Origin of the sequence: Chryseobacterium hagamense, assembly GCF_007991455.1 — a bacterium.
Lineage (GTDB): Bacteria > Bacteroidota > Bacteroidia > Flavobacteriales > Weeksellaceae > Chryseobacterium > Chryseobacterium hagamense.
Genome location: NZ_BJYJ01000001.1, coordinates 575,838 through 662,762, shown reverse-complemented (window position 1 = coordinate 662,762; position 86,925 = coordinate 575,838). Strand labels below are relative to the sequence as shown.

The 86,925-nt window shown below is 42.2% G+C and carries 78 protein-coding genes, 3 tRNA genes and 2 pseudogenes (1 of these 83 cut by a window edge); 41 read left to right on the top strand and 42 right to left on the bottom strand.

Annotation, left to right across the window (positions count from 1 at the left end; translation table 11 throughout):
- The first annotated feature begins 813 nt into the window (after window positions 1-813).
- The 5 genes from typA to ychF all read left to right on the top strand — a co-directional run bounded on the left by typA (window position 814) and on the right by ychF (window position 8,781).
- Window positions 814-2,622 carry a translational GTPase TypA gene (typA, locus tag CHA01nite_RS02925; protein ID WP_146939714.1) on the top strand — a complete coding sequence of 603 codons (1,809 nt, stop codon included), beginning with the start codon at window positions 814-816 and terminating at the stop codon, window positions 2,620-2,622.
- A gap of 824 nt (window positions 2,623-3,446) precedes the next feature.
- Window positions 3,447-4,556 carry a M23 family metallopeptidase gene (locus tag CHA01nite_RS02920; RefSeq protein ID WP_146939713.1) on the top strand — a complete coding sequence of 370 codons (1,110 nt, stop codon included), beginning with the start codon at window positions 3,447-3,449 and terminating at the stop codon, window positions 4,554-4,556.
- A 181-nt stretch (window positions 4,557-4,737) separates the two neighbouring features.
- Window positions 4,738-6,318, top strand: coding sequence for a glycoside hydrolase family 10-like protein (locus CHA01nite_RS02915; protein WP_146939712.1), 1,581 nt, complete (start codon window positions 4,738-4,740; stop codon window positions 6,316-6,318).
- Between the two features lie 654 nt (window positions 6,319-6,972).
- Window positions 6,973-7,524: a ferritin gene (locus CHA01nite_RS02910; RefSeq protein WP_146939711.1), complete on the top strand. Its 552-nt coding sequence runs from the start codon at window positions 6,973-6,975 to the stop codon at window positions 7,522-7,524.
- Window positions 7,525-7,689: 165 nt separating this feature from the next.
- Window positions 7,690-8,781 (top strand): redox-regulated ATPase YchF, encoded by a 1,092-nt coding sequence (ychF, locus tag CHA01nite_RS02905; RefSeq protein WP_146939710.1) that lies wholly within the window; start codon window positions 7,690-7,692, stop codon window positions 8,779-8,781.
- A gap of 81 nt (window positions 8,782-8,862) precedes the next feature.
- Here ychF and CHA01nite_RS20445 read toward each other — a convergent pair whose 3' ends face one another.
- The 3 genes from CHA01nite_RS20445 to CHA01nite_RS02895 all read right to left on the bottom strand — a co-directional run bounded on the left by CHA01nite_RS20445 (window position 8,863) and on the right by CHA01nite_RS02895 (window position 9,623).
- Complete coding sequence (locus CHA01nite_RS20445) at window positions 8,863-9,015, bottom strand: hypothetical protein (protein WP_170234674.1); 153 nt, start codon at window positions 9,013-9,015, stop codon at window positions 8,863-8,865.
- 25 nt (window positions 9,016-9,040) lie between these two features.
- Window positions 9,041-9,202 (bottom strand): hypothetical protein, encoded by a 162-nt coding sequence (locus tag CHA01nite_RS20440; protein ID WP_170234673.1) that lies wholly within the window; start codon window positions 9,200-9,202, stop codon window positions 9,041-9,043.
- 241 nt (window positions 9,203-9,443) lie between these two features.
- Window positions 9,444-9,623 (bottom strand): hypothetical protein, encoded by a 180-nt coding sequence (locus CHA01nite_RS02895; protein WP_146939708.1) that lies wholly within the window; start codon window positions 9,621-9,623, stop codon window positions 9,444-9,446.
- A 150-nt stretch (window positions 9,624-9,773) separates the two neighbouring features.
- On the opposite strand from CHA01nite_RS02895, the gene CHA01nite_RS21110 reads away from it, so the two are divergent.
- Together CHA01nite_RS21110 and CHA01nite_RS02885 are read left to right on the top strand one after the other, a co-directional pair.
- A complete protein-coding gene (locus CHA01nite_RS21110; RefSeq protein ID WP_146939707.1) occupies window positions 9,774-10,721 on the top strand; it encodes a helix-turn-helix domain-containing protein in 948 nt (315 codons plus the stop codon).
- 89 nt (window positions 10,722-10,810) lie between these two features.
- Window positions 10,811-11,575, top strand: coding sequence for an SDR family NAD(P)-dependent oxidoreductase (locus CHA01nite_RS02885; protein WP_146939706.1), 765 nt, complete (start codon window positions 10,811-10,813; stop codon window positions 11,573-11,575).
- A 261-nt stretch (window positions 11,576-11,836) separates the two neighbouring features.
- Here CHA01nite_RS02885 and CHA01nite_RS02880 read toward each other — a convergent pair whose 3' ends face one another.
- The 3 genes from CHA01nite_RS02880 to CHA01nite_RS02870 all read right to left on the bottom strand — a co-directional run bounded on the left by CHA01nite_RS02880 (window position 11,837) and on the right by CHA01nite_RS02870 (window position 15,403).
- Window positions 11,837-12,985, bottom strand: coding sequence for a methionine aminotransferase (locus tag CHA01nite_RS02880; RefSeq protein ID WP_146939705.1), 1,149 nt, complete (start codon window positions 12,983-12,985; stop codon window positions 11,837-11,839).
- 229 nt (window positions 12,986-13,214) lie between these two features.
- Window positions 13,215-14,378 carry a T9SS type A sorting domain-containing protein gene (locus tag CHA01nite_RS02875; RefSeq protein WP_146939704.1) on the bottom strand — a complete coding sequence of 388 codons (1,164 nt, stop codon included), beginning with the start codon at window positions 14,376-14,378 and terminating at the stop codon, window positions 13,215-13,217.
- Window positions 14,379-14,731: 353 nt separating this feature from the next.
- Window positions 14,732-15,403 (bottom strand): LytR/AlgR family response regulator transcription factor, encoded by a 672-nt coding sequence (locus CHA01nite_RS02870; RefSeq protein ID WP_146939703.1) that lies wholly within the window; start codon window positions 15,401-15,403, stop codon window positions 14,732-14,734.
- A 282-nt stretch (window positions 15,404-15,685) separates the two neighbouring features.
- On the opposite strand from CHA01nite_RS02870, the gene CHA01nite_RS02865 reads away from it, so the two are divergent.
- The 3 genes from CHA01nite_RS02865 to CHA01nite_RS02855 are packed head-to-tail and all read left to right on the top strand — an operon-like array spanning window position 15,686 to window position 20,691.
- The gene (locus tag CHA01nite_RS02865) at window positions 15,686-17,575 is read left to right on the top strand and encodes a DNA topoisomerase IV subunit B (RefSeq protein ID WP_146939702.1); all 1,890 of its coding nucleotides are present in this window, start codon (window positions 15,686-15,688) and stop codon (window positions 17,573-17,575) included.
- Between the two features lie 48 nt (window positions 17,576-17,623).
- Entirely contained in the window at window positions 17,624-18,100 is a 477-nt protein-coding gene (locus CHA01nite_RS02860; protein ID WP_146939701.1) for a hypothetical protein, read from the top strand.
- A gap of 8 nt (window positions 18,101-18,108) precedes the next feature.
- On the top strand, window positions 18,109-20,691 hold the full coding sequence (locus CHA01nite_RS02855; RefSeq protein WP_146939700.1) for a DNA gyrase/topoisomerase IV subunit A: 2,583 nt from the start codon (window positions 18,109-18,111) through the stop codon (window positions 20,689-20,691).
- A 78-nt stretch (window positions 20,692-20,769) separates the two neighbouring features.
- Here the strand turns inward: CHA01nite_RS02855 and CHA01nite_RS02850 are convergent, their stop codons facing one another.
- On the bottom strand, window positions 20,770-21,153 hold the full coding sequence (locus CHA01nite_RS02850) for a Fur family transcriptional regulator (protein ID WP_146939699.1): 384 nt from the start codon (window positions 21,151-21,153) through the stop codon (window positions 20,770-20,772).
- Between the two features lie 302 nt (window positions 21,154-21,455).
- On the opposite strand from CHA01nite_RS02850, the gene CHA01nite_RS02845 reads away from it, so the two are divergent.
- Window positions 21,456-22,109 carry a rhomboid family intramembrane serine protease gene (locus CHA01nite_RS02845; RefSeq protein ID WP_146939698.1) on the top strand — a complete coding sequence of 218 codons (654 nt, stop codon included), beginning with the start codon at window positions 21,456-21,458 and terminating at the stop codon, window positions 22,107-22,109.
- A gap of 52 nt (window positions 22,110-22,161) precedes the next feature.
- Here the strand turns inward: CHA01nite_RS02845 and prmC are convergent, their stop codons facing one another.
- Genes prmC through CHA01nite_RS02825 form a run of 4 tightly spaced genes read right to left on the bottom strand, consistent with a single transcriptional unit; the run spans window position 22,162 to window position 25,114 of the window.
- Complete coding sequence (gene prmC, locus CHA01nite_RS02840; protein ID WP_146939697.1) at window positions 22,162-23,016, bottom strand: peptide chain release factor N(5)-glutamine methyltransferase; 855 nt, start codon at window positions 23,014-23,016, stop codon at window positions 22,162-22,164.
- Between the two features lie 3 nt (window positions 23,017-23,019).
- Complete coding sequence (gene yaaA, locus CHA01nite_RS02835; protein WP_146939696.1) at window positions 23,020-23,778, bottom strand: peroxide stress protein YaaA; 759 nt, start codon at window positions 23,776-23,778, stop codon at window positions 23,020-23,022.
- Between the two features lie 4 nt (window positions 23,779-23,782).
- Entirely contained in the window at window positions 23,783-24,478 is a 696-nt protein-coding gene (locus tag CHA01nite_RS02830) for a CPBP family intramembrane glutamic endopeptidase (protein ID WP_170234672.1), read from the bottom strand.
- 24 nt (window positions 24,479-24,502) lie between these two features.
- Entirely contained in the window at window positions 24,503-25,114 is a 612-nt protein-coding gene (locus CHA01nite_RS02825) for an L-threonylcarbamoyladenylate synthase (RefSeq protein WP_146939694.1), read from the bottom strand.
- 101 nt (window positions 25,115-25,215) lie between these two features.
- Here CHA01nite_RS02825 and CHA01nite_RS02820 point away from each other — a divergent pair.
- The 3 genes from CHA01nite_RS02820 to CHA01nite_RS02810 all read left to right on the top strand — a co-directional run bounded on the left by CHA01nite_RS02820 (window position 25,216) and on the right by CHA01nite_RS02810 (window position 25,513).
- Window positions 25,216-25,288 (top strand) — tRNA-Met (locus tag CHA01nite_RS02820).
- A gap of 41 nt (window positions 25,289-25,329) precedes the next feature.
- Window positions 25,330-25,402, top strand: a tRNA-Met gene (locus CHA01nite_RS02815).
- Between the two features lie 38 nt (window positions 25,403-25,440).
- Window positions 25,441-25,513, top strand: a tRNA-Met gene (locus tag CHA01nite_RS02810).
- A 507-nt stretch (window positions 25,514-26,020) separates the two neighbouring features.
- On the opposite strand, the gene CHA01nite_RS02805 is transcribed toward CHA01nite_RS02810, so the two are convergent.
- The 5 genes from CHA01nite_RS02805 to CHA01nite_RS02785 form a co-directional block, all read right to left on the bottom strand.
- Window positions 26,021-27,310, bottom strand: a complete 1,290-nt coding sequence (locus tag CHA01nite_RS02805) for a HupE/UreJ family protein (RefSeq protein WP_170234671.1) — start codon at window positions 27,308-27,310, stop codon at window positions 26,021-26,023.
- A gap of 61 nt (window positions 27,311-27,371) precedes the next feature.
- The gene (locus CHA01nite_RS02800) at window positions 27,372-28,787 is read right to left on the bottom strand and encodes a DUF3500 domain-containing protein (RefSeq protein ID WP_146939692.1); all 1,416 of its coding nucleotides are present in this window, start codon (window positions 28,785-28,787) and stop codon (window positions 27,372-27,374) included.
- 103 nt (window positions 28,788-28,890) lie between these two features.
- A complete protein-coding gene (locus tag CHA01nite_RS02795) occupies window positions 28,891-29,580 on the bottom strand; it encodes a LytR/AlgR family response regulator transcription factor (RefSeq protein WP_146939691.1) in 690 nt (229 codons plus the stop codon).
- Window positions 29,558-29,941, bottom strand: coding sequence for a LytS family sensor histidine kinase (locus CHA01nite_RS02790; RefSeq protein ID WP_146939690.1), 384 nt, complete (start codon window positions 29,939-29,941; stop codon window positions 29,558-29,560). The genes CHA01nite_RS02795 and CHA01nite_RS02790 overlap by 23 nt, the downstream gene beginning before the upstream one ends.
- Before the next feature lie 12 nt (window positions 29,942-29,953).
- A complete protein-coding gene (locus tag CHA01nite_RS02785) occupies window positions 29,954-30,505 on the bottom strand; it encodes a histidine kinase (protein ID WP_170234670.1) in 552 nt (183 codons plus the stop codon).
- Between the two features lie 336 nt (window positions 30,506-30,841).
- Between CHA01nite_RS02785 and CHA01nite_RS02780 the strand changes: the two genes are divergently transcribed.
- Complete coding sequence (locus CHA01nite_RS02780; protein WP_146939688.1) at window positions 30,842-31,252, top strand: hypothetical protein; 411 nt, start codon at window positions 30,842-30,844, stop codon at window positions 31,250-31,252.
- A gap of 59 nt (window positions 31,253-31,311) precedes the next feature.
- Here CHA01nite_RS02780 and CHA01nite_RS02775 read toward each other — a convergent pair whose 3' ends face one another.
- Both CHA01nite_RS02775 and CHA01nite_RS02770 read right to left on the bottom strand, forming a co-directional pair.
- A complete protein-coding gene (locus tag CHA01nite_RS02775; protein ID WP_146939687.1) occupies window positions 31,312-31,518 on the bottom strand; it encodes a hypervirulence associated TUDOR domain-containing protein in 207 nt (68 codons plus the stop codon).
- A gap of 314 nt (window positions 31,519-31,832) precedes the next feature.
- The gene (locus tag CHA01nite_RS02770) at window positions 31,833-32,417 is read right to left on the bottom strand and encodes a hypothetical protein (RefSeq protein WP_146939686.1); all 585 of its coding nucleotides are present in this window, start codon (window positions 32,415-32,417) and stop codon (window positions 31,833-31,835) included.
- A 327-nt stretch (window positions 32,418-32,744) separates the two neighbouring features.
- Between CHA01nite_RS02770 and CHA01nite_RS02765 the strand changes: the two genes are divergently transcribed.
- The 4 genes from CHA01nite_RS02765 (at window position 32,745) to CHA01nite_RS02750 (ending at window position 36,608) form a co-directional block, all read left to right on the top strand.
- Window positions 32,745-33,110, top strand: a complete 366-nt coding sequence (locus CHA01nite_RS02765) for a BlaI/MecI/CopY family transcriptional regulator (protein WP_146939685.1) — start codon at window positions 32,745-32,747, stop codon at window positions 33,108-33,110.
- Window positions 33,111-33,114: 4 nt separating this feature from the next.
- Window positions 33,115-34,995 (top strand): M56 family metallopeptidase, encoded by a 1,881-nt coding sequence (locus CHA01nite_RS02760; protein ID WP_146939684.1) that lies wholly within the window; start codon window positions 33,115-33,117, stop codon window positions 34,993-34,995.
- Between the two features lie 54 nt (window positions 34,996-35,049).
- Entirely contained in the window at window positions 35,050-35,961 is a 912-nt protein-coding gene (locus tag CHA01nite_RS02755) for a GLPGLI family protein (RefSeq protein ID WP_146939683.1), read from the top strand.
- A gap of 77 nt (window positions 35,962-36,038) precedes the next feature.
- Window positions 36,039-36,608, top strand: a complete 570-nt coding sequence (locus CHA01nite_RS02750) for a sugar O-acetyltransferase (RefSeq protein WP_146939682.1) — start codon at window positions 36,039-36,041, stop codon at window positions 36,606-36,608.
- A gap of 58 nt (window positions 36,609-36,666) precedes the next feature.
- On the opposite strand, the gene fsa is transcribed toward CHA01nite_RS02750, so the two are convergent.
- Both fsa and CHA01nite_RS02740 read right to left on the bottom strand, forming a co-directional pair.
- Window positions 36,667-37,320: a fructose-6-phosphate aldolase gene (fsa, locus tag CHA01nite_RS02745; protein ID WP_146939681.1), complete on the bottom strand. Its 654-nt coding sequence runs from the start codon at window positions 37,318-37,320 to the stop codon at window positions 36,667-36,669.
- 713 nt (window positions 37,321-38,033) lie between these two features.
- Entirely contained in the window at window positions 38,034-38,585 is a 552-nt protein-coding gene (locus CHA01nite_RS02740; protein ID WP_146939680.1) for a hypothetical protein, read from the bottom strand.
- A 178-nt stretch (window positions 38,586-38,763) separates the two neighbouring features.
- Here CHA01nite_RS02740 and pepE point away from each other — a divergent pair, with 178 nt between their 5' ends.
- The 4 genes from pepE to CHA01nite_RS02720 are packed head-to-tail and all read left to right on the top strand — an operon-like array spanning window position 38,764 to window position 42,896.
- Window positions 38,764-39,456: a dipeptidase PepE gene (gene pepE / locus CHA01nite_RS02735; protein ID WP_146939679.1), complete on the top strand. Its 693-nt coding sequence runs from the start codon at window positions 38,764-38,766 to the stop codon at window positions 39,454-39,456.
- A 5-nt stretch (window positions 39,457-39,461) separates the two neighbouring features.
- Complete coding sequence (locus tag CHA01nite_RS02730) at window positions 39,462-40,313, top strand: hypothetical protein (RefSeq protein ID WP_146939678.1); 852 nt, start codon at window positions 39,462-39,464, stop codon at window positions 40,311-40,313.
- A gap of 48 nt (window positions 40,314-40,361) precedes the next feature.
- Window positions 40,362-41,732: a D-alanyl-D-alanine carboxypeptidase/D-alanyl-D-alanine endopeptidase gene (dacB, locus tag CHA01nite_RS02725; RefSeq protein WP_146939677.1), complete on the top strand. Its 1,371-nt coding sequence runs from the start codon at window positions 40,362-40,364 to the stop codon at window positions 41,730-41,732.
- 9 nt (window positions 41,733-41,741) lie between these two features.
- The gene (locus tag CHA01nite_RS02720; protein WP_228458324.1) at window positions 41,742-42,896 is read left to right on the top strand and encodes an ATP-binding protein; all 1,155 of its coding nucleotides are present in this window, start codon (window positions 41,742-41,744) and stop codon (window positions 42,894-42,896) included.
- Between the two features lie 439 nt (window positions 42,897-43,335).
- On the opposite strand, the gene CHA01nite_RS02715 is transcribed toward CHA01nite_RS02720, so the two are convergent.
- The 4 genes from CHA01nite_RS02715 to CHA01nite_RS02700 all read right to left on the bottom strand — a co-directional run bounded on the left by CHA01nite_RS02715 (window position 43,336) and on the right by CHA01nite_RS02700 (window position 49,567).
- A complete protein-coding gene (locus CHA01nite_RS02715) occupies window positions 43,336-45,192 on the bottom strand; it encodes a M61 family metallopeptidase (RefSeq protein WP_146939676.1) in 1,857 nt (618 codons plus the stop codon).
- 190 nt (window positions 45,193-45,382) lie between these two features.
- Window positions 45,383-47,011, bottom strand: a complete 1,629-nt coding sequence (locus CHA01nite_RS02710; protein ID WP_146939675.1) for a M1 family metallopeptidase — start codon at window positions 47,009-47,011, stop codon at window positions 45,383-45,385.
- Between the two features lie 544 nt (window positions 47,012-47,555).
- Window positions 47,556-48,383, bottom strand: coding sequence for a twin-arginine translocase subunit TatC (gene tatC, locus CHA01nite_RS02705; protein ID WP_174771804.1), 828 nt, complete (start codon window positions 48,381-48,383; stop codon window positions 47,556-47,558).
- Between the two features lie 224 nt (window positions 48,384-48,607).
- Window positions 48,608-49,567 carry a KpsF/GutQ family sugar-phosphate isomerase gene (locus tag CHA01nite_RS02700; RefSeq protein ID WP_146939674.1) on the bottom strand — a complete coding sequence of 320 codons (960 nt, stop codon included), beginning with the start codon at window positions 49,565-49,567 and terminating at the stop codon, window positions 48,608-48,610.
- A 156-nt stretch (window positions 49,568-49,723) separates the two neighbouring features.
- On the opposite strand from CHA01nite_RS02700, the gene recQ reads away from it, so the two are divergent.
- The 6 genes from recQ to CHA01nite_RS02670 all read left to right on the top strand — a co-directional run bounded on the left by recQ (window position 49,724) and on the right by CHA01nite_RS02670 (window position 56,968).
- On the top strand, window positions 49,724-51,928 hold the full coding sequence (gene recQ, locus CHA01nite_RS02695; RefSeq protein WP_146939673.1) for a DNA helicase RecQ: 2,205 nt from the start codon (window positions 49,724-49,726) through the stop codon (window positions 51,926-51,928).
- 322 nt (window positions 51,929-52,250) lie between these two features.
- A complete protein-coding gene (locus CHA01nite_RS02690) occupies window positions 52,251-53,333 on the top strand; it encodes a glycosyltransferase (RefSeq protein WP_146939672.1) in 1,083 nt (360 codons plus the stop codon).
- A 76-nt stretch (window positions 53,334-53,409) separates the two neighbouring features.
- On the top strand, window positions 53,410-53,754 hold the full coding sequence (locus tag CHA01nite_RS02685) for a hypothetical protein (RefSeq protein WP_170234669.1): 345 nt from the start codon (window positions 53,410-53,412) through the stop codon (window positions 53,752-53,754).
- Between the two features lie 139 nt (window positions 53,755-53,893).
- A complete protein-coding gene (locus CHA01nite_RS02680; protein ID WP_146939670.1) occupies window positions 53,894-54,250 on the top strand; it encodes a DUF2489 domain-containing protein in 357 nt (118 codons plus the stop codon).
- A 119-nt stretch (window positions 54,251-54,369) separates the two neighbouring features.
- Window positions 54,370-55,773: a dihydrolipoyl dehydrogenase gene (lpdA, locus tag CHA01nite_RS02675; RefSeq protein WP_146939669.1), complete on the top strand. Its 1,404-nt coding sequence runs from the start codon at window positions 54,370-54,372 to the stop codon at window positions 55,771-55,773.
- 370 nt (window positions 55,774-56,143) lie between these two features.
- Entirely contained in the window at window positions 56,144-56,968 is an 825-nt protein-coding gene (locus CHA01nite_RS02670; protein WP_146939668.1) for a CvfB family protein, read from the top strand.
- A gap of 41 nt (window positions 56,969-57,009) precedes the next feature.
- Here CHA01nite_RS02670 and CHA01nite_RS02665 read toward each other — a convergent pair whose 3' ends face one another.
- From CHA01nite_RS02665 to CHA01nite_RS21000, 5 genes and pseudogenes are all read right to left on the bottom strand, one after another.
- A complete protein-coding gene (locus CHA01nite_RS02665; RefSeq protein ID WP_146939667.1) occupies window positions 57,010-60,921 on the bottom strand; it encodes a DUF7948 domain-containing protein in 3,912 nt (1,303 codons plus the stop codon).
- 66 nt (window positions 60,922-60,987) lie between these two features.
- Window positions 60,988-61,113 (bottom strand): hypothetical protein, encoded by a 126-nt coding sequence (locus CHA01nite_RS20915; protein ID WP_262712130.1) that lies wholly within the window; start codon window positions 61,111-61,113, stop codon window positions 60,988-60,990.
- Window positions 61,114-61,485 carry an NADPH-dependent FMN reductase gene (locus CHA01nite_RS02660; RefSeq protein ID WP_228458323.1) on the bottom strand — a complete coding sequence of 124 codons (372 nt, stop codon included), beginning with the start codon at window positions 61,483-61,485 and terminating at the stop codon, window positions 61,114-61,116.
- 426 nt (window positions 61,486-61,911) lie between these two features.
- Entirely contained in the window at window positions 61,912-62,097 is a 186-nt protein-coding gene (locus tag CHA01nite_RS21045) for a helix-turn-helix domain-containing protein (RefSeq protein WP_373869012.1), read from the bottom strand.
- A gap of 44 nt (window positions 62,098-62,141) precedes the next feature.
- Window positions 62,142-62,534, bottom strand: a pseudogene (locus CHA01nite_RS21000) (DUF6597 domain-containing transcriptional factor); the annotation flags it as partial.
- A 249-nt stretch (window positions 62,535-62,783) separates the two neighbouring features.
- Here CHA01nite_RS21000 and CHA01nite_RS02645 point away from each other — a divergent pair.
- From CHA01nite_RS02645 to CHA01nite_RS02630, 4 genes are all read left to right on the top strand, one after another.
- Complete coding sequence (locus CHA01nite_RS02645) at window positions 62,784-63,377, top strand: TetR/AcrR family transcriptional regulator (RefSeq protein WP_146939664.1); 594 nt, start codon at window positions 62,784-62,786, stop codon at window positions 63,375-63,377.
- 95 nt (window positions 63,378-63,472) lie between these two features.
- A complete protein-coding gene (locus CHA01nite_RS02640) occupies window positions 63,473-64,825 on the top strand; it encodes a TolC family protein (RefSeq protein WP_146939663.1) in 1,353 nt (450 codons plus the stop codon).
- A gap of 9 nt (window positions 64,826-64,834) precedes the next feature.
- Window positions 64,835-65,896 carry an efflux RND transporter periplasmic adaptor subunit gene (locus CHA01nite_RS02635; protein ID WP_146939662.1) on the top strand — a complete coding sequence of 354 codons (1,062 nt, stop codon included), beginning with the start codon at window positions 64,835-64,837 and terminating at the stop codon, window positions 65,894-65,896.
- Window positions 65,897-65,902: 6 nt separating this feature from the next.
- Window positions 65,903-69,091 (top strand): efflux RND transporter permease subunit, encoded by a 3,189-nt coding sequence (locus CHA01nite_RS02630; RefSeq protein ID WP_146939661.1) that lies wholly within the window; start codon window positions 65,903-65,905, stop codon window positions 69,089-69,091.
- A gap of 694 nt (window positions 69,092-69,785) precedes the next feature.
- Here the strand turns inward: CHA01nite_RS02630 and CHA01nite_RS02625 are convergent.
- The 8 genes from CHA01nite_RS02625 to CHA01nite_RS02590 all read right to left on the bottom strand — a co-directional run bounded on the left by CHA01nite_RS02625 (window position 69,786) and on the right by CHA01nite_RS02590 (window position 74,708).
- Window positions 69,786-70,232: a KTSC domain-containing protein gene (locus CHA01nite_RS02625; RefSeq protein WP_146939660.1), complete on the bottom strand. Its 447-nt coding sequence runs from the start codon at window positions 70,230-70,232 to the stop codon at window positions 69,786-69,788.
- Between the two features lie 96 nt (window positions 70,233-70,328).
- Window positions 70,329-70,871, bottom strand: a complete 543-nt coding sequence (locus CHA01nite_RS02620) for a hypothetical protein (protein WP_146939659.1) — start codon at window positions 70,869-70,871, stop codon at window positions 70,329-70,331.
- A gap of 16 nt (window positions 70,872-70,887) precedes the next feature.
- Window positions 70,888-71,310 (bottom strand): Spc97/Spc98 family protein, encoded by a 423-nt coding sequence (locus tag CHA01nite_RS02615; RefSeq protein ID WP_146939658.1) that lies wholly within the window; start codon window positions 71,308-71,310, stop codon window positions 70,888-70,890.
- 309 nt (window positions 71,311-71,619) lie between these two features.
- Window positions 71,620-72,198 (bottom strand): hypothetical protein, encoded by a 579-nt coding sequence (locus tag CHA01nite_RS02610; RefSeq protein ID WP_146939657.1) that lies wholly within the window; start codon window positions 72,196-72,198, stop codon window positions 71,620-71,622.
- Between the two features lie 31 nt (window positions 72,199-72,229).
- Window positions 72,230-72,823, bottom strand: coding sequence for a GDP-mannose pyrophosphatase NudK (gene nudK / locus CHA01nite_RS02605; protein ID WP_373869009.1), 594 nt, complete (start codon window positions 72,821-72,823; stop codon window positions 72,230-72,232).
- 6 nt (window positions 72,824-72,829) lie between these two features.
- A complete protein-coding gene (locus CHA01nite_RS02600) occupies window positions 72,830-73,735 on the bottom strand; it encodes a TIGR01777 family oxidoreductase (RefSeq protein ID WP_146939656.1) in 906 nt (301 codons plus the stop codon).
- 20 nt (window positions 73,736-73,755) lie between these two features.
- Window positions 73,756-74,103, bottom strand: coding sequence for a hypothetical protein (locus CHA01nite_RS02595; protein ID WP_170234668.1), 348 nt, complete (start codon window positions 74,101-74,103; stop codon window positions 73,756-73,758).
- A gap of 2 nt (window positions 74,104-74,105) precedes the next feature.
- Window positions 74,106-74,708 carry an HPP family protein gene (locus CHA01nite_RS02590; RefSeq protein WP_146939655.1) on the bottom strand — a complete coding sequence of 201 codons (603 nt, stop codon included), beginning with the start codon at window positions 74,706-74,708 and terminating at the stop codon, window positions 74,106-74,108.
- A gap of 160 nt (window positions 74,709-74,868) precedes the next feature.
- On the opposite strand from CHA01nite_RS02590, the gene CHA01nite_RS02585 reads away from it, so the two are divergent.
- The 6 genes and pseudogenes from CHA01nite_RS02585 (at window position 74,869) to CHA01nite_RS02560 (ending at window position 79,842) form a co-directional block, all read left to right on the top strand.
- The gene (locus CHA01nite_RS02585; RefSeq protein ID WP_146939654.1) at window positions 74,869-75,201 is read left to right on the top strand and encodes a single-stranded DNA-binding protein; all 333 of its coding nucleotides are present in this window, start codon (window positions 74,869-74,871) and stop codon (window positions 75,199-75,201) included.
- A gap of 16 nt (window positions 75,202-75,217) precedes the next feature.
- On the top strand, window positions 75,218-75,670 hold the full coding sequence (locus CHA01nite_RS02580; protein ID WP_146939653.1) for an HRDC domain-containing protein: 453 nt from the start codon (window positions 75,218-75,220) through the stop codon (window positions 75,668-75,670).
- Window positions 75,671-75,819: 149 nt separating this feature from the next.
- Window positions 75,820-77,172, top strand: a complete 1,353-nt coding sequence (gene hisS, locus CHA01nite_RS02575) for a histidine--tRNA ligase (protein WP_146939652.1) — start codon at window positions 75,820-75,822, stop codon at window positions 77,170-77,172.
- On the top strand, window positions 77,172-77,819 hold the full coding sequence (locus CHA01nite_RS02570; RefSeq protein WP_146939651.1) for a GNAT family N-acetyltransferase: 648 nt from the start codon (window positions 77,172-77,174) through the stop codon (window positions 77,817-77,819). The genes hisS and CHA01nite_RS02570 overlap by 1 nt, the downstream gene beginning before the upstream one ends.
- Before the next feature lie 179 nt (window positions 77,820-77,998).
- Window positions 77,999-78,928 carry a PH domain-containing protein gene (locus CHA01nite_RS20795; RefSeq protein ID WP_228458322.1) on the top strand — a complete coding sequence of 310 codons (930 nt, stop codon included), beginning with the start codon at window positions 77,999-78,001 and terminating at the stop codon, window positions 78,926-78,928.
- A gap of 116 nt (window positions 78,929-79,044) precedes the next feature.
- Window positions 79,045-79,842 (top strand): annotated as a pseudogene (locus CHA01nite_RS02560) (class I SAM-dependent methyltransferase).
- Between the two features lie 48 nt (window positions 79,843-79,890).
- Here the strand turns inward: CHA01nite_RS02560 and CHA01nite_RS20790 are convergent.
- The 3 genes from CHA01nite_RS20790 to CHA01nite_RS02545 all read right to left on the bottom strand — a co-directional run bounded on the left by CHA01nite_RS20790 (window position 79,891) and on the right by CHA01nite_RS02545 (window position 82,126).
- The gene (locus CHA01nite_RS20790; protein WP_228458321.1) at window positions 79,891-80,193 is read right to left on the bottom strand and encodes a YtxH domain-containing protein; all 303 of its coding nucleotides are present in this window, start codon (window positions 80,191-80,193) and stop codon (window positions 79,891-79,893) included.
- 98 nt (window positions 80,194-80,291) lie between these two features.
- A complete protein-coding gene (locus CHA01nite_RS02550; protein WP_146939650.1) occupies window positions 80,292-81,134 on the bottom strand; it encodes an isoaspartyl peptidase/L-asparaginase in 843 nt (280 codons plus the stop codon).
- Between the two features lie 101 nt (window positions 81,135-81,235).
- Window positions 81,236-82,126, bottom strand: coding sequence for a cyanophycinase (locus CHA01nite_RS02545; RefSeq protein ID WP_146939649.1), 891 nt, complete (start codon window positions 82,124-82,126; stop codon window positions 81,236-81,238).
- 197 nt (window positions 82,127-82,323) lie between these two features.
- On the opposite strand from CHA01nite_RS02545, the gene cphA reads away from it, so the two are divergent.
- On the top strand, window positions 82,324-84,954 hold the full coding sequence (gene cphA / locus CHA01nite_RS02540; RefSeq protein WP_146939648.1) for a cyanophycin synthetase: 2,631 nt from the start codon (window positions 82,324-82,326) through the stop codon (window positions 84,952-84,954).
- 52 nt (window positions 84,955-85,006) lie between these two features.
- On the top strand, window positions 85,007-85,780 hold the full coding sequence (locus CHA01nite_RS02535) for a hypothetical protein (RefSeq protein WP_170234667.1): 774 nt from the start codon (window positions 85,007-85,009) through the stop codon (window positions 85,778-85,780).
- A 45-nt stretch (window positions 85,781-85,825) separates the two neighbouring features.
- On the opposite strand, the gene CHA01nite_RS02530 is transcribed toward CHA01nite_RS02535, so the two are convergent.
- Both CHA01nite_RS02530 and CHA01nite_RS02525 read right to left on the bottom strand, forming a co-directional pair.
- Window positions 85,826-86,179: a hypothetical protein gene (locus tag CHA01nite_RS02530; RefSeq protein ID WP_146939646.1), complete on the bottom strand. Its 354-nt coding sequence runs from the start codon at window positions 86,177-86,179 to the stop codon at window positions 85,826-85,828.
- An 18-nt stretch (window positions 86,180-86,197) separates the two neighbouring features.
- Window positions 86,198-86,925: the 3' portion of a hypothetical protein gene (locus CHA01nite_RS02525; protein WP_228458320.1), read on the bottom strand. The gene runs 493 nt beyond the window's last position; only the last 728 of its 1,221 coding nucleotides appear in the window; the start codon falls outside the window, past its right edge; it ends in the stop codon at window positions 86,198-86,200.

Sequence of the window (86,925 nt, the reverse complement as noted above, 5' to 3'; positions counted from 1 at the left end):
GTGTTGTATAGGGGTAGATCGCGCACCTACGGCGTGCTGTTCGTAGTGGATTTTTTCCTGCACAGATATTATTCTTACGGAATATTGTTTTCTAAACAGATTTAATAACTGGTTGCGAAAGCCTCCGGACTCGTATCTACACTTATATATGCTTACAAACCCGTCAGCCACGTAGACACAGTTTTCAAACCACCCTGTCAAAAATCCTCCGGATTTTCGACACCCCTCCACAGGAGGGGAATGAGAACGGACCGTGAGTTATGAGGACAACGTGCTCCGGATCCCGGGGCTTCGGGAGCCTCAGCCACCTCAGTGATGTCAAGCTTAACAGATCCAAAATCTTTGATTTTTAAATACTTTTATGGACTTTTTCTGCATGTATCATTTCGCTTTTTTTTATACAGCATGTATATCTTTTGTTGCTTTTGTGGTTAATATTCAGCAGTTTGTATTGAAAGTGTAGCTTCGGCTCCGCTCATCCACCAGATGGTCATTCCATTCAAAGACAATCTTCAAAAAATCTTTGACTTTTACTCTGATGTACTCTGAAATATGCGCTATCCATCAATCTGAAATCTCATGTGACTTATGTGTCCAAGCCCTTCTTTCTTCGGCAACTAATCAAAATCGAAAAACAGATAGGATTAAAATCAAGACTTTCTTAAACCTTCAAGGTTTTCAAAACCTTGAAGGTTTGAACACGGCTTTTTTAGTTTCCAGACTAAAGTTCTCATTATGAATTTGTTAAATTATTGGTCTTCATACACGGTATTTGATTTAAAATCACTATTTTTGCACCCGTAAAAATCATTCATGCAAAACATTAGAAATATTGCGATCATCGCACACGTTGACCACGGGAAGACGACTCTGGTTGATAAAATCATTCATGCTACGAACATTTTCAGAGAAAATCAGGAAAGTGGAGAACTGATAATGGATAATAATGATCTTGAAAGAGAGAGAGGAATTACCATTTTATCCAAAAATATTTCTGTTACGTATAAAGACACAAAAATCAACGTAATCGATACCCCCGGTCACGCCGACTTCGGTGGGGAAGTGGAAAGGGTATTGAAAATGGCAGACGGGGTAATCCTGTTGGTGGATGCCTTCGAAGGGCCGATGCCGCAGACCCGTTTCGTACTTCAGAAAGCGTTGGAATTAGGATTGAGACCATTGGTGGTAATCAACAAGGTAGACAAGCCGAACTGCCGTCCGGACGAAGTTCACGATCAGGTATTCGATCTGTTCTTCAACCTTGAAGCTACTGAAGAGCAACTGGATTTCCCTACGTTCTACGGATCTTCAAAACAGGGATGGTTCAACACCTCTCTGGAGCAGACGGAAGATATCTTACCGTTATTGGACGGGATCTTACAGTACGTTCCGGCTCCGCAGGTAACCGAAGGAAATCTTCAGATGCAGATTACTTCCCTGGATTTCTCTTCTTTCTTAGGAAGAATAGCCATCGGAAAAGTAACGAGAGGCGAACTGAAAGAATCACAATGGATCGGTCTTGCCCAGGCAGACGGTAAAATCGTAAAAGGAAAAGTAAAAGAACTTTACGTTTTTGAAGGATTAGGAAAGAAAAAAGTAACTGAAGTTCAGGCAGGGGACATCTGTGCCGTAGTAGGTTTCGACGCTTTCCAGATCGGGGATTCATTCGTAGATCTTGAAAATCCTGAGCCATTGGAAAGAACGGCCATCGACGAGCCTACGCTGAACATGACGTTCTCCATCAACAACTCTCCGTTCTTCGGAAAAGACGGGAAATATGTTACCTCCAATCACCTGAAAGAGAGGTTAACCAAGGAATTGGAGAAAAACCTGGCATTAAGGGTTCAGCAGACGGATGATGCCAATACCTTCTTAGTATTCGGTAGAGGGATCCTTCACTTATCCGTTCTTATTGAAACCATGAGAAGGGAAGGGTATGAAATGACGATCGGTCAGCCGCAGGTAATCCTGAGAGAAGATGAAAACGGACAAAAACTGGAGCCTTATGAATCTTTGGTCGTAGACGTTCCTGAAGAATATGCTTCAAGAGTAATCGATTTGGCTACCCAGAGAAAAGGGGATCTTCACATTATGGAAACCAAGGGGGAAATGCAGCACATGGAATTCGAAATTCCTTCAAGAGGACTGATCGGATTGCGTTCCCAGATGCTTACGGCTACTGCTGGTGAAGCGATCATGGCACACCGTTTTACGGAATACAAACCTTTCAAAGGAGCGATTCCGGGAAGAAACAACGGGGTACTGATCAGCAAGACGCAGGGGCCGGCTACAGAATACTCGATTGCCAAACTTCAGGACAGAGGGAAGTTCTTCGTTGATCCGGGTGAGGAGATCTATGCAGGGATGATCATCGGTGAGCAGAACAAACCGGGCGACCTTGTGGTAAACATTGTGGAAGCAAAACAGCTGAACAACATGAGAGCCTCCGGAAAAGACAAAGATACCGGTGTAGCACCGAAAATCTTATTCTCTCTGGAAGAATGCATGGAATACATCCAGGGTGATGAAGCCATTGAAGTGACCCCGAATTTCATCCGTATGAGAAAGAAAATCCTTTCCGAAGAAGACAGAAAAAGAGTAGAAAGAGGAGCGAAAGCTTAATTTCAACATTGATCAGAGCACCGGCCTTTTCGTCATTGCTCTAAATATCATACAGGCCTTCCGTTTATTGCGGAAGGCTTTTTATTTCCTACAGATCGCACATATTTTCATAGATAAACGATGCGGCTTCAGCTCCGCTAAGCTACCGGATAGGCGTTCCTTATTATTGAGCCCTGAAAGGGCGGCTTATCAACAGCACCGGGTGCATCCCGGTGTCAAAATACACAGCCGATCCAGGTCCTTAAAGAAGAAATCTTAGAGCCTGTTTAAAATTTTAATTCATCAAACTTTCCGTCATTTCTCTTAATTTTCTGAATTAAATAAACTTTGTTTATTCTTCACTTTAATACGATGATTTCAATTGACTTAATTGAATATTGCCGGGCAACCGACATATTGATTTTTTAAGCTAAAATGCCTTAAATTCTTAATGTTAAAATATAAAAGGTAAATTTAAACAGGCTCTTACATCGCATCGGTAAATATGAAACCTTTGATTTGTCTCATTATTATTTATATTATCGAAGGAATCTGTGAATTTTTTCGGGATTTTAAAACTTAGTACATTTTGTCGGCATAAATCATCTAATTTCTCTGTACAACACGAATACCTTTTATTTCTTTGTCGCTAAATTCCACCGACAGAAATCGATTAAGACCGGAACTGTTAAAAATCTTTGATTTTAAATCTTATGTTTTCTGAAAGTATGCTCAGTCCATTAGTCTAAAAATCTAGTGTGACTTATTTGCTAAAAAGTTTATCGTTATCAGCGCAATACCTGTCAAACAACTCACGCGGCCAAGTTTTTGTACTTCCGTCTGTCATGAATACCATCAGACAAATATGCTTTCTATTCATCATCATTATTTCAGTAACAGCCTGTAAGGAACTGAAATTCCCGGATAAAATCTTTGAGGCTTCCGAACGGACCCGCTACGAGCGCAGCTATTCCGGTGCCGACAGCCTGATGGTGCAATGGAAGAACAGTTTCTCTTCCGCCGTTGCCAGCCGTCTTACGATAGGAGAAAGCAATACCTTTACCTTCTTTGCTGATCAGGCGCAACAGGAGGCTGTTGGCTATTTTCTCGAACTGAAACAGGGTGACCTGTTAGTTATTGAAACATCGGGAGTGGCCCCGCAGACCAAAATATTTGTTGATGTCTTTGAGGCGGGTACAGATACCGGAAAAACCAAAAGCGAAATTCTGGAAAATGGAAAGTTCACCCGGTTTACCGAAACCAGCGGTGTACATAAAGTGGTTATTCAGCCTGAAATCGGATACCGGAATACATTTGAACTGAAAATATACACCCAGCCATCCACTGCATTTCCGGTAGCGGGAAAAGGCAACCGTGAGGTCCAGAGTTTTTGGGGAGCCAGCCGGGATGGCGGCGGAAGAAGCCATGAAGGCGTCGATATTTTTGCACCCCGCGGAACGCCTGTGGTGGCGGTAACGGATGGCGTCATCACCCGTACCGGAAACCAGGGGCTTGGCGGGAAACAGGTCTGGCTACGGGATGGCATCCTGGGGAATTCCTACTATTATGCGCATCTGGACAGCATCCTGACGGAAGGCGGGAGGCAGGTAAAGACCGGGGATACCCTCGGCAGAATCGGAAATACAGGCAATGCTGCCGGCGGTCCGACCCATTTGCATTTCGGGATCTATACAGCCGGCGGGGCAGTGGATCCATATCCGTACATCCGCAAACGGCTGGTGCAGGCTTTCGGTTCCACAACAAAAATACCGGAAGAAAAGCGGATCAGGGTGGGAACCAATCTCCGTTCAGGTCCGGGAACGAAATATGAAAGTTTTACTCTGGTCAGCAGTAAGATTCCTGTTAAGATCCTGACTGCATTTGGCTCCTGGTATCATGTGAAAACGGCAGATAACCTGGAAGGCTTTGTACAAAGGGAGCGTTTGCAGAAATAACGGATTGTTTGATCGGCTCGAGACTTATTTAAACTACATGAATCAATCATTTTTCATATCAGATCAATTGAAGTATGGATTCCTGGAAAGACAGCAGGTTACATGGAAAATCTCCTTTAATGTGTAAAACTTCATTGATCCCTATGATTTAAAAATAAAAGATTAGCCTTATTTTTGTTATATGAACCTCCGGAATATTAAATATACCCTCATTTTGTGCTCAGCCGTTACGCTGACTTCCTGTGCCTCACAAAAAGCGGCAACTCCCGTAAAAACTCCCGCCTCAAAGCCAAAACCGGATCTCCCGCCTGAACCGGTGGCTGCCATCCCGCCGGCTAATGAAACATTCAGGACCGTCCTTCCCGAAATTAAAAGGGAATTCCGCGGTGCATGGATTGCGAGTGTCGCGAACATCAACTGGCCCTCAAGAAACAATTTATCGGTAGACCAGCAGAAGGCGGAAGCGATTGCCATGCTGGATATGCTGAGCAATAATAATTTCAATGCGGTGATTTTCCAGGCCAGGCCCTCTGCCGATGCTTTATATACCAGCAGCCTGGAACCGTGGTCATACTTTTTAACGGGACAGACCGGCGTTGCGCCCCATCCGAATTATGACCCGCTGCAGTTCTGGACTGAAGAAGCGCATAAAAGGGGACTTGAGCTTCATGTCTGGCTGAATCCGTACCGGGCCCACCATTCCAACGGAGGTTCTCCGAACAGCCTGTCGATGGTGAATAAACTTTCGGATATTGTGATCCGGCTGAAAAACGGGATGTACTGGTTTGATCCTGCCGATCCGAAAACGCAGGGACATGTTTCCAATGTTGTGAAAGACATTGTTAAAAGATACGACATCGATGCCGTGCATTTCGATGATTATTTTTATCCGTATGCTACTTACAACAAAGGGGCGGATTTCCCTGATACCAAAACCTGGAATGCCTATGTAAGCAGCGGCGGAACTTTAAGCAGGGCCGACTGGAGAAGGGATAATGTAAATAAATTTGTGGAGCGGATTTATAAAGAAATCCATGCCGAGAAAAACTATGTTAAATTCGGGATCAGTCCGTTCGGGATCTGGAAGCCGGGATATCCGGCAGGGATTACCGGTTCTTCGCAGTATGACGAGCTGTATGCCGATGCCAAATTATGGCTGAATAAAGGGTGGGTGGATTATTTCTCGCCCCAGCTCTACTGGCCGATCGAATCCAAAGGTCAGCCTTTTGAGGCATTGCTGAGCTGGTGGAAGTCTGAGAACACCATGAACCGCCACCTTTGGCCGGGACTGAACACCGTAGAAGTCAGGTCTTCGGACCGGCCGGCAGAGATTAAAAACCAGATTGAAGTTTCAAGACAGGTTTTAGGCAACGACGCCGGGGAAGTTCATTGGAGCATCGCCGGACTCACGAAAAATGCAGGTATGCTTCCGGTGCTTAAAAATGGTCCCTATAAAGAGAAAGCGCTGGTTCCGAAATCACCCTGGATTAAAACCATCCCATTGCAGACCCCAAGCCTCTTCGTCAAAGACAACGGAAATTCCGTACAGGTCAGCTGGAGTGTTAAGAATATAAAAGATGTTTTCCAATGGGTTCTGTTCACCCAATACAATGGCGTATGGGAAACCGAAATCCTGACCCTCGATCAGATTTCCAAAGAAATCCCTAAAACAAAAGACGGCAAATCACTGAACGCCGCCGCCATTAAAGCCGTAGACCGGCTGGGCAACGAAAGCGATTATACGGCAAAAATGCTGAAATAACGGATTGATTCTTAAAACAACCTGATTCCTGTAGTTCGGTCTACGGGAATTTTTTTATACCTGTTTATAGTGCAAGTGAATGGTGAATTTTATGGTCAATAGCCTTGAATGGTGCCAAAGATCCATTCTAACAAATAATAAAATGAAAAGTCTGAAATAAATACCTTAACCGGAAAATTCCCCTCCGAATTTTTGTCGGGGTGATTTTGGAAAGTTGAATTTTGCTGCGCAAGTGAATAGTCAATAATTAATTTTTTTAAGTAAAAAATCAATCATCAATGCTAAACTCACACTTATTTTCTCATTAATGTCAGGAAATTCACGGTTCACCGGCAAAGCTGAGTTCACTATTGATATCGGGCCGAAGGGCGAAATAAAGGCTGCCACTCTAGCCCCGATTGCAGTGGAAATCCTTTTTTGAAAAAAAAGATTGCAACGGAAAGCGGGAAAAAGCTCCTGAAAAATAAGTGATAAAAAGGGAGGACTGACACCTTAAAATTCCCGGCAGAAGTTTAGAATAACTTTAAATTACGGTATAAAATATAGTATTTCAGGGTTTTATGAAAAAATAAGATTGAAACTGATAAAATGGCAGGACTTATCGGAACTATTTTTGCATCGGTAGATTCATAATCACTTTAAAAAATATAAATTATGAATACCAACAGACTTTCGGCTAAACTTGAACAGGCGCTGAGCGATCAGATGAATACGGAGGATCTTCAGTCGAGAACCTATTTTTCATATGGAATCTGGGCCGCTGATAAAGGATATGCCGGAATCTCCAACTTTTTATTCCGTCATGCTCAGGAAGAGAGAGACCATGCGGTAAAATTCATGCAGTATGTGCTGAACAGGGGCGGAAAGCCGAAGATCACCGAGCTTGCGGCACCCGGAGAGGAACCGACCAGCCTGACCCATTGCTTTGATCTTGTTTTTCAGCACGAGGTAAATAACACAACGGGAATTTACAAGCTGGTGGATATGGCCTTTGAAGAAAAAGACTGGGCTTCATGGAATTTCCTGCAATGGTTTGTAAAAGAACAGATTGAAGAAGAAACTTTTGCGATGAACCTGATCGATAAACTTAAGATTGCGGGAGGAGACCGTGCTTCCGATGAATCCCTGTTTGCACTTGATAAAACCCTTGAAACCTTACCGGATGATGCTGAGCAGGCACAGGATGCCACTGGCGCTAATCCATAAAATACAACACACCCACTGAAAGAAAATTTATTAAGATCTGCCGAGTCCCGGCAGATTTTTTTATTATGAAACTCCCGTTAAATTCACTATCTTTGCCCGCTGAAAGTTCAGGGTTTTTATAACATCAATTCTGAACGTTAAACATTAAACTTTGAATCTTACGTTATGAAATGTGGAATCGTAGGCTTACCGAATGTAGGTAAATCAACTCTTTTTAACTGCCTGAGCAACGCCAAAGCCCAGTCGGCCAACTATCCTTTCTGTACCATCGAACCGAATCTCGGAACGGTTTCCGTACCGGATCACCGGTTGTTTGAGCTGGAAAAAATAGTAAAACCTGAGAGAGTTTTGCCGGCAGTCGTAGAGATCGTGGATATTGCAGGTCTTGTAAAAGGAGCCAGCAAAGGAGAGGGGCTTGGAAACCAGTTTCTGGCCAACATCCGCGAGTGCGAAGCGATCATCCATGTTTTAAGATGTTTTGATAATGGAAATATCGTCCACGTAGAAGGTTCGGTAGATCCTCTGAGAGATAAAGAAATTATTGACATCGAACTGCAGCTGAAAGATCTTGAGACCGTAGGAAAAGCGGTTGAAAAGGCAAAGAAATTCATCAAATCAGGTAAGAAAGATGATATCCTGGTTTATGAAACCCTTCAGAGTCTTGAAAAATTCCTGGAAGACGGTAAGAATGCAAGAGAATTCGCTACCGACGATACCACGAAATCGATTATCGGTGAAATTCAGTTGTTGACGAATAAGCCGGTGCTGTACGTCTGTAACGTGGATGAAAACTCCATTAAAAACGGAAACGAGTGGATCGGTAAAATTGAAGAAATGGCGAAGGGCGAAGGTGCTGAAGTGGTTGTTTTGGCTGCACAGATCGAAGCCGACATCAACGAATTGGAAACGTTTGAGGAACGGGAAATTTTCCTGGATGAACTGGGACTTACCGAGCCTGGCGTCAACCGTCTGATCAGAAAAGCTTATGATCTTCTGAAACTCCAGACCTATTTTACGGCCGGCGTGAAGGAAGTAAGAGCATGGACCATCGGACAGGGATGGACTGCTCCTCAGGCTGCCGGAGTAATTCATACCGACTTTGAGAAAGGTTTTATCCGTGCAGAGGTGATCAAATATGATGATTATGTAACCTACGGTTCTGAGGTAAAGATCAAAGAAGCCGGAAAGCTTTCGGTAGAAGGAAAAGAATACATCGTGAAAGATGGTGATATCATGCACTTCAGATTCAACGTATAAAAAGTATTAAAGTTAGTTATATAAAAAAACGCTTCGGAAATAATTTCCGGAGCGTTTTTTGCCTAAAATTAAGCTATTGGTTTACAATTCGATCTCCGGAATGATCTGGCATTCTCTTTCTCCACAGAACGGGCCATATTTTTTACATTCGCCCGTCATGATGTCGAAGCACATTTCCTTTCCGCCTAAAATAGACTGTAACTGTTTCCTGTTTAATGCATTTTTATTTTTCATAATAAAAGATTTAGTGATTTTTTGATTAGGGCTCTATAACATAGCGGCATTCAAATTCCGCACACTGCCTGCCGTAGCTTTTGCATTGTCCTGTAAATGGATCGATGCACTGCTGTAATCCTCCGGTGATTGATCTGAGCTGTTTTTTATCCAGCTTTTTTCCTTTTAACGGGTTTTGATTTTTCATATTGATGGATTTAGATTGGTGTAAAATTAGATCGCTGTTATGATTTGCATTCCTTCTGTGCGCATACTTTTGAAATGGTAATACAACCATATTCATTTAAGATCGGACACCCTCCTAATGTAGGACAGTTGGTTTCTAAACAATTCAAAAGCCCACCTGTAATAGAACGTAGCTGTTTTTTGTTTAATTTCTTTCCGTTGATTAAGTTTTGATTTTTCATAATACAAATTATTTTAGATTATTAAGGACGGCATTCTGCCTGTGCGCATGCGGGTGAAATTCTCGTACACATAGAGGCTGTCGGATCGCATGGAGGATCGGTACAGAGGATCGGTTCCATACAGTTTAGTAATCCGCCGGCGATAGACCGCAATTGTTTTTTGTTCAGTTTCTTTCCGTTAATCAGATTTTGATTTTTCATATTGAATTAAGTTTAATTTAATTGTCACTAAATTATGAAATAATTGAATACTAAATCACTTTAGCATGAAAAAAATAAAAAAAATTAGGGTATATAATTTTTTTTGTCAAATTTTTTATTTCTTACATTTGAATTTTACAAATCCCTTTTATGGAAAAGACAGTTCATACAAATTATACTTCGCTGGATGATTTTTATCGTGAAATAACGGCCAAGCTCGGAACGGATCTCGAGTCGGTTTTTCCAAAGGGCCTGCATAAAGATATCGGCCATTTCAATGTTTTTGATATTGCCCAGACCCTTGAGAAAGTAAAAGCAACTTCAGAAATGCCTTATAACCGTAGGAAATATTACAAGATCAGTCTGATCAGGGGTAAAAACCGTGCTGAATATGCCGATAAAGTGATTCAGATCAGAAAAAATGCTTTACTCTTCGCCACACCCAGGGTTCCCTATCACTGGATTCCTGAAGATCCGGAACAGTCAGGAAGTTTCTGTGTATTTACCGAAGATTTTTTTATGAGGGATAAATCCTACACTACTTTGGAAGACCTTCCGATTTTTCAGCCGGGAAACGTTCCGTTATTTGAAATAGAGGATAAGCTGGCTGATGAGATTGAACTTCTGTATACTAAAATTAAAAACGAAATCTCTTCCGATTATATTTTTAAATATGACCTGATCCGGAATTATTTGCTGGAACTCATTCATTACGGTCAGAAACTTCAGCCTGCTTCGAAGCTGTCAACGTCCTACAATGCTTCCGTAAGGGTAGTTTCGCTATTTGTAGAACTTCTGGAAAGGCAGTTTCCTATTGGGTCTTCCGAACAGCGGCTGCAGCTTAAAACCGCAAAGGATTATGCAGACCGGCTGGCCGTTCATGTCAATTATCTGAATAAAAAACTGAAAGAGAACACCGGGAAAACCACGACTGAAATTATTGCGGAACGGATAATCCAGGAAGCTAAAATCCTTTTGAAGCAGACCCGGTGGAATGTTTCGGAGATCGCTTATGCACTGGGATTCGAGGAAGTTGCCCATTTTTCTAATTTCTTTAAGAAGAAAACCTCGATGGGTCCTCTGGAATTCCGTTCCTGATTTGAATTTTACAAATTTACATTTGAATCGGATAAGTGCCGGATGCTTCAATTACCTGAACTTTACCACATCAAAAAATAATTTTAATAATGGAAACAAGAACAAAAATCGCTTTGGTAACAGGAGGAAGCCGGGGATTAGGTAAAAACTCAGCTTTAAAAATTGCCCAAAAAGGACTTGATGTAATTATTACCTACCATAGCAATAAGGAAGAAGCGGAAAATACCGTCGCTGAAATTCAGGCATTGGGCAGGAAAGCAATTGCCTATCAGCTGGATACCAGAAATGTGAACAGCTTTGATGCCCTGGTGAAGACTTTAGGTGATCATCTGGAACAAAATACGGGAAGCCGCAACATCGATTTCCTTGTCAATAATGCTGGAACCGCTTTATATGCTCCGATTCCTGAAGTTACCGAAGAACAGCTGGATGAGATCGTGGATATCCACTTCAAAGGCGTCTTCTTTTTAACCCAGAAATTTCTGCCGTTTATCAATGAAGGCGGCGGAATCATTAATGTTTCGTCGGGACTGGCACGTTTTGCGCTTCCGGGATCATCTGTTTACGGATCGGTCAAAGCGGCAGTAGATATGCTTACCAGGTACCAGGCTAAAGAGCTTGGGATTAGAAAAATCAAATCCAATGTAGTGGCGCCGGGAGCTATCGAAACGGATTTCGGTGGCGGCAGGACGAGGGATGACGGGCAGGTGAATGCAATGGTGGCCGGAGCTACGGCTTTGGGAAGAGCCGGACTTCCGGACGATATCGGAGGTGTTGTAGCTTTCCTCTGTACGGAAGATGCCGGCTGGATCAACGGGCAGCGTATTGAAGCTTCAGGAGGGATGTTTCTGTAAAAGCTGCCAAAACAATTTAGACGTATAGATAAAAGAATCCCGGTGGCTGAAAGTTTAAACCACCGGGATTTTATTTTAATGATAATTCGATCATATTTGTTTTCAATGATGTAATACAGGAAAATGATCAGGGATTAAATAAAATTTGCCTTTAATATAATAAAACAGGATCATCTGATATTTAAGACTGTGAATGTTTGTTTGACCGAAGAGGCTTCCAGCATCCAGTTTCCCTCTTCCTGCCTTTACGCTAACATCACTCTATAACTTCGCTAAATTTCCAATCGCTTTTTCGAGGGTCTCCTGTTTTTTGGCAAAGCACAACCGGATCACTTTGTCGTTCCGTTTATTCTGATAAAATGATGAAAACGGGACACTTGTCACTTTATGGGTAACCGTCAGTTCGGAGGCGAAATCAAAATCATTTTTATCAGAGATTTTGTCATACTGCAACGCCTGGAAATATGTTCCTTCACAATCTAATAACGTAAATGAGGTATCGGCCAGTCCTTTTCTCAAAAAGTCTCTTTTTTCCTGGAAAAAACGATTCAGGTACTGATAATGCTCAGGGTTTTTCATATATTCAGCTAAAGCAAGCTGCATCGGTGTATTAACGGAAAATACATTGAACTGATGCACTTTCCGGAACTCATCCATCAGGTACTTCGGGGCCGCACAATATCCGGTTTTCCAGCCGGTAACGTGAAACAATTTTCCAAAAGAGGCAACCATCAGGCTCCGGTTTTTAAGTTCCGGATAGCGGCAGATGCTGAGGTGCTGTTTTCCGTCGAAAACAATATTTTCGTACACCTCATCACTCAGGATAAGAATTGATGTATTTTCAACGATCTTTATCAGTTCCCGGACATCGTGTTCCTTAAAAATCTTTCCTGCCGGATTATTCGGGTTATTGATGATGATCATCTTTGTTTTTTCGGAAACCAGGTCTTTCACAGTAGTCCAGTCAATTTCATACTCCGGAGCTTTCATTTCGAATCTCTTCACAATACCTCCGAAAAGTTCTACTGTAGGTTCATAACAGTCATAAGCCGGTTCAAAAATGATTACCTCGTCGTCTTTTTTAACAAAAGCGGCAATGGCTGTAAAAATGGCCTGGGTTCCGCCTGCCGTTACCGTAATTTCAGAATCGGGATGGTAAACAGCGTTATGGCTGTTTTCGATTTTTTTTGCAATTTCTTCCTTTAAAACCATCATTCCGCCCATCGGCGCATACTGGTTAAAACCCTGCTTTATAAAACTGCTTACACAATCCAGCAATTCAGGATCTGCCGTAAAATCCGGGAAACCCTGAGACAGATTGATGGCCTCGTGTTCAGTGGCGAGTTGGGTCATTGTGCTGAAAATAGTTGTTCCTACATTAGAAAGCTTCGATAAAGGAAGTTGTATCATGAACGGTTGTTTTTATATTCCGAATGTAAGGAAAAATCGGGGATGGACCATTAATTTTATTAAGTAAATACAAAACATATCATCATTTAGCAATGCCGGTTCTTTATTGTTTAACTGAATCCAGGGATCTTCCGTTTCAAGCCCGGATTGTAAGAATGACCCCGGTATAAAAAAAGCCGTCCTGAGACAGCTTTGGGTATAAAGAAAATAGTGCCTGGAAAGCATCATGTTAATCCTGGATAATCATTTTTTTGGTATCCGTATTCTTACCATCTACTGAAAGGCTGTACACATAAAATCCGCCGCGGATTCCGTTCAGGGTTACACTGCCGTTTCCTTTTTCCCTGAGCGGAATATTCCTGATCAGCTGTCCTGAAACAGTATAGATCCCGATGGAAGCATTATTTGCCTCTTTCGGAAGGTAATATTTAATGACGGTTTCACCTTTTGCCGGGTTCGGGGTATTCTGGTACAGTTTAGGCTGATTGGAAACCATGCTCATGTCGACACTGGTTCTGCTCTGTTTCAGCAAATCTTTCAGTTCCTGCACTTCTTTTTTTAGATCGTCGATCTGGGACTGGAATTCTGCAGCCTGGTCTCCGGAAGGTCTGTTAATATAGCTGTTGGCCACCATTACATAACCGTTCGGGTCTACTACTAATGCCCGGCCGCTTCCGTTCGGCAGGTTTTCCATCCGTACCTTGCCGTTGGTATGCAGGATGGCGGTAGGGGATGTTGTGCCGATACCCACCAGCTGGTCCTGGATCAGCATGGTGGGGGTTGAAGAAACTCCGAACATGAGGGATGAAGGAATGGTATTGGTAAGTTTGGATCCGCCTCCGGTTCCTGAGCCGAATACAAAAGACCGGTCGCCCGTTGCAATCAGGTCTATCCCGAATCCTCCTGAATAAGAAGACTTCAGTTCTACCCCTACACCAATGGCAAACTGATTGGATGCCGCAATGGTATTTACCCATCCTAAAGCGACGGACTTGCCAGACTGATTAACCACGCGGTTTCCCTGTCCCGCTACAATGTTGGCCCCTCCACCATCAGACAGGTCATTCTGCCATCCGCTTACCATGGAGCTGTTGGCATTCACTCCCAGAATATTATTTGAACCGGCAACGAGGCTTCCTTTGGTTTTTGCCGTATTGGAATTGTTCCCGCTTTCCACCAAAAATGATCCGGTTTCATTTAAGAGAGCCTGACCGGGATTATTGGTCGCTCCGTTGGTCCTCAGGTAAAAGGGTACCGAATTTGTGGTTCCCGCATAATTCGAAAAGCCCATCCCTCCGTTTCCGAAGGTTTGCCAGGACTGGGCGTTTGCGGCTGTTGCTGAAAAAATTAAAGCGGCGGCCAGCACTCTCAGAGATAATCTGTTTGTTTTCATAATACGTTTTTGTTTTTGGTTGTTTGTTTCCCAAAAGTATCAAAGTATGATCACCTGCGCTACCAGTAATGATCAGATGAAAACAGAAAATGAGTAAATGCGGAATTTTATCAAATAAGTGTGAATTGTTAAGGGGCTTTTCTGATTTTAATTGAGAAAACTTTCCGTCATTTTTCTTAATGACCGGATTAAAATGGACTTGAAGATGAGGTTTTCATTGAATATTGCCTGAAAACCAATACATCCATTAATTTTCCGAGGCTAAAATCCTTCTTGGATTCAGGTAATAGATATAACGTTAAAAATAAACTCGGAAAGCCTTTGAGTTGAATAATCAAAGATTTCAACAGGTCTTAAATCATTTTATGCAGAAATTCGTTTTTCCGTCGTATGGAAACATCCAGAACGGAATTATCGGCCATTACCACCTGGCCGCCCTTTCCTTTGATATATTCCTTAAGATGCTCAAGATTGATCAGGTGTTTGTGATGAATTCTGAAGAAGTTGTAATGGGATAAGTTTTTTTCAAAATCATGCAGTGTTCTGGAAAACATTACCTTTGTTTTATCAAGCATATAAATAAAAGTATAATTGGAATCCGCTTCACAGCGGATAATCTCATTGATATTTACCCGCCTGAAGCCCTGCAGTGTCGGCAGATTGATTTTACTCTGAGGTACCGAAGTTTTGCTGTACCGGACGTCGGTATTGCTGCTGAGTACGATTTCAGAATCCACAGGACTGCCGGCAAATTCTTTTTTAAGCGTTGAATTGGGGTAGTCTTCAGATTCTGTCATGAAAATAATGGATGAATATTTCTGTTGTAATGCCGATAAGAGATCAAAGAAGGCAGCATTATTTACCGGAGCGTCAGCCGGATTTTTACTGAGATAAGCGGAAGCTGAATGAAAATTCTCCGTACAGAAATTGATCTCAAATTCCGGAAATTCTTTCTTCAGAATCATGGCAATGGATTTACTGCTCTTTTTATTCCCGATAATGAAGGCGTGCGATGTATTTTTCATGGTTTAATTGTCGTTTTGGAATTAGTTTTCAGGTGTTTTTTAATTCAATACATACTGTTAATTTTAAGTTTAAATCATTGAATTTTTAATAATTATCCATTTCTATTCAGATACTTTTAAAGATAATCAAAATTTGTTTTTCACTTCGCATTGAGTAATGTAAAGATAAAATATCATAGATAATAATCCAACATTTTTTAATAAATATTCATAAAAAATGAACTGAAATATTCGGATATTTTTCGGCAATTTCGTACTTTTGTATGTTTTCTGAAATTATATATGTCACAAGAAATAAATCCAATCTATTCCGAAGATAATATCAGAACCCTCGACTGGCAGGAGCACATCCGTCTGCGTCCCGGAATGTATATCGGGAAACTGGGAGACGGCTCATCCGCCGACGACGGGATCTATATTTTGCTGAAAGAAATCCTGGATAACTCCATCGATGAATTCAGGATGAAATCCGGTAAAAGAATTGAAATAAAATTAGACGACGGTAAAGTTACGATCCGTGATTTTGGCCGTGGAATTCCTTTGGGGAAAGTAGTGGATGCCGTGTCCAAAATGAATACCGGAGGAAAATATGACAGCAAGGCTTTTAAAAAGTCTGTAGGATTGAACGGGGTGGGTACCAAAGCGGTAAATGCCCTTTCCGATTATTTCCGCGTACGCTCTTTCCGCGACGGAAGAATGAAAGCCGCTGAATTCTCAAGGGGTATCATTAAAGAAGATTTTGAAGAAAAAGATTCTTCAGACCGTAACGGGACTGAGATTTCCTTTATCCCGGATGCCGACATTTTTCTGCATTTCAAGTACAGAAAAGAGTATATCGAAAGAATGCTCCGAAATTATGCTTACCTGAATCCCGGATTGAAAATCCTTTTCAACGGTGAAACGTTTTATTCAGAAAACGGGCTTAAGGATCTGCTGGATGAAGAACTGGAAAGTGAAACCCTTTATCCGATCGTCCACCTGAAAGACAATGATATCGAGGTGGCCATTACCCATACCGACAAGTCACAGACGGAAACCTATTTTTCATTCGTTAACGGACAGAATACCACCCAGGGCGGAACCCACCTGAACGCTTTCCGTGAAGCCTATGTGAAAACCATCCGCGAATTTTTTAATAAGAATTTCGATGCTTCGGACGTCAGAAAGTCTATTGTAGCTGCCGTTTCCATCAATGTGGAAGAGCCTGTTTTCGAATCCCAGACCAAAACCAAACTGGGATCCAACGACATCGGTCCCAATGGTCCGACGGTGCGTACCTTCATTATTGACTTTCTCAAAAGCAAACTCGATAATTTCCTGCATAAGAATCCGGAAGTCGCCGAAGCGATCCAGCGGAAAATCCTGATCTCCGAGAGAGAGCGGAAGGAACTTTCCGGAATCCAGAAGCTGGCCCGGGAGAGGGCAAAAAAAGTATCGCTTCACAATAAAAAGCTCCGCGATTGCCGGCAGCATTACAATGATCAGAAAAACGAAAGAAAAGGGGAAACCCAGATCTTCATTACCGAAGGAGATTCTGCATCCGGATCGATTACCAAATCCCGTGATGTAGAGACCCAGGCCGTTTTTTCGCTGAAAGGTAAACCGCTGAACTGTTATGGGCTTACAAAAAAAGTAGTCTATGAAAACGAAGAGTTCAACCTTCTGCAGGCAGCCCTGAATATTGAAGAAAGCCTGGAAGACCTGCGTTACAACCAGGTGATTATTGCGACCGATGCCGATGTAGACGGCATGCACATCCGCCTGCTGATGATTACTTTCTTTCTGCAGTTTTTCCCGGATCTGATAAAGAACGGTCACCTTTACATCCTTCAGACACCGCTGTTCAGGGTAAGAAACAAGAAGGAAACAAGGTACTGCTACTCCGAACAGGAGCGGATCAAAGCGCTGAACGAATTGGGCAAGAATCCGGAGATTACCCGATTTAAAGGGCTTGGGGAAATTTCCCCGGATGAATTCAAGCACTTCATCGGAAAAGACATCCGCCTGGAGCCCGTTGTAGCCGGAAAGGATCAGACGATCGAGCAGCTCCTCGAATTCTATATGGGAAAAAATACACCCGACCGGCAGACTTTTATTCTTCAGAATCTTGTTGTTGAAGATCCTGACATCGATAAAAAAGAGATCCTGACGGAGGCTGCTGCTGAAAACTAGCGCAGTACAAAAACCACAAACCACAAACCACAAAAGCAAATTAATATAATGAGATTAAGCAACCGTAAGAAGACTTCGGTATACAGCTTTATAAACAGCCTTCTGGCCATGTTCCTGATCGGAGGGGTCGGAGCCTTTATTTTAGAAGAGTATAAATTCGATGTTTTAGGAAAGGAAAGCCTGCTGTTGATTATTGTTCCGGTATTTATTATCATCCTGTTTTATATCAGCGGAAGGCAGGTTTTTGAATATGACAGCGACGGAGAAGCGCTTCACTTCAGAAACAGAAACATTATCCCTTTCCTGCAAAAGCCGTTAAGCGATGAATTTCCGAAATATAAGCTGCTGAAATTTGAGATCATCAATCTTTTCATCATAAAAAGACTTTACATCACCATCTCGAGTAAAAACAGCGGCTCTACGATTCTGAAATATGAAATTTCTTATCTTACAAGAAAAGAAGTGGATGATTTAAGATTCTCCTTACATAAAGTGGTGAAAACCAATAACGAGAAAAAGAGTTAATAAAGTAAATGATAACAGAAGAATACCCGAATGAGGGTGACAGCTTAAAAAAGGTTTCCGGACTTTATCGGGACTGGTTCCTTGATTATGCTTCTTATGTAATTTTAGACCGGGCCATCCCGTCAGTTTATGACGGATTCAAGCCCGTTCAGCGAAGAATTATGCATTCCATGCGGGAGCTGGAAGACGGGCGTTACAATAAAGTGGCCAACATCGTCGGAAATACCATGAAGTATCACCCGCACGGTGACGCTTCCATTACCGATGCGATGGTGGGAATCGGGCAGAGGGAACTTCTGATCGATACGCAGGGAAACTGGGGGAATATCTATACCGGAGACTCTGCAGCCGCAGCCCGATATATCGAAGCCCGGCTGACACCTTTTGCGTTGGAAGTGGTCTTCAACCCGAAAACAACGGAATGGGCAAAATCCTATGACGGCAGAAACAATGAGCCGATCGACCTTCCCGTAAAATTCCCGCTGCTGCTTGCGCAGGGTGTTGAAGGAATCGGTGTCGGACTTTCCACAAAAATTCTTCCGCACAATTTCAATGAACTGATCGGTGCATCCGTAGCTTATCTTAAAGGGAAAAAGTTTGAGGTATTTCCAGACTTTCTAACGGCCGGCTATCTGGATGTTTCCGAATACAATGACGGGCACCGGGGCGGAAAAGTAAGAGCCAGGGCCAAGATTTCCCCATTGGATAAACATACGCTGATCATTACGGAACTTCCCTATTCCAAAACCACCAGCGACCTGATCGACTCAATCCTGAAAGCCAATGAAAAAGGCAAGATCAAAATCAAAAAGATTGAAGATAATACTTCGGATAAAGTTGAGATCCTGATTCATCTCCACAACGATGTTTCTCCGGATAAAACAATTGATGCACTCTACGCCTTTACCGACTGCCAGGTTACGATTTCGCCGAACGCCTGTGTGATTGTCGGCGATAAACCGATGTTCATGAATGTGTCCGAAATTCTGAAAATGAATACGGACCATACGGTTTCCCTCCTTAAAAAGGAACTGGAGATCGAACTTCACGAGTTGCAGGAAAGCTGGCATTTTTCTTCTCTGGAAAGAATTTTTATTGAGAACAGGATTTACCACGATATTGAAGAAGTAAAAACCTGGGAAGATGTGCTGAAAACGATTGCCAAAGGCTTAAAGCCGCATACCGGACATCTTTTGAGAGCCGTTACGGAAGAGGATATTTTAAGGCTTACGGAAATCAGAATCAAAAGGATTTCCAGATTCGACCTGAACAAATTCAAAGAAAATATTGCAGCGTTGGAAGGTAAAATCGAGCAGGTGAAGCATCATCTGGCTAATCTGGTACAGTATGCCATCGATTATTACCTGAACATCCAGAAAAAATACGGCAAAGACCGGCAGCGGAAGACCGAACTCCGGATTTTCGATACCATCGATGCTACCAAAGTAGCTGTGGCCAATGAAAAATTCTATGCTAATTTTGAAGAAGGCTTTATCGGAACTTCCCTGAAAAAAGACCAATACCTGTTTGACTGTTCGGATATTGATGACATCATCACGTTCCGGAAAGACGGCAGTATGAAAGTGGTAAAAGTGGAAGCCAAAACGTTCATCGGGAAAGATATCGTGCATGTCGCCATCTGGAAGAAAAATGATAAGCGAACGGTATACAATATGATCTACCGGGAAGGTAGGGAAGGCCCTTACTATATGAAGCGTTTTTCGGTAACTGGCGTAACCCGGAATACCGATTATCCGCTGGCTTCCGATAAAAAGGGTTCGGAAATGCTTTATTTTTCAGCCAACCCGAACGGAGAGGCGGAAACGGTTACCGTCCTTTTAAAACCCAACCCGAGAATCCGCAAAAATAAAATGGACCTCGATTTCTCCGAGCTTGCTATTAAAGGCCGTGATTCCAAAGGGAACCTGGTTACCAAATATTCGGTGAAGAAAGTGGACCTTAAGGAAGAAGGCGTGTCTACACTGGCACCGAGGAAGATCTGGTTTGACGATACGGTGCGGAGGCTGAATGCAGACGGCAGGGGAAGCCTGCTTGGGAATTTTAAAGGCGACGATAAAATCCTGACGATCAATACCAATGGTGAAGCAAAGCTGATTTCCTTTGATCTGGGCAACCGGTTCGATGACCAATACCTGGTTCTTGAAAAATGGCGGCCGAATCAGCCGGTAACCTGCATCTATTACGACGGCGAAAAGGATATTTACTTTATCAAAAGGTTCCTGTTCGAAAATACACCGAATGTTCAGACCTTTATGCCTTCGGAACATCCGAAATCCTTTATTGAGAACATTATTGTAGCCAACGGGGCAACGGCTGAGATTATCTTTGCCAAAGACAAAGGAAAAGAGCGTGAGCCCGAAACGGTAATCATCGATGAATTTATTACGGTAAAAGGCATCAAAGCCATCGGCAACCAGTTCACCAAATTTAAGGTAAAGACCATCAACATTACCGTTCCTGAACCTTCAGAAGAAGAGCCTGAAGTCTATGAAGAACCGGAACCTGCTGCTTCATCTGATGAGGACGGAGCCATCGGGAATCTATTCCACGGTGAGGACAGTGAAGAATAAGAACAGCATTTTAGTTACAACCATAAAAGGCCAACTGTTGATTCAGCTGGTCTTTATTTTGGAATTATCCATCAGCCATTAACGGCATTTCGGACAGAGCCCGCTGATCACCAGGTTGTAGCTGCTGATGCTGAAATTTTCAGGAAGGCTGATCAGTGGAACCGCATTTTCAATACAAATTACCTTATGACATTTCTCACAGTTGAAATGAATATGGTCGTGGGTATGCTCTCCGGTATGGCAGGCATGGCTGCATTTTGCAAAATTAACGACGCCGTCTACATTTGTTATTCTATGGATGCTGCCTTCATTTTCAAGCCTTTCCAGAACACGGTAGGTCGTTACCCGGTTGCACAGATCACCGACCTGTTTCTGGATATCGGCATGCGACAGCGCCACATCAGAATGGTTAATGATATTTAAAATCTCCGTTTTAGCCTGGGTATTCCTGATCTGCTTCATATAAATAGATAAAATATAGTAGGGTTAACTGCCATTTACCTATACAAATTTACATATAATTTCAAAATACGGATTATTCCTTAATCTGAGCCATTCCGTAATCTGGTTTAAGCTTCGGGGAGGAAGGATTAACATACCCATGTTTACTCCATAAGTGTAGACTTTAAGATTTATAAAAAATAAGTATCTATTCATTTAACGTTTGAAATTTTGTATTTTTATACTTTCTGAAATAGTAAACACATCAAAGGGTAGAGTAGCATACAACTTGCTTAAAAATCCTCAAAATTATAACATTTAAAATGAATATTCTGATTTTAATTATAGCCATTACGGCGATTATAAGCTTTATTGCACCCAACGGAAGCAGTAATTTCGAAAAATATAAGTTTAGCGTAGGAGCAATTCTGAACCGGAAAGAGTATGTACGATTAATTTCTTCAGGCTTCCTGCATGCCGATATCATGCATCTTGTGTTTAATATGCTTACGTTGTATTTCTTTGGTCCTGTTGTTATCCAGGGATTCGGAAGTATTGGATTTTTAATTATTTATTTCGGATCGATCCTTTTGGGCAATATGTTTTCATTATTCGTATATCAAAGGCAGCCGTGGTATTCTGCCATAGGCGCAAGTGGCGGCGTATCGGGGATTTTATTTGCATCTATAGCATTAATTCCTCATCTTGAAATCTATATGTTTTTTATTCCGATAGGAATTCCCGGTTATATTTTTGGTCTTGCATATTTCAGTTACTCCGTATACATGATGCTGAACCCAAATCAACAGGATAATATCGGTCATGCAGCTCATTTAGGGGGTGCTTTCTTCGGATTATTGTATGCCGTTATCAATCAGCCGCAATCTGCAATGGCCAATGCTTTATATATCGGAATTATGGCATTACCGCTAATTTACCTGGCTTATGAAATTTTTGTAAATAAGAAAATCCGATAAAAAGTCTTATTTGATATACCAAAAAGCAATGAACTCAAAGTTCATTGCTTTTTTACTTCCGCCCGAAAACAAACCGGTCATTCTCCGAAAGGTCTTTGATCAGTTCCGCTTCGGAAAAATGCGGGAGATACAGATCCAGCGTTTCCGGACCCAGCTTCTGATTGATTTCCAAAAACAATAATCCGTTACTGAGTAGGTGTTTCTTCGCATCTTCTGCAATCTTCCGGTAAAAAATCAGGGCATCCGGGGTCGGGGAAAAAAGGGCCATCATCGGCTCGAAACCTTTTACCGACTGCTCGATTTCATACTCCTCATCAATTCCGATATATGGCGGATTGGAAATGATAATATCATATACTTCCTCAGGTTGGAAATTCAGATAATCGGAATGGATGAAATTGATCTCCAATTTATGAAAATGCGCATTTCTTTTTGCCGTTTCCAATGCTTTTTCAGAGAAATCGACTGAGGAAATATGGGCCTGCGGAAAATGTTTTTTCAGCACCAGCGGAATAATGCCGCTGCCGGTTCCGATATCAAGAATCCTTAAATCTTCAGTACAGGTCAGTTCGTACTTCCTGATTTTTTTTATGGCGAATTCAAGGAGCTCTTCCGTTTCGGGACGAGGGATCAGCACATGTTCATTGACGAAAAATGTCATTCCGTAAAATTCGGTTTCCCCAAGGACATGCTGGTAAGGCCGGCCGGTTTTCAAGGTTGAGACAGCCCTTACAAGCTGTTCTTCATCATCGATCAGCAATTCCTGATCAGCAAACCGCCGTTGATAAAAAGAGTTGAACCCGACAACCTTTTCGATGAAAATACTGCTGAGGAAACGGGTTTCGGAATCAGTATATAATCCGGAAAGCTCTTTTTTGAAATGGGTTTTAAATTCTGAAATGGTCATTTTTTATCTCGTGAAAACCAGTTTTGTATCGGTTGATTTCTCTTCATCAATCAAATAGCCTTCATAACTGAAAGCTCTCACATCATCCAGCGTCTGTGCATTGGTCTGTGCACAGAATCTTGCCATCATCCCTCTTGCATGTTTGGTATACACAACTATAGTTTTCAACTTACCGTCTTTTAATTCATAAAAGTCAAAATCAATCACAGGATGATCAAGCTTTTCACGGTCTACGGCTTTGAAATATTCATTGCTGGCAAGATTCAGGAGAATTTCGTTCTTTTTCATTTCCGAATTCAGCTGTTCCGTGATCTTATTTCTCCAGAATTCGTAAAGGTTTTTATATTCGTCGAACCCGAAAGGCCTTCCCATTTCCAGCCGGTAAAGCATCACTTTGTCGGAAGGTTTCAAAAGCCCGTACAGCCCGGAAAGAATTCTCTGGTTTTTCTGAAGGTAATCCACTGCCTCTTTATCCAGTGTTTTGGCATCCAGTCCGCGGTAGACCTCGCCTGTAAAAGCGAATAATGCCGGAGCAGATTCTTTTGCCGTCGGTTTTGCTTTCCACTGCTGGTTCCTCTCCCAGTTTTCATCCGCAAGCTTGGCTGAAATTTCCATCAGCTCGGAAAGGTATTTCGGAGATTTGGGTTTTAAAAAAGAATGGATGAATGCTGCCTGTTCAATAAATTTAGGAGTCGTGGTTTTCAACAGGTCGGTTGAATTTTCCACGTTCATGAGCTTGGCAGGAGAAGTAACTATTTTCATAAAGTTAAAATACAGATAAATGTTTGATATCCATAAAATTCATCATCATCAGCGATACGAAATCATACAGAAAATGACAAATCATCAGGATTTTAATATTAGAATAAATTTTATAGAATACGGCAAAAACAATTCCGATAAAGCAGGGTACTACAACCTGTCCGACGGTTCCGTACGCACTGTGCAGAATTCCGAAAAGCAGGGCAGAGACGATAATTCCGGCATATCTGTTATCGTATATTTTCTCAATTCTCGGCTGTAGATATCCGCGCATCAGCAGTTCTTCTACCGCGCCCGCTGTCAGGCAGGTAAAAATAATCAACGCATAGTTGTTTCTGAAAACGTGGGAAAGCTGAAGTAGCTTACCGCTCGTATTTTCCTGTGTGGCAAATTTAATTAAAAGATTTAAGAAAGCACCTCCGACAGCACAGATCAGGTAAAGGCTGAAAATTTTCTTAAGATAAAAGCCTGAAGAGTAGGCCTTATCTTTCCAGAGCAGGAACGGCTGTTTCTCGATCATAAAGCTGTACAGGAACACAGTGAACAAGACAATCCACAGGACTGCTCTCGAATACGTGAATATTGCCGTAGCGCTGCCTGTTCCTCCTGAGATCAGATGAATCAGCGGAAATACATACAGCATGACAGCACCCAGCAATAGGGAAGTCAGAAGAATTCCCAAAGCATATTTTCCGTTCATACTCATCAGAAACCCGAACTGCCGTTAAATTTCACCTTTTCCCTGGCGGATAATCTCCGGTTCTCCCGAAGTAAGATCAACGATGGTAGAAGCCACATTGTCTCCATAGCCGCAATCAATAACAAGGTCTACCAGATGATCGTACTTTTCTGCGATCAGTTCAGGATCGGTGGAGTATTCGATGATCTCATCGTCATCTTTAATGGAAGTGGATGCGATCGGATGCCCGAGCTTCTCAACGATCAGCTGAGGAATCGGATGGTCGGGAACCCGGATCCCGATGGTTTTATGATTTTTATAAGCAAGCGGGAGGCTTTTGTTGGCATCCAGGATGAATGTAAACGGTCCCGGCAGATGGCTTTTCAAAAACCGGAATGTTGAGGTATCAATTGGTCTCGTAAAATCAGAAAGGTGGCTTAAATCGTTACAGATAATCGAAAACTGCGCCTTTTCCAGCTTGATTTTTTTGATCTGGGCAAGCTTTTCCATCGCTTTAATATCAAAAATATTGCAGCCCAACGCATAAACGGTATCAGACGGGTAGATAATCAGTCCACCGTTATTTAACGTTTTAATCACTTCATTGATAAGGTTTTCCTGAGGGTTGTTCGGATAAATTTTTAATATTTTTGCCATACTTCAAAGATACGAATATTAAAATAATTTTCATGAATAGGCTTTATTTACAGGAAAAATTAGGACTTTTAAAAAATTATCGTATATTTGCAGTCCAATATCGCGGGATGGAGCAGTAGGTAGCTCGTCGGGCTCATAACCCGAAGGTCATCGGTTCGAGTCCGGTTCCCGCTACTAAGTAGCAAACGTTGTCGGTAACGTTTTAAAAAATATACCGCGGGATGGAGCAGTAGGTAGCTCGTCGGGCTCATAACCCGAAGGTCATCGGTTCGAGTCCGGTTCCCGCTACTAAGATAACGCTTTCGGTAGGCGTTTTAAAAATACACCGCGGGATGGAGCAGTAGGTAGCTCGTCGGGCTCATAACCCGAAGGTCATCGGTTCGAGTCCGGTTCCCGCTACTAAATACAGGCCGGTATAGTATAAGCTATACCGGTTTTTTCTGTCATTATGCTAAATTTGCTGATGAAAGATAAAAGCGGATCAGTTACAAAAGTTGGGGGGGTTAGTGAAAAAGTTGTATTGTTTTGAAAGATAAAAGCGGCTTTCATCTTACTCTACTAAACGATATCGTGATTTCCAGAATTTTATCATTTCGGAATTATGATAATATTCACAATGATCAATTGCTGAATGCAATGTGTCATACTGAACTCGTCGAAGTACCTTTGCGAACGAAAAATCTACACTTTTAATGTAATATATTCTTAGCGTCGATAGCATTTAAATTTTTCTTCCTCAACTTTTGTTACTGATCAGAATTTTGGAAGTTTGGTAACGTTCACAACTGTGATTTACTGCATGAAATGTTTCATGCTGAGCCCGTTGTGGTACCATCGCGACTAAAAAACCTGTGGTTGGAATAAATCCACTCTTTACACCGATAGCATTAAAAATTCTGTATTTTTTTATCTGAGTGACTTCCCTCTACCTTTTATCTGTGATCCTAAAAATACCACCATCGTCAAAAGGAATAGGAACAAAACAAACAAAATTGAATTTTCAGTAAAAGCATTTAAATACCGGGATATAAAATTCTCCTGGCCGGAAAATCTTTCTTTTGTCCAGGCCAAAGCTGAAAAACCGGCCAGAACCGCTAACCCATTTTTAAGCACACCGTAAATTTTATACCGGCTGATGATCAGTAGCCAGGGAATAAGCAGGATGATGATCAAAAACTGCATGGCTTCAATGCCGATGTTGAACCCTAATAAGCTGATCAGCAAACGGTATGCAGAGAGATGGAGTTCCGAAAGGACTGTGGAAAAAGCCAGCCCGTGAATAAGTCCGAATACAAGCGCAATTATATTTTCCCTATTGGGAAATACAGGTTTTATAACATGCACCGCGGTGACCAGAATTGATAGTGCAATAATAATTTCAATTGTTTTCACGGGAAAGTTTATAATTTCCAGACTGGCAAGGATAAGCGTCAGCGAATGTCCGATGGTGAAAGAAATTGTGATTTTCAATATTTTCAGCAGTGAACTTTTAAGATCACTACTAAGGATCCATTTCCCGTTGAAATAGGTAAGCGGAGCACAGAGTAATAGCACCAGAAGAAACATAAGGTGGTCCGTGCCTTCGGAAATATGTTGGGTCCCAAGCTTCACCATACTGATAAACCCTCTCCAGTTACTTCCTTTCCGGAGGTCAACATTCAGGGGCGTCGCTTTTTGGGTATCCAGGTTGTAGCCAACAGTCCCTATTTCCGTGCCCTGATTATCGATAATTCCGTTTTCCCAATCCTGACGTATGGAAACCAAAGCACGATGGGAATTGACCTGATGAATAACGGCATCATAATATAACGTAAATTGTCTTGTATTATGATCTGCCGGGACGGCGGTATATTCAGCGATCAGCTCAAAAAACTCACCGGTTCCGTTCTGGGTAGTATTTTTTACCAGAATACGGTCCAGATGCATAGCCCATGGGAGCTGCCGTTTTCCGGTAATACCGATATGCTGACTGAGATAATTTGTCAGCGCTTTATTGCCGGACGTAAGTTGAGACGTATCAGATACATCGAACGGAACGGCAAATTCCATTTCCTTAAGCGGAATCTGAACCTGAAGCTTGATGTTTTCCGGATAAACATCCAGCAGAAGCACCGAATTCGGCATGGGATGGGCTTTTAAGAAAATGCCTGTCACAAAAAGGAAAAAGAAGGAAAGAAGTACCGTATTATTTTTCATATATAAGAAAAGCTTCGCCGGAAATATTCTGACAAAGCAAATTAAATGGTGTAAAACAGCGTTATTTTTTAATAAACTTTGCGGTGAAATTCTGGTTGGCATCAGAAACGGTAATCACATAATTACCGGTTTGTAATGTTCCTACCGGAATATTTGCCGTTGTTCCGGAAATATTTTTAACCGAAGTAATGGATCTTCCCGAAGCGTCAAATATTGAAATATCAGCATTCTTCAAGGTGTTAGCCACCTGGACATTCAGGGTTTCCGAAGCCGGATTAGGATAAATCTTTACCGACTTCACAGCATTACTGGTAATTTCAACGGTTCCCAGCGCAGTGTTGGAAAGGTCGTTGCCGTAATCCCGTATATGGTCCCGCCATACAGAATGATAGTGGATCTGGTTTGAAATGATTACCCCATTCTGGCAGACAAATTCTATCCATACACCGGGACCGTCAATTCTTACATAGTTGGTGTTGGCATTCAGAAAGGTGCTGGAAGAACCTGCTGTTCCGCTTCCTGTCCAGGCGATATAGGTAGAATTGATGTCGTTCGTATAAGCGTTCATCAGTTCAGTTGCCGATGCACTATCTGTATCGTTTACCCAGGCCTGGATGGCTGCAAGCACCAGGTTTTTCTGTGCTGTGGTAAATCCGCTGCAGATCAGTCCCTGTTTTACGGTAGGCATGGTATTCGTGTTCCCGTTGGATTCTCCCGGTGACATCAGGCAATCGCTGAAAGTAGTGGTCAGTTTTGCAGAAGCCAGCTGAGCAGAACTCAGGGAGGCCAGCATGGCAGTCATCGCATCATGCTTCGGCGTAAGCGGGCTGTAGGTGGTTCCGTTTTGAGTAAAGGTGGTAGGTTCTACACCCATCATTTGCGGTGTCGTTCCAACCACTTTGCCATTGTTGAAAGCTACTGTAATAGCGAGGTGGTGCCCACCGAACTGAAGCATCCATTTGCCGGTTGTACTTGGCTCGTTGAGAAATGAAATAAAATAAATACCGGAGCTGTATCCTGAATTTCCGCTTCCGTAGGAACCCAGATAATCATCTGCTTTTAAAATCTGCATGGCAAGGTCATACCCCTGGTTGGAGGATGCTCCAAGTGCTTCTGCCAGCACGGCTTTTGCTGCAGTCAGTTGAACAGCGGACAATGAGGAAAACTGAATCCCTTTACGGCATCCTGATCCGCAGGGGAGATTAGACCACTTTTTAGCCAGCGCGGTGGTATAGGTCTGCTGAAGAGTAGAAATCTGTGAAGTTGATAAAGTTGCTTTAAAAGCCTGTGCGGAACTGACAACACTTGAAACAGTAAATGCTGCGTGTCTTGCAGATGCTTTAGGAAGGTTTTGTGGCGATTTAAATGCATAGTCTGGAACAAGGAGATTGAGATCATACTTATTATAAGCAATGAAACTCATCAATGATAAAGATGCTGCCGCCAAACCGCCGGTTATAAAATTAATTTTTTTCATAATCTGATAATTTATTGGTTTTGTATTACAAATGTAATTATCTCCTCTTTATCAGTTAAAAATAAATGGTAAACAAGTGTTTTGTAGGGGCAAAATGTGTTTTTTAGGAATAATCCAGTAAATTTTCAATGTCTTTTCTGAATTTTTCCCCTACAGGAAGTTCGGAATTGCTGATCAGAACAGATTTGTTTCCGATAGAAATAATTTGTGGGACCGAGATAATATAAGACCGGTGAATCCTGATGAATTCATTGCTGGGCAGCTTGGAAAGAATTTCTTTCATAGGCAGTTGCGTAGCGACTTTTGTTCCTGAAACCAGAAAGATAATCACATAATTATCCATCGCCTGGATAAATGTGATATCGTCCAGGCTGATTCTATGGAGTTTGTAGTTGGAACGTACCAGAATATGCCGTTGCTCGTTGTTTTTGGTAATATATTCCGTTCTCTGCAAAGCTTTTTTTACCGACTCCTGAAAACGGTCCAGCGAAAACGGTTTGATAAGGTAATCAACTGCATTGAGATTGAAACCTTCCACCGCATATTCACTGAAAGCGGTGGTAAAGATAACCGGCAGGTTGCGATCTATGTTTTTATAAAATGCAATACCATCCTTTTTCGGCATCTGAATGTCGAGAAATAAAAGGTCTACAGGATGTTGTCGGATATACTTCAGGGCATGCTGCTGACTTGAAAAAGTCTTTTCAAGTTTAAGTCCTTCCGTTCTGTCACTGAAATTTGATATGATGGTCAGCGCTAAAGGTTCATCATCAATGGCTATGGCTTTTAACATTTAGATCAAGGGTAAGTTCAACAAAATAAGAAGTATGATTTTCAGCAATGGTCAGCGTATGCTCATCGGGATAGAGAAGCCTGAGCCTCTTCCGGGTATTATGGATTCCGATTCCATTTTTTTCTTCGCCGTCGGGTTCTGCTGCTTTGGTATTATATACATTTAATCTGAGCATAGTGCCGGCTATTGTGATAGCGATCTGTATCTCGGATGCTATATCCGGATGGACTCCGTATTTGAAAGCATTTTCAACAAATGCAATCAGGATCAGGGGTGCGATCTGAAGTTGGCAGCTGAGATCTTTATCTGTCCGGAATGTACGGCGGGTATTGGAAGTAAGCCTCAATTCCTGTAAAGCCACATAATCCTTTATTTAGCTGAGCTCATCATTCACCGGTACGAAATCTTTTGAGCTGTCATTCGTAAGGTACCGCATAAGACTGGATATACGCAGTACGGCATCCGGAGCTTCAGCAGACTTTGAAATGGTAAGTGCATAAATACTGTTCAGAACATTAAAAAGGAAGTGGGGGTTAATCTGTGCTTTAAGATAAGCGACTTCAGATTTTAATTTTTCGGTTTCGGTTTCTTTCAGCCTCATACTTACCCTTAAAAGCAGGGAAATAAAAACAATCAGGAAAAACTGGAAGAAAATATTTTCAGGCAGCCGTATGGGTTTTTTATTGGCTTCACGAGGAGGACCGATATCAGAAGGATGAAATAGAGGTCCCCCTACAGGTTTTACTTCCTGAAAGAAGCCGTTCCAATGGGCAAAAATCATCGTGGGCAAATTGTCGAGGATCAGGAACATCATTATTAATGCAATGACGAATAAAATATATCTTTTCCTGAAATAGAGCTGAGGAATGAAATAAAAATAATTCAGATAAAAGAAAAACAGGATCCCGACGTATGAGCTGAACATTCTCAGAAACATTGGAATTGTGAAAAGATTCTGGCCTGTACCGAAATCAGGAGAGGAGATGACGGGGATACAGAGAAAAATAACGCTCCCTGTCGCAAAACAAAATATTTTCCATTTATTATTCACAATTACGGAAACTGATATTAAATCAAATACAATAATGTATAATTTGAGATCGAAATTAATAATTATTTGTTGACAGTCCTAATAAAAGTTCCGGATTATAAATTCCTGACTGGATTTTTAATACTTATTGAATTTTCAAAAGGAGTTTATACCGGGAAGGTATGGCTCAATTTATGCAATTCACTAGAAACACCATTAAATCTAAAGAATATGTATAAAAAAATCATCGCAGGTCTGGGCGGAGCGATTGCCCTCAGCCTTCTGCACGAAGCAGTCCGGAGAAATTTTGATAATGTGCCTGAAATTAATAAAGTCGGTGAAGAAGCTTTAAATAAGGCCCTGGATAAAGCCGATATGAAAATTACCAATCAGGATCAGCTGTACGCCGCCACTCTGGCGGGAGATGTTATCGGCAACGGGATGTATTATGCCACCACAGCCACCAGCGGTTTCAATATCGCTTCCGGACTGGCCATGGGACTCGGTGCTCTGGCTCTCCCTGAAAAACTGGGACTGGATGAAAAGCCTGTAGCAGAAAACACCCGGAAAAAAGTGATGACGGTTGCCTACTATCTGTTTGGAGCGGTTATCACGAAGTTTATTTATGACAAAATAAAATAAAACTGGTTAACAGAGCTTTATAAAAATCAAAATTGCCACAGATTGATGTGGCAATTTTTTTACATTTTTTTCAGTGCTGATCCTTTATGCACGGCCGACTTTCCTGATTTCTCACTCATCACCTCGTATTGAGGTTCTTCCTCAGAAGCGCGGCGCTGCTTATCCATAAAAGTAAAATCCTTTGTGTGTACTTTGGTGATTTTCCCGTGGGTCTGCCCGTTGCTGGAATCCCATCTTACCATGTCTCCTTTTTTCAATGTGCTCATTCTGTTGATTTTGTTTGGAGTGGTAGAATCATTTATTGTGCCATGAAGAAAATCCTTTTTATTGAATTTAATTTTTCGCATGTAGATTTTGCAGATCTTGGGTGTATCGATGACCGCTATATCTGACAGGTTCAAAAACCCGTCACATTTTAATATTTGCCCAGTTTTCCGATTTGAAACAACTTCGGATTCTGTTTTGCTCTTGCAGATTTGCAGATGACGCAGATCTCTTTTGTTCCGGTTGTATAAGATCAAGGCAAATAAAAAATCCTGCTATTTAAAGCAGGATCGTATCATTTAATTAAAAAAATACCTTACTGGGCTGCCAGCTGGTTAAAAGGTGTCAGCGCGTTATCATCTTTCATGGTCTGGCCGATGAATTCCTTTTTCTGATCTCCTTTCATCCGGTTTGCCGCATCGTTCCCGTTAAAGAAAGATTCGCTCAGTTTGGTGGTGACTTCAGCAGGGTTGAAGTTTAATTTTGTATCACCGTCTACACCCAGGTATCCGTTCTTTCGGGTAAGGTTGGTGATGTAATTGTTATAATTAATCAGCGTTCCTCTGAACATATCATTGTGATACTGCATACATTTTTTAGCCTTTTTCGAAGAATTGTTCAGGATACAGTTGTTCATATTGCCCCGGTACAGCCTCCATTCAAGTTCCACTTTTCCATATTCTTTAGCCAGAGCAGCGGTACCATTGGAGAGAATCGCAGGATCGTTTTCTTTTTCGCTCACTTCCTTTAAATGCTTGATCACCAACGGAACTGTACCCTCAATTTTAGATTTAGCTTCACCTACGGCACTGAAATCGGCTGCCGGAGAACCTTTTTTCTGGGCGGTGGTGAGGTTAAAAATAAGTAATAACAGTACAATTAATAAATTATATCTTTTCATGAGAAATTTTTAAAGCACTAAAATAAATATAATTTCCCGGTTTAAACAAATAGATTTTAATTTTATTTAATAAATTTTAACAAGTTTTAAGGATATTATTTATAAATATGGTATTTTATAATGATTAGACAGGTAATAATTTATAGAGTTTCAAAATCCAATAAATCCATATAAAATTTATAGTGTTGGTTATCAAATATTTAAATAGAAAAATATTTTATCACTAAAAAAATAGTTGTTAGAATGAATTTTATTTCTACATTTGTATAACTAATTCTTTAGTGATATGGAACAGGTGAGATTTGAATCACCTTAATTAAGCAGAATATGAAAAACCAGACGTTAACGAAGGCCGAAGAGCAGGTGATGCAGTATTTATGGAAACTTGAAAAAGGATTTTTAAAAGACGTCCTTGATCTTTTCCCGGAGCCGAAACCCCATACCAATACGGTTTCCACCATTTTGAAAGTATTGAAAGAGAAAGAATTTGTCGATTACAATGTATACGGGAGACAACACGAATATTTTCCGCTGGTCAGCAAAGAACAATACTCCGGCAAGACCATGAAAAGCCTGGTGAAAAATTATTTCAAAGGTTCTTATAAAAGCGCCGTTTCTTTTCTGGTAGAGAAAAATGAGATGACGGTGGAAGACCTTGAAATGCTCTTAAACGAACTTAAAAAGAAAAACTGACCCTATGGAACCTGTACTTCTCTACTTCGGCAAAGTTATTTTATGTTCAGGTGTAACGTTTCTGTATTATCGGTTGTCTTTAAAAGACAGGACGTTTCATCACTACAACAGATTTTATCTTTTGTCTGCGATGCTCCTCTCACTTCTGCTTCCACTGATAAAGGTTGAAGACTTTACCATTGAAGTAAGCAGTGATGTATACAAGTTGATAGATCAGATACAACATTTCAATACCATCAAAAACTCAGATGATGACGACCTTTATCTTAGAATTATTTTTTCGGCTCTGGGACTTGTTTCTTTCTGTTTTTTAGGAAGATTCGCCTACGGGATCTTCAGGATCCGTCAGCTGAAGAGCAGTTTTCCGAAAGAAACATTCGACGGCATCAATTTTTACCGGACCGATCTTTCGGAAGCCCCGTTTTCTTATTTTAGGAATCTTTTCTGGAAGAATTCCATCATGCTGAATTCCGATATCGGAACACAGATCCTGAAGCACGAAATGGTGCACATCGAACAAAAACATTCTTTCGATAAAATTTTTATCGAGATCATTACTTCGATATTCTGGTTCAATCCGTTCTTTCATCTCATCAAAAAAGAAATCAGTTTAATCCATGAATACCTGGCCGATAAAAAGGCCGTTAAGCAATCGGACACCCAGGCATTTGCGCAGATGCTGCTGGCGAGCCACTTTTTCGGAAACCCGTTGCCTGCCACCAGTCCGTTTCTCAGTTCAAACCTTAAAAAACGACTAAAAATGTTACAGAAACCCAAAACCAAATTCGGATATGCGCGAAGAATCCTGGCATTGCCGGTGGTATTCACCGTAGCGTTTGCCTATCTGGTAAATGCCAAAAACCAGGAGATCAGAGCCACGAATATCGAAATTAAAAAAGCAATTGCCCGGATCGGCAAAGATGATATAGTCATGACTGAAAAAGATACGGCTGCCATCGGAAAAGATACCATTGTTCCGGATCTGAAAAGAACTACGCCTGCTGCGAAAATTTACAGAAAAGCGGATGATGACAGCAAAATTTCAGATTTAAGTCAGAAACTCCAGAAGAAAACCGAGATTCTGATGAAGCTCAAGCCTGAGAGCGACGAGTACTACAAAAAACTTGAAGAAATCAGAGACCTTTCAGGTGAGATTGCAAAAATAAGTGTTTCAAAAGATTTTCTGAAGTCGGGAATGATCATTAAAATGGACGGAAAGGATATCAATTTTAATGATGGTGATTTTAAAATAAATAATAAACCCGAAAGGACGGTAGATTGGGAAATCATTCAGGAAAGCGATCGTAAACCGGTTGAAATGTCGGATTTTGATTTTAATTATTCTTTTGATTCAAAAACAGCTGATGCTCCTCACGTAAAAGTCTATACCTTCAAAGATACAAAAGATATCAAATGGTCTCCGGAGATGGAAAAAGCCATAAAAGGATCGGCATCCGGCAAAAAAGAATCACCATCAATGGCCAGAAAAAGGGCAAAGCTTGAAAAAGAAAGGGCCAGACTGGAAGAAAAACGGGCGAAACTTGAAGGTGAGAGGGCAAAACTTGAAGCAGAAAGAAGAGTACTGGACGGTGACCGGAAAGTTGTTGTATTCAGCAATGCTTTAAAAAAATTCCCTGTCGAAAAGAATTTTAAAGTCGATGCCAATAATATCAGGATCAACCTGAAAGATCAGTCGATGATGGCTTCAGGAATTAAAAATATGGATGGAGATATGGGAAATATCAAAATTTATATTGACGGAAAAGAATCAACAAACGGACAGATGCAGGCTCTTGATCCGAAAAATATCCGGTCTGTCAACATCAACAAAAAATCAGCTGACGGATCAAAGGCTTCCGGGGAGATCAGGATTGAAACAAAATAACACAATACCTCAGGCCCTGGTTTGAGGACTGAATATTAAAATTAAAATACAATTATGAAGAATTACATTTTTGCTCTTATTCTTCTGGGCACGTTCGCAAATGCACAGATCAACCGTTTTTTCTATGACTATTCCTACATTCCGGATTCCAACAACAAACAGAACGTAAAAAAGGAACTCATGTATCTTGATATCAGTGCCAAAGGTTCTGAGTACTTCAGCCGTGATGCATTTGTTTCGGATTCTGTACAATTGGCCAAGGTTGCCGAAATGCTGAAAGGAACTGCAATGCAGGCATCAGCCGGAGGCCGTACAAAAGCTTTTATGATGGGAGGTACGGAAAATAAAAACAGAGTCGTTAAAGAATATCCGGGCTTTACCACCTATTTACTCACCAGCATAGGCGGCGACAATTACAAAGTGAAAGAAGACAGAAAAATAGAATGGAAAATATTACCGGATAAGCAAAAAATCGGAGATTATAACACTCAGAAGGCAACAACAAGCTTTGGCGGAAGAGAGTGGACCGCATGGTTTACGACCGAACTTCCTTTTCAGGACGGACCGTACAAATTCTGCGGGCTTCCGGGACTTATCGTAAAGATCGAGGATGCTACCGGATCCCACAGGATGATCCTTGCCGGGAACAAAAAGGTGGCGGCACCACAAAACAGACCGCAGGCTAATGACACACCCTCTGCCCAGGTTTTAAAATTAATGGACCCGGGTGAAAAGCGTATTGAACTTACCAATGCCCAGTTCAGAAAAGCATGGAAAGACTATGCGAACGATCCGGCTAAGAACATGAAGCAGATGCTGGCCAATTCGGGGGCAGGCGGAAATACAAAAATCATCATGAATGGAAGTAATGCCAGCCAGGCAGAGGTTCTGAGGATGATCGAGAAAAGTCAAAAAGAAGAGATGGCAAAAGATAACAATCAGATTGAGCTGGATTTATACCGCTAAACTTTTTAAAACAGGATAAAGGCATCTTTATCCTGTTTTTTTATTATCTTTAATAGGTAAATTGTTAATGTTTAATAATGACTGAAAAAGAAAAATGCAAACAGGGGCTTCTGTACAATGCGAATTATGACAGGGAACTCATCAATGAAAGATTAATAGCCAAGGACCTCTGCCAGGAATACAACCACCTGAAAAATTCGGATTCCAAAGGCAGAACTTCGTTACTCAGGAAAATTTTAGGAAAAACCGGTGAAAATATATGTATTGAACCCACTTTCTGGTGCGATTACGGATACAATATCGAAGTGGGTGAAAATTTTTATTCTAATCATAACCTGGTAATTTTAGACTGTGCAAAAGTAACCTTCGGAACGAATGTGTTTATCGGCCCGAACTGCAGCTTTTATACGGCCAGTCATCCGCTCGATGTGGAGCAACGGAATGAAGGCTTGGAATCTGCACATCCGATAACAGTAGGAGACAATGTATGGTTTGGCGGCAATGTCGTTGTGCTTCCTGGGATTATCATCGGGAATAATTCGGTAATCGGGGCGGGAAGTGTCGTCACGAAGGATATTCCGGACAATGTTGTAGCTGTCGGAAATCCGTGCAGGATCATCAAAACGATTACGGGAAACCATCCGTAATAAAAAAAGCGCGGAAAGAAAATTTCCGCGCTTTTTTGTTATATAATAAAATCAGCGATTAAGCCAATTTCTGGGAATCTGAAACAAACTGAGCCAGTCCGCTGTCTGTTAACGGGTGTTTCAGAAGGCTCAGGATCGGAGGAAGCGGTGATGTAATGACATCAGCCCCGATCTTCGCACAGTCGATGATGTGCATTCCATGACGGATGGAAGCCGCTAAAATTTCCGTTTCGTACATGTAGTTATCAAAGATCAGACGGATCTCGCGGATCAGGTTTAACCCGTCGGTTGAAATATCATCCAGTCTTCCTAAGAAAGGAGAAACATAGGTAGCCCCTGCTTTTGCTGCAAGAAGCGCCTGTCCCGGAGAGAAAATTAAGGTACAGTTGGTTCTGATGCCTTTATCTGAAAAATATTTTAACGCCTTGATTCCGTCTTTGATCATCGGGATCTTTACCACGATGTTCGGATGGATGGCTGCGAGCTCGTCTCCTTCTTTGATCATTTCTTCATACGTCGTCGAAAGAACTTCCGCAGAAATATCGCCGTCTACGATCTCACAGATCGCTTTATAATGGTTCCTGATCGCCTCTGCTCCCTGGATGCCTTCTTTTGCCATCAGGGAAGGGTTTGTGGTAACACCGTCAAGGATTCCAAGGTCTTTTGCTTCTTTTATCTGCTCTAAATTAGCCGTGTCAATAAAAAATTTCATTTGTTTTGAGATTTATTATGACAAAGATAGGCATTCCGTTTTTGAGGAGGAAATTAATTTTGGTTAAGGTTAAAAAGTGAATGGTGAATGGTTAATGGTGAATGGTGAATCCGCTTTCCTTATTAATTTTGGAGATTGAAGGTTTAACATGGTAAGCAGTGAGATTTAACGCAGCGTCCGCAAAGTTTTTTTAGGAGAAAACCGCTTTATTTCCGTTCGCAGGGCCATTCCACTCAGCAAATGATAGCAGTGTGTGAATGGTGAATCCGCTTTCCTTATTAATTTTGGAGATTGAAGGCTTAACATGGTAGGCAGTGAGATTTAACGCAGCGTCCGCAAAGTTTTTTTAGGAGAAAACCGCCTTATTTCCGTTCGCAGGGCCGTTCCACCCAGCAAATGGTAGCAGTATGTAAATGGTGAATCCGCTTCGTTTATAAATTTAAATAAAATTTCGATTTTCAATCACAAAACCGCAAATCATATCTTAACCGAAATTCCACTCCCCTGGAGGGGTGGCGAAAATTCTGAAGGGATTTTTGACGGGGTGGTTTTGAGTAGCCGCATTTTAAATGGTGAATGATGAAAGGTCAATCGTTTCGCTTGTCAATTGTCAATGGTCACTTTAAATTCACCATTCACTTGCATCAGCAAATTGACCATTGACATCAATAAACGGCAAACAAAAAAGACCCGAAAAATCGGGTCTTTCAACACTATGAATTTAAAGCCTGGCTTAATTTAATCGCCTCTTGATTACTTGGATCGTACTGCAGCGATTTGGCAATATGCTCTTTTGCTTTATCCGGATTATTCTGTTGTTCGGAGAAAGCGACGTAAAAGTACGCATAGGCCAGATTCTTTTTATTCTGTTCCACCTCTTCCGGTTTTACGGTCGCGATGTATTTCTCATAAGCCAGTTTGGCATTGGCATCATCTTTTGCAGACTGGTATGCATAAGCCTGACTGTAGTAAGACGGTGCCCAATCCGGCAGCAATGCTGATATTTTCTTCCATGTAGCGACAGCGTTGATCCAGTCGGATGCATCCTGGTAGGCTCCTGCCAATTGAGCAAGGGATTCCGTATCTTTAGGATTGGCTTCGATTTTCTTCTTCAGCGCATCAATCGCCGGATTTCCTGTTGCCTGAGCGGCTGTGGTAGCCGTTACGGTACTATCTGTCTGAGTCGTTTGTGCATTGGCAAAACTTACGGCTCCTGTCAATATCAAACCTAATAAAAGGTTTCTGTTCATTTTTGTCATTTTCATAATTCCTACATTTTAAACGTGTTATAAAGGTAGAGAATTCCTTTTTTATGAAAAAATAAAATTCGGAAGCTTTAAGGTTTTTTAGAAAAGATTAACGGGAACCACTATTTTTTTACGATAATTTTAGATTCGCAGTGGTTTGGATTATCTTTGTAAGCGACAATCAATCTTAAAATCTATGAACATCATACTCGCATCCACTTCCACGCTTTTCGGCGGACAGTACTTAGAATATTTAAAAGAGGAAATCGTTAAATTATATGAAGGGATTGATGAAATCATCTTCATCCCTTTTGCAAGACCCGGAGGCATGTCTCACGATGAGTACACAGAAAAGGCAAAGTCTTTTTTTAATACCATTGATATTAAAGCAGCAGGGCTTCATGAATTTGAGAATAAAGCAGAAGCCGTTAATAATGCCAGGGGTTTTTTTACCGGTGGCGGAAATACGTTTCTCCTGGTAAAAACGTTACATGAAGAAGGATTGATGGATGTACTGAAAAAAAATATAGAAAGCGGAAAACCGTATCTGGGCTGCAGCGCCGGAAGCAACATCGGCGGACAGAATATGAAAACCACGAACGATATGCCGATTGTTTATCCTCCCGGCTTTGAGTGCATGGGGTTGGTTCCGTTTAACATCAACCCGCATTACCTCGACCCGAATCCCGATCTGAAGCACAACGGTGAAACCCGGGAGACCAGGATCAGAGAATTTTTAACACAGAATGATATCAAAGTGGTCGGCCTTCGCGAAGGAAACTGGATCCGTAGAAAAGGCGACCGGATTACGGTAGAAGGCACCGAACTGACGAGGATTTTTGAAAAAAATAAAGAGCCGTATGAGCTGGAGGCGGGCTCTGAGCTATAGACGTTATGAAGTATTCAAAACAGGAAACCGATCAGTTCGTTGAAGCCAATGTCCTGAATTTCCAGTTAAACGGTACGGGTTGGCATCAGCTCATCCGTGATATGCTTTACGAATTTTGCCTGGCGGGATGGAATCTGAATAACAAGGTCGGCGGAAAAGAAAAATTCGGCGGATTGCGTTGCTACAGCCTTTCCGAAGATGATCCCCTTAATAATGAAATCAAGAAAATAATAACAAAATATGAAGCCTTATCAGTTAAAACCTGCGAGATATGCGGCAGTGCGGGCAAATTAAGGGTGGTCAATGGCTGGGATGTAACTTTGTGCATCAATCATTATATAGAGGACGTGGATGTTATATATATTAAAGGTGACACTGTTTTTCTCAACGACCGTTTTCTTTTTAAGCTAAGTGAAATAAAAAAGGTGGAAACGCCCAATTCTTTTAAAGGAATACGGGTCTGTTTATCCGGTGATGAAAAGCCTATTTCATTGAATACAGGAAATCCCAACTATTACCTGTTGCTGAGATCCATTCCATTGCATCTGTTTTCGGAAGAATACCGACACAAGATCAGATTAATCTTTGAAAACCTGAAAGACTGCGAAATCTGCGGATATAAAGCCCTGTGGGAAGAACACTGTTTAAGATGTAATGATGAACCCTGGCGGGACTCTTTACTCGATGACTATGAAGATAAAACAGAATACGTGAAACAATCCCAGATGTTACTTCGTATGGATCAGGACAGTTATGAAGAAGTTGCCAATTTCTGTGACCGGTCATTTGAAAAGACGGAAAATTACCGGATCCTTTTTAATGACGACGAATTTGAAGAATTCGAAAAAGACTGGTAAGGCCGGAAGTACCGTAATTTTAAATTATATTTGAATAAACAATCCTTCATGAAAAACGTTTTCCCAATATTTCTCCTTTCAACCCAAATGGTTTTGGCGCAGAATATTGCCCAAAAACTGGATACTGCCACCAAGAACCTGATGGAATCCTCCGGTGCGGTTTCGTCCAATTTATCCTTTTATGTTTCGGATGAAAACGGGAATCCGGTTTATGATTACCAGGGAAATAAAGGCCTTTCCACCGCTTCGACGCAGAAGATATTCACGGCAGCTGCGGCTTTGGAAGGATTGGGTAAGAATTATACTTTTAAAACAACATCAGCCTATTCCGGAACCCTTTCCAACGGGACCCTGAATGGGACCCTGTTCGTCACTTCAACCGGGGATCCTACCCTGGGAAGCTGGAGGTACGAGTCGTATAAACCGGAAAATTTCAAGCAGAAGCTTATAGAAGCGATAAAAAAATCCGGTATCAAAAAGATCTCGGGAGATCTGATCGTTGACGACTCGTATTTCGACCACCAGACCATTCCGGGAGGGTGGCCGTGGGACGATCTTGGAAACTATTACGGCGCCGGCGTCTGGGGCGTCAACTGGCGTGAAAACCAGTTCGATATCCACATTAACGGAACGGAATTCAAAAGTTTCTCCTATCCTCTGGAAGGCGTCAACTGGCTGAACGATCTGAAAGCAGGCGGAAGCTCCGATCAGAGCCTGATTTTCACTGCACCGCATTCGGATGTTGCATTGATTAACGGAACATTGCCTTCAAAGCCGGTGACGGTCTCCGGAGCTGTTCCCGATCCGCCTCTGCAGTTGGGCGTGGAAGTCAGGCAATGGCTGAAAGAATCAGGAATCGATCTTGCAGGGAAGGTGGTAACGAATTCCCAGCTTGAAATTGAGGGAAAGAAACCTCTGGAATTCCCGAAACAGAACGTCATTTTAACGTATGAATCGCCGACTTTAGACAAAATCGTTTACTGGTTTTTAAGAAAGAGCATCAATATGTACGGGGAAACGTTAATTAAAACTTTAGCCAAAAAAAAGAAGGGGAATCCAAGCTTTAAGACGGGGGTTGCCTACCTGAAAGAATTCTGGAAAGGCAAGGGAATCAATCCGGCGATGATCAATTTCGCCGACGGAAGCGGGCTTTCCCCACAGAATTATGTTTCGGCAAAAGCAGAAGTCCAGGCTTTGCTGTATGCTAAAAAACAGTCCTGGTTCGAAACGTATTATGACGGTTTCCCTACCCAGGATAACGGCATCAAAATGAAAAGCGGAACCATGAGGGATACCAAATCCTACGCAGGTTTCCATACCTCAAAAGAAGGGAAGAAATATGTGTTTTCAATCATCATCAACAATTACCAGGGCAGCGGCGGTGCGGAACTGCAGAAGATCCTGAATGTTTTAAAATAAATCAACGTTTTGAAGAAATCCTTATTTGCAAGACTGAATAACTGGATCATTTTTACCCTGATGACCATTGTTGTCCTGACCACCGTCATTGCGTCAACGATTCTGATCAATTTTCTACGTAAGGAAGAGGTGAGAAGGGTAGACATCCTGGTGAGTGCCCTAAAATTCCAGCAGGAAACGGAAAATCCCAACCTGGAAATTCAGGCGTTGCTTTTGCAGATTTACAGCTCCAATACCACCATTCCGCTGATCATTCTGGATAAAAGCGGGCAGATCATCGAGCATAAAAATATTCCGCAGGATATTGAAAACAATTCGGCAAAGATCATTGCGCTGGCACAGAAAATGGCGAAGAGTTATCCTCCCATTGAAATCAACATCCTGAAAGGAAACAAGCAGTTCGTATATTACGATAACTCCCGCCTGCTGAACAACCTGCAGTATTCCCCGTATATTCTCGGGCTTTTCATTCTTTCCTATTTCGGATTTACTTTCTGGTTTTTCAGGACCATTAAAAAAACGGATGAAGGCTATCTCTGGGCCGGGCTTGCCAAGGAAACGGCACACCAGATCGGAACGCCCTTGTCCTCCATGATCGGCTGGATGGAAATCATGAAGCTGGATACTCCGGATTCCGAAGGCGTCCACGAAATTGAAAAAGACATCGAACGGTTGAGAACAATCTCTGAAAGGTTCTCAAAAATAGGCTCCGTTCCCGAACTTAACGACCGGGATTTCAGTGCCACCATTCAGGAAAATTATGACTATTTAAAAACAAGGATTTCCAGAAAGATCAACTTCGGACTGCATCTGCCGAATCATACCATCTCGGTTCCCCATAATAAAATCCTGATGAGCTGGGTGATCGAAAACCTCGTAAAAAATGCCGTCGACGCCATGAAAGGGGAAGGCTCGATCTCGATGACCGTTATTGAAAGGAACAAAAGCATCGTAGTGCAGGTACAGGATACCGGAAGCGGAATGACAAAACAGCAGGCAGCCAACGCCTTCAAACCCGGCTATTCCACCAAAAAACGAGGCTGGGGGCTCGGGTTGTCTCTGGCCAAAAGGGTAATCCAGGAATACCACAACGGAGACATCAAAATTTCACAGACGGAAGTAGGAAAGGGAACGACCTTCAGAATCACTATCCGGAAAGTATAGTTTTTGTCATACCTATAACAGGAATTTTTACCGATGCTGCTGCCTTTAATTAAACTGCATATTTATAAATATTTTCACCGTATTACGCTTACATTTAGCTATTTAATTAATTCGAAAATAATATTAAGACTAAATCGGTCAGAATTTTAGATAGAACTCAGCCTGACAGCGCGTAATGCAACCCTGCTTGAAATAAACATAATTCGTCATTTTAAAAGACTGCAATTTCATTTGGTAGCATTGTGTCATCCTGAGGCTCTCGAAGGATTTTTACGCCGCCGGTAACCTTTATGAAATAGTCTAAATAGACTGGAAATAGACTCCATGATCATTAAAACCCCAGTACGGTTTATAGCTCGAATTCACGTTAATTTAAATAAAGCCGGAAAAAAAGCGGAGAAAAAATTTCCCCGCTTTACTGAATTTATTGTACTTCAAATTATTTTTTCCCGGTCAGCCACTGCTCCTGAAGTTTCTTTTCAGCAGGAGTCGGGTTCGCTTTAAATGCAAGCGTTTCAACCGTCATCTTATCCAGAACCGCTTTTCCTTTAAGGTCCATCTTATCGGTTTTGTCACCGTTCTTTCTTAAGACGGTTACAGTTACATTCTGCCCTTCCTTGATCGTTCTTGAATATGCAATGAAAGACTGGATATCCTGGACATTGATGGTTTTTCCGTCCAGGGCAACGATCTTATCCGTGATTTTCAGGCCGATGCTTTTGGCGAAAGCCGACTGGGCAGAGCTTTCATCAAACACAAACGCATTATCCTTTTCATCGTAACCCGTCTGCTGCGGATCTCTGATGAACCAGAAAATCGGCGGCGTTTCCTGTTTTTTGATTTCCACACCCACCATATCTAAGTATTGGGCGTAAGGGGTCGGCTGACTGCCCGCAATGTATTTGCCATAAAAGTCCTTGATTTGGGGATATCCCGTAACAGTAACCAACTCATCAATCAACTGATCGTCTTTAAACGGCTTGTTTTCCCCGAAACGCTGGGAAAGCTTACGGATCATGTCGCGGTAGCCCATTTCCCCGTTCGACAGTTTTCTCAGTTCGATATCCAGGCACATTGCCAGAAGGGTTCCTTTTTCATAGACATTCCGGTACTGGTCTTTATATTCATCTTTAAGAACGTTCTTACTCATGACCGTAAAAGGCATGGTATCGTTGTAGTTTTTGGAATTGGCGATTTTTTCACTCATTCTCTGAAGAAACTCATCCCTGGTAATAAGGCCTTCCTGGATCTGGAAAAGATTGGCGAAATATTCCGTACCGCCTTCATACATCCAGAGGTGCTGCGACATTTTCGGATCGGCATAATCGAAATAATGGATTTCCTCGGAATGGGTCTTCAGCGGATTTACCGTATGGAAGAACTCGTGGGAAACCACATCGGTAAGCGTTTTATCAATGGCTTCTTTGGGCATCATTTCAGGAAGCACAACGCTCGTGGATTCGTGATGCTCCAAAGCACCGAACCCTTTGATCTGAGGACCCTGCGCACCTGCCAGATACAGCATGATCGCATATTTTTTATTGGTGTTCATGTCACCCAGGAATTTCTTTTGCGCAACCACCATTTTTTCAAGATTTTCTTTAAAATCGGCCGCTTTGTATTTGCCGGTCGGGGAATAAACACCCAGTACCAGATCCATACCTCCTGCGTTGAAGGTGATATAATCCGGTTTTGTATACATCAGCGGAGAATCGGTTACCTTAGCGTAATTGGCCAGGGTATAGGTATCCGTAGATTCGGATTTATCCTGATCGACCAAGGCGGTTGTTCCATAAAAATCATTGGGTTTCTGGATGATCAGCTGATAAGGAACATCCTGCATATTATCGATGTAACCGATAAAACCATGGGTATTGATCAGATATACTTTTCCGGCCTCGATATCCGTTCCGGATGGCGAAAACACGGCTTTGTGCCTGGATTCATCCATTTCGTCATCGAAGCTGTCATTGACCAGATAAGTGACTTTGCTTAAATTCTGGGCGTTTTTAAGGGCGTAAGTATTGTCATTGACTTTGGTAAAAGGAATTTCCTTCCCCTTATTATCCATAAATCTGATGCCTTCCACAAACCTTCCGTAATCGTCTACGGAATAGGTTCCCGGAACGGTTTTTGGAAAATGGAATTTGACGTCACCGGATTTCATTTTCGGGAATTCCATGGTTACCGGCACCTTGTCGTCCTTTACCTGAACAAGGTCGATGGTGGTTTTTATAGATTGGGCATTCACCATAAAAGCGGTTAAGATACCCAGGCTCAAAGCTGTTTTTTTCATTAAATTGAATTTATAGTTAAATAGTTGCTGAAAGATCGGTTTTGTTACGGAAAGGTGTATTAAACTTTGTTAAATTAAACCTTACTTTTCATTAAAATTTTAATTATCAGCAGATTAATTTATTTGTTTTGAGTATTAAATTAAAGGTATGTAAAAAGAAAAATGCCATTTCACGGTTTCCAGGTCTCATTTAGTCCACCTTTTTGTAGCTGATGTAATAATTTTTATTGAATTCTACCGGAGTGCCCTTCTTTAATTGTACGGTTTGCCATTCCCCGCTGGGGTTGATGGTAGTGCCTTCAACAATAACCGGAAGCTTAAAATTCTTCACCGTATCGGTATACCGGAATTTCAGTTCAGTCCCTTTTTGCGAGTATTCCAGAACAGGAACTTCGGTCGTCCTTAAATACTGGTCGAAGACGCCTGAAAAATCAATTCCCGATTTTTTAGAGATATAGTTTTCAATCTGCGCGGTGGTTACGGTCTGATGATAGAAATCTTTATTAAGGCCTCTGAGGATCTGCCTGAATTTTTCATCGTTATTGATGACCTGGCGGATGGTATGGATCATGCTTGCCCCTTTCGGATACATATCGCCGCTGCCTTCGTTTCTTACCCCGTATTTTCCGATAATGGGCGTATCGTTCAGGATGATATCCCGGATTCCCTGAGCATAAATATCAGCCGATTTTTTATCCATGTACTTTTCGGTGAACAGCACTTCGGAATAATTGGTAAAGCTTTCATGGATCCACATGTCCGCCTGGTCTTTCGCCGTGATATTATTGGCAAACCATTCATGGCCGCTTTCATGGATGATGATAAAATCCCAGTTCAGTCCGACGCCGGTCCCGGAAAGGTCCCTTCCCAGGTAGCCGTTCTGGTAACCGTTTCCGTAAGCCACATTGCTCTGGTGTTCCATCCCAAGATAAGGAGATTCTACCAGTTTGTAGGAATCTTCATAAAACGGATAAGGGCCGAACCAGTATTCAAAAGCCGACAGCATCGGCTTTACCTGCTGAAACTGTTTTTTAGCTTTATCCAGATTATAATCCAGCACCCAGTAATCCAGATCCAGTTTTCCTTTTTCTCCGTCAAAGGTATCTTTGAAATTCACATATTTTCCGATATTCGGAATGATGGAATAGGCATTGATCGGGTTTTTGACTTCCCAGGTGTAAGCCATTTTATCGCCTTCCGCCTTTTTGCTGATCAGTCTTCCGTTTCCTACGCCTACAAGATCTTTGGGCGTAATAATTTTCATTACGATGCCGTTGTCGGGTTCATCACTCCAGATGTCCTTCACCGGAAGCCAGATCGAAGCGCCGATGCCTTCGTCGGCGGGGCTCATCCAAGGATTTCCTTTTTCATCCCGGGTAAATACCCAACCTCCGTCCCACGGTGCGTGCCTGGCAATGACAGGATTTCCGGAATAGGCAACTCTAATGGTATATTTTTCCCCTTTTTTAAAACTTTTATTGGCTCTGATCCAGATGAAATCACCGTCCTGACTGTAATTTGTTATCGGAAAATTCACCTCTACCTTATCTGCTTTCATCGGCTGCTGAAGATCAACCTGGAAAGTAGGGTTGGTAATGTCTTTCGTGATCTCAAAGCTGATGATGTTGCTTCCCCTGATGCTCTTTGTCGCAAAATCAGGTTCTACGGAAAGATCATATTTTTTGACATCCCAGAAATTCCTGAACCGGGTATCCGAACCTTTCAAAGTATCCTGTTTGGTAAATAACTTGTCTTTTTCAAAAAACTGTCCGAAAGCCAGTCCCGAAACAAATAAAAGCGTATATGAAATTTTTTTCATCTGAAATAAAATTAATGGACTAAAATAAAGAATTTAATGATGTTGAACCAGGCCCAGATCAAATCTCTTTAATAAGACGGGAAATCTGAAGTTTTGTTACATTCCGGAAAGCGAATGGGGAATAGTGAATGGTCAAGCCGTTCCGCCTGTCAATTTTGCTTTGCGACTGAACGGTCAACAGTCAATCTGATATGGCAATTCATGTTGGAAAACGCAAGGGCCCGAAAGGTTTTAAATACTTTATATGGCTAAAGACGAAAAAGGATTTTATCTTTGATAAAGTTGAAGATCTCTGATTGATGTTATAAAAAGTGGTACGAATTTAATATCCACAGCATGAAAATTTGGCAGTCACAACTTTTTTTTTGCGCCTTAAAACATTGCCTGCTCCATCATCTTCGGTCCTTGGCGATTCCAACAAAGCATACGGCAGAAAATCAGCTTTAATTTGAAAAATTTTCGTAGTCTTTAATCAGAGATCAATCATCTTCATAAAAAATCCCGCAGGAAATCTGCGGGAATATATTAATTTATAGCTGTAAAATTATTTCTGGACAACCGGAAGATTGGCCGCTGCTTTCTGTACTTTCTTATAGGTATAAGAACACATGATGATGCTGAATTCATATAATAAAAGCAACGGTAATGCCGCCATCATCATACTGAGCACATCTGCGGGAGTAATAATTGCTGCCACCACCATGATCAGAACAATCGCGTGGCGACGGTACGTTTTCATGAACATCGGAGTAAGGATTCCGATCGTTGTCAGGAAATAGATCAGTACCGGGAAAAGGAAGATAACCCCCATTCCCAGGACAACCTGCAGAAAAAGTGTCGTATAGTCGCTGAGGTCATATAAAGGGATGATAATATCCGATATCTTGAAAATCACCCCGAAATTCACGGCAAAAGGGAGGATCAGATAATACCCGCATAAAACACCGGTCATAAATAACATCCATACCGAATTGATGATGAATAAGGAATTTTTTCTTTCTTTGGGATGCAGAGCCGGACTGATGAACCGCCACAGTTCCCATACGATATAAGGAAAGGCAAGAACAATTCCGCCGAAAATGGAAACGGCCATCATGACGTTGAACTGCTGGTAAAGCTTACTGGCCCGAACCGGGAAATCTTTCGGCAGATGGATGCTGTCTTCGCCCAAAATCATTTTGGAAAAATGGTTGACGACTTCAAAAGTTGCAAAATCATTTCGGGTAGGACCGAAGAAAACATGATCCATAATCCAGTTGATATTGAAACCGATAACGATCGCAGCAACCACTATGGCAAGGATTGAACGGATGAGGTGGCCTCTCAGTTCGCCAATATGCCCCCAGAAGGACATGTCTTTAGCATCACTCACAGAATAATATTTTTAAGATTCCAAATTTAGGAAAAAAGTTTTACTAAAGTGGGATGTCAAAGGCACGAAGATGGAAGTTTATTTGCCAAATCGGAAAAAAAGATAAAGGATACAGCGAGACAACTGATATTTAAAGACTTTCAGCCATATTATTGAAAAAGAATTCTCCGGCATCCATCTTTCCTCTTTCATCCGATCAATAAGGTTTCTGCTTTGGGTTTATACTAAATAATCCCTTCGTCCAGCAACTTATGCAGATCGATGATCCCGAAATATTTCCCGTTTTCCGTTACCACGAGCTGGCCGATATTGTTGTCTTTTAAAATCTGCATGGCTTCCTTGGCCAGTGCTGTTTTTTCAATGGTTTTCGGATTGGCAGACATGATATCCCTGGCCAGGACTTTTGAGATGTCTTCTTCCCGTAGCAGCATTCTTCTCAGATCTCCGTCGGTAATCACCCCGATGATTGCATCTTCTTCAGTTACTACGGTAATCCCGTGCCTGGAGCTGCTGATGGAGATAATTACGTCTTTTACGGTAGCATTTTCCATCACCTGCGGTTTCTGTGAAGAAAGGAAATCGTCCACTTTTGAGATCAAATTCTTTCCAAGGCTGCCTCCCGGATGAAATTTGGCAAAATCATTCGCCCTGAACCCGTTCATCTCCATCAGAACAATGGCTAAAGCATCTCCCAGCGCCATCTGCAGGGTGGTGGAACTCGTCGGGGCCAGTTTATTCGGGCAGGCTTCCGTATCAACGTGGGCATCCAGGACAAGGTCGGAAAATTCCGCCAGTTTGCTGGACGGATTTCCCGTCATGCCGATGAGAGCATGTGAATAGTCTTTTAAATAAGGAACGAGATTCACGATTTCGGGGGAATTGCCGGAATTGGATATACACAGGACCACATCCTGTTTCTGGATAACGCCAAGGTCTCCGTGAAGGGCCTCCGAAGCATGTAAAAACTGGGAAGGCGTACCCGTAGAATTTAAAGTGGCCACGATCTTATTGCCTACGTGTGCCGATTTACCGATTCCTACCACAATAAGCTTTCCTTTTGCCGAGTGAATAATTTCGACTGCTTTTATAAAGTCATCACCCAGTCTTGAGGATAGTTTCTGAAGTTCTGCAATTTCGATTTCCAGGGTACTTTTTGCAACTGAAATTAGGTCGGCTCTTTCCATTATCATTTTATCGGTATATAAAAATGCCTTTTGAAAACGTTCTGTCTAAAAAGGATATTTAATATAAATTTTATTTTTTATAAATTCGTTCGCTTTTATTTTAAGCGAAAAATTCATAACTTTGGATTAGATGCAAATTTAGCAATTGAAAATTAGATGAGCGCAAAAAAAGCCAATTTATCAGGCGAGTTAAAAAAATATTTTGGGTTCTCCACCTTTAAAGGCCAGCAGGAAAAGATTATCGAAAACCTTATGAATGGTAAAGATGTCTTTGTTCTGATGCCTACGGGCGGTGGGAAATCCCTTTGTTATCAGCTTCCGGCACTTATTTCGGAAGGTACGGCCATTGTGGTATCGCCTCTGATTGCATTGATGAAAAACCAGGTAGATGCGGTAAACGGTCTTTCATCTGATGATGGGGTTGCCCATGTTCTGAATTCATCACTCAACAAAACCCAGACCAAACAGGTTTTCGACGATATAAAAAAAGGAAAGACCAAGTTGCTGTATGTGGCTCCGGAATCACTGATCAAAGAAGAATACCTTGATTTTCTGAAAGATGTAAAAATATCGTTCTGTGCCATTGATGAAGCGCACTGTATTTCGGAATGGGGACATGATTTCCGGCCGGAATACCGGAACCTGAAGTCCATTATCGATAAAATAGCCGACGTACCGGTAATTGCCCTCACGGCAACGGCAACGCCAAAAGTCCAGGATGATATCCAGAAAACGCTGGGGATGACCAATGCCCTGGTTTTCAAAGAAAGTTTCAACAGGCCCAATCTGTACTATGAAGTACAGCCGAAAGTAAACGTCGATAAGGAAATCGTGCGGTTTATCAGCCGTCACAAAGGAAAATCGGGTATTGTCTACTGCCTGAGCCGGAGAAAGGTGGAGGAATTTGCACAGCTCCTCCAGGTGAACGGAATCAACGCGCTTCCTTACCATGCCGGTCTGGACCAGAAAATAAGGGTAGCCAATCAGGATAAATTCCTGATGGAGGAAGTGGATGTGATTGTGGCAACGATTGCCTTTGGAATGGGAATCGACAAGCCGGATGTGCGTTTTGTGATCCATTACGATTTCCCGAAATCCCTGGAAAGCTATTACCAGGAAACCGGACGTGCCGGACGGGATGGCGGAGAAGGCCATTGTGTCGCTTACTACGATCCGAAAGATATTGAAAAGCTCGAAAAATTCCTTGCCCAGAAGCCCGTTTCCGAACGGGAAATCGGACTGCAGCTGTTGAATGAAGTTGTGGGCTATGCCGAAACTTCCATGAGCCGGCGGCAGTACATTCTGTATTATTTCGGGGAAAACTTCGATCCGGTAAACGGAGACGGTGCCAAAATGTGCGACAATTCCTCAAATCCGCCGAAGCTGAAAGATGCGACTAATGATCTGAAAAAAGTTCTGGAACTCATCAGGGATACCGGCGAAAAATTCAAGTCGAAAGATCTTATCAGCGTAATTGCAGGAAAGGAATCGGCGGTTACCAAATCCTATAAGCTGGATCAGAGCCCTTATTTCGGATTCGGGAAAGAAGAGAAGGATAACCACTGGAAAACGGTGCTGAGACAGGCAACGGTTCAGAATTTTTTACTGAAGGATATAGAAACCTACGGTGTTTTAAAAATTTCAGAGAAAGGGAGATTGGTTCTGGACGGAAAGCTGGAGCATTCGTTTATGATTGCGGAAGACCGGGAATTCGATCTTTCGCAGACCAAAGCGGAAAGCGATCAGGTGCAGATGCAGTCCAGCGGAGGTTTGGACCAGAATCTTTTCAACCAGCTGAAAGAGCTAAGGAAAAAAGTGGCCAGGAAGCACGGCATTCCGCCTTACACCGTATTTATGGATCCGAGTCTTGAAGACATGACGGTTCAGTATCCGGTAAAAGTGGATGAAATCGCCAAAATCTATGGCGTAGGCGAAGGAAAGGCCAAGAAATACGGAAAAGAATTCGCCGACTTCATCAGTAAATATGTGGAAGAGAACAACATCGAGCGTACCCAGGATATGGTGCTGAAGCAGGTGGCCAACAAATCCAGCCATAAGGTTTTCATTATCCAGAGTACCGATAAGAAAATCGACCTGGAAGACATTGCCAGAGCGAAAAACCTTACGATGGACGAACTGCTGAAGGAGATGGAGCGCATCGTATATCAGGGAACCAAGCTGAATATCGACTATTACATCGAAGATAATTTTGACGAAGATATCGTGGACGGCTTCATGGAATTTATGAACGAATCCGAAAGCGACAGCATGAAGGTGCTGCTGGACGAATTCGGGGACGAGCTTTCCGATGAAGAAGTAAGGATGTTGAGGATCAAATTCATCAGCGATGTCGCCAACTAAAGTAGTGCTCAATAATAACGAAATCATATTAAAAGAAATTCTTCCCCGGAAGAGTTTCTTTTTTTTATCTGGCAATTTCTTTTTTTCTACCATTGAATAGCAAAAGATCGGACTTCGTTATATTTCAGTAATATCATATTTGGAGAGCCGGAAGGTATTTTTGGCAGAAGTGATAAACCATTCTCATTCTTTCACCAATCGGGAATGAGTTTTAAAGAAGATGAATATGTTTATCTGAGCGTTGAAAAGATGAGTGAAATTATTTCTGTTTTTGAGCAGCTTGGTTTAAAGGTTACCAAAACTTTTTACTAATTTTACAGGGATGAAAAAGATCTCTGTTATATTTATCCTGCCTGACCTGGAAACCGGCGGCGCCGAAAGGATCGTAACCACCATTGCGAACCATCTTTCCAGGGACCGGTTTGAGCCTAAGATTTTGCTCCTGCGCAAGCAGGGAGGTTATCTTAATTTCCTCAGAGAAGATGTGGAAGTCATCGACCTCAATACGGAAAGAATCAGGCATTCGTTAAAGCCAATTCTGGCAGAAATCTATCGCAGGAAACCGGATATCGTGTTTTCAGGTTTTGGTGAGGTGAACGCATACCTGTCTTTATTCATCAGGCTTTTTCCCAACACCAGATTCATTGCCCGCGAAACCAATGTGGTGACTCAGCACGTGACGCGGAAAGAAATAAAATTCTTCTATAATTTTTACAACAATTATCACAGGATCATTGCCCAAAGCGATGATATGCTGAAGGATCTTACCCGGAATTTCAGGATTAAACCGAAGAAAGTCATCAAAATCAACAATCCGGTAGATTTTGATTTTATTGAGGAAAAGCTTACCGATGCAGACAAACCGGAAACTTTTAAATACAATTATAAAAATGTAGTGGCCATCGGTAACCTTTCATCTCGAAAAGGCTTCGATAACCTGTTAAAAGTATTTTCCAGGCTTAAAAATGAAAATGTGATGCTCCACATTCTGGGTGACGGACAGGACCGTGATCTGCTGCATCAGATGAAAGAATTTTTAGGATTGGAAAACGTTATTTTTCACGGAAGGCAGGAAAACCCGTACCGGTTTCTGAAACATGCCGATCTGTTTATTCTTTCGTCAAGATATGAAGGCTTTCCGAATGTATTGCTGGAAGCCGGCGCCTGCGGAACCTATTCTCTGGCCAACAACTGTCCGGGAGGGATCAATGAGATTATTCTGGAGAACATCAACGGGGAAATTGCCGATATCGGGAACCATGAAGATTTCGCACAGAAAATCATGAGTGTCCTGCACGAACACCATGATCCGGAAGCTATCAAAAGCTGCATAAAATCCAGGTTTTCAAAACAGATTATTCTGGATCAGTACGAAAAAGTTTTGCTGGATCTCGTAAAGCGGTAATTGTTCCGTTTGCCTGCCGGGATCTGTTTTCTTATTTTTGGTGCTTTCAATTATTTAAAAAAATCAATTTTCATTCATGATTAAAATGCAGAAATTAGGATGTGCGTGTGAAAAGCCCACTTCATCTTATACCGAATTCAGAACTTCAGCACTGGGTGTTGATCAGACCCACGGAAAAAATGCCGAAGTAAGCATTCAGCAGTGCAAGCTTTGCCAGAGGATATGGATCCGGTATGCTTTTCATGCAGACCATACCTCCGAATCCGGTAAATGGTACAAAGGAATGGTTTCCAAGAAAGACCGCCCGCAGATTACGCCTGAAAATGCGTTGGGATACATTGAAAGCCTCGAATGGTATGTCTACGGAGGTGAATTTTTTGGAAATACGACAGCATTTGGCGCCGGGAAAATTGATATTTAATTTAGACTTTTACAGGAGTTCAAAGAAATAGGCTGGAAGAGGGGTGCTGGATGCAGGAAGTTTCCCGACAGGATTTATTTGCCAAGAGTCTTGAATATCAGATGATATTCGATTTACTACTTTATGACTGCAAAATGTAATGAATAAATCTGATGAATTAAAACGTAACCGGTTTATAAAGAAACTACGGTCAAATGCCATTGCAATTCTTAGCAATCAGATCGAAATCCATTCGGGATACTTTAAGATGAATTATCTTTTGGGCAGAATCAACGATATTAAAAAATTGGAGAATATTGATCTAAGTATATTCAATAGCTATTACAGTGAGATTCAGTCTTATCCGATCGGGGATGAAAGGAAACTGTACAGCAAAGAATTCTTAGACAGGCTTGACGCAAGGTTAAAACGGGTCGATGAAAAATATATGGATGCTCTTGCTGAAAAATGCGGTGAGATCATTGAGAAGTTTAAAAATATCAAAGATTTTTGCTGATTTTTTATAAAGCCATGCGCCGTTTTTAAAACTTGACAAAACTCACTTGGGGGTATGGCAATTAATCGTTAAATTTGTAAGAACTAAAGAGATAATAAATAAACAAATTCATAAATAACATGAGTCAATTCGATGTTACCGTAATCGGTTCCGGTCCTGGTGGTTATGTTGCTGCAATCCGCGCCGCGCAATTAGGTTTCACAACAGCAATTATTGAAAAATACCCGACTTTGGGCGGAACCTGCCTGAACGTGGGATGTATCCCGTCGAAAGCACTTTTAGACAGCTCCGAACATTTTGAGAACGCCAAGCATCATTTTGCGGGCCACGGAATCATTATCAATGAGCCACAGGCGGATATTGCCAGAATGATCGAGCGTAAGAACGAGGTGATCAAACAAAATACGGACGGGATCAGCTACCTGATGAACAAAAACAAAATTACTGTTTTTGAAGGAGTAGGGAGCTTCGAATCCGCCAACCAGATCAAAGTAACGAAAAACGACGGTTCTACGGAAACGATCGAATCCAAATATACCATCATCGCTACCGGTTCCAAACCGTCTTCTTTACCTTTCATTACGATTGATAAAGAGCGGGTGATCACTTCCACGGAAGCTTTAAACCTTAAAGAAATCCCTAAGCACCTGGTGGTTATCGGTGGAGGGGTCATAGGACTTGAATTAGGTTCCGTTTACTTAAGATTAGGTGCCCAGGTGACCGTAGTCGAGTTCATGGATAAAATTATTCCGGGAATGGATGGTGCCTTGAGCAAAGAATTAACGAAAGTTCTTAAGAAACAGGGCATGAAGTTCATGCTTTCCACAGCAGTTTCTGCAGTGGAGAGAAACGGGGATACCGTAAAAATTACAGCCAAAGACAAAAAAGGAGCAGAATTAGTCGTAGAAGGCGATTACTGCCTGGTTTCCGTAGGAAGAAGACCGTTCACGGACGGGGTGGGCCTTGAAAAAGCCGGTGTCGAGCTTGACGAAAGAGGAAGAGTAAAAGTTAACGACCATCTTCAGACCAACGTGGCTAATATCTATGCGATCGGAGACGTGATCAAAGGGGCCATGCTGGCTCACAAGGCAGAAGAAGAAGGGGTTTTCGTTGCTGAAACCCTGGCCGGACAAAAGCCGCACATCAATTATAACCTGATTCCGGGAGTGGTCTATACATGGCCGGAAGTTGCCGGAGTAGGCAAAACCGAAGAGCAGCTGAAGGAAGAAGGAGTAGCTTACAAAGTAGGTTCTTTCCCGATGCGAGCCTTGGGAAGAAGCCGGGCAAGCGGCGATGTAGACGGATTGGTAAAAATCATCGCAGATGAAAAAACCGATGAAGTTTTGGGAATGCATATTATCGGAGCAAGAGCTGCCGACCTTATTGCAGAAGGAGTTATTGCCATGGAGTTCCGGGCCAGCGCAGAAGACATTGCCAGAAGCTCACACGCTCACCCGACGTATGCGGAAGCGATCAAAGAAGCGGCATTGGATGCCACGGCGAAAAGACCGATTCATATGTAAAGCAGATTTAAAATTAAATCATTTAATATAAAATTAAGACTGTCATTATTATTGGCAGTCTTATTTTGTTTATAAAATTAATCTGAAATTCCATGGTATTTATTGGTTTTCAGTGATTTAAAAATAGAAAGTTAGGAGAAAGTTGAAATTTTAAATAAAGTTTGTCTCTGAAAAATTACAGATAAAGTCATTTAATAGTAAAGGCTGTCAGTAGTATTCTTATAAAAGAAACTTCCAGGATCCAGCTTCCGTTTTCAGGTATTTTGAACGATTTCTGATTTACAACTAGGGTTACTCCAAAACGCTAAAACACTCCCACTTTCAAATTTGCAATTATTTTCTGTACCTTTGTCGACTAATTTTATCATCCATGCAAATCGGAAAAACCCAGACTTTAAAAATTTCAGAAAAAAACAACTCAGGATGGATCCTTACGGACGAATCCGGTGAAAAAGCCTTCCTGCCGAAAATTTTCACTCAGGACGATAAGGAAATTGATGATGAAATAGAAGTTTTCGTTTATCAGGATGACGGTAAATTAAAAGCCACTACAGAAATTCCGTTGGCGGAAGTAGATGAATTCGCCGTAATGAGCTGTGTACAGAGCCTGCCGAGCGGTGCTTTTATGGATTGGGGAATCATTAAAGATCTTTTTATCCCGTACAAGCAGCAGAAAACTAAAATCATTGAAGGCAAAAGATATCTGGTACATCTCTATATCGATGAAGAGCTGGGACTGATTACCGGAACCACCAAATTTAAAAGAAACCCGCAATACGAGGATCTTCCTTTTGAGAAAGGCGACAAAGTGGAACTGATCATGATGAATGAAAGCGAACTGGGTTGGAATGTTGTGATCAACAAAAAATACATCGGGCTGATCTATGCTTCCGATGTTTTCAAAAAATTATATCCTCTTTCCGAAGAAACCGGCTACATCAAGGCCATCCGGGAAGACGGTAAAATCGATGTTTCCCTGCAGCCCGAAGGATTTGAAAACATCGATGAATTCAAAAAGAAAATCTTAGACAGACTGGAAGAGAATTACGGACTGCTTCACCTTTCAGACAAGTCTTCACCGGAAGAAATCAAAGATGAGGTGCAGATGAGCAAAAAGAACTTTAAAAAGGCCATCGGAGGACTCTATAAAGATAAGATCATCGATATCCTGGACGATAAGATTCGTTTACTCTAAATAAAAAACGAGCGGAAATTTCCGTTCGTTTTTTATTTATATTATTCTCTGTTTTTGATCAGCAGCCAGCCGGTATACACCCTGCCGTCCGATACTTTTATCGTATACCAGTAGTTTCCTGTCGGGATCTGGCTTCCGTTCAGTATGCCATCCCATACCAATGGTTTTTTAGAAATGACCTCTTTGAAAACAGGAAGTCCTCTCCGGTCGTAAATATTGACCTCAGTTCCCGGATAATTTTCCAGTCCGGCAATTTTCCAGTGATCATTGAAGCCGTCACCGTTTGGCGTAAAGGTATTGGGGATATTGAAAATGGAGAAAGGTTTCTGGCCGATGATACAACCTCCTTTTGTCCTTACATAAACCAGATATTCCCCGATTTTCAGGTTGGTAAATATATTGGAATCCTGCCACGTAAAATTATCAAGTGAATATTCAAAGTTTCCTGTTGCGGAAAGAATCACCGTTGCAGAATTATTGCTTACGTTCACCGATACGATTTCCGGTAAAACCGTGTAGCTTACCTGAATATTGCCCGTACTCTGGCACCCGAAGCTGTTCGTCACTGCCACGGAATAATTTCCCGGAGCGGAAACCGTAATCGCCTGCGTAGTTGCCCCGGTACTCCACAGGTAAGAGGCATAGCCGCTTCCGGCATCAAGCGTTACTGTTTTCCCTTTGCAGAAATCGATCCTTTCCGGAAGGCTTAATTTTGGCCTGGGATTCAAAGCGATATTTAACCTTACGATTTTAAAGCATCCGTCGGGCGTGGAAACTTTAACGTGAATTACCGTTGATCCGATATTTAACAGATAGTTTGCCGGACTGGAGATCGGATTTCCCGAATTGTCCGTATAAGTGAAGGTGTAACTTCCCGGATTAACGATGATATCCGGTTGATAGGTCGTTAAATCAATATTCATAGAACTTCCCGTGCTGGTATTGCATAAAGTCACGGAATAGTCATTAGCCGGAACATTGTTGGCCGAAAGAGTGGCCATGACCGAAAGCTTTTCCGATTCGCAGCCGTTCAGGGTCTGTGTTACATAATAAGTCGTTCCGTCCACAAGCGGAGTGGTCAGCGGCAAAATGTTTCCGGTGGCATCGTAAAACTTCAGTGAAGTTCCTGTAATTGTCAGGCTGGCCAAAGTCGGAGCAGCCGAAATACAGAAATCCTGAACCGGATTTCCCGTTGGTTCCGGTGTGTTGTGTACCGTTACCTGAATTGCAAGCTTATTGCTTTCGCAGCCGTTGATGGTTTGTGAAGCAAAGTAGGTCTGCCCGTTGACCAGCGGTGTTATTATTGGTAAAAGAATGCCCGCTGCATCATACCATTTGATGTTCTGCCCGGTAATCTGGATCTCGGCAAGGGTAGGATGAAGGCTTGCGCAAAAGGTTTGTTGGGTATTCAGGGTAGCCGGCAGTGCAGGAGCCGTTACCGTTACATTTTGATTTTGTGTCGTCATGTTTCCGTTTCCATCATTATACGCCCAGTGGATCACATACGTTCCCGGTAAGGAATAGGAAAGCGGATCCGTTGTAGTTGCCGTGATGGTTCCGGCGCAGTTGTCCGTTGCTGTCGGAATGGTTGAAACCACGGTATGGCAGTCTCCGGTGATGTTGGGAAGGATGGCTGAAGCCGGAACGGGTGCAACGGTGTCTCCAACCGTTACATTTACGGTAAAACTTCCGTCACAGCTTCCGGTTCCGGATACCTGACAGGTGTATATTCCGGAATTGGCAGCCGTTGCATTGGGGATTGACGGATTCTGTAGCGTAGAAGTAAATCCGTTGGGTCCGGTCCAGTTGTACACTGCACCGCCTGACGCATTCAGTTGCAGCGTAGAGTTGATGCAGACCGGGGAATTGGAGGAAATAACTGCGGAAGAGGTACAATCCTGGAATTTGGCAATAAAAATGTCATTTAGGCCACCGTTCGATTGTTGGAATGTTCCGGAGGTTGCAATTCCTGTTGTATTTCCACTTGACATTCCTGTCAGATAAATGGCTCCCTCATTATCTTTTGTTGCCATTCCTTGCTGTGTCGCTCCATTTCCGGTATAATATGTTCCCCATTCTTTAATGTCATTTTGATTATATTTAATCAAGAAAGTAGAGATATATGGAGAAGGCATTCCCATATAAGCTCCGGGTGTTGAAATATCAGGCTGTCCATTGGAATGAAGTCCTGTAAAAAATACGTTTCCGGATGCGTCGGGATAAGCTAATAACTGAGGATCTCCATTGAAATTAAAATAATTTTTTGTAATCGTGTGATTAGATAAACTGACTCTCCAGATTCCGGGCTGACCCAGTGGGAAAGCGGGAGTTGAATATTTTCCCGGGAGAATCAATACATTATTTACAATTCTTCCTTTTACAACAAATTCATCGCCTGCATTTCCATAATAGCTTGATTTCAGAATAGTATTTCCTGATCTTGACAACCTTATATAAATACCGTCTGAACCGCCTCCTTTCAGTGGTTGGAATGCATTAACCATTGGGATATTTGCCGATTGGGTCGCTCCTATGATTTCCAGATTGTCCGACGAAGACATAATTTCAAAAATAGAAGTAGAACCGTCACTCTCTCCGAAATAGGTTGCCCAGTTTACAATTCCCGTAATTGCATTTATTGAGGCCAGAATACCATCAGTATATCCTATTGGAGTGGTCTTTGAAGGCTGCATTGCATTGACGGTAGGAAAATCCGAACTAAAAGCATCGCCACCGATAAATACTTCGTTTTGATTATATGAGATGGTATAAAGTTTATCTTTCCTGCTGGATATAAATTCTTTTTGAAAAACCATATTTCCGTTGCTGTTGAATTTTACAACTACTATATTCGTATTGTTTAACCCTCTTTCAACAGTTCCTCCTGCATAAATATTAAAGTTTTCATCAAAATCTACATCCTGAAACACGTCAGTCATATTAAAACCATAATAGGTACCCCAGAGCCTTTGACCGTCTTTGGTAAGTTTCATAATAAATGCATCGAATCCAAGAGAAAGGTTTTGCTGAAAGGTTCCTGATGTCGCAATATTATTATAACTGCTGCTTGTTCCGAAGACATATCCTCTTGACTGGATGTCCGTTTTTATACCCCCGTAATCATCACCGTTTCCTCCCGCATAACTTCCCCATATTCTAGTTGGTATGGGATCAATAACGATTTTCCGATCAGCGGTTTCCACAGGTGCATTGAATCCGAAAACCTGGCCTCCAAAATCCTTAAATGAAACGTCTATATTTTCTTTTCTGCTGCCTTCGATCCAGCTGCTTGGGATGCTTTCAAACAAATCACCGAAACGCACTTTCATCAGGAGCTTTTTATCCTTAATTGCAGTGGGTGCTCCATTGAATTTCATTTTAATATCCGAAATCTTTCCTCCGGGTTGGATGATGAAGTTATATTCAACAGGCTTCAAAGTGTCTTTTGGCTTAAAAAATACAAGATCAATATGGGGATAAATATTCTTATAGGTCACCTTCCGGAACCGGTGAACGGATGTTATCCCTTTAGATCTGCCGGGAACATTGTAATAGTTGCTGTAATCCGGAGATTTACCTTCGGCAACGACAGATGCGTTTTTATTTGAATTTATTAACTCAATATCAATCCGGTGAAACTGGTTTTCGTACAAAAATTCATCTTCCTGAAAGGTTCTGCCATCGATTGCTCCGTCTTTTTTTAATTTGGATGAATTTGGATTTATGGTCTTTTTTGTTTCGTATACATCATAAGAAAATCCCGAAGTCCTGAGCTGTACATTCAATCCTGCTGAGTGAAACAGATATTTTACATCAGGATTATCTTTTCCGTCCTGGTCTACAATCTGGCCTTTGTTTTCATAAAAGAAATAATCATTCGTTTCAGGAGTTTTTTTCTGTGAAAAGATAGAAATACAACAGAAGATGTTGAGTAGAAAAAAGAGTTTTCGCATCGGTTACTAAATTTCCGGCAAAGATAATAAAACAGGAAGATTGCGGAGATGAATTTAAAATTAATATTATCGGTAGCCCAGGTGAGGCGCCACCCATTTTTCAAACTCTTCCATAAATTCTTTCAGGAAATCTTCTGTTGCCTGATGAGCTATTATTTCTTCTCTGTCGAAAAGTTTCCCGCTTTCTCCCACTTATGCTTCAGGCTGCTGCATAACGGGCATATTGAGAAATACCAGGGATTGGCGTAAATGATGATTCGCTCCGAAAGCTCCCATTTTTCCGGGAGAAAGGCTGATGACAGCGGCGGGTTTCCGATGGAATACATTCCGGCCGTGTGGAGCGGAACCGACGTCGATGGCATTTTTAAGAACCGCAGGAACCGGTCGGTTGTATTCCGGAGTGATAAAAAGGATGGTATCCTGTTGCCGAACGGACTCCCTGAAATTTTTCCAGCCCGTTGGAGGAGCACCGGTTTCAAGATCCTCATTATAGATAGGGATGTCGTACAGCGAAATCAGCTGATAGATAAAGGAAGGATAAAGCTTCATTAGGCAATGCGCCATTTTTAAACAAAGAGCCTGTTTAAATTTACCTTTTATATTTTAACATTAAGAATTTAAGGCATTTTAGCTTAAAAAATCAATATGTCGGTTGCCCGGCAATATTCAATTAAGTCAATTGAAATCATCGTATTAAAGTGAAGAATAAACAAAGTTTATTTAATTCAGAAAATTAAGAGAAATGACGGAAAGTTTGATGAATTAAAATTTTAAACAGGCTCAAAATGAATCCTTTCGCAAGCTGCCTGTAATGATACCGATTTTGAACGGTGACTGTTCCATAATTTTTTCCGGCAAAGAAACGACAGGCGGATCCTATGAAAAGAGAATAAATCCGACAACTATTCAAAAAAATCCGGTCCGAAACTTATGAGTGGATACCTGTGCTTCAAAAACTGTTTGGGCGATATTCCCGAAAATTCTCTGAAATCACGGATAAAAGTGGGACTGGTCTGAGTAGCTGAAAGCGTAGGCCACTTCCGAGAGCCTTGACACCGGAGTGTTGATGAGATAGGTGAGGGCAGACTGAAACCGGGAAATCCTGGAAAATTGCTTCGGTGATATCCCTGTGTAAGAATGCATGATCCTTTCCAGTGAACGTCCGGAAATTTTCAGGCCCGAACATAGGTTTTTAAGACACGAAACATGGTGATCCTTCTTTAGAGTCTCAGTAATAAAGTGAATACCGGAAACCTGTTTTTGTTATCGGCAATCCGGCGGAGCAGAAAATCTGACAGCAGTTTTGTTCTGGCAAGAAAAGAGTCTGTGCCGGAAAGCTTTTCCGCCAGTTCATTTTTAAGATAAAAATTAAGATCGGCGTAGGTATTGGTAAGTTCGGAACCATCAATGCCGAAAATACTTGTAAGGGCATAAGGCTGGAAACATACCACCAGATTGCGGAAAGGCCTGATGGCTGTCTCGCCTGTATATCGGGCCGTTAACCCGTGAACGAACAGCTGCGGAAGAAATTCGCCCTTATTCCCTGAGAATGAATCCTGATGTTCGTGGAAAACCAGCCCTGCATTTCCGTCTTCAAATATCCTGAATGGTTGCTGACCCTGCCATCCTTCACTGCTTGCAGTCTATAAAACGGCAGACATAAAGTCGGAGTTCCGGGCAGGGCAAAAGCTGAAGATGTTTCATAGACAGGTTTTCTCAAAAACAAATTTACTTCAAACAAATCAATCCAGACCAATAGAAAAAACCTGATGCATATCATAATAATTTCCTTAATAATTTTGTTTAACAATTTTGTCAAAACGTTTGATTGATTTAAATTTGCACAAAGTTGTTTAACAAAAATGTCAAATCAAATCAAAAAAGACCAGACACAGGAACTCATCAAGGAAACCACGAAGAATTTATTCTTTGTGAAAGGGAAATTCGATGCCACCACCCAGGAGATTGCTGATGCGGCCGGGGTCAACAGAACCCTGATCAATTACTACTTCCGCTCGAGGGATAATCTGATTCAGATTATTTTTGACGAAGCGCACAAAGTGGAGCATGAAAAATCCGAAATCATCATGAATTCAGATCTGCCGTTCAAGGAGAAAATAAGCCGGTTTATCGAAAGCAGCCTGTCTACCAGTCTCCAGTATCCGTACCTTGAGACTTACATTGTCTCACAGATCAACAAAGGAAACTGTCATAAAAAAGATATCGAGCAGGGTGAGCTGGAAAAGTTGTATAAAGATATCGAGCTGGAAATGGAATTGGGAAATATCGAAAGAATGAAGCCCATCCAGTTTCTTCTGAACATGATTTCTTTATTGGTATTCCCGAGCGCCGTACGGCCTTTGCTGATGGAAAACCTGATGATCGGTGAAAAGGAATTCGATAAAATCATTTCCGAAAGAAAAGGGATTATCCTGAATATGTTATTTAAAAATTAATAAAAAGATTAAAGTATTTTTTTAAATGATCCGTCCTTTAGAAATAAATTACAGCTACAACAATTCCATTAAAATAATAAACGAAACATAAGATTATGAAAAGTAAACGTATAACTGCACAAAAGCTGAAAATAGGAATAGCTGCTGCATTTATGATGTTCGGTTTTTCATTGGGGTCTGCCCAACAACAGGTTTCCCTGCAGGAAGCCATTAAGCAGGCACTCCAGAATAAAGCGGAAGCTAAAAAAGCCGCTTTACAGGTTACCAAAGCCGAATATAAGATTGATGAAGCCAGAGCAAGTGCCCTGCCGCAGATCCATGCGACAGCGGGGCTTACCTACAACCCGATCATCCAGGAATCGCTGCTGGAATTCGGGGGGCAGAGAATCCGGGCCCAGCTGGGACAGCCATGGAGCTCTACAGCGTCCGTACAGCTTCAGCAGGCCATTTTTGACCAGAGGGTTTTCACCGGACTGAAAGCCGCCAAATCCACAAGGGAATTCTATGTCCTGAATGCCCAGCTTACCAATGAGCAGATCATTGAAAACGTAGCAACGGCTTATTATCAGGTGTTTGTTCAGGAAGAAAACCTGAAAACCGTGGAAGCCAGCTATCAAAATACCGAAAAGGTGCGGAATGTGATCAAAAGTCTGGTAGATAACGGACTGGCCAAATCCATCGATCTGGACCGGACCAACGTTCAGCTTACCAACATCGGATCCAACCGGCAGACCCTGAGAAATTCGGTAGAGCTTTCAAAAAATGCCCTGAAATTTTATATGGGCGTTCCGATCAGCACCGATATCGAGCTTGAGGAAAAAACCATCGAGCCCAGACCTGAACTTATTGCCAGCACGGTAAACCTGGATGAACGTACTGAAATAAAAGTGCTGAATAAAAACCGCGAGCTTTTAGTCTATAATAAAAAAGCAACGGAAGCTTACAAATATCCTACGGTAGGCCTTGTGGCCAATTACGGATGGGGGGCCACCGGAGCCAAATTCCCTTTAACCAACGGGATCAACAACGGGGTGCTCTGGAGCGATTATTCAGCGATCGGCCTCAACGTCAATATTCCGATTTTTACCGGCGGAGCTACCAAAGCCAAGATCAATCAGGCGGAAATCGATATCCAGGATCTGGATCAGGATATCCAGAATACCCAGCTGAGCCTGAGCCTGGATTATAAGAATGCAATCACCAATATGGAGAATGCACTCATCAACACCGAAAGCACAAAAGACAATGTAGGATTGGCAGAACGGGTTCAGAAAAATACCCAATCCAACTACCAGTACGGTCTGGCAACCCTTACAGAAGTGCTGGATGCTGAAAATGCATTGACGCAGGCCCGGCAGAATTATGCCAATGCTTTACTGGATTATAAGCAGGCGGAAATCAAATTAATTAAAGCAAAAGGCGAATTAAACACACTACAAAACCCATAACAAACGAAAATGAAAAAAACGCTCATATATATCATCGTAGCCGCAGTTCTTGTTGGTCTTGCCGCTTACAAGATTGCCGGTAATAAGGAAAAGCAGACCAAGGAAGTTCAGGAAGTAGCCAAGCAGGTGGATAAAATCAATGTCAATGTGGTGACGGTTTCCAGAGAGAATATCGATACCGATTATTCTGCCAACGGAACCTTTATTCCGAAACAGGAGTCCAACCAGTCTTCCGAGATTTCAGGACGTATTGTAAGTGTTCTGGTAAAAGAAGGATCCAGGGTAGGCGCAGGACAGGTCCTGGCAACCATTAAAAAAGATGCAATTGAAGTAGATGTTACCCAGGCTCAGAATAATTTGCAGAATGCGATCAGCGATAACCAACGGTATGAAAATGCATTCAAAACCGGCGGCGTTACCAAACAGCAGTTGGATAACTCAAGATTACAGCTGAGAAATGCACAGGCTGCGGTTCGTGCACAAGGCGTAAGGGTAAATGATGCAAGCATCCGTGCAGGAATCAGCGGAACCATCAACAAGAAAATGGTGGAACCCGGTATGGTGGTGGCGCCCGGAACCGCTTTATTTGAAATCGTAAATATCAACTCCCTGAAACTGTCCGTTTTGGTGGATGAAAGCCAGATTGGAAAAATCCAGCTGGGCCAGGAAGTTCCGATTAAAGTTAATGTATTGCCTGACGAATCATTTAGCGGACGCATTACTTTCATCGCGCCTAAAAGTGACGCTTCTCTGAATTTCCCGGTGGAAATTGAAGTACAGAACAGAGGAAACCTGAAAGCCGGGATGTATGCTACGGCAACCTTCAAAACCAACAACGGCGCGGAGACCCAGAATATGCTGACGGTTCCTGCAGAAGCTTTTGTTAACGGAGTGAGTTCAGGACAGTTGTTCATCGTCAGCAACGGAACGGCTAAGCTGATTACGGTGCAGACCGGAAAAGTATATGGCGATAAAGTTCAGATCATCAGCGGACTGAAAGGAGGGGAGCAGGTGATTACCAGCGGACAGATCAACCTCGATAACGGGTCCAAAATCAATATCGTAAAGTAAGAACAGATGAAGTTAGCAGAAATATCCATTAAAAGGCCGTCTCTGGTGATCGTACTCTTTACGATCCTTACGCTGGGCGGTTTATTAAGCTACTCCATGATGGGGTATGAATTGATTCCGAAGTTTGAAACCAATATGGTCACCATTTCCACGGTATACCCCGGAGCTTCCCCTGCAGAGGTGGAAACTTCCGTGACCCGGAAAATTGAAGATGCCGTAGGTTCTTTGGAAAACGTAAAAAAAGTGGAATCTTCATCTTACGAAAGTTTATCGGTGATCATGGTTCAGCTGAACACGGGTGCCGATGTCAACTATGCGTTGAATGATGCCCAGAGAAAGGTAAATGCGGTTCTTTCCGATCTTCCCGATGATGTAGATCCGCCGTCCCTGAATAAATTCTCCCTGGACGACCTTCCGATCATGACGCTGAGTATCACCAGCGACAAGCTGAACAATAAGCAGCTGTATGATCTTTTGGATAAAAAAATCGAACCGATCTTTTCCCGGGTCAACGGGGTAGCGCAGGTTACGCTGGTAGGCGGACAGGAAAGAGAGATCCAGGTGAATCTGGACGAAAAGAAACTGCAGGGGTACGGGTTGTCTATCGGCGATGTACAGCAGGCCATTCTTTCTTCCAACCTCGATTTCCCGACGGGAGCCTTGAAAACAAGAACCTCTAGATCGACGATCCGTCTGTCCGGAAAATATAAAAGTGTAGCTGAACTGAACAATCTGGTAGTTTCCAATAAAAACGGGGCACAGGTGAGGCTGTCGGATATCGCTACGGTTTTCGATTCACAGAAGGATACCGAAAAGATTGCGAGATACAACCAGAACTCCACGATTTTGCTTCAGGTGAAGAAACAGTCGGATGCCAACGCCGTATCGGTATCGGAACAGGTTCAAAAGACCATCGCACAGGTGCAGAACGACTATAAAGTGCAGGGGCTTAAACTGAATATTGTCGATGATTCCACCGACTTTACCCTGGAAGCGGCCGACCACGTAATTTTCGACCTGTTCCTGGCGATTATCCTGGTAGCGGTCGTGATGTTACTGTTCCTTCACAACATCAGGAATGCCTTCATCGTTATGGTGTCGATCCCGATGTCATTGATTGCTACGGTAATCGGAATGTACCTGATGGGCTATACCCTGAACCTGATGAGTTTACTGGGGCTTTCGCTGGTGGTAGGTATTCTTGTGGATGATGCGATCGTAGTACTGGAGAATGTCTACCGGCACATGGAAATGGGAAAAAGCAGGATCCGTGCGGCTTACGACGGGGCGTCTGAAATCGGGTTTACCGTAACGGCAATTACCCTCGTAATTGTGGTGGTATTCTTACCGATTGCGATGAGCTCCGGATTGGTATCCGATATTCTGGCGCAGTTCTGTGTAACGGTAGTTATTGCGACGATGCTGTCGCTACTGGCTTCATTTACCATCATTCCATGGTTATCTTCAAGATACGGGAAACTGGTACACCTGACGGGAAAGAATGTTTTTGAAAGATTTATCCTCTGGTTCGAAAGGCAGCTGGAAAAATTCACGCACTGGATCACCGGAATCCTGGAATGGGCTTTGAAAACAACCCTGAGAAGAATCATGACGGTGGTTGTAACTTTTATCATCCTGATTTCTTCTTTCATGCTGGTGGCTTTCGGGTTCATCGGTGGAGAATTCTTCCCTAAAATGGACCGTGGGCAGTTCCTCGTTCAGATGGAATTGCCGAAAGATGCTTCCGTAGAGAAAACCAACCAGGTAACGCTGGCCGTAGAAAAATACCTGAGAAACGACAAGGATGTGGTGGATATGATCACGACGGTCGGTCAGCAGTCTTCCGGATTCGGAGGGGCACAGGCTACCTTGTACCAGTCGGAAATCCAGGTGATTCTGGTAGACAAATCCGAACGTAATGAAAGTACGGATATCAAATCCGCTAAAATTAAAAGGGCCCTTGAAGAAAAATTCACAGGGGTTGAATTCAAGACGGCGCCGATCGGACTGATGGGAGCGGATAATGCCCCGATTGAATTGGTGGTGACGGCTCAGGATAACGAAACGGCCAATAAAGAAGCCAACAGGATCCTGAACCTGCTTAAAAAAGTGCCGGGCTCAGTGGATGCCGAATTGTCTACCGACAGCGGAAATCCTGAAGTCCAGGTAAATATAGACCGTGATAAAATGGCCGCTTTGGGCTTGAATCTTTCCAGTGTAGGACAGACGATGCAGACGGCATTCAGCGGAAATACCGACGGAAAGTTCAGAGCGGGCGAATATGAATACGATATCAACATCCGTTTCGGAGATGCCAACCGGCAGTCGATTGATGATGTACGGAACCTGATGTTTACGAATCCCCAAGGGCAGCAGATCAGGCTGAGCCAGTTTGCCGACGTAAAAATGGGATCCGGGCCAAGCTTGCTGGAACGTAGGGATAAAGCGCCTTCCGTAAAAGTAAAATCCAAAGTGGTAGGCCGTCCGGTAGGAGACGTAGCCAACGAATGGGCAGCCATGTTCATGGATAACGAAAAAACAAAACCTGCAGGCGTATCGTACATCTGGAGCGGAGATATGGAAAACCAGACGGAAGGTTTCGGTACCCTGGGAATTGCTTTGTTGGCAGCCATCGTATTGGTATACCTGGTGATGGTTTCCCTGTATGACTCATTCGTTTATCCGTTCGTGGTACTCTTCTCCATTCCGCTGGCACTGATCGGGGTCATGGTGATCCTGGCCATCACCGGAAACTCACTGAATATCTTTACTATGCTGGGGATGATCATGCTGATCGGTCTGGTCGCGAAGAATGCGATTATGATCGTCGATTTTGCCAACATGCGGAAAGCAGCCGGGGCCAATACCCACGACGCGCTGATCCAGGCCAACCACGCCCGTCTCCGTCCGATCCTGATGACGACGATTGCGATGATTTTCGGGATGATTCCGATCGCGATTGCCAAAGGGGCAGGAGCCGAGATGAACAACGGTCTTGCCTGGGTAATCATCGGAGGTCTGACTTCATCGCTATTCCTGACGCTGATCATTGTACCTGTTGTTTACTCTCTTTTTGATTCCGTTCTAAGAAGAATGGGCAAAGGGGAACCGGTAGATTACGAAGCGGAAATGAAAGCCGACTACCAGCACAGAGACCTCAGTGAAGACGGATTCACTCCGAAACATATCGACTAATCATCAACCAACCTATAATTAACCCAAAAGCGCATCAGCAATGATGCGCTTTTTTTGATGAACGATCAGTACGTTGCGTCTTTTAACCACAAAAGCTGAACAAGAGATATAGATGGTATTTATTAAAATTAACGTGAGCTCGATGTAGAAATGTGATCGTAAGGCTGGAAGAGAGATGCCGGATGCAGGAAGTTACTTTTGTCAAAAGTATAATAAGAAATTCTAATGATCAAACTGAATCTTTTGTCATTCGATCTGAAAGCGTTCTTATTTAAAATCATGACTGAATAGGATTAAATTTTATTTTTTTTATTAATTAAACAGCTGAATATAAGTTAGATAAGATCAAATTTACATTGAAATTAAATGCTGCAATTGAATAAGCGCACCAAAGTTTTTAAAAATCAAAGATTTTATGCTCCACCTTTGTATCCATCGGTGGCTGAGCGGAGCCGAAGCCACATCACCATCTGTGAAAATCTGCACCATGTGTAATGAATTTTAAATTTTCTCAGGAATCAATATACGTGCCTCTACGCTGTTCTCGGGTGACTGAACGGGGCTGAAGTCACGTGTTTACGTCTGCAAATCTGTGTTATTTGTGAAAAAAAATTCGTGTTCTTGGTGTTTTATATACCAAATAAAAAAGACTCTCAGAAAACCTGAAAGTCTTTTATCAATATCTTTAGCAAAATTAATCGGCCATCACTTCACCGGCTTTGCGGTAAACGAAGCTTCCGTAAATATGCCTTCTGGCAAAACGGCTCGGCGAATCGGCATTCACCATTTTGATGTAGGTGTTTCTCGGGACACTCAGGTATTCATAAATATTTCCGTTCAGGTGCTGTACCGTAAGGATGGATTTCTCCAGGTAAAAATCCTGAATATTCGAAGTGGTGATGGTTTCGGTATATTCTTCCTTGTATTTTTCCTGCGTTTCCGGATTGATGCTTACCAGGAAATGATAAGCCTCGATCACCGATTTGCTTTTCTCTTCCGCTTCCAGCTTTCCGGCTTCATCATTGATGAATTTATCAGGATGCGTATCTTTCATCGTATTCCTGTAAATGGTTTTCAGTTCCTTTAATGTTACGTTTTTATCTACTTCCAGAAGCTTTCTGTATTCGCCTAATTTTTTCATATGGTGGGATCCTTATTTTCGGACTGCAAAATTAAGGTTTATTTTTTGGAAATCGTAAGTTTTTGATTGTTAATTTATTCCTATCCCTGTTAACGTTTATAACGTTAACAGGAATGAAGCCAGTTCCAGCGACTCCTCAATATGCTGCTCCAGCATTTCACCGTTTTCCAGCGGATAATAAAACTCCTTGGGATTGACAAATACATTGTTGTATTTCGTACGATCGCTGGCACCATCGACATCAATGGGTAAAAGTCCCGGACCTTTCTTACGCTGTACGGTGTTAAGGCCTTTGGAAGTCACTTTGGATTCCACACAACCCACAAGGGCACCTCTTCCCGATACATCAAAACAAATCACGGTGTAAATGCCGTTTGGAACCAGCTGACCCGGCGGGAGGATGCAGGCATAAAGCACGTGGGGCAGATTGATAATGCCGCGGGAAATTTCGACGGACAGATCAGTTCCCTGGAATTCTCTGTACTTATTTTGCAGACATTCCTTGAAGCCGTTCAGGGCATCCCGGATGGTCATCATTCCCGGATCGTTGGTACGCAGCGGTGCTCCCTTTACAACAGGATGGACCTGCCGGAATTCACAGATGGTGTTGAAATAGTCGGTGATTGGATTGTTTTCCATATAAGAAATAATGAAATCAGATAAACACGGCTCCTGTAGCCCAGTCCAGTGTATCCAAAAGCTTGTGGATCTTCTCCGGGCAATTCGGACAGACCGTAATAAACCTGAGTATTTTATCCGATACCAAAGTGTCGTGGGTTTTCAATGGAGCGTTACAAACATTACAATGACCTTCCTGCGTGATTTCATTCATGGCTTCCAGCTTTTTAATTTCGTTTATAACTTCATTGATAGAAAGCTGAATGGCCTCATTTCTTTCTTTAAACTGACTTTTTGAAAATTCGCTGAAAGCCGAACATTCCGATTTCATTTTTTGAAAAATATCTTTTCTCTCGTTATAAGATTCCAGAATGTATTTTCTGCAAAAACTTTTAATCCTGTCGGTATATCCTCCAGCTCTGAATATTTTCTCTGCATCCGGACTGTTTAATCTGATCATACTGAAATTTAATGATAAAAGTTTAGCTCCGGCTAAAAGGTATAACGTTCTCTTCAGTTAATTTTACTTTCAGGCGGTCAGCATATTGATGCAAGAATTTTTCTTTCTCCATTTTCGGCAGCCGGAAATAAAAACTCATGCCCATTGATGATCCTGGGCTCCTTATGATGCTTTCCGATTCTTTCGTAAAAAGACTTCAGGGCTCCGTAAGGCGTAGCAATACCGAGTTTGTTATTTTTGCTGAACCCATGATTTTCAGTTCCAATATTTCAGTTCCGGCGGATTGGATTATACATGAAACTTTAACGATTATTCCGTTCTCTGATAGATATGTGTCAGCTTCGCATTTTTAATAAAATCTTCCGTAAAGGTCTTAAGATCTGCTTTTTTATCGGTCAGTTCAAAATAATAGGCCATGATATTCGGAAACTTCGGGTCTTTACACAGCACTTTATATCTTCTGACAGAAGGATCCGAACTCAGAAAAGCCTGCTCCGAGGCATTGCTCAGCCTGATGTTGTTTACATCAAAAGCATCTTTCCAGTTTTTCTGGAGCCTGGCAAACCGCTTCTGGGTCCGGTCACTGTCTTCACTTTCAAATTTATCTACCTGGAAATTGGTGAGAAGCTGCGGGTAAACCAGTCCTTCTTTCAACAGCAAAGCCGTTATTTTATCGGAAGGATCGTAGAAAACAATCTTATTGTCGAATAAAATCTGCTTGTCGTTAAGCGTCATTTTTCCGGCGAATTTCTTGTAATTCTTCTTTTTATAATCATTTTTAAAATGTTCGATAACGGCTTTATCTTTAGGTCCTTCTTTCGTCGTTTTCTGGGCAGCAGCGGAAACCGACAGGAGTAAGGAGATGCTTAGGGTATACAGGAATTTCATTAAATAGGGTTTACAGTAAGAACGGCTGAATTTATAAAATATTTTTAATTCTCAGATGCTGGAGGAGCATAATGGTTTTGGCATCTTTGATTTCTCCCGAATCGATCATGGCTAAAGCCTGACCAAAAGGCAGTTCCAGCACTTCAATATTCTCGCCTTCATCAGCCAGGCCGCCGCCATCGTTCATTTTCATTTCCGGTGAATATTCCGCAATGAAAAAATGGAGGATTTCCGTTACGGAGCCCGGTGACATATAGGCTTCAAAAATTTTTTCAACATGGGAAATTTTGTATCCGGTTTCTTCTTCGGATTCCCTTTTGATACATTCTTCAGGATTGTCATCGTCGAGCAGGCCGGCACAGGCTTCGATCATCATTCCTGAGGCATTTCCGTTAATGAAGGTAGGAAGCCGGAACTGTCGTGTTAAAATCACCGTTTCCGAATTTTTATTGTACAACAGAATAACGGCTCCGTTTCCACGGTCATAAGCTTCACGGCTTTGCTGTTCCGATGTTCCGTCTTTTTTCTGAATACTGAATGTCACTTTCTTAAGTGTATACCAGTTATCGGACAGGATTTCCGTTTTTTCAATAGTTACTTTTGTATCGTGCATAAGTTGAATCATCTAAGTTTAATTTTTCAATAAATCTTTTAAAGCTTCCTTCAGGTGGGGGAATTCAAACTGAAATCCTGCATTTTGGATCTTTTCGCAGGAAGCTCTCGAACCTTCGAGGACGGCTACCGACAGCTCACCGAAAATCAGCTTTAAGACAAATGAAGGAACGTTGGGCATAAATAAAGGTTTTTTCAGAATCTCTGCAGCCTGTTCCGTGAGATCTCTGTTGGTGGCATGCTCAGGAGCAACGGCATTGAAGGCGCCGTGCAGTTCAGGGTTTTGAAGGGCAAATTCATACATGGAGCAAATATCGTGGATATGGATCCAGGGCATATACTGATTTCCCGTACCGAGCGGGGATCCGATGCCTGCCCTCAGGGGCGGAAGCATTTTTTTCAGCGCGCCTTCTTTTTCGGAAAGCACAACTCCGGTCCTCAACTTGACCACCCGTTCAGCAATATGCTGATCCCTGAATTTATCCGCAGCCTGTTCCCAGAGAACAGTCACTTCACTCAGGAAGTCATTTCCCGGTGCGTCCTGCTCCGTAAATATCTTTTCTGTGGTTTCCGTTCCGTAATAGTTGATCCCTGAAGCCGAAATAAAAGATTTCAGCTTCCGGTTATTCTTCTGTAAGGTTTTCAGAATCAGGCGGGCAGTATCTACCCGGCTGGAGATAATTTCTTTTTTTCTTTCACCGGTCCACCTCTTTTCGGCAACGCCGGCTCCTGCCAAATGGATTACATGCGAAATATTTTCAAAAGCATTTTCATCAACGGTACCGTTTTTAAGGTTCCATTCAAACTCGTTGGCATGCTGTTTTTTCCGGGTCAGAAACCGGACGGTGTATTCCTTTTCAAGTCTTTTTGATAATTCTCTGGCGATTAATCCGTTGGCACCGGTAATCAGGACAATTTCTTTCATATTGCGGTATTAGGGGGATTTCACGACTGATTTTTCACGATCAGGACGAAGTCGGCATCCAGAAGTTTATAGCCGTAATCATAAATAAATTTATATTCTGAGCCATTTTTATAAACTTTCAGATTCGTGAAATACTCAAAATCAAAACCCAAGCCATCAAGTTTTGTACGGGCCACTTTTGTTTTGCCGTCGGTATTTACTTCCGTAAGGATCCGGTAATTTCTCCGGAGCTTGTTGTTCACATTCCGCATCAGGTTGTTCGAGTCTTTGTTCTGTTTGTTGTTGTAGGCGTTCCGGCAGGCATCATTACAGAATTTTTTGTCTGATCTGCCGATAATTTTTTCGCCGCATTCAAGGCATTCCATCATTTTTATTTTTTCAGTTTGTGTATTTGGCTGTGCTTTTTTTTGAGAAGCTTTATAAACCGGCTGTGGGTAGGATAAGTCCGGTTAGGCGTGATGTTATTAAAAAAAAGGGCAATAAGCAGCAGGATCAGACATCCGGAAAGTACGGGCGACAGCACATACCAGAAGCCCAGTTCAGGGATTTTCCCTGCAGAGCTCACGGCAATCAATGCAGTAGCGCCGCCGGGCGGATGCATCGTCTTGGTATACTGCATCAGGACGATGGAAAAAGCAACAGCCAACGGGGCGGAAAGCCAGATGATATCCGGGACGGTCTTATAGATGGTGACGCCTACCAAAGCAGACAGCACATGTCCGCCGATCAGGTTCCTTGGCTGGGCGAGGGGACTCTGAATGGCCCCGTAAATTAATACACTGGAGGCTCCGAAAGATCCGATCAGAAAAATATTTTCCGTTTCCGTTAAATGCTGCGACTGGATAAAAGCAATAATGCCGATTCCGAAAAATGCGCCCAGAAAAGACCAGAAATGTTCTTTATAATCCACCAGCGTTTCCCTGTAGATCACATATCTGGAAACCCGGAATGTTCTTTTTATTGTCTTCTTCATATTTTCAAAAATACTCATTTATCCGTTTACAAACGACTACAAACGAATTTAAATAATTTTTTACCGAATCCGGCTGTGGAATAGGGCAATCTTTGCAACAGAGATCAGGGAAAACAGTGAACGTCTCCGATCTGATTATTAACCCTTAAAATTACACATTATGTCACTAAGAAACAAAATTACGCTTGTTGGGCACACCGGAAAAGAAGTAGAAGTAATCAACTTTGAAAACGGATCACTAAAAGCCACCGTATCCTTAGCAACCAGCGATCATTACACCAATGCGAAAGGAGAGAAAGTAGAAGAAACCCAATGGCACAATCTGGTAGCCTATGGAAAAACCGCAGAGATCCTTCAGAAATATGCTCCGAAAGGAAAGGAGCTGGCCGTGGAAGGAAAACTTATGTACCGCTCTTATGACGATAAGGATGGGGTAAAAAGATACATCACCGAAATCAGAGTGGAAGAAATCCTTCTGTTAGGAGGAAAATAATTTTAAAAATACAGCCATGAAAGTAAAAGTTTTTAAAATAAGAGTTGATGAAGAATATCTTCATACCGATCAGAAGATGCTGGATGCTTTTTTAGAATCGCATGACATCATCAAAGTGGAGACGGCCTTTGTAAATGATGAAAATTACTGGTCTGTGGTTATGTATTTTGACGAAATCAAAATGGCAAAAGATTCCGTAAAGGAGCCGAAGCCTGTAAAATATTCCGCAGAAGACGATACGCTGACCTCTGATGAAACGGCGATTCTGGATGCCCTGAAATGCTGGCGTTCTGAAAAAGCAAAAGAACAGAACCTACCGACCTATTTCATCGCGACCAATAAAGAACTGTTGTCGGTTGCCAAATACAAGCCGGCAAGAAAAGAAGAACTTCTGGATATTAAAGGTTTCGGAAAACATAAGATTGAAAACTATGGTGAGGAAATTCTGGAGCTTCTGGAAAGCATCTGATGACAGGTGGAAACACAAGTGAGGGAAATATTATTTTTTACCCGGAGCCGGAGATTATTTTTCTCCGGCTTTTTTGTTTGTCTGAAAAGTCCGCTCAATTCCTTATTTTTGCTGCTTATAAATATTAATCATCATTTATCTGTTATAAAATGAAACCAGGTTTAGCAAAAGGAACGAGAGATTTTACCGCATTGGAAGTTTCCCGAAGAAGATATATCATCAATATACTCCAGAAAAATTTCGAATTATTCGGGTTTCAGCCGCTGGAAACGCCAAGCTTTGAAAACCTTTCCACTTTAACGGGAAAATACGGGGAAGAAGGAGACCGGCTGATTTTTAAAATCTTAAATTCAGGGGATTATACTTCAAAGGTGAATCAGGAGGATTGGGAGAATAAAAGCCATCAGAAGCTGATTTCCCAGATTTCAGAGAAGGCTCTCCGTTACGACCTTACGGTACCTTTTGCAAGATTTGTAGCCATGAACCATAACCAGCTCACTTTTCCCTTTAAGCGTTACCAGATCCAGCCGGTATGGAGGGCCGACCGTCCGCAGAAAGGAAGATTCAGGGAGTTTTACCAGTGTGATGCCGATGTGGTAGGAAGCGAAAGCCTTCTGCAGGAAGTGGATCTGGTTCAGCTTTACCTGAAATCGTTTGCCGAGCTTAGTATTCCGGTAACCATTCATATCAACAACCGAAAGATCCTTTCCGGACTGGCAGAATTTGCCGGTATCACCGATCAGCTGATCGATTTTACGGTAGCGTTGGATAAGCTGGATAAAATCGGGAAAGAAGGCGTTGTAAAAGAATTGGTGGAACGCGGAATTACCCAGGAATCCATTGATAAGCTGGACTTCCTGTTTACGCAGTCTGATGATGCTTTGGAGAACCTGTTGCAGCTTAAAGAAAAATTTGCAGGAAACGAAACCGGGTTGAAAGGGGTGGAGGAACTGGAAACCGTTATTACCCAATCTTTAAACCTTGGCACGGATATTCAGAACCTGAGATTCGATATTACTTTAGCCAGAGGTCTGGATTATTACACCGGTGCCATTTTCGAAGTGAAAGCGGATGAAGTGCAGATGGGTTCTATCGGCGGTGGCGGGAGATATAACAACCTTACCGAGGTTTTTGGCGTTAAAAATATCCCGGGAATCGGGATTTCCTTCGGACTGGACCGGATTTACCTGGTCATGGAGGAACTGGGACTTTTTCCTGAGCAGGCAACTTCCAAAATGGAATACCTGTTTGCCAATTTCGGAGGAGATGAAACCGTGGAAGCTTTAAAACTGATCAGACAGCTGAGGGAAAAAGGAGTTTCCGCTGAGATCTATCCTGAAAATGCCAAAATCGGGAAACAGTTTACGTATGCTGAAAAGAAGGGCATCAGAAACCTTGTTTTTCTGGGGGAAGAAGAAATTAAAAACGGAATGGTCACTTACAAAGATCTGGAAGCAGGAGAGCAGAAAACCGTTTCCTTAGAAGACTTTTTAAATAAATAATGCATCAGGTTCCGGAAGATCTTTTGGGAAAATGGCTTAAAGGATGGTCCATATCCAGGGGCAAGCCTTTGCCGGAACCCTGGAAGTCAGGATACCGGGTTCTTGTTGGAGACGAAACGCAGAAAGTAAGATATGTATTTCCGGAGATAAACGAAGATTTTATCGGGCTTGCGGAATCTATCCGTGAGCCCTGGATTTACCTCAAGGTCTGCGCACCTCGTGAAGAATTGATCAGGCTTATTCCTCAGCGGTGGAAAATGCAGCCGCAGGGATATATGATGTATGGTCCGGAAAAAATGGATAAGCATGGAAAGCCAATGCCGAAAGGCTATTCTATAGAAATTTTTGAGCAGCAGCCGGATTTATTTGTTGTAAGAATTAATACTGAAAATAAAGGAGAGGCCGCCATCGGACGATTGATTATCGTTGACGGACTGGCCATTTACGACCGTGTAAAAACTGAAGAAAGCCACCAACGCAAGGGGCTGGCGACGAAGGTAATAAAAGAGCTTCATCAGATTGCGGTATCAAAAGGAGTTTCTCAGAATTTCTTGGTCGCTACCGGACAAGGTAAGCTTTTATATGAATCGATGGGCTGGAAAACATTCAGTCTTTACACTTCTCTTGTGATAAAGGATGAAAAATGAAAAGAAGGTTTAAATAAGTAATTCCTATTAACGGGTTGAATGAAAGAAGCTGCAGGCTGGAAGTTTTTCCTGCAAATATCACAATCACCATCCAGATGAACTGCACTTATTTTTCTATAAAGCCTGTAAAAACAAAATGATTTTGTAATTTGTAAGTCAAAACTTTAAACTAATAGGTAATGAATACGATTTGCGGATTATGCGGGAACCCATTAACCTCAATGGATACTGCGGCGGGTGAAAATAAACTGGCCGATGGCCATTTGTTGTGCAACAGCTGTCTGAACCGGGCTGCTTCCCTCAACAGAGATGTAATTAATAATCTCAGTCAGTTTTTTCTTCCTGAAATCAGAGGAATTATTCTTCAGGGAAAAATCGGCATATCTGAGCATCCCGTCTCTTCAGATTTCCAGAATACAGGGGTACCGACTTTCGGATTCGGTGGAATACCCACGAGGTTTGATGAAATTCAGGATCAGATTGTTGCCCTGAATGCGCGATTAAGTATCCTGGCGAATGCTGAAGTAAAAGAACTGGTCAATATCTTGGAAAGAGATGAAAAGCTAATTGCCATTGCAGAAGCATTAACCGTTCCCGGAAAAATAGAAGGACTTCTGTTTTCAACCCATAAAAGAGTGGTTTTTATCGACAAAAAGCTTTTGGGTAATGTGCAGATCGATGAATATCCCTATCACAATATCCGTTCTGTTGATCACGTGGAAAGCCTTCTGTATTCAACCCTTAAAATTATTCCTAAAAGCGGTTCTTCAGCAGAATTCAAGCTTCATAATAAAAATGACGGCAGAAACTTCAGCCATGCTTTCAATCGATACCTGAATGGTAATATAAGCCAGTCTGCTTCACAACAACAACAACAACAACAACAACAACAAATTCAGGCTTCTTCTTTTAATCTGTATCATCTTCCGGATCAGGAAACCCCGTTTCGGCAGACAAGCAATCATGAAAACATTTCACAGACATCCTCTAAAGAATCGGCAGAAGTCATTATTCAGCAGCTTGAAAAACTGGGCAAATTAAAGGAAATGGGTGTTCTGACGGAACAGGAATTTGCCGAACAGAAAAAAAAGTTGCTTGAAAGGCTTTAAAACTATTGCGGGGCTGCACAGGACTATGTTGCCGGCCTGGCGCCGTTTACAAACCTGAACAGGGTATTTATGAAAAATGAGGGAAGCGAAATGAACCGAACTGAAAAACATTAACTATGGAAAATTATCTGGAAACTAACAGGAAGTCCTGGAACGCCAAGGTGGAACCTCATCTGAAATCCGGTTTTATTTTGTAGATGAGTTTCTGAAGGGGAGAACATCGTTAAATTCTATTGAACTTGAGCTTCTGGGAGAAATATCCGGTAAAAGCATTCTGCATTTGCAATGTCATTTCGGGCAGGATTCCATTTCTTTTTCAAGATTGGGAGCCGAAGTCACCGGAGTTGATCTTTCAGATAAGGCTATTGAAGCCGCAAAGGAACTGGCTCAAAAAGCAAAAACGGAGACGGAATTTATCTGTACAGATCTGTATAACCTGCCTAATATGCTTGACCGGGAATTCGATATGGTCTTTACCAGCTACGTAACCATCGGCTGGCTTCCTGATTTAAAAAAGTGGTCTGAAATCATCAACCGTTTTCTTAAAACCGGGAGGAAAATTCATCATGGCAGAATTCCACCCGGTGGTATGGATGTCTGATGACGATTTTGAAGGCATCAGGTATAATTATTTTAATGAAAAACCGATCGCCGAAACCTATGAAGGAACCTATGCCGATCAGTCGGCAGATCTTGTAAAGGATTATGTGATGTGGAACCATTCTCTCGCAGATGTTCTTCAGAATCTGATTCTGAATGGAATGGAAGTCCTGCAATTCAAATAGTTTGACTGGTCGCCGTATCCCTGTTTCCGGCATACGGATGAGTTTGAAAAAGGTAAATGGAGAATTCTGAAGTTTGGCAACAAAATCCCGATGGTCTATGCTCTTGAAGCCGTAAAAAAGTCATTGTAATTCAAAACTACAATGACTTCCTATATATGAATGTTAAAATAAACTGGTTTAGCTTAACGCTTCCTGTGTTTTATTTCTCAGATCTTCAGCTTTATCCTGTGCCTGAGAAGCTACATCATTTGCTTTATCTTTTACCTGAGAAGCTACTTCGTTAGCTCTGTCTTTTACCTGAGACGCTACATTATTTGCTTTATCCTTAATGTCGCTGCTCCACTTATTCAGGTTGTCTTTGGCGGTATTGATCTTATCTTTCACCATTTGCTTATCTTCATCAGAAGAGTTTTTGTATTTCCAGTATGCTAATGCTCCTAAACCTACTAATGCCAATAAACCTTTCGTTTTATTTCCCATGATTTCTATTTTTTAAATATTAATATTAATGTTTGATACTAATCATTATGTAAAATACGTGCCAAAAAAAATAACCGAATGATAAAATAATGTTAAAATTATTTGAATACTTCAAAATTTTGCCCGTCAAAATCGGCAAAAACCATTGTCGGATGGGAATCCTGATGAAACAGGTTTCCTTCTCTATCAATAGCAATCGCTCCGGCAAAGCCGTCTATAGCCTTTAATTCGTTAAAGGTTTTGCTGAACGCTTCTTCCAAGGTCAGGCCGTCGGTAACCCGGGTTACGATTTTAGCTGCGGTCGCATTGCTTACGATATCTTCTCCTACGCCCGTACAGCTTACGGCACAGAAAGAATTGGCATAATTTCCGGCAACCGTTGCAGAATCCGAGATCCGTCCCGGTATTTCAAATCCTTTGCCTCCGGTGGAGGTGGCAGCAGCCAGTTTCCCGTCTTTATCAATGGCAACGCAGCCTACAGTTCCTTTTCCGCCGTTCTTCAGCTTTTCTTCATATTCCTTTCGCCGTTTCGGAATTTCGGTAGAGTGGTTCTCGAATCCATGTTCGTCTGCATATTTTTTTGCACCGTTTCCACCTAACACGCGGTCGTCTTCTCCGATGAGTGCTTTAGCTACGAGAATCGGGTTTTTTACATTTTCAATATTAATTACTCCGCTCATCTTTTCAGTTTCCCCATCAATGATTGCTGCACTCATGCGGATGATTCCGTCACCCTGAATCTGGGAGCCGGTTCCTGCATTATACAGTTCGTCATCTTCAAGCAGGGAAACAGCATATGCCACTGCCTCAAAAGCAGAATGGGTCTTTAAATACTCAAATGCCTTCTCAGCAATGCCTTTAAGCGAATCCTGTTTAGCCGTCTTTACTTCATGGCTCTGGTCGCTTTCGGAGAAAAACCCGCCGTGGATGATAATTTTCATATATTTTGTAATTAATGGTTGATCAATGGGTTTGATTTGCAGTTGAGGGTGATTAACCGTTTTAGACCGGTGAACGATCAATCATCCACAATCAATTATAGTTAACGGTCCTGCGGAATCGGATTAAACTGTGAGTTTTCGATCGTCAGGATCTTTGTCGTCAGATCATAATGATCGTTCATAGAAAGTACATGTACCGTCAGGTTATCAATGGAAATAGGTTCTCCAAGGTTGATATTGGTAAGGTTGGTATCCTTGATAAATCTGCCGTCCACCAGGATCACCAGTCCCGAACCAACAGCCGTCATGACTTCATTATGAATAAATAGTCCCGTATCCTCGCCCAGGCCGATGCCCAGCGTTCTCGGGTTATTCACCACTGCCTGGAACAGCCTGCCGATCCGTCCCCGCTGCACGAAATGGGTGTCGATGATTACATTATCAATTAATCCCAGGCCTTGTGTGGTCTTGATTTCCCCTTTCAGCAGGGCTTCCGAACTGCTTCCCTGATAAATCATATTTTCAGAGGCTGCAGCAGCTCCTGCAGAGGTTCCGGAATAAATGAAATCCTGTTCCTGGTATTTCAGTAAAATCGTATCATGAAATCGTGTTCCGCCCAGAATGGAAGTGAGCCTCAGCTGGTCTCCTCCGGTAAACATCACGACGTCGGCCGCATTGGCCCTCGCCACGATAGCATCGGAATTGGCTTCATCCCGGTTATGGACATCCAGGATATTCACGTTCCGGGCACCCAAAAATTCAAATGCTTTCTTATATTCGGATCCTACAATCTGCGGAATCTGAGAGGCGGTTGTAATAATTTCGATCACCGAATCTTCCTTATGTTTAGATTCGTTGATGATTTTCCTGAGAATCCCTCTTTCAAAGAAATTGAGGTTTTTTTCTATGTTCTGATCAAAATCGGTTTCAGCAAAACTGCCTTTATTAACAGCACCCCCGATCACAATTAATTTTCCAACTGGTTTAGTCATAGGCTGCAAAGTTAAAAAATTATTAACAGGTAGAAAAATTCGTTCCTATTGAAATTATTTATCATGATTTAGTATTTACTGATGATTTTCACTTATTTTTTACAAATGTTTAATTGTGGTATAGTTTCGTTTGGGGTTTTGCATTATCTTTGGTATTAAATGCAGTTATTGTAAACTATTAAAAATGCAAATAGACTATGAAAATTGAAAAGATACAGGCGTTGCGCGGCCCTAATATTTGGAGTATCAGAAGAAAGAAGCTGATACAGATGAGGCTGGACCTTGAAGAAATGGAAAATTTTCCTACCAATAAAATAGATGGCTTCCGGGAGAGGATCGAAAAACTGATTCCGTCATTATTTTCGCACCGGTGTTCCGAAGGTACGGAAGGCGGTTTTTTCCATAGGATAGAGACCGGAACGTGGATGGGCCATGTGATCGAGCATATCGCCCTTGAAATTCAGACCCTAGCAGGAATGGATGTCGGTTTCGGGAGAACCCGTGAGACCAGGACGCCGGGTGTTTATAATGTCGTATTCAATTATATCGAAGAAAATGCAGGGATCTATGCTGCGGAACAGTCTGTGGCTATTGCCGAAGCATTGATCAAAGGGGAAGAATATGATCTGAATGCCTGTATCAAAACGTTAAAGGAAATCAGGGAGCGCGTCCGTCTAGGACCTTCTACCGGAAGTATCGTACAGGAAGCGGTTTCCCGCAGGATTCCATGGATCCGTCTGGGAACGAATTCTCTGGTTCAGCTGGGATATGGCGTCAATCAGCAGCGGTTCCAGGCAACAATTACCGGAAATACGAGCTCTATTGCCGTAGATATTGCATGTAATAAAGAGTTAACGAAAAGAATGCTGCACGACGCGGCGATTCCTGTTCCGGTCGGAGACCTGATCACCGATGAGGAAGGTTTGGATGCCGTTGTAAGAAAAATAGGATATCCGGTGGTGATCAAGCCTTTGGACGGCAACCACGGAAAAGGATCTTCCATTAATGTAAATGATTGGGAAGCTGCAAAAACAGGCCTCGAACACGCCCAGAAATACTCCAACAGAGTTATCGTAGAGAAATACATTACCGGCTATGATTTCAGGGTTTTGGTGATCAACAATAAAATGGTGGCCGCTGCAAGAAGGGTTCCTGCCCATGTGGTAGGGGACGGCGAACTGAATCTTCAGCAATTGATCGACAAAGAGAACAATGATCCAAGAAGAGGTTACGGACATGAAAATGTTTTAACGGAAATCCTGATCGATAAAGATACAACAGAGCTTCTCGAAAAGCTTCATTATAGTTTATATACCGTTCCGCAAAGGGGGGAAGTGGTGTATTTAAAATCTACTGCCAATCTTTCTACCGGAGGGACTTCCATTGATGTTACCGATATGGTTCATCCCGAAAACATTACGATGGCAGAAAGGGTGTCGAAAATCATCGGACTGGATGTCTGCGGAATCGATATCATGGCGGAAAACCTGACCCAGCCTCTGAAAGAAAGCGGTGGTGCGATCATTGAAGTGAATGCAGCTCCGGGATTCAGGATGCACCTGGCTCCAAGCGAAGGATTGCCGAGAAACGTAGCCGCTCCGGTAGTCGATATGCTGTATCCCCAGGGTAAACCGTTTACCATTCCGATTATTGCGGTAACGGGAACCAACGGGAAAACCACCACCACACGATTGATCTCCCATATTGTTAAAAGCAACGGATACCGGGTAGGTTTTACCACTTCGGACGGGATTTATATCCAGAATACGATGCTGACCAAAGGCGATACAACCGGTCCTGTTTCGGCGGAATTCATTCTGAAGGATCCTACCGTTGAATTTGCCGTTCTGGAAACAGCCAGAGGCGGAATTTTACGTTCAGGATTAGGATTCTCCCAATGTGACATCGGGGTGTTGACCAACATTAAGGAAGACCATCTAGGATTGAATGATATTCATAACCTGAAAGATCTCACCCGTGTTAAAAGGGTAGTTCTCGATAGCGTAAAGAAAAATGGCTGGAGCGTCATGAATGCCGACGATGAATATTCCATGAGGATCATCAACGACCTGCATTCCAATATTGCGATCTTCAGTATGGATGAAAATAACCCGCACATCAGAAAATTTGCAAAAGACGGAAAAATCACCTGTGTCTACGAAGAAGGTTTCGTCACCATTAAAAAAGGAGACTGGAAGATCAGGATCGGAAAAGCCAAAGACTTCCCGATTACCATGGAAGGAAAAGCCAAATTCATGATTGAAAATGTACTCGCTGCCAGTCTTGCGTCTTACCTTCACGGTTTCGGAATCGAAGATATTTCAAATTCCCTCCGGACTTTCATCCCAAGTGCACAGCTTACTCCGGGACGGCTGAATGTGTTTAAGTTCAAAAATTTTAAGGTTTTAATTGATTTTGCCCATAATCCGGCCGGCTATGAAGCGATTGAAGATTATCTTAAAAATGTGGAATCTACCAAAAAGATAGGCATCATTTCGGGAGTCGGCGACCGAAGGGATGGTGATATCCGGGAATGCGGAAAGATTGCCGGAAGAATGTTCGACCACATTATCATCCGCAACGAAAAGCACCTTCGCGGCAGAACCGAAGACGAGATCAACGGGCTGATCATCGAAGGGATGCAGTCTTCCGGACGGGATGTGAGCTACGAGATTATTCCTAAAGAAATTGAAGCCCTGAAACACGCCATGGGAATGGCCGAAGAAGGGACTTTCATCACCGCTCTGAGCGATGTGATTTCCAACGCGATCGATCTGGTCCAGGAATATCAGGCTAGGGAACTGATGGAGGACGATAAGGTTCAGTAACAAAACAGGATATAAAACAAGTTTCGGCGGCATCTCAGGTGCCGCCGAAACTTTGAATAGGATTGAATACGAAAAAATGAAAGTACGGTTTAAAAAAGATCTCTCCAATTATAAAAACCTGGATGACTACCTGGTCGTAGGATTTGGTCTTCATGAGAGCAAAACAAGGTTTTACCTCATTGCTGATGATAATTTTGCCGTCGGCTATGCCATGCCGAAACATTTTGATATTATTGATGCTGCTGCCGATGGTTATATCAGAAGAGATGATTTGAATTCGGGAAGAGAATTTTATCTGGAAGCTGAAATGAATCATTCGCGGAAAGATCTCAGAAACTATCTGGAAATAAACGATCCATATGAAAACGTCAGCTATTTCGCAGAGAAAAAGTATCCGGTTTCTGTTGATTATGATAAAAGTATGCTTAATGAAGATAATAAACTAAGCCGTATCGAAGGCGCTCTGTTATTCATCAATCGGTATTTGTACGAACAGTTTTGGGACGATACCTACCGGGAAGGCCTGGAATTTTATAAAAAAGATTCCCTGGATAATCTGCTGGAAAAGAGGATAAGCGAACCTGCACTCATTCAGGTAAGTCATTATAAAGATGAACTTTTGAAATTCATAGCCAGAGCATTTGGAGCAGGGGAGCAGCCAATAGACAAGTCTGAGTATTATGCCCGCACGCTTTCAGGTCTCATCAGTACCCTTTTTGCGAAAGAAATTGCTTCGGTTCAAAAGATTGAGTCATTGTATGATATGTGTTTTGTTACTGAGTATGAAAACAGGTATTATATTTTAAGCAGGTATTGGGTATCCTGAAATAAAAAATAAAACAAAACCTCCGGATTTCCGGAGGTTTGGTGTTTAATGATTTTCCCAGGTTGATTTTATTTTCTGCATTTTCACCAGATAAAAATACAGCGGGATCAATTCCAGTCTTATCGTAAAGCTGACATTCGGAATGGTAAACGGAATAACCACCATCATAATGATGCAGACGCCAATCCCAATGATGGCATCAATAATAGCAGCCTGAACTGCCCATTTGTGCTCGAACCAGAGTCCGTAGGCTACAATTCCCTTGAATATTATTAACAGGTGGTAATCATTCCCGGCAACCTGTAAGGATGAACGGCGGTAATTCCATAAAGTGATAAGTCGATTTCTTATAAAATTTCCTTTTGTTTCAAAATCCTGAAAAGCTGAGATTTCTTCCATCGTATATCAGTTTTAAAATCATTCTTCCGCAAAAAAAGCATTGGAGCTTCCGATCCAGATCGCATCTTTCTTATTGAAGTCGACATTCACCATGGCGGCTTTGGTCATTCTACCCAGGTTTTCCAAAAGGATCGGGTGTTCATCTTTTTCGCGCCAGATGTACAATAATCTGATCTCCGCTTTGGCAAAATCGCCGTTGATATCTTCAAAAACAGGCTCGTACTGCACTTTTCGTTGCAGGATGTAGTTTTCCCTGTCCTCAATAGCATCAGTGATTTCCCGGGTCGGATTCAAATTCACGCCGCTGCCGGCAAAGGAGAAAAGGGGTTTCAATACAAAATCTCCAAGGTCTTCATGTTCCGGAAATTCATGAAGGAAGTAGCTTTTCGGGACAAAAGGATGCTGCAGAAGCGGCAGCAGGAATTTGGAAATCTTAAAAAACCAGTTCGGATGGGTAACCCAGGTTACATCCACCTCTTCACGGAAATCAAACTCCGTTTTCAGATCCGGGATCCTGTCGAGCTCATCAAAAATAACGCGGTTGTAAATTCTTTTAATTTCAGTCCGCTTTCCGTCGTTGTCGTAAAATAATTTTTTGCCTTCCTTTTTTATTTTGGTCAGGCAAACCGTTTTAATGCCCAGCAGCTGTTCCGTGAACAGGAAATCGATTACGGTTTTCTGCTTTTCGGGATAAATTTCAAGAAGGACGACATTTTCGGGGTCTTCATTACTTACAATCAGTTCTT

Excerpts from the sequence above, each read along its gene's own strand:
- typA (WP_146939714.1), top strand. The coding sequence starts at position 814 with ATGCAAAACATTAGAAATATTGCGATCATCGCACACGTTGACCACGGG.
- CHA01nite_RS02920 (WP_146939713.1), top strand. The coding sequence starts at position 3,447 with ATGAATACCATCAGACAAATATGCTTTCTATTCATCATCATTATTTCA.
- CHA01nite_RS02915 (WP_146939712.1), top strand. The coding sequence starts at position 4,738 with ATGAACCTCCGGAATATTAAATATACCCTCATTTTGTGCTCAGCCGTT.
- CHA01nite_RS02910 (WP_146939711.1), top strand. The coding sequence starts at position 6,973 with ATGAATACCAACAGACTTTCGGCTAAACTTGAACAGGCGCTGAGCGAT.
- ychF (WP_146939710.1), top strand. The coding sequence starts at position 7,690 with ATGAAATGTGGAATCGTAGGCTTACCGAATGTAGGTAAATCAACTCTT.
- CHA01nite_RS20445 (WP_170234674.1), bottom strand. The coding sequence starts at position 9,015 with ATGAAAAATAAAAATGCATTAAACAGGAAACAGTTACAGTCTATTTTA.
- CHA01nite_RS20440 (WP_170234673.1), bottom strand. The coding sequence starts at position 9,202 with ATGAAAAATCAAAACCCGTTAAAAGGAAAAAAGCTGGATAAAAAACAG.
- CHA01nite_RS02895 (WP_146939708.1), bottom strand. The coding sequence starts at position 9,623 with ATGAAAAATCAAAATCTGATTAACGGAAAGAAACTGAACAAAAAACAA.
- CHA01nite_RS21110 (WP_146939707.1), top strand. The coding sequence starts at position 9,774 with ATGGAAAAGACAGTTCATACAAATTATACTTCGCTGGATGATTTTTAT.
- CHA01nite_RS02885 (WP_146939706.1), top strand. The coding sequence starts at position 10,811 with ATGGAAACAAGAACAAAAATCGCTTTGGTAACAGGAGGAAGCCGGGGA.
- CHA01nite_RS02880 (WP_146939705.1), bottom strand. The coding sequence starts at position 12,985 with ATGATACAACTTCCTTTATCGAAGCTTTCTAATGTAGGAACAACTATT.
- CHA01nite_RS02875 (WP_146939704.1), bottom strand. The coding sequence starts at position 14,378 with ATGAAAACAAACAGATTATCTCTGAGAGTGCTGGCCGCCGCTTTAATT.
- CHA01nite_RS02870 (WP_146939703.1), bottom strand. The coding sequence starts at position 15,403 with ATGAAAAATACATCGCACGCCTTCATTATCGGGAATAAAAAGAGCAGT.
- CHA01nite_RS02865 (WP_146939702.1), top strand. The coding sequence starts at position 15,686 with ATGTCACAAGAAATAAATCCAATCTATTCCGAAGATAATATCAGAACC.
- CHA01nite_RS02860 (WP_146939701.1), top strand. The coding sequence starts at position 17,624 with ATGAGATTAAGCAACCGTAAGAAGACTTCGGTATACAGCTTTATAAAC.
- CHA01nite_RS02855 (WP_146939700.1), top strand. The coding sequence starts at position 18,109 with ATGATAACAGAAGAATACCCGAATGAGGGTGACAGCTTAAAAAAGGTT.
- CHA01nite_RS02850 (WP_146939699.1), bottom strand. The coding sequence starts at position 21,153 with ATGAAGCAGATCAGGAATACCCAGGCTAAAACGGAGATTTTAAATATC.
- CHA01nite_RS02845 (WP_146939698.1), top strand. The coding sequence starts at position 21,456 with ATGAATATTCTGATTTTAATTATAGCCATTACGGCGATTATAAGCTTT.
- prmC (WP_146939697.1), bottom strand. The coding sequence starts at position 23,016 with ATGACCATTTCAGAATTTAAAACCCATTTCAAAAAAGAGCTTTCCGGA.
- yaaA (WP_146939696.1), bottom strand. The coding sequence starts at position 23,778 with ATGAAAATAGTTACTTCTCCTGCCAAGCTCATGAACGTGGAAAATTCA.
- CHA01nite_RS02830 (WP_170234672.1), bottom strand. The coding sequence starts at position 24,478 with ATGAACGGAAAATATGCTTTGGGAATTCTTCTGACTTCCCTATTGCTG.
- CHA01nite_RS02825 (WP_146939694.1), bottom strand. The coding sequence starts at position 25,114 with ATGGCAAAAATATTAAAAATTTATCCGAACAACCCTCAGGAAAACCTT.
- CHA01nite_RS02805 (WP_170234671.1), bottom strand. The coding sequence starts at position 27,310 with ATGAAAAATAATACGGTACTTCTTTCCTTCTTTTTCCTTTTTGTGACA.
- CHA01nite_RS02800 (WP_146939692.1), bottom strand. The coding sequence starts at position 28,787 with ATGAAAAAAATTAATTTTATAACCGGCGGTTTGGCGGCAGCATCTTTA.
- CHA01nite_RS02795 (WP_146939691.1), bottom strand. The coding sequence starts at position 29,580 with ATGTTAAAAGCCATAGCCATTGATGATGAACCTTTAGCGCTGACCATC.
- CHA01nite_RS02785 (WP_170234670.1), bottom strand. The coding sequence starts at position 30,505 with ATGTTCAGCTCATACGTCGGGATCCTGTTTTTCTTTTATCTGAATTAT.
- CHA01nite_RS02780 (WP_146939688.1), top strand. The coding sequence starts at position 30,842 with ATGTATAAAAAAATCATCGCAGGTCTGGGCGGAGCGATTGCCCTCAGC.
- CHA01nite_RS02775 (WP_146939687.1), bottom strand. The coding sequence starts at position 31,518 with ATGAGCACATTGAAAAAAGGAGACATGGTAAGATGGGATTCCAGCAAC.
- CHA01nite_RS02770 (WP_146939686.1), bottom strand. The coding sequence starts at position 32,417 with ATGAAAAGATATAATTTATTAATTGTACTGTTATTACTTATTTTTAAC.
- CHA01nite_RS02765 (WP_146939685.1), top strand. The coding sequence starts at position 32,745 with ATGAAAAACCAGACGTTAACGAAGGCCGAAGAGCAGGTGATGCAGTAT.
- CHA01nite_RS02760 (WP_146939684.1), top strand. The coding sequence starts at position 33,115 with ATGGAACCTGTACTTCTCTACTTCGGCAAAGTTATTTTATGTTCAGGT.
- CHA01nite_RS02755 (WP_146939683.1), top strand. The coding sequence starts at position 35,050 with ATGAAGAATTACATTTTTGCTCTTATTCTTCTGGGCACGTTCGCAAAT.
- CHA01nite_RS02750 (WP_146939682.1), top strand. The coding sequence starts at position 36,039 with ATGACTGAAAAAGAAAAATGCAAACAGGGGCTTCTGTACAATGCGAAT.
- fsa (WP_146939681.1), bottom strand. The coding sequence starts at position 37,320 with ATGAAATTTTTTATTGACACGGCTAATTTAGAGCAGATAAAAGAAGCA.
- CHA01nite_RS02740 (WP_146939680.1), bottom strand. The coding sequence starts at position 38,585 with ATGAAAATGACAAAAATGAACAGAAACCTTTTATTAGGTTTGATATTG.
- pepE (WP_146939679.1), top strand. The coding sequence starts at position 38,764 with ATGAACATCATACTCGCATCCACTTCCACGCTTTTCGGCGGACAGTAC.
- CHA01nite_RS02730 (WP_146939678.1), top strand. The coding sequence starts at position 39,462 with ATGAAGTATTCAAAACAGGAAACCGATCAGTTCGTTGAAGCCAATGTC.
- dacB (WP_146939677.1), top strand. The coding sequence starts at position 40,362 with ATGAAAAACGTTTTCCCAATATTTCTCCTTTCAACCCAAATGGTTTTG.
- CHA01nite_RS02715 (WP_146939676.1), bottom strand. The coding sequence starts at position 45,192 with ATGAAAAAAACAGCTTTGAGCCTGGGTATCTTAACCGCTTTTATGGTG.
- CHA01nite_RS02710 (WP_146939675.1), bottom strand. The coding sequence starts at position 47,011 with ATGAAAAAAATTTCATATACGCTTTTATTTGTTTCGGGACTGGCTTTC.
- CHA01nite_RS02700 (WP_146939674.1), bottom strand. The coding sequence starts at position 49,567 with ATGGAAAGAGCCGACCTAATTTCAGTTGCAAAAAGTACCCTGGAAATC.
- recQ (WP_146939673.1), top strand. The coding sequence starts at position 49,724 with ATGAGCGCAAAAAAAGCCAATTTATCAGGCGAGTTAAAAAAATATTTT.
- CHA01nite_RS02690 (WP_146939672.1), top strand. The coding sequence starts at position 52,251 with ATGAAAAAGATCTCTGTTATATTTATCCTGCCTGACCTGGAAACCGGC.
- CHA01nite_RS02685 (WP_170234669.1), top strand. The coding sequence starts at position 53,410 with ATGATTAAAATGCAGAAATTAGGATGTGCGTGTGAAAAGCCCACTTCA.
- CHA01nite_RS02680 (WP_146939670.1), top strand. The coding sequence starts at position 53,894 with ATGAATAAATCTGATGAATTAAAACGTAACCGGTTTATAAAGAAACTA.
- lpdA (WP_146939669.1), top strand. The coding sequence starts at position 54,370 with ATGAGTCAATTCGATGTTACCGTAATCGGTTCCGGTCCTGGTGGTTAT.
- CHA01nite_RS02670 (WP_146939668.1), top strand. The coding sequence starts at position 56,144 with ATGCAAATCGGAAAAACCCAGACTTTAAAAATTTCAGAAAAAAACAAC.
- CHA01nite_RS02665 (WP_146939667.1), bottom strand. The coding sequence starts at position 60,921 with ATGCGAAAACTCTTTTTTCTACTCAACATCTTCTGTTGTATTTCTATC.
- CHA01nite_RS02660 (WP_228458323.1), bottom strand. The coding sequence starts at position 61,485 with ATGGCGCATTGCCTAATGAAGCTTTATCCTTCCTTTATCTATCAGCTG.
- CHA01nite_RS02645 (WP_146939664.1), top strand. The coding sequence starts at position 62,784 with ATGTCAAATCAAATCAAAAAAGACCAGACACAGGAACTCATCAAGGAA.
- CHA01nite_RS02640 (WP_146939663.1), top strand. The coding sequence starts at position 63,473 with ATGAAAAGTAAACGTATAACTGCACAAAAGCTGAAAATAGGAATAGCT.
- CHA01nite_RS02635 (WP_146939662.1), top strand. The coding sequence starts at position 64,835 with ATGAAAAAAACGCTCATATATATCATCGTAGCCGCAGTTCTTGTTGGT.
- CHA01nite_RS02630 (WP_146939661.1), top strand. The coding sequence starts at position 65,903 with ATGAAGTTAGCAGAAATATCCATTAAAAGGCCGTCTCTGGTGATCGTA.
- CHA01nite_RS02625 (WP_146939660.1), bottom strand. The coding sequence starts at position 70,232 with ATGAAAAAATTAGGCGAATACAGAAAGCTTCTGGAAGTAGATAAAAAC.
- CHA01nite_RS02620 (WP_146939659.1), bottom strand. The coding sequence starts at position 70,871 with ATGGAAAACAATCCAATCACCGACTATTTCAACACCATCTGTGAATTC.
- CHA01nite_RS02615 (WP_146939658.1), bottom strand. The coding sequence starts at position 71,310 with ATGATCAGATTAAACAGTCCGGATGCAGAGAAAATATTCAGAGCTGGA.
- CHA01nite_RS02610 (WP_146939657.1), bottom strand. The coding sequence starts at position 72,198 with ATGAAATTCCTGTATACCCTAAGCATCTCCTTACTCCTGTCGGTTTCC.
- nudK (WP_373869009.1), bottom strand. The coding sequence starts at position 72,823 with ATGATTCAACTTATGCACGATACAAAAGTAACTATTGAAAAAACGGAA.
- CHA01nite_RS02600 (WP_146939656.1), bottom strand. The coding sequence starts at position 73,735 with ATGAAAGAAATTGTCCTGATTACCGGTGCCAACGGATTAATCGCCAGA.
- CHA01nite_RS02595 (WP_170234668.1), bottom strand. The coding sequence starts at position 74,103 with ATGATGGAATGCCTTGAATGCGGCGAAAAAATTATCGGCAGATCAGAC.
- CHA01nite_RS02590 (WP_146939655.1), bottom strand. The coding sequence starts at position 74,708 with ATGAAGAAGACAATAAAAAGAACATTCCGGGTTTCCAGATATGTGATC.
- CHA01nite_RS02585 (WP_146939654.1), top strand. The coding sequence starts at position 74,869 with ATGTCACTAAGAAACAAAATTACGCTTGTTGGGCACACCGGAAAAGAA.
- CHA01nite_RS02580 (WP_146939653.1), top strand. The coding sequence starts at position 75,218 with ATGAAAGTAAAAGTTTTTAAAATAAGAGTTGATGAAGAATATCTTCAT.
- hisS (WP_146939652.1), top strand. The coding sequence starts at position 75,820 with ATGAAACCAGGTTTAGCAAAAGGAACGAGAGATTTTACCGCATTGGAA.
- CHA01nite_RS02570 (WP_146939651.1), top strand. The coding sequence starts at position 77,172 with ATGCATCAGGTTCCGGAAGATCTTTTGGGAAAATGGCTTAAAGGATGG.
- CHA01nite_RS20795 (WP_228458322.1), top strand. The coding sequence starts at position 77,999 with ATGAATACGATTTGCGGATTATGCGGGAACCCATTAACCTCAATGGAT.
- CHA01nite_RS20790 (WP_228458321.1), bottom strand. The coding sequence starts at position 80,193 with ATGGGAAATAAAACGAAAGGTTTATTGGCATTAGTAGGTTTAGGAGCA.
- CHA01nite_RS02550 (WP_146939650.1), bottom strand. The coding sequence starts at position 81,134 with ATGAAAATTATCATCCACGGCGGGTTTTTCTCCGAAAGCGACCAGAGC.
- CHA01nite_RS02545 (WP_146939649.1), bottom strand. The coding sequence starts at position 82,126 with ATGACTAAACCAGTTGGAAAATTAATTGTGATCGGGGGTGCTGTTAAT.
- cphA (WP_146939648.1), top strand. The coding sequence starts at position 82,324 with ATGAAAATTGAAAAGATACAGGCGTTGCGCGGCCCTAATATTTGGAGT.
- CHA01nite_RS02530 (WP_146939646.1), bottom strand. The coding sequence starts at position 86,179 with ATGGAAGAAATCTCAGCTTTTCAGGATTTTGAAACAAAAGGAAATTTT.